Here is a 110,619-nt window from a genome sequence, read left to right on the forward strand (position 1 = left end):
GTGCAACGTCCTGTTCCACGACGCCGTGCGACCGTTGGTCTCGCAGACGATCATCCGCGACGTCGTCGCCGCGCTGGCGACGCACGAGGCGGTCGACACCGCGATCCCGTCCGCGGACACCGTCGTGCAGGTGCACGACACCCCCGACGAGGTGCACACGATCTCCGACGTGCTGCCGCGCCACCTGCTCCGTCGCGGCCAGACCCCTCAGGCGTTCCGTCTCTCGGTGATCCGCAAGGCGTACGAGCTGGCCTGGCAGGATCCCGACTTCACCGCGACCGATGACTGCACGGTCGTGCTCCGCTACCTCCCCGAGGTGCCGATCGCGGTCGTCACGGGCCACGAACGCAACATGAAGGTCACCGAGCCGATCGACGTCTACATCGCCGACAAGCTCTTCCAACTGCACTCGGCCGACACCCCCGACCAGCTCACCGACGAGCAGTACCGCGCCGCGCTCGAGGGCAAGACCATGGTCGTGTTCGGCGGTTCGTACGGCATCGGCGGCGACATCGCCGAGCTGGCGCGCGGCTTCGGCGCGACGGTGCACTCGTTCTCGCGCTCGTCGACCAACACGCACGTCGACCGACGTGAGGACATCGCCGCGGCTGCCGCGGCGGTGCTCAAGGAGTCCGAGTCGATCGACTTCGTGGTCAACACCGCCGGTGTGCTGGTGATCGAGGACCTCGCCGACACCTCGGAGGAGACGATCTTCGCGGCGACCGAGATCAACTACCTCGCCCCGATCTTCATCGCGCAGGAGTTCTACCCGCACCTTGCGCGTACGTCGGGCTCGCTGCTGTTGTTCACCTCGTCGTCCTACACGCGTGGGCGCGGCGGCTACTCGCTCTACTCCTCGGCCAAGGCCGCGGTCGTCAACCTGACCCAGGCACTGGCTGACGAGTGGGCCGGTGAGGTGCGGGTCAACTGCGTCAACCCCGAACGTACGGGCACGCCGATGCGCACCAAGGCGTTCGGCGAGGAGCCTGAGGGCACGCTGCTCAGCTCGATGGAGGTCGCGCGCCAGTCGCTCGACGTGCTGCTCGCCCAGCAGACGGGGCACATCATCGACATCCGGCGCGAGGACGGTCCGGCGGCGGTCGGCGGCGGCTCCTAGACCTCGACGCCCGGCCTCGCGCGGTGAGAGGCTGTTCAGATGGGGCAGCCGGAGGATCCTGACCAGTGGGTCGTCGACTCACCCGCCATCGGGACCGGCCTGCAACCCCAGAGGTTTCGCGGTGACAAGCCGCCTCGCAAGCCGCCTCGGTCGGCGGCACCGGTTGCGTTGACGATCTCCGGGGGTGGCTTCCGCGCCACCCTGGCCGGTCTCGGTGCCATCCGCCTGCTCGCGGACGCCGGCCTCCTGTCGGATCTGCGCTACGTCTCGTCGGTCTCCGGCGGCTCGCTGGCGAACGGCCTGTTGGCGTCCCGCTGGCCGTTGCTGCGCGAGGCCGGGTTCACGGCTGCGGCCGTGCAGGAGCACCTGATCGACCCGTTCATCGCCAGGATCTCGTCGCAGTCGCTGAAGTGGTCGCTCGTGCGGGGGATCTGGCGCACGGTCGGGCCGTCGACACGCACGGACCTCTTGGTGCGACGCTTCGACGAGTGGTGGTTCGACGGCGTCGAGCTCGAGCACCTCGATCGCGGGGTGCGCTGGATCATCAATGCGGCCAACCTGACGACCGGGGTGCGATTCGGTTTCGAGCGCGACACGGTCGGCGACTACACGATCGGGCACGTGTCGACCGCGGGGACCGGGTTGCGGCTGAGCACCGCCGCAGCTGCCTCGGCGGCAGTGCCAGGTGCGTTCGCGCCGGTGGTGCTGAAGTCGCCGGAGTTCCCTGGCGCGGACCATGCGCCGGTGCTGATGGACGGCGGGACGTACGACAACACCGGGCTGCAGGCGCTGGACGACAAGGCGTACCGGGACGTGTTCCTGGTCGCGCTCAATGCCGGGGGACTGCTGCGGCCGGGACCGTACGGGCGGGTGCCCGTGATCCGCGACCTCGCCCGTGCCAACTCGCTGCTCTACCGGCAGAGCGTCGCCTTGCGCACGACGAGTCTGGTGGCGCAGTTCCAGCGGGGCCGCAAGGCCGGCGCCGGCCCGCTGCCACCGGACGGGCGCCGAGGAGTGCTGACCGGCCTCGTCACGACTCTGCCCGACCCCGGTCCGGCGCCGCTGCGAGCCTGGCGCGCCCGGTTCCCGGAGGCGCGTGCGTACGACGGCCGCGACCTCGCGCTGGTGCCGACCGTCTTCGACAAGCTCGAACCAGCGTTGTGCCGCGCCCTCGTGCACCGCGGCTGGTGGACCGTCGGCGCTGCACTGGCAACGTTCTTCCCGCGCCGCCTGGGTGACTTCAGCGAGTGGGACGCGCCGGCGTAGTGACGCGTCCGCGTTGAGACTGACGTTTCGGTGGCACATGCACGGCGTGTCGCAACACAAACGTCAGTCTCAGCGGGCCCTACGGCAGGGGGAAGAACCGGACGTCTTCGCCGGTGACGAGGACGACGCGGCCGTCGGGCAGGCCGAAGGTGCGGACCTGGGCGGCGTCGTCCCCGTACTCGACGTTGGTCAGCTTCGTGGTCAGCGTGCCGTGGCTGACCTTCACCGCGGCGATCTTGACCCGGTTGCCCTTGCGGAGCACCGTCAGCGCCGTGTCGAGCTTGGGCAGCCAGGTGAAGGCCCGCGGATCCGTCGCAGCGATCGTCTCGGTGCCGGGGAACTGCTCCACGGCCGTACGCCGGACATGCGCCAGGTCGGAGGTGTTGAACAGCGCGATCTGCGCCCCGCGGTCGTACCCGATGCCCAGCAGCCACGCATCGCTCAGGGGGTGCAGGTAGTCGCTGTAACCCGGGATCTTGAGCGCACCGAGCAGCCGTGGCCTCGAAGGATCGGTGAGATCGACCGTGTAGAGCGGATCGACCTCCCGGTACGTCACGACGACCGCGAGTCCGTCGAACCAGCGAACGCCCTTGAGCTGCTCGTGACGCCCGAGGCCGTCGACGCGGCCGATCTCCGCAAGCTCGGTGCCCTCGCGGCGGAAGGTGACGACGGAGTTGAAGTCGCCGGTCTCGCTCGACGGCCCGACTGCCACACGCAGCACGTCGTCGGCCTCGTCGAGCGACCACCGGTCAGCCAGCCGGCCCTCGACCTCCCCGGAGGCGACGTGGATCGCGTCGAGCCCGTCGAGCTCGAAGTCGTAGAGATGCGTCGTCCCGGACTCCTCGGCGCCCACGAGCGGCGTCCCGATGGCGCCGTTCATCACGCACACGTCGCACCCCCAGGCCTGCGGACCGTCGGCGAGATAGAGGTGATCGGCCGACTCGTACGCGATCGTGGTCGATGCGGCGAGCCCGATCGCGTGAGGGTCGCCCGGTGCCGTGGCCGAGAAGCCGACGACGCTCACGGTGTCGAGACCGGCAGCGTCCGGCGGCACGGCGACGTTGGTGCACTTCAGCAGCTGCTTGGACTTCGCTCCAGCGTCGTACGAGGGCAGCCAGTCCGTGATCGTCGACTCGCGGACAGCACGGCGGTTGGTCACCAGTGCCTGCCGCTCGGTAACCTTGGCGCCGGGAGTCACGAAGTCAAGCGTCGGCAGGCCCGCTGCCAGGACGAGCCGGACGGCGGTGCCGTGCTGTCGTGCGGAGATCACGCGCGAGGAGTAGGTCACGGTCGACTCGATCTCCGGGTCGCTGGGCTTCGCGATCGACACCGTGATGACGCGGGTGCCCCGACGTTCGCCGGTCTGGTCGTCGCGCGGGCTCACGGCGTCCGTGCCGACCGCCACGACCTTGGAGCCGGACAGCAGGATCTCGCCGTCCTCGAGGCGGGGGAGGTGGATCGTGCCGCGCTGCACGACGGAGGAGCCAGTGGCGTCGTAGACCATCAGCTCGCGACCGCGGAGCCGCACCACGAGCTCGCCGTCGGTCTTGACGGTGTCCGGCTCGTCAACCCCGGTCTCCTGGACGTTGGTGCCGGTGGCGCTCGAGACCTGCGACCGCTGGTCGAACGCGTCCCGCCGCTGGATCGTCGAGCCGAGATCGCTCAGCGCGGTTGCCCGGGCCGGGACGGACTCGGGCTGCCAGCCCCACGCCGTCACGAGCTCGAGGGCCCGGTCCTGGTACGACTCGAGCAGCTGCGCGCAGCTCTGCGCCGGTTCGAGGTCGGCCTGGAACGCCGCCGGGCTCGCGTCGCTGTGGGGCCGCGACGCGGTGGTGGTCGGCCGGTTGCCGACCGCTGCGCCGGCGACGAAGGCACCGACGACGGCCGCGGTGGCACCCACGGCGATCACCGTCTGGCGAAGCTTGCGCCGCCGAGCCGCGTCGGCACGTCCAGCGGCCACGATCGCATCGACGGGCGGCTGCCCGGTCGGCAGTCCGTCCCAGGAGTCTTCAAGGTCGGTCATCGGTGCTCCTCGGAAAGCTCGGAGAGGTGGTGTGACCCGGCCAGGGCGGCAAGCGCGCGCGAGAGGCGGCTCTTGACCGTGCCGGCCGGGATGTCGAGCGCCGTGGCGGTCTGCGCCTCGGTCAGCTGGACGAAGTAGCGCAGCACCACGACGTCGCGCTGCTCCTTGGTCAGGCCGTCGAGCGCCTGGTGGACCGCGTCGGCGAGCACGACCTGGGCGCTCTGGTCGTCGATCCGCCCGTCCGGCTCGACGTCGACCCGGCTCCGCCACCAGCGGGTACGTCTGACGTCGCGCAGCTGGTTGAGCAGCATCCGGTAGACGTACGCATCACGGTTCGTGGCATCGGTGACGCGTTGCCAGCTGGCGTAACAGCGGACCAAGGTCTGCTGGGCGATGTCCTCGGCCTCGTCGGGCCCGGCGCCGAGGAAGATCGCCGCGCGCACGAGGTCGCGCCACTGCGAGCGTACGAACTCCGCAAAGCTCGCCTCGGACGTCGTGTCCACGCCGCCTCCTCAGATGACCTGTCACCTTACGACGGATCCCGAGGCGGTTCGGTTCCCTTGGGGAGTCAGGTTTCGAGGGGCGTACGCGGGTGGGCTCGCTCCCACCAGCCGCAGCCGACCATGACGACGGCCGCCAGCGCCCAACCGGCGAGGATGTCGATGACGTAGTGCTCGCCGGCGTAGACGAGGGCGACGCCCATCAGCAGGGGATAGAGCACCATCAACCAGCGCCATGGGCTGTGCAAGCGACTGATGGCATACATCGCGACGAGCATCGCCAGGCCGCCGTGCAGCGACGGCATCGCGGCCACGGGGTTGCCGACCTTGGCCAGCAGGATGTGGAAGCCGCCGAGGCCGAGGTCGTCCCAGCCGCGACCGGTGAGGCGCGGGACGTGCTCGGGGATGTAGCCCTCCTTGGACGCGAGCCACGGGGGTGCCATCGGGTAGACGATGTAGATGATGAGAGCCGAGAAGTTGATGACGAGATAGCGCCGCATCCACGGGATCCACGCCTCGCGGTTGCGCAGCCACAGCACGACGGCGATCGTCAGCCCGGTCACGAAGTGAGAGAAATAGACCGTGGTCAGGACCGCGTCGTACCAGCGCGGGTCGGTCGAGCTGGTGCACGGCGCTGCGCACCAGGCATCCTGCAGCCGGGCGGTGGGGATCTCACCGCGCCCGATCCACTCGTCGAACCGGATCGGGAACGTCCAGTGCACCGACACCGGCAGCAGGTTGTCCGACATGCCGCGGCTGTAGAGATAGAGGATCAGGCCGACGAAGATCAGCCACCAGTCGCGCACGAATGCCAGGTGGGACCGGGCCGGCGCCTGGATGTTCCAGACGATCGTCGCGAGCCAGAGCCACCCGAACATCTGGTAGGGGTCGGTCGGTACGCCGATCAGCACGATCCACACGCCCAGGGCGATGGCGTACGCCGCCAGGGCCGGGCCGCGCCACTGCCACGTGGTCCTGGCCTGCTGATCGGTACGGGTCGTCATGGGCACACCTTCGGGACTACGGGCAAGGTACGGGTCTGGGTCGTCAGCAACCAGATCGACCTCCCGCAGATCGTCGCCACCTTGCGATAGCCGTCACGGAGCACCGCCTCCGTGCGGCCGGGCTCGATGCCCCAGGAGTTGAGCCCCGACCAGTTGACGACCCACGTGGGTCGCTGCGGCGAGGCGATGACGGCGGCCAGCTCGCGCAGGTGCGGGTCCCTCGTGCGCACGGGCAGGCTCCAGAGGTAGATGTAGGGGCTCGACAGGTCGGCCTCGTAGAGCACATTGGCCTGGCCGAACGTCACGACCCCGGTGTCGCCGGGCTGGCGCGCCTCGCGGAGCCACGTGCCGATGGTGTGCTGCTGACCGTTGTCGTCGGGCTCGAAGCCGACCGCCCAGACGAGGTTGGCCAGCGTGACCGTCACGGTCGCGACGGCGAGGCGGCGCATCAGGTGCGCCGGCATCTGACCGGCCAGCAGACCGATGCCCAGGCTCGCGGCGGGCACCATCTGGATCAGGTAGTGCGCCCAGTAGCTGCCGCCGAACAGGGCGATGACCAGGCTGCACAGCAGCGTCGCCGCCGTGGCCAGCAGCAGAGGGTCCTTGCGACGCACGCCCTGCCATGCCGTGAGCGCGGTTGCCGCACCCAGCCCGCTCACAGTCCACGTACCCATCATGACAAGCAGACGCAAAGGAGTCGCATCGCTGGCGGACGAGCGGATGACCTCGCCGGCCTCGGCCCGGAACCGGATGACGGCGTCGAACAGGTCGGACGGTGAGGTGCCGCGGGCCTCGGCGCCGAGGAGCACCGCGGCGAGCGTGAGCAGGGCGCCCAGAACGCCCCAGGCCAGGACGCGTACGACGACAGGGCGAGTGTCGCGGCGCTGCACGACCATGGCGAGACCGAGCGCGAGGGCGAACACGAACGCCTCGATGACGCTCTGCTTGATTGACAGTGCGCAGACCGCGAGGACGCCGGCGCCGAACGCCGCGGGGACCCGCCACGAAGGACGGAGGACGGCATGGAGTGTCAGCGCGATGCTCCACGCGACGAACGGCGCAGCCAGCATCTCGCCGTTGACCCGGGCGATCCCGAGCCACTGCGCGCCGCCGAAGAGCGCGGCTGCACCTGCCGCCCAGCGTGCGGCCGCGGCACCACGGGCGACCTGAGCGGCACACGCGGCACCGAGCACCGTCAGCACCGACGCGGCAAGGCCGAGGATGCGCAGCGACGTGACGCCCCCGGCCAGCTCGTTGAGCCACAGCAGGAGGGGCGGTCGGTCGACCCAGTAGCTGCCGTAGAGCGACGGTCCGTCGTGCCAGTGGTGGCTGACCATGAGGAATCCGGCCTCGTCGCCGCCGACGTACGTCCGGAACATCACGAGTCGTACGAGGACCAGCGCCGCGATCGCAGCCGGGATGACGGCCCACGGCGGGACCGTTCGACGTACAGGTGTCGACACGCCCTAGATCCCGTTGGCGCCGCGGGTCTTGGCGGCGGCCCACTCGCGGTCGCGGATCGCCATGACGTCCTCGCACGCCGCGATGAACCTCGCGGTCGCGACGCCGGGGGTCGGATCGCCGAGGTAGTGCTCGACGAGCGCATCGCGATCGGCCTTGGTCGGATCGGCGGAGAGGTGCTCGGAGACCACGGCGGCGAAGTCGTCGCTCGGTCCCAGCAGTGGCACGACGTCCATGAGGCGGCTCGGTGGATAGGCGACGAGCGGCTGGGTGACCAGCAACGGCTTGCCGGTCGGCAGCCAGGTGAGCGTCACCGCCGACACGTCGGTGACCAGCAGGTCGGCATCTGCAAACGACTGCTCGAGCGTCACGTCCGTGTCGACCCGGTCGGCGAGCTCGCGCACGATGGCGTCGGCCGCGGCGTACGAGGGCCGGATGACGCCGTTGAGCGGGTGCGGCCGGTAGATGACCCGGTACGCGGGGGAGAGCGCGCGGACGAGCGCCTCACCGTGCGTCTCGAGCGATCCGTAGGACACCGAGGGCTGCGAGGCCTCCCACGTCGGCGCGTAGAGCACGGTCTGCCGGCCGTCGGGGGACGGCGTGCCGGTGACCGCCGCGGCGCCGTCGAGCTGCGGCTGGCCGATCAGGACGCTGTGCGCGGCGGCGTCGTAGAGCATGACGGCCGACGCCGTACGTTCGAGCGCCGCCTGGCCGGCGAGGAAGCACCAGTCGTAGGCCTTGACCTGGTTGGAGACCGACACGCCCTTGTCGCTGTCGCCGTGCCCCAGGTAGACGTGCACCAGCGACGTGAACCGCAGCGACTCGAAGTTGATCGGGTCGTGGTTGACATAGAGCGCGAGCTTGACGTCCGACAGCGACAGGATCTCGTCGAGCTGCCCGTAGCGGGCGAGCGTGACGCAGTCGAGACCGGTCTCGGCACGTACGACCCGAGCCGTCCGTGAGTCCTTGAAGACACAGACGATCGGGTGGACCTCGTCGAGAGCCTTGAGCGCGTGGTACCAGGGCCGCAGCTGGTAGAGGCTGTCCTGCGGGGTGGGGAAGTAGAGCATGACCTGCTGCGTGAACGGGGTGCCGAGCCGCGCCTCGTCGGTGAGCTTGTCGGGCATGCCGACCGGCAGGAACCGCGAGCGTCGCAGCCGGGCGATCGCCCACAGCTGGAGGCGGCGGACCAGACCGACGCGTGCCTCAGAGGCCATGATCGGCGAAGGCCTTGCCGTCTCGGAAGTGCGGCGCGAGCTTGTTGTCGTACATGCTCAGCGCCGAGCCGATCGCCATGTGCATGTCGAGGTACTGATAGGTCCCGAGGCGGCCGCCGAACAGCACGTCGGCCTCGCCCTTGGCTAGCTCGCGATAGGCCAGCAGCCGCTCGCGGTCCTGCGGCGTGTTGATCGGGTAGTAGGGCTCGTCGGAGTGCTCGGCGAACCGGCTGAACTCCCGCATGATGACGGTCTTGTCGGCCGGGTAGTCACGCTCGGGGTGGAAGTGCCGGAACTCGTGGATGCGGGTGTAGTCGATGTCGGTGTCGGCGTAGTTCATGACCGTCGTGCCCTGGAAGTCGCCGACCGGCAGCACCTCGGTCTCGAAGTCGAGCGTGCGCCACGACAGGTCACCGTGGGCGAAGTCGAAGTAGCGGTCCACCGGGCCTGTGTAGACGATCGGCACCTGCCCGACCGTGGCCGCCTTGTGATGCGGCTGCGACTCGTCGAAGAAGTCCGCCTCGAGCGTCACCGTGATGTTGGGGTGATCGGCCATGCGCTCGAGCCACGCGGTGTAGCCGTCGACCGGCAGGCCCTCGTAGGTGTCGGAGAAGTAGCGATTGTCGTACGTGTAGCGCACCGGCAGCCGCGAGATGATCTCGGCGCTGAGCTCGCGCGGGTCGGTCTGCCACTGCTTGGCGGTGTAGCCCTTGATGAACGCCTCGTAGAGCGGCTGCCCGATCAGCGAGATCGCCTTCTCCTCGAAGTTGGTCGGCTCACCGGTCAGCATCGACGCCTGCTCGGCGACCCACGCCCGCGCCTCGGCGGGTGTGAACGCGGAGCGGTTGAACTGGTTGATCGTGCCGAGGTTGATCGGCATCGAGAAGACCTCGTCGCGGTACGTCGTGTAGACGCGGTGCTGGTAGGGCGTGAACTCCGTGAACCGGTTGACGTACTCCCAGACCCGTTGGTTGGAGGTGTGGAACAGGTGCGCGCCGTAGCGGTGCACCTCGATGCCGGTCTCCGGCTCGACCTCGGTGTAGGCGTTGCCGCCGAGGTGATCCCGGCGGTCGATGACCTGCACCTGCAGGCCGAGCTCGCGGGCGCACCGGTCGGCGATCGTCAGTCCGAAGAACCCGGAGCCGACGATCAGGAGGTCAGCGGTCATTCGTCAATTGTGCCGGTACGTCTGCCGGATCCATCGGACGCCACGACTTGTCCCGCCACAGCGCCCGGTTGGCCCGGAATCCCCGGGCGAGGTCGCCGAGGCCCTTGAGCGTGTGCTGCACGACCACGAGGCGGAAGACCTCCTTGGCCAGCGTCAGGGCCGTGCCGATGCCGAACCCGACCCGGTTGAGCTTGCCGTACTCGGCGAAGTACTTGCCGACGTACGCCCGGTTGCGGATCACGTGGAAGCGGAACAACGGGCTGCCGTCGTTGAGGTGCCGGATGCCGAGGTTGACCTGCTTCTGCTCACGCTTGCGCTTGAGCACGAACGCGTCGACGTAGACGACGTCGGTGTGCTGCGCGGCGAGCCAGGCGTAGGCGGCGTCGTCCCAGGAGATGAAGAACCGCGGGTCCGGCAGGCCGATCTTGCGCACGATGTCGGCGCTGATCAGCATGCCCTCGAACGTGCCGGAGTTGGTGACCGCGTATCCCTCGCGGCCGAACTGCTTGCCGCTGTAGGGGAGTGGCACACCGAGGAACTCGTTGAACTTGGCCTGCCAGTAGAACGGCGTGCCGTCGAAGTCGTAGCGACGCCCGTGGATGACCTTGAACCGCTGCATCCACGGCGCGAACTGCTCCAGCGCGTCGGGCAGGATCTCGACGTCGTCGTCCATGAGCCACACCCAGTCGGCGCCCTGCTCGAGCGCGACCTTGGTGCCCTCGCTGAACCCGCCGGAGCCGCCCGTGTTGGTGTCGAGCCTGTGGTTGATCACGAGGCCCTCGGGGAAGTCCTTCATCGCTGCGGCGAGGACGTCCTGGGTGTCGTCGGTGCTGGCGTTGTCGACCACGACGATCTTGAACGGCGGGGTGTCCATGGCTGCCGCGCTGGCGAGGAGCTCCTTGAGGTACGTCGATCGGTTGAACGTCACGATCGCGATCGCGATCTTCCCAGGAGCCGAATTCACCCGGGCAACCTTACCGTGCGGTGCGGTGGCCGCCGCCTGCCGTCGCTGCGCTCGTGACGAGCGTCTCGGCGGTGCTACTGTCCGGCGCATGCGTGAGATGTACCCGCCGCTCGAACCGTTCGATTCAGGGCTGCTGGACGTCGGTGACGGCCAGCAGATCCACTACGAGGTCTCGGGCAATCCGGACGGCAAGCCCGCCGTCTACCTGCACGGGGGCCCGGGCGGTGCCTCGAGTCCTGAGCAGCGCCGGGTGTTCGACCCGGAGCGTTATCGCATCGTGCTGTTCGACCAGCGTGGTTGCGGCAGCAGCGTGCCCCACGCCAGTGCTCCGGAGGCCGACCTGAGCGCCATCACGACATGGCACCTCGTCGCCGACATCGAGGCCTTGCGCTCTCATCTCGGCATCGACCGGTGGCTGGTCTGCGGCGGCTCGTGGGGCTCCGCGCTGGCCCTCGCATACGCCCAGAAGCATCCCGACCGGGTGACAGAGCTCGTGCTGCGCGGCATCTTCACGTTGCGCCGGAGCGAGCTCGACTGGTTCTACGAGGGCGGTGCCGCCCACGTCTACCCGGACCTCTGGGAGGGCTTCGTCGCCCCGGTCCCTGAGGGCGAGCGTGGTCGGCTCGTCGAGGCGTACGCTCGACTGCTCCACGATCCCGATCCGGCCGTCCACGTCCCGGCCGCCCGCGCGTGGGCCCGGTGGGAGTCCTCGGCCATCACCCTGCTGCCCGATCCCGACCTGGTCGCGCACTTCACCGAGGACGCGTTCGCGGTGGCGTTCGCGCGGATCGAGAACCACTTCTTCATGAACGAGGGCTGGTTCACCGACGGCCAGCTCATCGCCGACGCCCCCGCACTTCGCGACATCCCCGGCGTCATCATCCAGGGCCGCTACGACATGTGCACGCCGGCGACGACGGCCTGGGACCTGCACCGCGCCTGGCCCGAGGCTGAGCTCCGGATGATCCCCGACGCGGGCCACGCCTTCACCGAACCGGGGATCCTCGACGCGATCATCGAGGCGACCGATCGTTTCGCTGCCGGTGCCTAGGGGTCAGAGCGCGGCTTCGTCGTCGGAGTCGCTGGGTTCGACGGCGTACGAGGTGCCGCGGTAGTCGGCGCGCTCCGTCTCGGAGCGGGCGATGAAGGCGTCGACGGATGCCTTGAACGACTCGAGGGTGCGCCGTTCGGGCGGTCCGAGGAGGTAGGTCGCGAGGTCGGCGCGAGGCGCAGCCTGCAGGTCGGGCGCCTGCTGCGTGACGACGGCGATGAACTCGGCGATGCCGCGGCCGTCCCGCCCGATCGTCGTACCGGCACCGGTCGAGGGGTAGTCGCTCCGGAACGTCGCGTCGTCGACGTCGGTGTGGTTGAACACCGCGTACGGCTTCTCGCTCGCGAGGAAGTCGCTGACGACGCTGGAGATGTCGGTGATGAGCGCCGACGCCCGGTTGAACCACTCGTTGATCGAGCCACCCTTGATGACGCGGTGGTCGATGCCCGTCCGGGCTGCTGCGTCGTCGAGCAGCCCGGCGATGCGGGCGAGCACCGCGCGGTACTTGGCGTCGCGCTGGCCCGTGAACGGGTGCGCCTTGAACACGACGCGGATCGGCGGGTCGGCGGCGAGCAGCGCCTCGACGACGCGGACACCGATCGCCGAGACCGATGAGTACTCCTGGTCGTGGTTGACGCCCTCCCACGTCGGCGCATACAGAACCGTCGGCACGGCCTCGTCGCCGAGGCGGGGCTCGCGCGAGATGCCGTGCACCTGGGGACGACCGACGAAGCGGTACTGGTCGTCGTGCACCCCGAGCTTGGACCGGCGATAGCGATCGGCGCCCGCCTCGCCCGCGACCCACAGCTCGTCGTACGCGCGGGAGAACGGGTTGTTGGACGCGCTCTTGTCGCTGTCGCCGTGCCCGATGAAGGCGCTCATGAGCGTCGGGAGACGCAACAGGTGGATGTTGTTGCCCGTGTTGGAGGGATAGAGCGCGACACGCGCGGACGAGAAGTCGAGCATCAGCAGCTCGCCGGGATCCCTCAGCTCAAGCGTCGGGATCGATGTCGAGGCCAGCCGGGTGAACAGCGGATGGTCGCGCAGCACGATGAACACACGGCGGTCGAGCGCCTCGAGGCTCTCGAGCCAGGTGTTGATCTGGTAGCCGGCCTCCGCGGGCCCACTCAGGTGCACGACGACCTCGGGCCGGTAGTCGTCGAGGAACTCCTGGATCTGGCGCAGCGGTGCCGTGAACCCGGTGGCGCGCTTCTGCTGCCGCAACGCCCACGACGCGCGAACGTCCGGGATCGTGACGAGCGCGAGCACCGCGACCGCGACGAGCCCGGCGAGCAGCACCGGCAGCCAGGGCGCACCCAGCAGCACCGGCGCCAGCACCAGGAGCTGGGTCACGACGACCTCGAAGGCCCGGCGCGGCGGCGCGTCCTGGATGCGCGGCGACCCGGGGATGTTGCGGGTCTCCATCGGCTTGAGCGGTCCGACCCTTCGATACTCCTGGTGCAGGGCCCGGGCCGCGAGCACCAGGACGTACGCGACGGCAACCACCACGAACACCCGCACCGCCCCTGCGCCGTCGAGATGGTCGCTGACCACGAGCCCGGCGAGCACGCGCAGGACGAAACGCATGGGCAGGCCGAACTCGGCCTGGTCCAGCAGCTCTGAGGACTGTGACGAGCGCACCTCGAACGGCAGCTCGCCCAAGACGGACAGCAGCAGGAAGGCCAGCGCGCCGATCTCGAGCCCGAGCGCAGCGCAGAGCAAGGCGAGGAAGAGGCAACCGACCGACAACACGAAACCGGGGACCTCCTCGGTCCGGCCCAATCGGTGGAATGCCGCCTGAGCAGCACGAACGGGCGAGACCATGCGGACGAAATTATCACGCGTACCTCGGGCACCTCCTGCGGTAACGTCATCGCGTGCCCCGCCCCCGGAGCCTCCGCATCCCTGCCGAGATCGCACATCCCGTGCGCCTGCTGCCGCTGACGTTCCTCGCCCTCATCATCATCGGCACGGTCCTGCTCCTGCTGCCGTTCGCCAGGTCCGGCGACGGCTCGGCGGGGTTCATGCCGGCGTTCTTCACCTCGGCGTCGGCCGTGACTGTCACCGGGCTCGCGACGGTCGACACCGGGACGTACTGGACACCAGCCGGCCAGGGCATCATGCTCGCGCTCGTCGAGATCGGCGGCCTCGGCATCATCGCGCTGGCCACGGTGCTCGGGCTGTTCATCGGAGGCCGCCTCGGACTGCGCACACGCCTCGTGGCGCAGGCCGACATGCACGTCGTGAGCCTCGGCGAGGTGCGGCCGCTGTTCCGCCGTGTCGCCGTGACGATGGTGTTCTTCCAGTCCGTCACGGCGCTGGTCCTGACGATCCGCTACCGCGCGCACTACTTCGACGACCTGCCCACCGCGTTGTGGCACGGCGTGTTCGACGCGGTCATGGCGTTCAACAACGCCGGGTTCTCGCTCAACCCCGACAGCCTCACGGGCTATGCCGGCGACGGCCTCATCATCATCCCGATCTGCGTCGCGGTGTTCGTCGGCGCCATCGGGTTCCCTGTGCTGGCGGAGCTGTTCCAGGAGTGGCGTACGCCCGACCGGTGGACGATCCACACGCGCCTGACGGTGTGGGGCTCGATCGGGCTGCTGCTCGTCGGCGCTCTCGCGTTCCTCGCGCTGGAGTGGAACAACGGCGACACGCTCGGCGGCCTGCCGTTCTGGCACAAGATCGTGTCGGGCATCGAGGGCGGCATCATGCCGCGCTCCGGCGGTCTCAACAGCTTCGACTGGGGTTCGGTCCGTCCGGAGACGCTCAACATCGGCGTCGTGATGATGTTCATCGGCGGTGGCAGCGCGAGCACCGCCGGTGGCATCAAGATCACGACGTTCCTGCTCCTGGCCTACGTGATCCTGGCCGAGCTGCGAGGGGACCCCGACGTCACGATCGGCAACCGGTCGATCAGCTCGGTCGTGATCCGCTCAGCACTCACCATCGCGCTGCTCGCGGTGATGCTCGTGTCGGTGACGACGCTGCTGGTCATGCTCATGACCGACGTGCCGTTCGACGCGGCCCTGTTCGAGTGCACCTCGGCGTTCGCGACCGTCGGGCTGAGCACCGGCATCACCCCCGACCTGCCCGCCGACGCCCAGGTCGTGCTGATCGGCTTGATGTTCCTGGGCAGAGTGGGCACGATTACGGCGGCGTCAGCGTTCGTCCTCAGACGGCGCGTCCCGAGGTACCACCTTCCCGAGGAGCAACCGATCATTGGCTAAGAGCGCTGAATCCCCGACTGCTCCCGTCCTGGTCATCGGCCTGGGGCGCTTCGGCTCGTCCGTCGCCAAGTCGCTCGTACGCCTCGGGCACGAGGTCCTCGCAGTCGACGAGCGCGCCGACATCGTGCAGAAGTTCGCCGGCGACTTCACCCACATCGTCTCGGCCGACAGCACGGACACCGAGGCGCTGCGGCAGATCGGCGCCGAGCAGTTCCGGCGGGCTGTCGTCGGCATCGGCACCGACATCGAGGCGAGCGTCCTCACGGTTCTGAGCCTGTCCGACCTCGGGGTCGCCGAGATCTGGGCCAAGGCCATCAGCGGCAAGCACGCGGCGATCCTCGAGCGGGTCGGCGCCACCCACGTCGTACGCCCCGAGTCCGACATGGGCAAGCGTGTCGCCCACCTGGTGACCGGCACCATGACGGACTACATCGAGTTCGACGACGGCTTCGCGATCGCCCGCACGCGTACGCCTGAGGTCGCGTGCGGCAAGACGCTCGCCGAGTCCGGACTGCGTCAGGCGTACGGCATCACGGTCGTCGGCGTGAAGACCCGCGGCGAGGACTTCACCTACGCGCGGCCCGAGACGCCGATCTCGCAAGCGGACGAGCTGATCGTGTCGGGTCCGACCACCAAGGTCGAGGCCTTCTGCGCCCTGCCCTGAATCCGGCGACCGACCTGGCGTCGGAGCGTTGACACGGCGGCCGGTTGACCCGCGAGCACACCGCCGAGCACCAGCACGACACCGAGGAGCTGGGCGGGACCGAACGCCTCGTGCATCACGATGACGCCCAGCGCCGTGCCGACGACGGGGTTGACCAGTCCGACCAGCGCCGTGGATCCGGCCGGCATGCGGCTGAGCCCGTGGAACCAGCAGACGTACGCGAGTCCGGTGCCGATCGTGCCGAGGTAGACATACGCCGCGATGTTCGTGCCGTCGACGTGCGGCGGACGGCCCTCGACGAGCAGCGCGATCGGCACGAGCACGATGCCGGCAGCGGTGAGCTGCCACCCGGTGACGGTGATCAGGTCGGTCGGCCGTTCCCAGCGCTTGACCAGCACGAACCCGATCCCGGAGACCAGCACCGCACCGATCGCCGCCAGCAGCCCGATGGGGTCGACCGAGGCGTCGGAGCGCAGCACCAGGAGGGCGACGCCCGCGACGCCGACGACACCGCCGCCGATCCCGGCGACCGTGGCACGTTCGCGGATCAGCACCGCGGCCAGCAGCATGACCGCGAGCGGCGACATCGCCGTGACGGTCGAGGCGAGGCCGCCCGGCAGCCGGTAGGCGGCGGTGAACAGGAGCGCGAAGAACAGGCCCATGTTGCAGGTGCCGAGCACGAGGGACTTCCACCACCACGAGCCGCGGGGGAGCTGGCCGCGGGCCGCGACGATGACGAGCCCGATCGGCAGGGCGCGCACGGCGGCGGAGAACAGCGGGCGGTCCGGCGGGAGGAAGTTCTCCGTCACGACGTACGTGCTGCCCCAGGCGACGGGGGCCACGACGGTGATGGCTGGTGTGCGCCACGTCCACGAAGTAGTTTCCATGGAAGAGATTATATCTTCCAAGGAAGGTATAGTGCAAGCATGACCAGTGAGGAACCTGACCACGTGGACACGATCGTGGCGCAGTGGGAACGGGAGAGGCCCGACCTCGACTCGTCGCCGTTGCACGTCATCGGCCGCATCTCGCGACTCGCCGGCTCCGTCGACGAGCTGCTACGGCCCGTGTTCGCCGCTCGCGGCCTCGGTGACGGTGACTTCGACGTGCTCGCGACGTTGCGCCGCAGTGGTGCGCCCTACGAGCTCACGCCGGGCGAGCTCGGTGCGAGCACGATGGTGACGTCGGGGGCGGTGACCAAGCGCGTGGACCGGCTGGAGCGGGCGGGTCTCGTGGAGCGGCGGGTCGACACGTCCGACGCGCGGGGACGCCGCATCCGCTTGACCCGAGAGGGCCTCGCGATGATCGACGAGGCCTACGCGGTCCACATGGCCAACGAGGCGCGCATGCTGGCCGGTCTCACGGCCGAGGAGCGAGCCGATCTCGTACGCCTGCTGCGCCGGACGGCCGAGTCGTTCGCGGCCGGATCTCCTCGCAATGCGGCACTGGAGCTGCAGGGGTAACGTGCGCTGAGGGTCCCGCCAGGGGGTGGGGCGAAGCCCTTCTGGAACGGAGATGTTTCCGTGATTCACACTGCCGACAGCACGTTTCGGCTCGACGCCAACGCGGTCGACTACCTGATCGTCGCGGCCTACTTCCTCGTCGTCATCGGCATCGGCCTCATGGCCCGGCGGCAGGTCTCGACGAGCCTCGACTTCTTCCTGTCCGGGCGGTCGCTGCCGGCGTGGGTGACGGGCCTGGCCTTCATCTCGGCCAACCTCGGCGCGGTCGAGATCATGGGCATGTCCGCCAACGGGGCCGAGTTCGGCATGGCGACCGTCCACTACTTCTGGGTCGGCGCCGTCCCGGCGATGCTGTTCCTCGGCATCGTGATGATGCCGTTCTACTACGGCTCCGGCGTGCGCAGCGTGCCGGAGTTCATGCGGCGACGATTCGGCACCGGCGCCCACCTGGTCAACGCCCTCAGCTTCGCGGTCGCCCAGCTGCTCATCGCCGGCATCAACCTCTACCTGCTCGCGACGATCGTCAACCGCCTTCTCGGCTGGCCCACGTGGGTCTCGTTGATCGTCGCTGCCCTCATCGTGCTGACCTACACGGCCCTTGGCGGGCTCTCGGCGGCGATCTACAACGAGGTGCTGCAGTTCTTCGTCATCGTCGCGGCACTCCTGCCCTTGACGATCGTCGCGCTGCACAAGGTCGGCGGCTGGGAGGGCATCAAGGACAAGGTGCAGCCGGGACAGGAGCAGCTCTCGTCGTGGCCGGGCACCGACCTGACCGGCATCGACAACCCCGTCCTGTCGGTCATCGGCATCGTCTTCGGCCTCGGCTTCGTGCTGTCGTTCGGCTACTGGACGACCAACTTCGTCGAGGTGCAGCGCGCGATGGCGTCCGACTCGATCTCGGCGGCCAAGCGCGCGCCGATCATCGGTGCGTTTCCCAAGATGTTCATCCCGTTCATCGTGATCATCCCGGGCATCATCGCGGCGATCGTGGTCAAGGAGCTCGTCGACCTCAAGGCTGACAAGCCGGCCGGTGACGTGAAGTACAACGACGCGATCCTGCTGCTGATGCGCGACCTGCTGCCCAACGGCATGCTCGGCATCGCGATCGCCGGCCTGCTCGCGTCGTTCATGGCGGGCATGGCGGCCAACATCTCGGCGTTCAACACGGTGTTCTCGTACGACCTGTGGCAGCAGTACGTGCAGAAGGATCGGGAGGACTCCTATTACACGCGGATCGGCCGGATCGCGACCGTCGCCGCGACCGTCATCGCAATCGGCACGGCAGGCATCGCGTCCAACTACTCGAACATGATGAACTACCTGCAGACGCTGTTCGGGTTCTTCAACGCTCCGCTGTTCGCGACCTTCATCCTCGGGATGTTCTGGAAGCGGATGACGGCGACCGCCGGTTGGACGGGCCTCGTCTCGGGCACCGTCGCCGCCGTGCTGGTGGCGTTCCTCAGCGAGGACACGTTCGGCTCGGCGAGCTGGGGAGTGCTCGGGATCAAGGGGCAGGGCGCGAGCTTCGTCGCCGCGGGTGCCGCGTTCGTCGTCGACATCCTCGTCAGCGTGATCGTCACGATGTTCACCAGACCGCGCGACGAGGCGGACCTCGAGGGCCTGGTCTATTCGTTGACTCCCAAGGAGTCGCTCGTCGATCCCGACGAGGTGCACCTGCCGTGGTACCAGTCGCCGCCGAAGCTGGCCGGCCTCGGGCTCGCGCTCGTCATCGTCCTCAACGTGATCTTCTGGTAAGGAGCACACCTCATGACTGCATCCGGCAAGAAGACCGTGGGCCTGTTCGACATCCGGTTCATCATCGGCGGCCTGATCGGGCTCTACGGCGTCATCCTGACCCTGCTCGGCATCTTCAACGCGAGCGACAAGGAGCTCGCCAAGGGCGACGGACTCAACATCAACCTCTGGGCCGGCCTCGGGATGCTCGTGGTCGGGATCGCCTTCATGGTCTGGGCAAGGCTGCGCCCCGTCATCGTCCCCGACGACGTGGAGTCACCCGGCGGTCCTTGAGCGCTCCTGGGTCCTTGAGCTTGTCGAAAGGACGCCCACCTGGGTCCTTGAGCTTGTCGAAAGGACGTCATTCCCCGGGCAAGCGGTCCTGGCGATGACGTGCGAGATTCGGGAGCGCGGCGTAGTCCCCGCGGATCAGGGCCTCGCGCTTGGCTCGTGACCAGCCGTGGAGCTTGCGTTCGACGCCCCAAGCATCGACGACGCTCGCAAACTCGCACGCGTACGCGAGCCTCACCGGGAGGCGCGCGCTCGTGTACGCGCCTCCGAGTCCTTGCTGGTGCTGCCAAAGCCGCGACTCGAGGTTGCGGGTGCTGCCGACGTAGTACGAGGCGTCGGCGCATTCAAGGATGTAGACGTAGGCCATGGACGTCAGGAAAGCGCCTCGATGCAGGGGCGTCACGCGAGCTGTCCACAGTGGTCCTTTCGACAGGCTCAAGGAGCGGGGGGCCGGGTTCCTTTCGACAGGCTCGAGGAGCGGGGGGCCGGGTTCCTTTCGACAGGCTCAAGGAGCGAGGGGCCGGGTTCCTTTCGACAGGCTCAAGGAGCGGGGGGCCGGGTTCCTTTCGACAGGCTCAAGGAGCGGGCGGTCCTGTGTGCTTTGTGGACCGGCGTCACCGGTAACATTCGGGCAGTGACCACGCCTGACCAGACCCCGGCCTCCTACCGCTACACGAGCGCGCTCGCGGGCCAGATCGAGCAGCGTTGGCAGGATCGCTGGGAGTCCGAGGGCACGTTCGAGGCGCCCAACCCGACGGGTGACCTCGCCGGCGAGATCACGGGCGACAAGTACTTCATCATGGACATGTTCCCGTACCCCTCGGGCGCGGGCCTGCACGTCGGTCACCCGCTGGGCTACATCGCGACCGACGTCGCCGGCCGCTATCGCCGCATGCGGGGCGACAACGTCCTGCACGCACTCGGCTTCGACGCCTTCGGACTGCCGGCCGAGATCCACGCCGTCGAGACCGGCGAGCACCCGCGCACCAACACGTTGTCCAACATCGACAACATGCGCCGGCAGCTGCGCCGTCTGGGTCTGGCACACGACCAGCGCCGCAGCTTCGCCACGATCGACCCCGACTTCATGCGCTGGACGCAGTGGATCTTCGTGCAGATCTTCGAGTCCTGGTACGACGAGGAGCAGGGCAAGGCCCGCCCGATCAGCGAGCTGCGCGCCGAGTACGAGTCCGGCGCCCGCACCGCGCCCGACGGCACCGCCTGGGCCGACCTGACACCGATCGAGCGCAGCGTCCTGATCGACGCGGTGCGCCTGGCGTACATCGACGACTCGCCGGTCAACTGGTGCCCGGGTCTGGGCACGGTGCTGGCCAACGAGGAGGTCACGGCCGAGGGCCGCAGCGAGCGCGGCAACTTCCCGGTCTTCACACGCAACCTGCGGCAGTGGAAGATGCGCATCACGGCCTATTCGGACCGGCTGATCGACGACCTCGATCGCGTCGACTGGCCCGAGTCGGTCAAGAGCATGCAGCGCAACTGGATCGGCCGCTCCCACGGTGCGCGGATCAGCTTCCCGGTCGAGGGGATCGCGACGCCGATCGCCGTGTTCACGACCCGTCCCGACACGATCTTCGGCACGACCTACATGGTGCTGGCGCCCGAGCACGAGCTGGTCGACCAGCTGACCACTGAGGCGTGGCCGGACGAGACGCCGCTCCAGTGGACCAACGGCGCCGCTTCGCCCGCCGAGGCCGTCACGGCGTACCGCGCCATGGCCGCTGCCAAGACCGACCTGGAGCGCCAGGAGAACAAGGAGAAGACCGGCGTCTTCACCGGCTCCTTCGCGACCAACCCGGTCAACGGCGCCAAGGTGCCGGTGTTCATCGCCGACTACGTCCTCACGGGTTATGGCACCGGCGCGATCATGGCGGTGCCCGGCGGCGACGAGCGTGACCACGAGTTCGCCGAGTCGTACGCGCTGCCGATCATCCACACGGTCCAGGCGCCCGAAGGGTTCGAAGGCGGTGCCTACACAGGGAAGGGCGTGGTCATCAACTCCACGAACGACGAGCTGAGCCTCGACGGCATGGAGATCGACGACGCCAAGGACGCCGTGATCACCTGGCTGCAGGCGCACGGAGCGGGCGAGGGCACGACGACCTACCGGCTGCGCGATTGGCTGTTCAGCCGGCAGCGCTACTGGGGCGAGCCCTTTCCGATCGTCTATGACGAGCTCGACCAGCCGATCGCGCTGCCCGACTCGATGCTCCCGGTCGAGCTGCCGGAGGTCCCCGACTACTCACCCAAGACCTACGAGCCGGAGGACGCGAACAGCAACCCCGAGCCCCCGTTGGCCCGCGTGCCCGAGTGGGTCCACGTCGAGCTCGACCTCGGCGACGGCCCCAAGATGTACCGGCGCGAGACCAACACGATGCCCAACTGGGCCGGCTCGTCGTGGTACGAGCTGCGCTACGCCGACCCGCACAACGCCGACCGGCTGGTCGACCCCGAGAACGAGCGCTACTGGCTCGGTCCGCGCAAGCCGGGGGAGACCGGTGGCGTCGACCTCTACGTCGGCGGCGTCGAGCACGCGGTGCTGCACCTGCTCTACGCCCGCTTCTGGCACAAGGTGCTGTTCGACCTCGGCCACGTCTCCAGCGAGGAGCCGTTCCACAAGCTGTTCAACCAGGGCTACATCCAGGCGCACGCCTACACCGACTCCCGCGGCGTCTATGTCGAGGCCGCCGGTGTCGAGGAGCGCACCGACGAGGCAGGTGTCACGACGTACTGGTCCGGTGACGAACAGGTCACGCGTGAGTTCGGCAAGATGGGCAAGAGCCTCAAGAACGCCGTGACGCCCGACGAGATGTACGAGACGTACGGCGCCGACACGCTGCGGGTCTACGAGATGTCGATGGGCCCGATGGACGTGTCGAGGCCGTGGGAGACCCGTGCCGTCGTCGGCGCGCAGCGGTTCCTGCAGCGCGTGTGGCGCCTGCTCGTCGACGAGGACTCCGGTGACCTGCTGGCCGACGACGCCGAGCTCGACGCGACGACACTGCACATCCTCCACGTGACGATCGACGGCGTCCGGTCCGACATGGAGCACATGCGGTTCAACACCGCCGTGGCCAAGCTGATCGAGCTGACGAACCACCTGACCAAGGAGGGCCTGCGCAGCCGTGCGGCGGTCGAGCCGCTGGTGCTGATGCTGGCTCCGCTCGCTCCGCACATCGGCGAAGAGCTGTGGTCACGCCTCGGGCACGCGGAGACACTGACGCATGAGCCGTTCCCGGTCGCCGACCCGGCGCATCTCTCGGCGGCATCGGTGACGTGCGTCGTGCAGGTGCTGGGCAAGGTCCGCGGCAAGCTCGAGGTCAGCCCCGACATCTCCGACGAGGAGCTCACGGCGCTCGCGCTCGCCGAGCCCAACGTCGTACGGTCGATCGACGGCCGCGAGGTCCGCAAGGTCATCGTGCGGGCACCCAAGCTCGTCAGCATCGTCGTCTGAGTCCGTTTCACCGATAGTCTTCGGTCATGCCTCGGATCGGGATCGTCACGGACTCGACGTCGTCGTTGTCGGCTGCCGATGCCGTGCGCGAGGGCATTGCCGTGGTGCCGCTGCAGGTCATCATCGGTGCCGAGACCTACACCGAGGGCGTCGACGTCACGGCGGACATGATCGCCGAGGCGCTGGCCTCGTTCGTACCCGTCAGCACGTCACGGCCGACCCCGGACGACTTCCTCGCGGTGTACGAGCGCCTGGCTGCCGACGGTGCCGAGGCCATCGTGTCGGTGCACCTCAGCGCCAAGATGTCCGGCACGCTCGACTCGGCGATCCTGGCGTCCAAGCAGGCGTCGGTGCCGGTGACCTGCATCGACTCGATGCAGGTGGGCATCGCAACCGGGTTCGCCGCCGGCCGGGCAGCCACGGCTCGTGACGCCGGCGAGGACGCGATCGGCGTTGCGGAGGCGGCTCAGCGGGCCGGCGAGTCCTCGACCGTCCTGCTGTACGTCGACACGCTCGAGTACCTCAAGCGCGGCGGGCGCGTCGGCGCCGCAGCCGCGTTGATCGGCTCCGCACTCGCGGTCAAGCCGATCCTCACGATCACCGATGGACTGGTCGTGCCACTCGAGCGCGTACGCACGCAGGCCAAGGCGCTCGCCCGGCTGGAGGCGCTCGCGGTCGAGAAGGCCGCGGCCTGCGAGCAGGGGTTCGACGTCGGCGTCCAGCACCTCGCCAGTCCCGCCGTGGCCATGGCTGTCGCCGAGCGCCTCGCGGGGGCACTCGACCTGGACCGCGTGGGCGTCGACGAGGTCGGCGCCTCGATCGGCGCACACGTGGGCCCCGGCATGATCTCGGTGACCGTCACCCCACGCTGACCCGATCGGGCGGTGCGTCAGGTCGAACGTCCACAGGCCAGCGGTGACGTAGGTCGAACGGGCAGCTGGCCCGTTCGACCCAGGTCACCGACCCGGTCGCGACGCGAGGTTTTCCACGGGACGTACGTTGCGCGTTCCCGTCCACAGCCGGCGTCGTGCGCACGCGCGACGGGCCCCGCCCTGCCTAGCGTCGACATGTGAAGCCCAGGCGTCCCTCTCCTCCGACAGACGAGACCCGTGCCGAGATCGCCCGGCGTCGCCTGGCCCAGCTCGCGGCCTCGTTCGACGCCGAGCTGCCGCCCGCCGAGGAGCCTGAGCAGGAGCGCGTACGCCGCACCCTCGAGCTCCCGCACGCCAAGGTCCTCGCGACGATCGCCCTCGCCGCATCGGTGTTGCTCGTCTGGTGGCTGCTGTCGGGGCGGCCCAAGACCACCGAACCCGCGGCACCGCTGGCCTTCGGCACGTCCACGGCACCCACGGACACGGCCAAGCCGGCCGAAGCGGAGCTGATCGTCGACGTCGTGGGCAAGGTCCGCAAGCCCGGCATCGTGACGGTGCCCAAGGGATCGCGCGTCTACCAGGCGATCGAGGCGGCCGGGGGGCTCAAGGGGCGGGTCGACACCGCCTCGCTCAACATGGCCCGGGTGCTGGACGACGGCGAGCAGATCCTCGTCGGCATCGAGCCGGTCGCCGCACCTGCCGCCTCCGGCGGGGCGAGCTCCGGCGCGCCGGCAGGCGGCAAGGTCAATCTCAACACCGCGACCGCCGAACAGCTCGACACGCTGCCCGGCGTCGGACCCGTGACGGCCCAGGCGATCCTCGCGTGGCGCGACGAGAACGGCCGGTTCGGTTCGGTCGAGGACCTGCTCGACGTCAAGGGCATCGGCGACGCGACGCTCGCCGAGCTGCGCGATCTCGTGACCTTGTGACCCACGACCTGCGGATGCTCCCACCGGCGCTCGTCGCGTGGGGCGCGGCAGCGTGGCTCGTCACAGTCGGCTCGTACGTCTCGGTCGTCGTCGCAATCGCCAGCATCGCCGCAGCGGGCGCCCTGGCCAGGTGGCGTCCGCACCGCGGGCTCGTCTGGCTCCTCACAGCCGTGTGCCTCGCGGCAATCGCGGTGTCGTGTGCCTGGCGGCTCACCACGATCGAGCACTCGCCGCTCACCCAGCTTGCGAGGGAGAACCGTCTCGCGACCCTCGACCTCGAGGTCCGCCGCGACGCCCGTACGTTCACGCATCACGGCCATGAGTCCGTCGTGGTCGAGGTGCTCGTACGCCGTGCGGTCAGCAGGGATGCCGACATCAGGACACGAGATCACGCCACGGCGTTCCTCGACGGTGGCGCCAAGGACCTGGTCGTCGGTCGGAGGTTCGCCGCCACGGGCCGGCTCGCGCCGTCAGACGACTCGGACGAGGCAGCTGTCATCGATGTCGTCCGGCGAGGCCCGGCGGACCGAGCAACGTGGTGGTGGGAGGCCTCCGAGCGCGTGCGCGAAGGCGTACGACAGTCGGTGACTCCCGTCGGTGACGAGCCCGAGGCGCTCGTCCCGGCTCTCGTCGACGGGGACGACGGGCGGGTCAGCGACAAGGTCGAGGAGGACTTCCGCCGCAGCGGGCTCACGCACCTCATGGCGGTGTCGGGCACCAACCTGACGATCGTGCTCGCCGTCGTGATGGCAGTCGGGCGAGCCGCCGGCGTGCGCCGCCGCGGCCTCTGGGTGCTGGGCGCCCTCTCGATCGTCGCGTTCGTCCTGCTCGCGCGGCCAGACCCCAGCGTCGTACGTGCCGCGGCGATGGGTGCCGTCGGCGTCGCGGCGCTCGGCTTCGGGGCGCGTGGAGGCGTACGCGCACTGGCGTGGGCGATGGTCGGCCTGTTGTTCCTCGACCCCTGGCTGGCCCGATCGGCCGGTTTCATCCTGTCGGCGACGGCAACCGGCGGCATCCTGCTGCTGGCTCCGCCGTTCGCTCGTAGGCTCGAACGCTGGATGCCGCGGTGGTGTGCCCTGGCGATCGCGGTGCCGATCGCTGCTCAGCTGGTCTGCACGCCCGCCATCGCCGCCCTGTCGGGCCAGATCTCCCTGGTGGCGGTCGTGGCGAACCTGCTGGCGGCTCCCGCCGTGGCCCCGGCGACGGTCGCCGGGCTGGTGGGCGGGATCGTCGCGCTGGCGTCGGCGCCGCTGAGCCACCTCCCAGGCATCGTCGCGGGCGCCTGCGCGAGCTGGATCCTGACGGTGGGGCACCGCGCCGCCGCGCTCGACGCCGCGTCGCTGGAGTGGCGAGCGCCGTGGCAGTGGCTGCTGGTGCTCGTACCGCTCGCCACGGCGGTGATCATGGCGATCTCGTCACGCCCCGTCGTGTTCATCGGCCTGTCGGCTGGTCTCTTGGTGGCGGTGTGGCGGCCGCCGCAGACGGGGTGGCCGCCGGAGGGCTGGGTCATGGTGGCGTGCGACGTCGGTCAGGGCGATGCCACGGTGCTGAATGCCAGCCGCGGCTTCGCGGTGGTCGTCGACGCCGGCCCCGACCCGGCCCTCGTCGACCGGTGTCTCGACCGGCTCGACGTCCATCGCGTACGCCTGATGGTGTTCACCCACGGCCATGCCGATCACACGGACGGCTGGCCCGGCGTGCTCGACGGCCGCCAGGTGGACCAGGTCGCGGTCGGGCCGACCGGCGGCCCCGGACGGGCGGACATCGCGCAGCACGTCGCCACGCCCGGCGAGTCCTTCACCGTCGGCGACGTCACGGCCGAGGTGCTCTGGCCCTCCGCGTCTGGTCCCGTGCGGGTCGCGAGCGGGGACGGGTCGACGGCCAACAACGCCAGCGTCGTGCTGGCCGCCCAGGTCCGCGGCGTACGCCTGATGCTGGCCGGCGACATCGAGCCAGAGGCGCAGGAGGGGCTCCTGCGCGAGCATCCCGACCTGTCCGCCGACGTCCTCAAGATGCCGCACCACGGCAGCGCGCGGCAGTCGAAGGTGTTCTTCGACGCCGTCGGTGCACGCCTCGCGACGATCAGTGCGGGGGAGGGGAACGACTACGGCCACCCGGCTGCGGCCGCGCTCTCGCTGCTGCGTGACGAGGACATGCAGTGGTGGCGCACCGACACCGACGGCGACATCGCGATCGTCGAGCGCGACGGGCGGCTTCTCGTCGTGACTCGCGACTAGTCTGTCTCCGTGGCCACGGCATTCGGCAAGATCCTGCTCATCACCGGCAATGCCGAGTTCCTCGCCGACCGCACCCGTGCCAGGGCCGTCAAGGCCGTCACCGCCGAGCACCCCGAGTGCCAGGTCGCCGAGGCCAGCGCCGCGGGCCTGCAACCCGGCGAGCTCGCCGGCCTCACGAGTCCCTCACTGTTCAGCGACGTCAGCGCCCTCGTGCTGACCGACCTGCAGGACCTGCCCGACGTGGCACAGACCGAGCTGCTGGCCTATGCGGGCGAGACCTCGCCCGACATCGCCGTCGTGCTGGTCCACGGCGGCGGCACCAAGGGCAAGGGCCTGCTCGACAAGCTCCGCAAGATGAGCACCGTCAGCGAGGTCAAGCTCGAGCAGCCCAAGTACGAACGCGACTACGCACGTTGGGTCTACACCGAGATCCGTGATCTCGGCGCCCGCATCGACGAGGAGGCCGCCACGCTGCTGGTCGCGGCAGTCGGTCAGGACCTTCGCGCTCTGGGCGGGGCCGCCGACCAGCTTGTCTCCAACCTCGAGAAGGGCGCCGAGATCAGCGCCTCGCTCGTACGCCAGTACTTTGGCGGGCGAGCCGACGTGCGCGGCTACGAAATCGCCGACGCCGCGATCGACGGCCGCATCAACGTCGCGCTCGAGGCCGCCCGATGGGCCGAGACCGCCAAGGTCGCCCCGGTGCTCATCACCAGCGCGTTCGCGAGCGGCTTGCGTTCGCTGGCCAAGCTCGCCAGCGCGCCGGATGGCATGCGCGACAACGATCTGGCGGCCTACGTCGGGGCGCCGCCGTTCAAGATCCGCTCGATGCGCCAGCAGCTGCGCTCGTGGGAGCAGGACGGCCTGGCGCAGGCGCTCGGAGCCGTGGCGCAGGCCGACCTCGACGTCAAGGGCGGCTCGGCCGACCCGGCCTACGCGATCGAACGCATGGTGCTCCAGGTCGCGGCCCAGCGACGCCGCTGATGGCGACGCAGGTGGCGCAGGCCGCTCCGCCGGTGTCCCGCGCAGGCCGGGTCGAGGCGGTCGACCTCGCGCGGGGCTTCGCCCTGCTCGGCATGATGCTGGTGCACCTCGCGGCCCACTGGATCGAGCCGGACCCGCCCGTGGGCCACATGCTGATCGGTGGCCGTGCTGCACCGCTGTTCGCCATGCTCGCCGGCACGGCACTCATGCTCGTCCACGAGCGTGAGCCGCGCGGGGCCGGTTCGTGGCGGGCCACGCTGATCCGCGCCGTCCTGCTGATCGCGCTCGGACTCAGCCTCGGCTCGCTGCACGACATGCCGGTCCTGATCATCCTTGGCTTCTATGGCGTGCTGATCGTGGTGGCGCTCCCGTTCCGGCGGCTCTCGACGCGCACACTGCTGGCGCTCGCCGGCTTCTGGGCCGTGGCGGCGCCCATCGCCGTGCTGTGGGCGAGAATCGAGCACTCGCCCGTGCGGGCTGGTCAGGCCGAGCTGTCGGACCTCAAGCACCCCGCCGACCTGGTCATGGAGATCCTCGTGTGGGGCGCCTACCCCGCGGCGGTCTGGTTCGCGTACGTCCTGGTCGGTCTCGCGATCGGGCGGCTCGATCTCCGCCGTACCGCCGTGGCCTGGTGGCTCGTCGGTGTGGGGGCGGTGCTCGTGGCCGTGACCCTGGCGGCGGGGTGGCTCCTGATCCGCAACGGGGCCGTGGACGATCGCTACGACATGGGCTGGCGGCAGCTGTTCGCCGAGAGCTTCTGGCCGTACGAGCCGATGCGCTGGAACGACCTCCTGCAAGTCGGCCAGCACACCTCGACGCCGCTCAACGTCTTCAGCTCGATCGGGTCAGCCATCCTCGTGCTCGGGGTGTGCGCCCTCGTCATCCGGCTGCCGTGGGCACGTCTGCTGCTGACCCCGGTGCGGGCGGCGGGTGCGATGACGTTGACGCTCTACACGGTCCACGTGCTGTGGGCCTGGCGGCTCCGGGTCGGCTTCAACGAGGACCATCCGAACGACTTCGCGCACGGCAGCTATCGCGACTGGGCCGTGCAGGCCGTCGTGCTGTGCCTGGCCGCCACGCTGTGGCAGCGATTCATCGGCAAGGGGCCGCTCGAGTGGGTCATGCGCCGGCTGTCGGTGTGGGGCCGAGGCGCCCGGGCATGAAAAAAGCCGCCCCGTGGGGCGGCTGTCCTCATGGCGTACGTCAGAGTGACGCGGCCTTCTTGGCAATGGCCGACTTGCGGTTGGCTGCCTGGTTCTTGTGAATGACCTTCTTGGAAGCGGCCTTGTCGAGCTTCTTGGTGGCCTCGCCGGCGAGCTTCTTGGCGTCGTCGGTGTTGCCGGCCGTCACGGCCTCCTCGAAGCGACGCACGGCGGTCTTGAGGGCAGAGCGCACCGACTTGTTGCGCTCGCGAGCCAGCTCGTTCTGCCGGTTGCGCTTGATCTGCGACTTGATATTCGCCACGGGGCAAACCTGTTTCTCTCGAATGTGTGGATGCTGCGAAAAAGTTGTTGGACATGCCGAGGCACGCGACCGCCAACTCTATCAGTGAGCAGCCCGCCCGCTCAAATTGGCGGGACCGACGAGCGCAGCGAGGAGCGTTGAGCCAGGTTGAGCGATCGCGGCGAAGCCGCCAGCTGTCGAAACCCGGCCACGCGACCCACGTGGCACGAGCATGCCCGGGGTGATGGGACAATGGGGACATCATGAGCACCAGCCCCGTTCCCCAGCCCGGGGCCACCGACCCGAAGGTCCTGCGCAACTTCTGCATCATCGCGCACATCGACCACGGCAAGTCGACGTTGGCCGACCGCATGCTGCAGCACACCGGTGTCGTCGACGGTCGCGACATGAAGGCGCAGTACCTCGACCGCATGGACATCGAGCGCGAGCGTGGCATCACGATCAAGAGCCAGGCCGTCCGCATGCCGTTCGTGAAGTCGAGCGGCGACGACGCCGGCACGGTCTACGTGCTCAACATGATCGACACCCCGGGGCACGTCGACTTCACGTACGAGGTGAGCCGCAGTCTCGAGGCGTGTGAGGGCGCTGTCCTGCTCGTCGACGCGGCCCAGGGGATCGAGGCGCAGACGCTGGCCAACCTCTACCTCGCGATCGATGCCGACCTCGACATCATTCCCGTGCTCAACAAGATCGACCTGCCGGGCGCACAGCCGGAGAAGTACGCCGAGGAGATCGCCGGCATCATCGGCGGCAACCCCGATGACGTGCTGCGGGTGTCGGCCAAGACGGGCCAGGGCGTCGAGGAGCTGCTCAACCTGATCGTCGACGAGGTCCCGCCGCCCCAGGGCGACCCTGACGCGCCGCCGCGCGCGCTGATCTTCGACTCGGTCTACGACACCTACCGGGGCGTCGTGACGTATGTCCGCGTCGTCGACGGCAAGCTTTCGCACCGCGATCGCATCAAGATGATGTCGACCGGCGCCGTGCACGAGATGCTCGAGGTCGGCGTCATCTCCCCGGAGCCGGTCAAGGCCGGCGATCTCGGGGTGGGTGAGGTCGGCTACCTCATCACCGGCGTCAAGGAGGTCCGCCAGTCCCGGGTGGGCGACACCGTCACGTCGAACATCCGTGGCGCCACAGAGCCGCTTGGTGGCTACAAGACCCCCAATCCCATGGTCTACTCCGGCCTCTATCCGCTCGACGGCGACGACTACCCGACGCTGCGCGACGCCCTCGAGAAGCTGCAGCTCAACGACGCGGCCCTGGTCTACGAGCCGGAGTCGTCAGGCGCGCTCGGCTTCGGCTTCCGCATCGGCTTCCTCGGCCTGCTGCACCTCGAGATCGTCCGCGAACGGCTCGAGCGCGAGTTCAACCTCGAGCTCATCTCCACCGCCCCCAACGTCGTCTACCGGGTCGAGATGGAGGACGGCAAGGAGATCACCGTGACCAACCCGTCGGAGTACCCCGACGGCAAGATCGACAAGGTCTACGAACCGGTCGTCCGGGCGACGGTGCTGAGCCCGTCGGACTACATCGGCGTCATCATGGAGCTCTGCCAGGCACGCCGTGGCCAGCTCATCGGCATGGACTACCTGTCCGAGGACCGCGTCGAGATCAAGTACACGCTGCCCATGGGCGAGATCATGTTCGACTTCTTCGACGCGCTCAAGAGCCGCACCAAGGGCTATGCGTCGCTCGACTACGAACCGACCGGAGAGCAGGCCGCCGACCTCGTCAAGGTCGACGTGCTGCTTCAGGGCGAGGTTGTCGACGCGTTCAGCGCGATCGTGCACCGCGACAATGCCTACGCCTACGGCGTCTCGTTGGCGTCGAAGCTCAAGGAGCTCATCCCGCGTCAGCAGTTCGAGGTGCCGATCCAGGCTGCGATCGGCGCCCGGGTCATCGCCCGCGAGAACATCCGGGCGATCCGCAAGGACGTGCTCGCCAAGTGCTACGGCGGCGACATCTCCCGCAAGCGCAAGCTGCTCGAGAAGCAGAAGGAGGGCAAGAAGCGCATGAAGATGGTCGGCCGGGTCGAGGTCCCGCAGGAAGCCTTCATCGCCGCCCTCTCCACCGGCGACGCCGACAAGTAGCCCCGGCGCCCGCGTCTTGTGATGTAGCTCGTCACGTTCGTACGGCCGCTGCCGATCTTCGTCACAAAACTGGGCGATAGCCTCTGGCGCATGCCATTCGTCGAGTCGGTCAACACCGGGTCCACCGTCGACGTGCCGTGGGGGCAGCTCAAGCGCTCCGCGATCGACAAGCGTCCCGTCGACGGGACCGTGCAGGTGCACCCGCTCGGCGTCGGCGACGACGAGATCGCCGACCTCAGGCACCACGGCGGTCCCGACCAGGCGGTCTACGCGTACGCCCGGGAGGACCTCGACGCGTGGCAACGGATCCTCGGCCGCGAGCTGAGAGCCGGCCTGTTCGGTGAGAACCTCACGACGCAGGGCATCGACCTCAACGCCGCCCGCGCCGGGGAGCGGTGGCGCATCGGAGAAACGCTGCTGGAGCTGTCGGGCGTACGCATCCCGTGCTCGGTGTTCCAAGGGTTCGTCGGCGAGCCGCAGTGGGTCAAGCGGTTCACGTTGGAGGGCCGGCCGGGCGCGTACTTCCGGGTGATCGAGTCCGGGGCGGTGCAGGCCGGCGACCGCATCGAGATCGTCGAGCGCCGCGCCCACGACGTCACGGTTGACCTGCTGTTTCGTGCTCTGACGACCGAGCGGCACCTCATCCCGCTGCTGGCCGAGGAGCCGCGTCTCGACTCGTTCGTCGCGCGACGTTTGGGTGCGCGCATCAACAACACTGCGACGTGACTCAAGGGTAAGTTAGGGTGATCGGCACCACAGCCCCCGCTCTCCGTACGCTCGCGCCAGAGGACTCCGCCATGACCGTCACCGTCGCCACCCCCGAACAGATCGAGATCGTCAACGACCGGGCCCCGAGCATGGGCGCCGCGTTCTTCTCGCGGGTCGAGCAGTCGGGCCCGCGCGAGGCCTACCGCTACCCCGACGAGGACGAGAACTGGCACTCGATGACCTGGTCCGAGACCGGCGACCGGGTGACCCGCCTCGCGGCCGGGCTCGTGTCGCTCGGCATCCAGCCCGAGGAGCGGGTGGCGATCGCCTCCGGCACACGTCTGGAGTGGATCCTCGCCGATCTCGCCGTGCTGGCTGCCGGTGCCGCGACGACCACGGTCTACCCCTCGACGATGTCCGAGGACGTCGCCTACATCCTCGCCGACTCCGACAGCCGCATCGTCTTCGCGGAGGACGACGAGCAGGTCGCCAAGCTCCGCGAGAAGCACTCCGAGCTGCCGTCGATCATCAAGGTCGTGGTCTTCGAGGGCACGACCGACGGTGACTGGGTCATCGGCTTCGACGAGCTCGAGAAGCTCGGCGAGGGCTACCTCGAGCAGCACCCGACGGTCGTCCAGGATCGTGTCGCCGCGACCAAGCCCGACTCGCTGGCGACCCTCATCTACACCTCCGGCACCACCGGCCGGCCCAAGGGCGTACGCCTCAGCCACGACGGCTGGACGTACGAGGGCGCGGTCATCGTCTCCGGCGGGTTCCTCAGCGAGGACGACCTGCAGTTCCTGTGGCTCCCCATGGCGCACTCGTTCGGCAAGGTCCTGCTGTCGACGCAGATCGCCATCGGCTTCCCGACGGCGATCGACGGTCGCGTCCCCAAGATCGTCGACAACCTGGCGATCATCAAGCCGACGTTCATGGGCGCCGCGCCCCGCATCTTCGAGAAGGCCTACGGCCGCATCGTCGGCATGGCGGAGGCCGAGGGCGGCGCCAAGCTCAAGATCTTCCGCTGGGCCGAGGGCGTCGGCGTCGAGTACTCCCGTGCGGTTCGCTCCGGCAAGGCCGTCTCGCCGGTGCTCAAGGCCAAGTTCGCCGTCGCCGACAAGCTCGTGTTCTCCAAGGTGCGCGACCGCTTCGGCGGTCGGGTGCGCTTCTTCATCTCCGGCGCGGCCGCGCTGTCGCCGGAGATCGCCGAGTGGTTCCACGCAGCAGGCGTGCTGATCCTCGAGGGCTACGGCCTGACCGAGACGTCAGCCGGCGCGTTCGTCAACCAGCCGACCAGCTTCAAGCTCGGCTCGGTCGGCACGCCGTTCCCCGGCAGCGAGGCCAAGATCGCCGAGGACGGCGAGATCCTCATCAAGGGCCCGCACATCATGCAGGGCTATCACAACCTCGACGCCGAGAGCGCCTCATCGCTCACCTCCGAGGGCTGGCTGCACACGGGCGACGAGGGACGGATCGACGAGGACGGCTTCCTGTTCATCACGGGGCGCAAGAAGGAGCTGTTCAAGACCTCGGGCGGCAAGTACGTCGCCCCGCCGCACATCGAGGGCATGTTCAAGGGCATCAGCTCGCTGACCAGCCAGATCGTCGTGCACGGCAACGAGCGCAACTTCTGCTCGGCGCTCATCACGCTCGATCCCGACGGCGTCGCGGAGTGGGCGGGCAAGCACGGCATGGCCGGCAAGTCGTACGCCGAGGTCGTCGCGTCGCAGGAGATCCACGACCTGTTGCAGAGCCAGATCGACGAGCTCAACGCCAAGCTCAACCGCTGGGAGACGATCAAGAAGTTCGCGATCCTCGACCACGACCTCAGCATCGAGAACGGCGAGATCACGCCCAGCCTCAAGGTCAAGCGCAACGTCGTCGAAGCCAACAACAAGGACATCCTCGACGCCTTCTACGCTTGAGGGTGTGCCCCTGACCGAACGATCCCTGTCCACGCTGGGGCACCGCCCGTTCGGCGTCTACGTCCATGTGCCGTTCTGCTCGGTGCGCTGCGGCTACTGCGACTTCAACACCTACACCGCCGACGAGCTGGGCGAGGGTGCCACGCGCGCGTCGTACGCCGACACGGCGATCCTCGAGATCGAGCAGGCGGGCCGCGAGCTCGTGGGCGCACCGGTCGTCCAGACGGTGTTCTTCGGCGGCGGCACGCCGACCCAGCTGCCGTCGGCCGACCTCGTACGCATCCTCGACGCGATCCGTCGCACGTTCGGGCTCGCCGACGATGTGGAGGTCACGACCGAGGCGAATCCCGACAGCGTCACGCCCGAGTCGCTCGCGACCCTGCGGACCGGCGGCTTCACCCGCATCTCGTACGGCGTGCAGTCCGCCGTGCCACACGTCCTGGCGACCCTCGACCGTACGCACGACCCGGCAGGGGTGCCCCAGGCCGTGCGGTGGGCGCGTGAGGCCGGGTTCGAGCAGCTCAGCGTCGACCTGATCTACGGCACGCCCGGGGAGTCGGTCGACGACTGGCGGGCCAGCATCGAACAGGCGATCGCCCTCGAGCCCGACCACATCAGCGCGTATGCCCTGATCGTCGAGGACGGCACGGCGTTCGCCCGCAAGGTCAGGCGCGGCGAGGTCGTCATGCCCGACGACGACGAGACCGCAGACAAGTACGTGCTCGCCGACGAGCTGTTCTCCGCCGCGGGGCTGGGCTGGTACGAGCTGTCCAACTGGGCGACCGACGACGCGGCCCAGTGCCGACACAACGTCCTCTACTGGCACAGCGACAACTGGCTCGGGATCGGCCCCGGCGCGCACTCCCACATCGGCGGCGAGCGCTGGTGGAACGTCAAGCACCCTGCGGCGTACGCCCAGAGGCTGGCCGCGGGGGAGTCGCCGCGGCATGACGGCGAGACGATCGACACCGCCACCGCGCGCATGGAGCAGATCATGTTGGAGACCCGGCTGCGCACCGGGCTGGACCTCGGCTCGCTCGGCGCCGCAGCCGGGGCCGCGGTGCCGGGCGTGGTGTCGCGCGGACTCGCGACCCGAGAGGGCGACCGGCTCGTCCTGACCCGCACGGGTCGCCTGCTCGCCGACGCGGTCGTGCGCGAGCTCGTCGAATAGTCGCGATTCGCTGAAGTAACGCGAAGTTACTGCTTACGCTCCCAACAGGGAGTGGGTCTATGGGAGTGGACCCTGGGAGCTCGGGGGAGAAACGGCGAGGGAGCTATGCGCCACGCGCATGGGCCGGTGCGACTGCTGGGACTGGCGGTCGCGATGGTCATGACACTGTGGGCTGCGCCGGCACAGGCAGCGTCCGTGCTCTGCACGGGATTCACCGGATGCCTGGCGGCCGGACGTACGAATGGCGGCTACGGCGCCGTCTTCCTGACGTCGTTCTGGGGCATGAAGGGCGGCCACAACTGCACCAACTACGTGGCGTACCGGCTGACGCACGGCCGGCTCGCCGCCCGTCCGCCGGGCACCAACAGCGCCCTCACGTGGGGCCCGGCAGCCGTTCACGCGGGCATCCCGGTCGATGACGAACCGGCTGTCGGAGCGGTGGCCTGGTGGGACGCCGGCGTCGGCGGAGCCTCGGCGACGTCGGGGCATGTCGCGTACGTCGAGGCGGTGCTGCCGGGTGCCGTGCTGGTGTCGGAGGACAACCTCGACGGTGACTTCCGGTGGCGCCTGATGACGCGGCTGGACGGAACGTGGCCGTCCGGCTTCATCCACTATCCGGCGTCGGACGGGTCGCCGTCGGGGGAGTTCACGTCGGTCACGTCGCCTGATGCCGGCACGCTCGACTTCTGGGGATCGGCGACCGACCCCGACGCGCAGGCCGGAGACCGGACCTACCTCGTGAGTCTCGGCGGACCGCGGGGCACGCCGGGCGCGGAGACCTACACGTTCGACAGCGAGTTCTTCCGCTTCCACCGCATCAGTCTTGTGGGCACCAGGGGACCCACCTCGATGTTCCTGTACGCCCTCAACACCCCGGGCACCGCAGGCGCTGATGTCCTGCTCGGGCAGCGGACCGTGACGGTCCGGGCCACGTCGGCGACACACGCCTCGTTCGCGGACTCGTCGATCGCCCGGAGCCAGCTCCCCAAGCTGCGGATCAGCGTCACCCCGACACGGGCGAGCGGCACGGTCGACGTCATGCGCGGCCCGACGTTGCTGAAGCGGGTGACGATGACGAGCGGCACGCGCCAGACCGTCACCCTGCCGCGACAGCGCAAGGGGCGCTGGGCGATCAGCGTGCGCTATCGCCGATCGGTGGCGTTCACCGCGAGCAGCCGGACGGTCTATCTCAGGGTGCGGTGACGAAGTCGATGAGCTCCTCGACGCGGCCCAGGAAGGCCGGCTCGAGGTCGGCGTAGGAGTCGACCCGGCCGAGGATGTGCTTCCACGCGCGGGAGATGTCGGCCTGGTCGCGGTGCGGCCAGCCAAGCGCCTCGCAGATGCCGTGCTTCCAGTCCGTGCCGCGGGGGATCACGGGCCACGCCGCCATGCCGAGGCGATCGGCCTTGACCGACTGCCACACGTCGACGTAGGGATGCCCCACGACCAGCACGTGCGGACGTCCGGAGACCAGCTGCGCGATGCGGGTCTCCTTGGACCCAGGCACGAGGTGGTCCACCAGGACACCCAGCCTGCGCTCGGGTCCCGGCGCGAACTCCTCGACGATCGACGAGAGGTCGTCGATGCCGCCGAGGTACTCCACGGCCACGCCCTCGATGCGCAGGTCGTCGCCCCACACCTTCTCGACGAGCTCGGCGTCGTGGCGCCCCTCGACGTAGATGCGGCTCGGCAGCGCGACCCGTGCCTTGGCGCCGGCGACGGCGCGGGAACCCGATGCCGTACGCCCGGAGGTGGCTTTGGTCGCCGCCGACGGGGGACGCAGGTCGACCGGCTTGCCGTCGAGCAGGAACCCGGGCCCGAACGGGAACGACCGGCGCACGAGCCGGCGATCCTCGAGGATCATCATGCCGAGGTCCTTCTCGATGATCATGACCTCGCCGCAGAAGCCCGTCGTGGCGTCCTCGACGACCATGCCGTGCTCGACGACGACCTCGGTCGTACGCCCGCGCGGCGGCTTGCGCCAGTCGCTCGACAAGACGTCGGTGCCGTAGCGGTCAACCATGAAGTGCCCCCAGAAGTCGTTGGTGCAGCGTCTCGACGTCGTCCTTGGTGATGTCGGCCCCGATGACGTGTACGTCGCCCTCCATCAGGCCGAGCGCGAGATCGACAGCGACGGGCCAGCTCGGGGGCACGTCCGAGGGCAGCTCGTCGGCCCACAGGTCGCCGATCGTCACGTAGCGGACCGTCTCGTCCAGGCCGATGTGGGTCGCGGTCATCACGAGCTCGCCGCCGACGGGACCGTCACCGAGGTGCGCCACCTCGACGAACCAGTCGCCGCCGAGATCAGTGGCCCAGACGGAGGACATCTCGCCGCCCTGTGACTCGTGGGCCACCGTCGTGCCGTCGTCGAGGGTCACGAGGCGGGGCGCGTAGGTCAGGGTGCGCTCAGCGCCCTCGACCACGATGGTGCCGTCGTCATTCGTCTGGATTCCCCGCACATCGCTAGACTGGCACTTGACCAGGGAGAGTGCCAGCAGGCTCGCGGAGAGCGACTCGGTGATTGGAGGATGGCAATGTCTGACGACCGCCGCCTCGACGTGCTGCGAGCCATCGTCGAGGACTACGTCGCCACGCAGGAGCCCGTCGGCTCCCGCTCGCTGCTCGACCGGCACCAGCTCGGTGTGTCACCTGCGACGATCCGCAACGACATGGCGGCCCTCGAGGACGAGGGCTACATCATGCAGCCCCACACGAGCGCCGGCCGCATCCCGACCGACAAGGGCTATCGGATGTTCGTCGACCGGCTCGCGACGGTCAAGGCGTTGTCGCCGGCCGAGCGCCGGGCCATCGAGACGTTCCTGACCGGCGCGGTCGACGTCGACGACGTCGTGCAGCGGTCCGTGCGCGTCCTGGCCCAGCTCACCAACCAGGTCGCGATCGTGCAGTATCCCTCGCTGACCCGCTCGACCGTGCGCCACATCGAGGTCGTCGCCCTCGAGGGGGCGCGGGTCCTTCTCGTGGTCATCACGAGCAGCGGCCGGGTCGAGCAGCGCATCATCGAGCTCGTCGAGACCCCCAACGAGCAGCTCGTCAGCGACGTCCGCTCGCGGATCACGCAGGCCACGGTCGGCCAGCGGCTGCCCGAGGCGTCGCTCCGGCTGGCCGACATGATCGAGACGTTCGCCCCCAACGACCGCCCGATCGTCACCTCGATCGTCACGACCCTCTCGCAGACGTTCACCAACGAGCGCTCCGACGAACGCATCGCGGTCGGCGGCACGGCCAACCTCGTACGCTTCGGCAGCGACTTCGACACCGCGATCAAGCCGGTCCTCGAGGCGATCGAGGAGCAGGTCGTGCTGCTCAAGCTGCTCGGGGAGGCCACCGGCGGCCTGACGGTGCGCATCGGCAGCGAGACGGGCCACGAGAGCCTGTCGAGCACGGCCGTCGTCTCCTCGGCGTACGGGCTGGACGACCAGGCCCTCGCCACGCTCGGCACCGTCGGGCCGACCCGCATGGACTATCCCGCAACGATGGCCGCCGTCGGCGCCGTCGCCCGCTACGTCGGCCGCATGCTGGCCGACAACTGAACCCACGTGATCAAGGAACCCCACGACTGATGGCCCAGGACTACTACGCAACGCTCGGCGTCGGGCGCGAAGCGACCGCCGAGGAGATCAAGAAGGCCTACCGCAAGCTCGCGCGCCAGCTGCACCCGGACGTCAACAGCGAGCCGGACGCCTCCGACCGCTTCAAGGAGGTCACGGTCGCCTACGAGGTGCTCTCGGACCCGCAGAAGCGCTCGACGTACGACCGCGGTGGCGACCCGTTGAGCGCCCACGGCAGTGGCGGCTTCGGCGGCCAGGGCTTCAACTTCGACGACATCATGGACGCGTTCTTCGGCCAGAACGCCAGCCGCGGCCCCCGGCCCCGCACGCAGCGTGGCCAGGACGCCCTGCTGCGGCTCAACGTCGACCTCGCCGAGGCGGCGTTCGGTGTCACTCACGAGATCAAGGTCGACACCGCCGTCACCTGCACGACGTGCAAGGGCAGCGGTGCGGCCAACGGTTCACGGCCGGTCACCTGCCGCACGTGCCACGGTCACGGCGACGTCCAGCACGTGCAGCGCTCGCTGCTCGGCGACATCCGTACGTCGCGCCCGTGCCCGACGTGCCATGGCTTCGGCACCGTCATCCCCGACCCGTGCCCCGAGTGCGCCGGCGAGGGCCGGGTCCGCTCGCGCCGCTCGATCTCGGTCACGATCCCGGCCGGTGTCGACCAGGGCACGCGCATCCAGCTGTCGGGCGAGGGCGAGGTCGGACCCGGCGGGGGACCGGCCGGCGACCTCTATCTCGAGATCAACGTCGCCCGCCACCCGGTCTTCCAGCGCAAGGGCGACCAGCTGTTCTGCCAGATCACGGTGCCGATGACGGCGGCTGCGCTCGGCACCCACCTCGACCTCCCGACCCTCGAGGCCGACCTGCCCGAGCCACCCGAGGGCTCGACCACGGTCGAGCTCGACGTCGCGCCCGGCACGCAGTCCGGCGACACCCTGACGATCAAGGGGCACGGCGTGCCGCGCCTGCGGGGCTCCGGTCGCGGTGACCTCAAGGTGCAGGTCATCGTCGAGACCCCGGCCCGGCTCGACGACGAGCAGCGCGACCTGTTGGTGCAGCTGGCCAAGCTCCGCGACGAAGAGCGTCCCGAGGCCCTGATCGCCAACAACCACAAGGGTGTCTTCGGCAAGATCAAGGACGCGTTCAAGTGAGCCGGCGAGCTGGCAGCGACAGGAGATGCACGTGAGCACGCCTGATCCGGACTGCATCTTCTGCAAGATCGTCGCGGGCGACATCCCTGCCGACGTCGTGTCCACCACCGAGCACACCGTGGCGTTCCGTGACCTCGACCCGCAGGCGCCCACCCACGTGCTGGTGATCCCCAAGCGGCACGAGCCCGACATCGGCAGCCTTGCGGCGGCCGATGCCGAGGCCACGATCGCGTTGCTCGCCGAGGCGAAGCAGATCGCCGAGACCGAGGGCAACGGGTCCTACCGGCTGGTCTTCAACACGGGGGCGGACGCCCACCAGACGGTGTTCCACTGCCACGCCCACGTGCTGGCCGGCCGCGCGCTCGGCTGGCCGCCCGGCTAGTCCTGCTCGGCCAGCCAGGTGGCGAAGTCCGGGCCCGCGATGACTGCGTCCGGCCCCGGCAGGCAGGCTCCGTCGGCCATCGCCTGGCTCTGGACCGACGTCTCGACGGTCAGCTGCTCACCGCGGTGGGCGATCAGCTGGCGGACGAGGTCGGCAAGGTCCTCGGGCTTCGGCCCGGCCAGCTCGACCCGCGTACGCGTCTCGGTGCCGTCGGCGAGGGCGAGCAGCAGCTTGGCGATCTCCTCGACGGCGACCGGCTGGGTCTTCATCTCCGGCAGCGACACGACGTCGCCCTGACGGGACCACTCGAGCATCTGCGCGGGGAAGTTGAGGAACTGCGCGGCACGCAGGATGCGCGCACCGGGTGCGTGCTCGATGACCGCCTTCTCCTGGGCGAGCTTGGCCAGGTAGTAGCCGTAGTCGGGCATCGCGTCGACACCGATGATCGAGAGCACGACGGTCCGCGCCACGCCGGCCTCCGTAGCCGCTTGGCCCAGGTTGCGGGCGACCGTGGTGAAGAACTTCGTGGACGCCTCCTCGTCGATGCCCGGGCTCGCCGTGACGTCGATGACGGCGTCGACGCCGACGAGGCGCTCGGCGAGACCATCGGGAGAGGTGAGGTCGATTCCGTTCTCACGGGCGAGCCCGACGACCTCGTAGCCCGCGGCGGTGGCGGCGGCGACGACGTTGCGTCCGACGAGTCCGGTCGAGCCTGCGACGGCAATGCGCATGATGTGAATCCTCTCGTTGAGTCGGACACATGTTGTCCGAGTATGTCTTGATCATACTCAGATATTCGGTGTCCGGGTATAGTCGGGCCCATGAAGATGTCGGCCGGAGTCGAATGGGCCCTGCACTGCTGCTCCGTGCTCAGCACCGCGAGCGCCCCGGTGCCGGCACACCGCCTGGCCGAGCTGCACGGCGTCTCCAAGACGTACCTCGCGAAGCACCTGCAGGCGCTCTCCAAGGCGGGGCTGATCCACGCGGTCGAGGGCCGAGACGGCGGCTATGAGCTGTCGCGACCCGCCTCCGAGGTCACGGTGTACGACGTCGTACGTGCGGTCGACGGCCCCGAGGCGGCGTTCCGGTGCACCGAGATCCGACAGCAGGGGCCGCTGCCGACGACGGGCGAGGCGTGCAAGGTGCCGTGCGGCATTGCCAAGGTCATGGCCGACGCCGAGCGCGCGTGGCGTGACTCGCTGCGCGGCGTGACGATCGGCGACCTCGCCGCGACGGTCGACGCCAATCTCCCGGGCACGTGGGACACCGTGCGCCACTGGCTGGCTGCGCCGAGCACCCAGTGAATTCGCACGCTGTCACTGCGATTGCGTACGATTGAGACCACATGACTGAAGACACCACACCTGCTCACACGTTCACGATCCCGTCGAGCGTTCCGGCAGTGGCCCTGCTCGGGCCCGCCGACGAATTCCTGCGCCTCATCGAAGACTCCTTCGAGGCGCGCATCCACGCGCGTGGCAACACCATCACGGTGACCGGATCGCCTGCCGAGGCAGCGATGGTCGAGCGCCTGCTCGACGAGCTCGTGACGATCGTGCGCACCGGCCAGAACCTCACTCGCGAGACGGTCGAGCGCAGCATCACGATGCTGCGCACCGAGACCGAGGAGAAGCCGGCCGAGGTGCTGAGCCTCAACATCTTGTCCAACCGCGGTCGCACGATCCGGCCCAAGACGGTCAACCAGAAGCGCTACGTCGACGCGATCGACAACCACACCATCGTGTTCGGCATCGGCCCGGCCGGCACCGGCAAGACCTACCTCGCGATGGCCAAGGCCGTGCAGGCGCTGCAGGCCAAGGAAGTCACCCGCATCATCTTGACCCGACCCGCCGTCGAGGCCGGTGAGCACCTCGGCTTCCTGCCCGGCACGCTCGGCGAGAAGATCGACCCCTACCTGCGCCCGCTCTACGACGCGCTGCACGACATGATCGACCCCGAGACGATCCCCAAGCTGCTGACGTCCGGGGTCATCGAGGTCGCACCGCTGGCCTACATGCGCGGCCGCACGCTCAACGACGCGTTCATCATCCTCGACGAGGCGCAGAACACGACGCAGGAGCAGATGAAGATGTTCCTGACGCGCCTGGGCTTCGGCTCCAAGATCGTCGTCACCGGTGACGTCACGCAGGTCGACCTGCCGTCCAGCACCAAGAGTGGACTGCGCGTCGTGCAGGACATCCTCGACGACGTGCGCGACATCCACTTCTCGCAGCTGACCGCCAACGACGTGGTCCGGCACAAGCTCGTCGGCCGCATCGTCGCGGCATACGACTCGTTCGAGGCCGACCGGCCCCAGCGCAGCCGCGTGGCCGAGGCGGGTGCAGAGCCGCATGAACGTCGACGTACTCAATGAGTCCGGCGCCGACGTCGACGTCGTCGGCCTGACCCGGCTGTGCCGCTTCACGATGCGGCGCATGCGCCTCCACCCGGCGACCGAGCTGACCGTACGCCTCGTCGACCCCGACACGATCGCCACGCTCAACGAGCAGTGGATGGGCAAGAAGGGGCCGACCGACGTGCTGTCGTTCCCGATGGACGAGCTGACGCCCGGCCGCGACGACGCCGAGAGTCCCGAGGGCTATCTCGGTGACATCGCCCTGTGCCCCCAGGTCGCCGAGCAGCAGGCGCCCGCCGCCGGTCACACGACGCAGGACGAGATCGACCTGCTGACGGTGCACGGCATCCTGCACCTCCTCGGCTACGACCACGCCGAGCCCGAGGAGCACAAGGAGATGTTCGGCATCCAGGGCCGGCTGCTGCTCGAGTGGCAGCAGGCTGCTGACGGCAAGGACCCCGAACAACCGTGACGAGCCCACGATGAGCTGGGCGCCGATCGTCGTGTCGGTGGTCCTTGCGCTGGTCGCGGGCACCCTCGCCAGCGTCGACGCGGCGATCTCCGCGTTCTCCAAGGCCCGGGCCGAGGAGCTCGAGGACGAGGGTCGCGGGGGAGCGGGCCGGCTCGCGCAGATCCTCGAGGACCCCGCGCCCTACCTCAACTCGGTGCTGCTCCTGCGCGTCGTCGCCGAGACGTCGAGCGTCGTGCTGGTCGCGCTGGTCGTCGCCGACCAGGTCGACGGGCTGTGGAGCCGGCTGCTCATCGCCGTCGGCATCATGGTCGTGGTCAGCTTCGTCCTGATCGGCGTCGGCCCCCGTACGCTCGGCCGGCAGCACGCGGAGTCCATCGCGCTCGCCTCGGCGCTCCCGGTCATCGGGCTGACCCGGCTGCTCGGCCCCATCCCGCAGCTGCTGATCCTGCTCGGCAACGCCGTGACGCCGGGCAAGGGCTTCCGCGAGGGCCCGTTCGCCTCCGAGGTCGAGGTGCGGGAGCTCGTCGACCTGGCCGCCGCGAGCTCGGTCATCGAGTCCGACGAGGGCAAGATGCTGCAGTCGGTGTTCGAGCTCGGCGACACGATCGCTCGCGAGGTCATGGTGCCTCGCACCGATCTCGTGTTCATCGAGCGCAACAAGACCCTGCGGCAGGCGATGTCGTTGGCCCTGCGCAGCGGCTACTCACGCATGCCGGTCGTCGGCGAGAACCTCGACGACATCGTGGGGATGGCCTATCTGAAGGACGTCACCAAGCGCGTCTTCGACAAGCATGACGCGGAGACCTCCGAACGCATCGAGTCGATCGCCCGGCCGTGCCTGTTCGTGCCCGACACCAAGCACGCGGACGACCTGCTCAAGGAGATGCAGGCCGAGCGCACCCACGTGGCGATCGTCGTCGACGAGTTCGGCGGCACCTCGGGGATGGTCACGATCGAGGACATCGTCGAGGAGATCGTCGGCGAGATCACCGACGAGTACGACACCGAGCCCGAGGAGAGCGAACAGCTGCCCGACGGCTCGTGGCGCCTCAGCTCGCGGTTCGAGGTCGACGACCTCGAGGACCTGTTCGACATCCCCATCGAGGACGAGGACGTCGACTCCGTCGGCGGGCTCATGGCCAAGCATCTCGGCAAGGTCCCGATCCGTGGCAGCGTCGTGGAGGTCGAGGGCCTGAGGTTCGAGGCCGAGGGTCCGTCGGGCCGCCGCAACCGCATCGGCCGCGTCCACGTGAGTCGCATCGACCACCCCGCAGACACCACAGCATCGAGAGGTTCGGACCATGGAACTCAGTCCTGAGGACGCCAAGCTGGTGACGCTCGCGCGTGCCTCGCGAGCCCGCAACGGCGCTGCCGAGGGTGCGGCGGTGCGCGACCTCGACGGTCGTACGTACGCGGCATCGACCGTGGCGCTCGAGTCGCTCCGGGTGGCGGCGCTCGACCTCGCGGTCGCGATGGCGGTGTCGTCCGGCGCCAAGGGGCTCGAGGGTGCTGCGGTGGTGACCGACACCGCGTCGGTCGACACGACGGCCGTACGCGACCTCGCCGGCTCGGGCGTCAGCGTGTTCGTCGCCGACGCCGGTGGCACGGTGGGGGCGGTGCAGGAGTCATGACCGAGTTCAAGTCGGGCTTCGCCTGCTTCGTCGGCCGTCCCAACGCCGGCAAGTCCACGCTGACCAATGCCCTCGTCGGCGGCAAGATCGCCATCACCTCGTCCAAGCCGCAGACCACCCGCCACGCGATTCGCGGACTGGTCAACCGCGAGGCGGCGCAGCTCGTCCTGATCGACACCCCGGGACTGCACAAGCCGCACACGCTGCTCGGCGAACGCCTCAACGCGCTGGTCCGGTCGACGTGGTCCGAGGTCGACACGATCGGCATGTGCCTGCCCGCCAACGAGACCGTGGGCGAAGGCGACAAGTTCCTCATCCGTGAGCTCGCGCAGATCCGCCGCAAGCCGGTCTTCGCGATCGCCACCAAGACCGATCTCGTCAAGCCCGACAAGCTGCGCGACCACCTGCTCCAGATCCAGCAGGCCGGCATCGACGCGGGCCTGCAGTGGCAGGAGATCATCCCGGTCTCGGCAGTCGCCAACGACCAGGTCGACCTGCTCGCCGACCTGCTGATCGGCACCCTGCCCGCAGGGCCGGCGCTCTATCCCGAGGGCCAGCTCACGGACGAGCCCGAGGAGACGTTGATCGCCGAGATCATCCGCGAGGCCGCACTCGAAGGCGTACGCGACGAGCTCCCGCACTCGATCGCCGTCGTCGTCGACGAGATGGTCCCGCGTCCTGACCGGCCCGAGGACAAGCCACTGATCGACGTACGCGTCAACGTCTACGTCGAGCGCGACAGCCAGAAGGGCATCATCATCGGCAAGCAGGGTGCCCGTCTGCGGGAGATCGGCACCAACTCGCGCTCACAGATCGAGAAGCTCCTCGGCACGCCGGTCTACCTCGACCTGCACGTCAAGGTCGCCAAGGAGTGGCAGCGCGACCCCAAGCAGCTGCGCAAGCTCGGCTTCTGACCGTCAGCTCGCCAGCCGGGATCAGGCTGCTTCGGCCTTGCGCAGCACCGACTTCAGCTGCTTGCCGAGTGCGCTGGCGCCGACGACCGGGATCAGCGCGCCGATCAGCTTGCCCTTGAGCGAGTTGCCCTTGCGGGTCAGGACGACGTGCACGTCCGTGCCGCCGTTCGCCGCCGTGAGCTCGTACAGCCATCCGCTGCCGGGTCCCCAGAGGTTGGACTCGACCGTGTCGACCGTGACGGTGCCGGCGGTGCTGTCCCACGCGTAGTGGCTGCGTTCCCAGCCCATCGAGTTGCCCTCGGTGACGTCGGCCGTGGTGGCGCCGAGCTCGTGCACCGTGAAGTGCGCGTCGTCGATGTTCGGCCACTTCTCCGGCCGCTCGGGGCCGAAGTCGGTCAGCAGGCCGAGGACCTCGCCCGGCGACAGCGTCGTGTGAACCGTGAACTGGGTCTTGGGCATGCTGCATCCTTCGCCTCGTGCGGCCGAATGTGCCGGTGCACTCGATCCTCTCGCAGATGCGGTCGTCCCGGTGGTGGATCTCAGCGGACGTCGAAACCGCGGATGCCTTCAGGTTCCTCGTCGGTCACGTCGACTGCCTCGACCTCGGCACGTGGCGGGCCTTGTCGGCACCAGTCGACCAGCGCCGTGACGGCCCCGCTCTCGCCCTCGAACGCCGCCTCGACGGCGCCGTCCGGCCGGTTGGCGACCCAGCCTGCGACGCCGAGCCTCGAAGCCTCCTGCTGGCACGAGGCCCTGAAGAAGACGCCCTGCACGGCCCCGTGCACCACGACGCGTCGGCGGATCATCGCTCCAGCGTATTGGGCTCCCCGCGTGGACCGCCGCCTCGAGCTCGTCGCCGACTGCAGCAGCTGCTTCGGGCTGTGCTGCGTGGCACTCGCCTTCGAGAAGTCGGCGGACTTCCCGATCGACAAGTCGCCCGGTGAGCCGTGCGTCAACCTGGCAACCGACTTCAGCTGCGGGATCCACGCATCCCTCCGCGACGAGGGATTCCGCGGCTCCGCCGTGTACGACTGCTTCGGCGCCGGCCAACGCATCGCCCAGCACACGTTCGGCGGCACGAGCTGGCGTGAGGCGCCGGAGACCTCCGCCGCGATGTTCGCTGCTCTCCCGGTCATGCGCCAGCTGCACGAGATGCTCTGGTATCTCGCTGAGGCGCTCACCGTGCCCGCCGCCGAGCAGCTGCGCCCCGACCTCGAGATCGCGTACGCCGAGACCGAGGCCCTCGCGCGTACGGACGCCGGCGCGCTGGCGGCGCTCAGCCTCCCGGGTCACCGGGCCGTGGTCGATCCGTTGCTGCAGCGCACGAGTGAGCTCGTACGGGCCGAGCACCGCGGGCCCGAGCGCCGCGGAGCCGACCTGATCGGCGCCAAGCTCGCGAAGTCGGACCTGCGTGGCGCGAACCTGCGTGGCGCGTTGCTCATCGCAGCGGACCTGCGGGACGCGGATCTCCGGGCGGCAGACCTCATCGGCGCCGATCTGAGAGACGCCGACCTCGGTGGCGCGGACCTGACCGGCAGCCTGTTCCTCACCCAGACCCAGGTCAACTCGGCGCGGGGGAGCGTACGCACGAAGATCCCCAGCGTGCTCGTGCGACCTGAGCACTGGGCAGGGTAGGAAGGACACATGGAGGCTGTCGACGCGCTCAAGGAGATCGGGTTCTGGCTCGAGCGGGAGCTCGCCAAGACCTACCGGGTCGAGGCCTTCCGCAAGGCCGCGGCTGCGATCGAGCACCTGTCACCGGACGAGCTCAGCCGGCAGGTGAAGGACGGCAGCCTCAAACGCGTGAAGGGGATCGGTGACCGTACGTTCGGGATCATCGCCGAGGCTGTGGCGGGCGACGTGCCCGGCTACCTCGTCGATCTGCGGGAGCGAGGTCAGAAGCCTCTTGCGGCGGGTGGCACCACGCTGAGGGCCAAGCTGCGCGGCGACCTGCACAGCCACTCCAACTGGTCCGACGGAGGCTCGTCGATCGCCGAGATGGCCCGGGCGGCGGTGTGGCGTGGCCGGGACTACCAGGTCATGAGCGACCACTCGCCCCGGCTGACGATCGCCAACGGGCTCAGTGCCGAGCGGCTCGCCGAGCAGCTCGACGTGATCGCCGAGGTCGATGCCGAGCACGACGACCTGCGGCTGCTCAGCGGCATCGAGGTCGACATCCTCGACGACGGCGAGCTGGACCAGACCGACGAGATGCTGGGGCGGCTGGACGTCGTCGTCGCGAGCGTGCACTCCAAGCTCAAGATGGACCGCGACCTGATGACCCGGCGGATGGTCAACGCGATCGCCAACCCCCACACCAACGTGCTCGGACACTGCACCGGGCGCCTTGTCGCGGGGTCGCGTGGTGGCCGCGACCAGTCGCGGTTCGACCCTGAGATCGTGTTCGCCGCGTGCGAGAAGTTCGACGTCGCGGTCGAGATCAACTCCCGGCCGGAGCGTCGCGATCCGCCGAGCCGGCTGATCCAGATCGCGCTCGACTACGGCTGCCTCTTCGCGATCAACACGGACGCGCACGCGCCTGGGCAGCTCGACTTCCTCGACTACGGTGCCGAACGCGCGGCGGCCAACAAGGTGCCGGCGTCCCGCATCGTCACGACCTGGCCCGTCGAGCGCCTGCTGGAATGGTCACACGCGAAACGTTGACGCCTTCTCGCCCATACAAGGCCGTGCTGTCCGGGACTGGGAGCACGGGCTCGGACTCAGTGGAGGCTCTGGGCGAGCTCTGAGACCGTGACCTGGGTGGGCGGCGTCGCGTCTCGCCCGGTGACCTCGTCGTAGACGTCGATCAGGCGCGTCAGGTCCTTGACCATGCGCCGGGCCCGCGCCGGCTCGTTGCCGCAGTCGGCGCGGCACTCACCAGACGCGGCCACGCGGTGCGCAACGACGAGGGCCTTGGCGGCGTACGCCTCGGCGGGCTCGAGATCCGGTGTCATGACGAACGCGAACACCCGCGACGCGTTGAGGTGGAAGCTCGTGTGCGCGGCGTCCAGGTCGCCAGGCTGCCGCGGACAGGCCATCGCCTCGTCGATTGCCCGGCGTACGTCGGTGGAGTCGCCTTCGCGGCTCAACCAGGCCTCCGCCTCGTCGATCGCGCCGGTGACGCGGCTCCGCGCTCCCGGCTCCAGCAGCGCCGTGACCTGGCGCGCCTGCTCGATGCGGAGGCTGGCGCGCAGCTCTGGCGAGTCCTCCGTCGTCCCGAACAGGCGGCCGATCAACGGCACCAGACGTGGGCGGTCGCCGTCACGCAGGAGGTCGTTCGTGGTCCTGGCCTCGTGGGCCAGCATCGGGTGGGTGCACTCGGGTCGGTCGCTCCACGCCTCGCCGGCGAGCAGCGCGACGTACTCCATCACGCACGCCTCGCCGTGATCGGCGTCGTGGGAGCCGGCGGACAACGTCGGCAGGGCCTCAGGCACGTTCATCGTCACCCCTCCAGTGTCCCGCGTGCGTCAAGCCGCAGTCATTCCATCAGCAACGCCGCGAGGGTGCCGCCGAGGTCTCGTGCTGCCTCGAGGTCGGCGTCGGCGACGTCCCCCATGATCTCGAGGATCTCGGCGGACTGCGTCCACGCCAGTGCCTGCACGATGCTCCGCACGGATCGCACGGCACCGGTCGTGTCGTAGCGGCCATGCACCCACAGTCCGTACGGCTTCTTGCCGTCGGCGCCCCGGCCCGCAGAACCGTCCTCCGCGAGCGACCCACCCGCCTCGAGGAAAATGGTGTCGAAGAAGTGCTTGAGGGCCCCGCTCATGTAGCCGAAGTTCGCGCTGGTGCCGAGCAGGTAGCCGTCAGCGCCGAGCACATCGTCGGCGTTGGCCTCCAGCGCCGGACGAATGATGACGTCCACGCCTTCGATGGCGTCATCCGTCGCACCTTCGACCACGGCGTCGGTGATCCGTCGCAGGTTCGGCGTAGGGGAGTGGTGGACGATCAGCAACCGTGCCATGGCACGAGACTAGTCAACCGACGCGGGCGCACCCGGTGCCGAACCGCGGCATCGAGTAGGTTCGCGACATCAGTCGCACACTGACCGGGGGATGAGGTGTCGCCATGGCGATGACGGCGTACGTACGTCGGCCGGTTCGGCCCCTGCTCGCGTGCCTGGCTCTGGTGCTGATGGCTGGCTGCGGCCACACCGACACACCGCTGAAGTTCACGACGATCGCCGACGCCAAGGCGTTCTCTGGCACGCGCTCGGACGTCAAGTCGGGCTTCGACGCCGCGGCCGCCTCAGCCACGGACGCGGTCGAGGGCGGCGGTATCCGCAACGGGGACCGGGTCCGCGACGTGACCTGCGGTGAGGCGTACGGCAAGGAGTTCCGCGAGCTCGAGATCGGTGGCTCGTTCGTCACCAGCGGGGTGGAGCTCGAGGACGTCGTGTCCCGGGTGCGACAAGCGTGGGACGAGCAGGGGTGGTCGGTCGAGCTCACCGACCCGGACCGGATCATGGTGACGACCGAGACGTCCACCGGCGTGCGGGTGACGGGGTGGGCGACGGTGCAGGAAGCGGCAGGCGACCCGTCGCTCGTCGCGGTCAGCCTCAAGGTCGGCACTGGTTGCCTCAAGCTCCCGAAGTCGGTGGCAGACAACCTCTGACCGCTCTCGTACGGCTGGATCACGTCAGCCAGGCCCGCCGCCAGGACGCGCACTGGATGCCCTCTCGCAAGCGAATATCCACTGCGTATTTGGCTTCATGTGACTACCATCACGTATGGAGTTCGAGACAGCTGCGCGGGCCATTCTCGCCAACATCGAGAAGGTCATCGACGGCAAGCCCGAGGCCGCAGAGGCCGCATTGGTCGTATTTCTCGCCGAAGGTCACCTCTTGATCGAGGATGTGCCCGGCGTCGGCAAGACCGTCCTCGCCAAGGCCCTCGGCCGGTCGGTGAGCTGCTCGGTGCGACGCATCCAGTTCACCCCTGACCTGTTGCCGTCCGACATCACGGGCGTATCGGTCTACAACCAGGCCGACCGCGAGTTCGAGTTCAAGCCCGGCGCGGTGTTCGCCAACATCGTCATCGGCGACGAGATCAACCGTGCCTCGCCCAAGACGCAGTCGGCGCTGCTCGAGGCCATGGAGGAGCGCCAGGTCACGGTCGACGGCACGACGTACGTCCTGGCGAGCCCGTTCACGGTCGTCGCGACACAGAACCCCTACGAGATGGAGGGCACGTACGCGTTGCCCGAAGCACAGCGCGACCGCTTCATGGCCCGCATCTCGATGGGTTACCCCGACACCGACGCCGAGCTCGCCATGGTGCGGGGCCGCGACGCCGAGAACCCGTTCGACGGCCTCGAGTCGGTCGCGTCGATCGAGGACGTCCAGTCGATGATCGCTGCTGCCCGGGCGATCTACGTCTCCCCGGCCGTCGAGCACTACGCCGTCAACATCACCCAGGCGACCCGCGTCGACGCAGACCTGCGCCTCGGTGCCAGCCCGCGCGCGACGCTCCAGCTCGTCCGTGCGGCCAAGGCGCGCGCGGCGATCCAGGGCCGCGACTACGTCCTGCCGGACGACATCGACGCGCTCGCTCCGGTCGTACTGCCACACCGGTTGATCCCGATGCGAGGTGCCTCCAGCGTCGAGGACATCGTCGACCGCATCATCGCCGAAACGCCGGTCCCGGCCGGCGCCGTCCAGCCGAGCTGACCGGCATGACGAGCGAGAGTCCCGCCGGCCGCCTCAGACGGGCGGCGAGCTCGGTCGTGCTCACGCGGCGCGGCTTCGGGTTCCTCGTCGCGGGCCTGGCCAGCTTCGTGGCCGCCCCGATGCTGTCGCTGCCGGCGTTGCTCTACGTCACGGGCCTGCTGATCGGGTTGGTCCTGTTCTCCGCCGTGTTCGTCTTTGCCGGCCACTCACGCGTACGCATCGAGCGCTCGTTCGCGCCGCAGGTCGTGCCCCCGGGACAGATGTCCCGCTCGACCGTACGCATCACGAACCTCTCGGTCCTGCCGTGCCTCGAGGCCAGGTGGTCCGACGACCTGCCGCACGGCATCTCGGGCGACGCCTCGGGCATCCTGCCCGCGCTGGGCGGCAGTCATGGCACCGATTCGCGGGTGTCGTTCTCGTACGCGTTGCAGGGCCTGCGGCGGGGTCGCCACCCGATCGGGCCGCTGCGCGTCAACGTCCTGGACCCCTTCGGCCTGGTCTTCCGCCGCCACACGTTCGGCAGCCCGGAGATGTTGACCGTGCTGCCGAGGCGAGTCGACCTGCGGCCCATCGCGCCGCGCGGGACGAGCGAGGACGGGGCGACCCGACCTGCGCCGCAGCACGTCGGACTCGGTGAGGACGACGTCATCGCCCGAAACTACCTGCCCGGCGACGCCATGAAGCGGCTCCACTGGAAGGCCACGGCGCACCGCGGCGAGCTCATGGTCCGGCAGGAAGAGCAACAGCTCACGCCTCGGGCTGCGGTCGTCCTCGACTGCGAGCCCGCCAGCCAGGGCACGGCCCAGGACCGTCAGGGACAGTGGGAGTTCTCGTCGGTGTTCGAGTGGTGCGTCGTCGCGACGGCCTCGATCACCGCGCACCTGGTCAAGGCCGGATATGTCGTGGTGCTGCAGTCCAACGGCACAGGGATCGACCGCTTCATCGCCGACGGGCAGGACACGCTCGAGGACGCCATGGTCGACCTCGCGGTGATCGACCCCGAGGAGCATGACAACGATCGGCGGGTGGCGCCCGAGCGCGCCGTGTTCATGGTGCTGGGCCGCGTGAGCGTCGAGCGGGCGCAGCACTGGGCTCACGTCATGACGACCTCCCGTGCCGTGCTGGCGCTGGTCACGTCCAACACCTCGCCCGAGGCGCGCGGGATCCTCGAGGATGCGCGCTGGCGGGTCGTGACCTACGGCCCCAAGGACGACATCCGCGAGCTGTGGAGCGAGTTCGACGGGAAGCGTGCGCATGCTGCGGGCTGAGGCTTCGACGCAACGCGTCACCCACCGCACCGCGCGTGACACGTGGTTCGACCACCTCGTCATCGGCGTGGCGTTCGCCTTGCTGCTGTCGGGCTTTCGCAGTGTGATCACCGGCAACGACTGGTGGATCACGACGATCCTGGTGGCCACGCTCACGGGGCTGGCGTGCGCCGTGCTCCGCGCAGTCGGACTCCGCTGGGTCGCCCCGATCGCCATCGTCGTGGAGCTGCTGGCCCTCGCCTGGATCTTCGTGCCCGGCACGCTGATCGGGATCGTCCCGACCTTCGACACGTTCCGCGAGCTGGGCAACCTGGCGTCGGCAGCGCAGGACATCATCATCGAGGAGCAGGCCCCGGTTGCCGCCGCGAAACCCGTGGTTCTCGTGATCGCGAGCTCGTTCGGGCTGCTCGTCATCGTCGCTGACGTCCTGCTCCAGCGCCGCCGCGCCGCATCGGGCATCGGGCTGCTGTTGCTCTCGGTGTTCGCCACCCCGGCGCTGATCTCCGGCGACACCCCGTCGATGTGGTTGTTCGTCGTGGTGGCCGCCCTGTGGCTTGTGATCCTGCGGTCCAGGACGGCGCTCGGAGGGACGCTCGCGCGCCGCCAGCGTGGCCCGGCGGTCGTCCTGGCCACCGCCGCGCTCGCGGCGTCGGTCGCGTTCCCGCTGTTCTCGCCCGACGTCAGTGCGGTCGCGACCTCCTGGGGCAAGCCGCCGCCGGCGGTCTTCGGCCGCGGCATCAATCCCATGCTCGAGCTCGGGCAGAACCTGCGGCGCAACGGCACCACGACGGCGTTGACCTACACGACGGGCCTGCCGGAGGCGCCCTACCTCAAGGTCGCGACGCTGCGGAACTTCACCGGCAAGACCTGGAAACCCGGCACCAACCAGCAGTTCGCCGCTCCCGAGGGCGAGGAGGCGATCAAGGCTCTTGGCATCAAGGTCGAGAAGGAGCTGACGACCATCACGATCCGGCAGCTCAAGACGACGATGCTGCCGTTGCCCTATCCGATGACCAAGGTCACCGGCCTGAAGGGCAAGTGGCTGGACGGATTCGGCCTCACGATGATCTCGACCGACGATGACACCCGCGGCCAGAAGTACTCGGTCACGAGCCTCGACGTCCAGCCGACTGCCACCCAGATGCGCGCCATCACGACCAGTCCGGCTGATCTGCTCCTCCAGGAGGAGACCAAGCTTCCCCCAAAGACGCCGGCGATCATCGGGGAGACCGCCCGCAAGGTCACCGCGGACGCCACGAACGAGTACGACCGAGCCGTCGCCCTGCAGGACTATCTGCGCAACGACGGCGGATTCGCCTACTCCGAGACCGCTCCGGTCGCCGACGGCTACGACGGCAACGGCGTCGACGTCATCGCGGAGTTCCTCAAGAAGAAGTCCGGCTACTGCGTGCACTTCTCGTCGGCGATGGCCGTCATGGCTCGCACCCTGGGCATCCCGTCCCGGATCGCCGTCGGCTACGCGCCGGGCAGCGTCGTGGGCATCAAGGACGGCCAGAACCAGTACGAGGCGACGTCGGACGACCTGCACGCCTGGACCGAGATTTACTTCAAGGGCATCGGCTGGGTCGGGTTCGAGCCCACCCCGAGCATCGGTTCGGCGACGTCCTTTCGGGAGCCGGGCTCGTCCTCGACCAGCACCGACGGAGGCGAGGTCGCCAACAGCCCTCGAGGCGCCGTGCGCGAGGAGACCAACAACGTCGACAGCACGGGCGCCACGACGTCGGAGGCATCGCAGACCGCACCCCGCACTGCGCTCATCACGTTCGCCGCGCTGCTGCTGCTCGTCGGCATCCCGGCGCTGCTCCGCTGGGCCCGCCGTCGCTGGCGTTTCGGCCGGGCCGGCTCGTCGGTCGAGCCCTTGTGGCGAGAGCTCGAGGACACGGCGCGCGACTTCGGTGTCCCGTTCTCACCGACCGACACCCCGCGGGGGTTCGCGACCCGGCTCGGGGCCCGCGACGGCATCGACCACGAGGCGCTCGGCCGCCTGCTCCAGCGCATCGAGCGGGCGCGGTTCGCTCGCGCGGCGGTCCAGGAGGGCGACGGCGCCGACGACCTGCGGGCCGTCATCGACTCCCTGGCCGCCGGTGCGTCTCGCAAGGAACGGTGGCGGGCGATCGCGCTGCCCCGCTCGTTGTCGGGCCGGCGAGCGTACGTGCCGGACGGCCCGCTGCAGCCGGTGTCAACGCTCGGGTAGGGGAGCCGTCCCCTCTCCGAAAGGATTCCCGCCGAGCTCTTCGCGGCCGTGCGGGGTGAGCCAGAGCTCGGGCTCCGGGCCCTTGGGCACGATGCCGGTCGGATTGATGTCGGAGTGCACGACGTAGTAGTGCGTCTTGATCTGGTCGAAGTCGATCGTCTCCCCGAATCCGGGCGTCTGGAACAGGTCCCGCGCGTACGCCCACAGGACCGGCATCTCCGTGAGCTTCTGGCGGTTGCACTTGAAGTGGCCGTGATAGACCGCGTCGAAGCGCGCGAGCGTCGTGAACAGGCGCACGTCGGCCTCGGTGATCGAGTCCCCCATGAGGAAGCGGCGGGTCGCGAGCCGCTCCTCAAGCCAGTCCAGCGCCGTGAACAGCCGGTCGTACGCCGCTTCGTACTCCTGTTGAGATCCGGCAAAGCCGCAGCGGTAGACCCCGTTGTTGACCTCGGTGAAGATCCGCTGCATGACCTGGTCCATCTCGTCGCGGACGTCGGCAGGCCAGAGGTCGGGGGCACCCTCGCGGTGGAACTCGGTCCACTCGGTCGCGAAGTCGTGGGTGATCCACGGGAAGTCGTTCGTCACGACCTGACCCGTCGGGACGTCGACGATCGCCGGGACCGTGATGCCGCGCGGATAGTCGGGGTAGCGCTTGAAGAACGCCTGCTGCAGCCGCTCGATGCCGAGCACCGGGTCCACGCCGCCGGGGTCGAGGTCGAAGGTCCAGCTGCGCTCGTCGTGCGTCGGCCCGCAGTAGCCGATCGAGATCGCGTCCTCCAGCCCGAGCAGCCGGCGCACGATGATCGACCGGTTGGCCCACGGGCAGGCGCGGGCCACGATCAGTCGATAGCGACCGGCCTCGACGGGCCACCCGTCCCGGCCGTCGCGCCTGATGCGGTCGGGGATGTAGTTCATGTCGCGGTCGTAGCCCTTGCCGGGCTCGACGTAGGACGCAACAGATCGGTCAGAGGATTGCTCGTGGAGGAACTCAGCCATACTGATAAACTACCGATCACTATGCGGATCCAGAGCCTGCTCCTTCTCTGCCGCGTCGAGGTCCTCTAGGTCGGACCCCTCGGCGCGGAGTTTGTCACGTACCGGCCGCTCACCAGCCAGACAAACACCCCGAGGATCCCGATGACGACCTACGCCAACACCCCGCAGCAGCCCAGCGGCATGCCGCACCACCGCTACCAGCCGTTCGTGCCGATCGAGCTGCCCGACCGGACGTGGCCGGGCACGACGATCACGCAGGCGCCCCGCTGGTGCGCCGTCGACCTCCGTGACGGCAACCAGGCCCTGATCGACCCCATGACCCCGGCCCGCAAGCTGGCGATGTTCCAGCTGCTCGTGCGCATGGGCTACAAGGAGATCGAGGTCGGCTTCCCGAGCGCCAGCCAGACCGACTTCGACTTCGTACGCCAGCTCATCGAGGGCGACCACATCCCCGACGACGTCGTGATCCAGGTGCTGACGCAGTGCCGTGAGCCCCTGATCGACCGCACCTTCGAGTCGTTGGCCGGCGCCAAGCAGGCGATCGTCCACTTCTACAACTCGACCTCGACGTTGCAGCGACGTGTGGTGTTCGGGCTCGACAAGGACGGCATCACCGACATCGCGACGCAGGGCGCGCGCCTGTGCATGAAATACGCCGAGATCCACACGCCCGACACCAAGATCTCCTACGAGTACTCACCGGAGTCCTACACCGGCACCGAGCTCGACTACGCGCTCGAGGTCTGCAGCCGGGTCATCGACGTCATCGATCCGACGCCCGACTGGCCTCTGATCATCAACCTGCCGGCGACCGTCGAGATGGCCACGCCCAACGTGTACGCCGACTCGATCGAGTGGATGAACCGCAACCTGCCCCGCCGCGACAGCATCATCTTGTCGCTGCACCCGCACAACGACCGGGGCACGGGCGTCGCGGCGGCCGAGCTCGGCTACATGGCCGGCGCCGACCGCATCGAGGGCTGCCTGTTCGGCAACGGCGAGCGCACCGGCAACGTCTGCCTGGTCACGCTGGGGCTCAACCTGTTCAGCCAGGGCATCGACCCGCAGATCGACTTCCACGACATCGACGCGATCCGCCGCACGGTCGAGTACTGCAACGAGCTGCCGGTGCCGGAGCGGCATCCGTACGGCGGCGACCTGGTCTACACCGCGTTCAGCGGATCGCACCAGGACGCGATCAAGAAGGGTCTGGAGGCGCTGGCCAAGGATGCCGCCGACCAGGGCAAGCACGTCGACGACATCGACTGGGCGGTGCCCTATCTGCCGATCGATCCCAAGGACGTCGGCCGCACGTACGAGGCGGTGATCCGCGTCAACAGCCAGTCCGGCAAGGGCGGTGTGGCCTACATCCTCAAGAACGACCACCAGCTCGACCTGCCGCGCCGGCTGCAGATCGAGTTCAGCCAGGTCGTGCAGGGCCTCACCGAGGGCGAGGCCGGCGAGATCGAGCCGAGCGAGATCTGGGCGGCGTTCGAGCGTGAGTACCTCGCGCGCCAGGAGCCGTACGACCTGGAGAGCTTCCGCTCCGTGACGGCCGAGGACGGCAGCGACCACCAGGTCGTCTCGCTCCGCGTGCGCGGCGAGGTCACGGAGTTCCGCGGCGAGGGCAACGGTCCGGTCGCGGCGTTCGTCGACAGCCTGCGACAGGCGGGCGCCGACATCAACCTGCTCGACTACTCCGAGCACGCACTGCTGCCGGAGTCCGAGGGCGCGACGACGCAGGCCGCGGCCTACGTCGAGTGCGATGTCGCCGGCGAGACGGTGTGGGGAGTCGGCATCCACAGCAACATCGTCACGGCCTCGCTGCGGGCTGTGGTGTCCGCCGCCAACCGCGCCGCCGCCCAGACGATCCCGGGCTGACCACGGGTGTCCTGCCGCCGGTTCACTCCGGCGGCAGGACCCACCCGAGGGCGTGGTCCACGGCGCGGTTCCATTGCGTCGACTCTCGCTTGCGCACCGCTGCATCCATCTGTGGCCGCCACACCGCGGCGACGTGCCGGTGGTGGCTGAGGGTCGCGAGGTCGGACCAGTAGCCGACGGTGAGCCCTGCGGCGTACGCGGCGCCGAGGCAGACGGTCTCCGAGACGAGCGGACGCTCGACCGAGGCGTCGAGCACGTCGCTCAGCATCTGCATGAGCAGGTGGTTCGACGTCATGCCGCCGTCGACGCGCAGCGTCTCCAACGTCAGCCCGAGGTCGCGTCGGATCGCTTCGACGACCTCCCAGGTCTGCCACGCGGTCGCCTCGAGCACCGCGCGAGCGAGGTGCGCCTTGGTGACGAACGACGTGAGGCCGACGATCACTCCACGAGCGTCCTGGTCCCACCGCGGGGCGTACAGGCCGGAGAACGCCGGGACGATGTAGCAGCCACCGTTGTGGTCGACCGACCGGGCGAGAGTCTCGATCTGCGGTGCCGTGGGGATGATCTCGAGGGCATCGCGCAGCCACTGGACGAGGGAGCCGGCCATCGCGATCGAGCCCTCGACGGCATAGACCGGGGCGTCGTCGCCGAGTGCGTATGCGACGGTCGGCAGCACGGACGGCCCGGGAGTCGGCCGTTCGGGACCGGTGTTGATCAGCAGGAACGCTCCGGTGCCGTACGTGCACTTGGCATCGCCGGGCTGGAAGCACGTCTGGCCGAACAGCGCCGCCTGCTGGTCGCCGAGGGCGCCGGCGATGGGCACGCCCTGCAGTGGTGCGACGCACGTGCCGTAGACCTCCGCGTTGGAGCGGATGCTCGGCAGCCCGGCGCGCGGGATGTCGAGCAGCTCGAGCATCGTGTCGTCCCACTGCCCGGTCGAGAGATCCATCAGCATCGTGCGGCTGGCGTTCGTCACGTCGGTGACGTGGACCCCGCCGTCGAGGCCGCCGGTGAGGTTCCAGATCAGCCAGCTCTCCATCGTCCCGAACAGCAGCTCGCCGGCCTCGGCCCGAGCCCGCAGCCCCCGCCGGTGGTCCAGCAGCCAACGGAGCCGCGGGCCGGCGAAGTACGTACGCGGTTGCAGCCCGGTCACGGCCATGACCTTGTCGGTCGCGCCCTTGGCGACGAGGTCGTCGACGATGTCGGACGTACGCGTGTCCTGCCACGTGATCGCCGGTGCGACGGAGCGTCCGGTCGCTCGGTCCCAGACGACCGTCGTCTCGCGTTGGTTGGCGATGCCCAGCGCGGCGACCTGCCGGTGGTCGAGGCCGGCCTGCGCCAAGGCCTCTGGCACGAGGCGTTGCACGTGGCGCCAGATCTCGTCGGCGTCCTGCTCGGCCCAGCCCGGACGCGGAAAGGTCTGGTGGTGCTCGCGCTGGGCCAGGGAGCGGGTCCGGCCCTGCCGGTCGAAGATCATGCAGCGCGTCGACGTGGTGCCCTGGTCGATCGCGGCGATGACGGTCTCGTTCACGCGTGCAGGCCCAGCGAGCGGGAGATCGAGGCGGCCGTCTCTGTCGTCGCGCGAATGATCGTGTCCAGTGGCGGCCCGGCGTGGCGGAACACCTTCTCGACCGGCCCGGTGACGGCGAGCGCGCCGACGCCGATGCCGCCGTAGCCACGTAGCGGCACGGCAAGCGCACCGATCCCGGGTATCAGCTCGCTGCCCTCGGACGACCAGCCGCGGGCGCGGATGCGGTGCAGCTCCGCGTCGAGCGCCGCACGGTTGACGAGCGTGCGCGGCGTGTAGCGCTCCAGCTGGCGCGGGCTCGAGGGCGTACCGGCGACGAACCCCAGCATGATCTTGCCCAGGGCGCTCGCGTGGAACGGCAGCACCTCGCCGATGCGCAGCTGCTGCACCGAGCCACCCGGCCGGAAGACGTGATGCACGATGCGGGCGCCGTCAGGGTCGGGGAAGCCGATGTGCACCTCGAGCCGGGTGCGTGACGCCAACGCGTCCGACCAGTTCATGGCGTGCGAGCGCAGGTCGTTGGGGTCGAGCCCCGACTCGTGGAGGTTGCGGATTCCGTCGCCCAGCGAGTAGTCGGACGTGGCGCGGTCCTGGTGGACGAAACCGACGTCGCGCAGCGTGCGGACCAGTCCGAAGATCGTTGGTTTGGGCAGGTCGAGCGCATCGGCGATCTCCGAGAGCCGCAGCGGTCGACCGGCCCCACCGAGGATGCGAAGGACCGCGGCCGCACGCTCGACAGATTGGATCGCCCCCGGCACATCAGTGACGTTAGCGCGCACATGGTGAGGCGCCAGCCCGCTCGTTCGACGATGTCGAACGCTCGACCTTGAGGCACCTCATACCGGGTCCTAGCGTCGCTCGAGGCGGCACGAGCCGCCCGGACAGTGAGGTTTTCGACATGAAGAAGAACACTCTGTGGGGTGAGATCTCGGCCGAGCTGCTCGGCACGATGATCCTCATCCTGTTCGGCACCGGCGTCGTGGCGCAGGTCGTCACCGGCGACGGCGCCGCCGGCGACCACGACTCGATCGCGTGGGCCTGGGGCATCGGCGTGACGCTCGGTGTCTACGTTGCGGCGCGCATCTCGGGGGCGCACCTCAACCCGGCCGTGACGATCGCCCTCGCAGCGTTCAAGGGCTTCGAGTGGCGCAAGGTCGCGCCCTACATCGCGGCGCAGGTCGTCGGCGCGTTCATCGCGGCGCTGATCATCCGGGCGACGTACGCCGACCTGATCGACAAGATCGATCCTCACCACACGTACGCCTCGCAGGGCATCTTCTCGACCTCACCGACCGCCGGCGTGTCGATCCCTTCGGCGTTCCTCGACCAGGTCGTGGGCACCGCGATCCTCGTGTTCGTGATCTTCGCCCTGACGACCGCGACCAACAACCCGCCGATGGCCAACATCGGCCCGGTCGTCGTGGGCCTGCTGGTCGTGGCACTTGGCATGGCGTTCGGCGGCAACGCGGGATATGCCATCAACCCGGCTCGTGACTTCGGGCCGCGTCTGGCCTCGTGGATCACCGGCTACGGCGACGCGTGGTGGAGCACCAGCGGCAGTCACCCGCTCTACTTCTGGCTGCCGATCGTCGCGCCGATCCTCGGTGGCCTCATCGGTGGCGCGCTGTTCACGTACCTCATCGAGCGCCACCTGCCCGACGAGCCCGAGGAGATCACGGTCTCCGAGCCCGTGCAGGAGCCGGCCCGTCAAGCCGTCCGCGAGGACGCGGACAGCCTCGTATGACCAGCCCGCGGACCACCGTCACCACTCACCCCAGCGAAAGGCCCCACCATGGCTGAATACGTAGGATCCATCGATCAAGGCACGACCAGCACCCGCTTCATGATCTTCGACCACAGCGGCAACGAGGTCGCCCGCCACCAGCTCGAGCACGAGCAGATCATGCCGCAGGCCGGCTGGGTCGAGCACAACCCGGCGGAGATCTGGGAGCGTACGTCCGCGGTCATCCAGACGGCGCTCACCAAGGCCGGCCTCGGCGCCGAGGACCTCGCCGCACTGGGCATCACGAACCAGCGCGAGACGACCGTCGTGTGGAACAAGAACACCGGTCGGCCCTACTACAACGCGATCGTGTGGCAGGACACCCGCACGGACCGGATCGCCAGCGCGCTCGACCGTGACGAGCGCGGCGAGATCATCCGGCGCAGGGCGGGACTGCCCCCGGCGACGTACTTCTCCGGCGGCAAGATCCAGTGGATCCTCGAGAACGTCGACGGCGTCCGCGAGGCGGCTGAGAAGGGTGAGGCGATCTTCGGCAACACCGACAGCTGGATCATCTGGAACCTCACGGGTGGCCGCAACGGCGGAGTCCACGTCACGGATCCGACCAACGCGAGCCGCACGATGCTGATGGACCTGGAGACGCTCGAGTGGGACGACGAGCTGCTGGGCTTCTTCGACATCCCGCGGGCGATGCTGCCCGAGATCAAGCCGTCGTCGACCAAGGAGCCGTACGGCGTGACGCTCGAGAACGGGCCGTTCGGCGGCGAGGTCCCGATCACCGGAATCCTCGGCGACCAGCAGGCGGCGACGGTGGGGCAGGTCTGTTTCGCCCCCGGCGAGGCCAAGAACACCTACGGCACCGGCAACTTCATGCTGCTCAACACCGGCACCGAGCTCGTGCGCAGCAACGCCGGTCTGCTCTCCACGGTCTGCTACCAGTTCGGCGACGACAAGCCGGTGTACGCCCTGGAGGGCTCGATTGCGGTGACGGGTTCGGCCGTGCAGTGGCTGCGTGACCAGCTCGGCATCATCTCCGGCGCAGCCCAGTCGGAGTCGCTGGCCAGGCAGGTCGAGGACAACGGCGGGGTCTACTTCGTCCCGGCGTTCTCGGGTCTGTTCGCGCCCTACTGGCGGTCGGACGCCCGCGGGGCGATCGTCGGCCTGTCGCGCTTCAACACCAACGCCCACCTGGCGCGGGCCACGCTCGAAGCCATCTGCTACCAGTCCCGCGACGTCGCCGAGGCGATGGAGAAGGACTCCGGGGTCGTGCTCGAGGTGCTCAAGGTCGACGGCGGCGTGACGGCCAACGAGCTGTGCATGCAGATCCAGTCCGACGTCCTCGGTGTCACGGTCAGCCGTCCGGTCGTCGCGGAGACCACCGCGCTCGGTGCGGCGTACGCGGCGGGTCTCGCGGTCGGCTTCTGGAGCTCGACCGACGAGCTGCGGGAGAACTGGAACGAGTCGAAGCGGTGGGAGCCGCAGTGGGACGACGAGCAGCGCGAGACCGGGTACGGCCAGTGGAAGAAGGCCGTCACCCGGACCCTCGACTGGGTCGACGTCAGCTAGCCAACCTCCGCACACACGAGCACCACGACATCGAGAGGTACGAGCATGAAGTCAGCACCCCTGTCCCCGCAGTCCCGCGAGGACGCACTCGAGGCGATGGCTGCCACGACGCTCGATGTCCTGGTGATCGGCGGTGGCGTCGTCGGGGGCGGAGCAGCCCTCGACGCCGCCACCCGCGGCCTGACGGTCGGCCTGGTCGAGGCGCGTGACCTGGCATCGGGCACGTCCAGCCGCTCCAGCAAGCTCATGCACGGCGGGCTGCGCTACCTCGAGATGCTGGACTTCCGGCTGGTCGCCGAGGCGCTCAAGGAGCGCGGACTGCACCTGCAGAGGCTGGCGCCGCACCTGGTCCGGGAGGTCCCGTTCCTTTACCCGCTGCAGCACCGGGCGTGGGAGCGGGTCTACGCCGGCGCGGGCGTCGCGCTCTACGACGCGATGAGCAAGGCGTCGGGCTACGGGGCGGGCGTCCCGCTGCACCGCCACCTGACGCGCCGCGGAGCGCGAGCCATCGCCCCGTCACTGCGCAAGGACGCACTCGTCGGTGCGCTGCAGTACTACGACGCCCAGGTCGACGACGCCCGGCACACGATGTTCCTGTCGCGGACCGCCGCGGCGTACGGCGCACACGTGGCAACGCGGGCCAGGGTCATGTCACTCGTCAAGGAGGGCGGTCGGGTGGTGGGCGCGGAGGTGCGTGACCTCGAGTCCGGCCGCACCATCACCGTCCGGGCCCGGCAGGTCGTCAACGCCACGGGGGTCTGGACCGACGAGACGCAGGCGTTCGCGGGGGAGCGCGGGCAGTTCCACGTACGCGCCAGCAAGGGCGTGCACCTCGTCGTGCCGCGAGACCGCATCCGCAGCGACTCGGGCCTGATCCTGCGCACCGAGAAGTCCGTGCTGTTCGTGATCCCGTGGGGTCGCCACTGGATCATCGGCACGACCGACACGGACTGGTCGCTGTCCAAGGACCACCCCGCCGCGAGCCGCAGCGACATCGACTACCTCCTCGAGCACGTGAACAAGGTGCTCGTCGAGCCGCTGACCCACGACGACGTGGAGGGGGTCTACGCCGGGCTGCGTCCGCTCCTGCGTGGTGAGGACGAGGCGACCAGCAAGCTGTCCCGCGAGCACGCGATCGGGCATGCCGCGCCGGGACTGATCGTCGTGGCGGGCGGGAAGTACACGACGTACCGGATCATGGCCAAGGACGTCATCGACGAGGTCGCCCACGCGCTGGAGGGACAGCTCGAGCGCCGCGTGCCCCCGTCCGCCACCGAGCACGTGCCGCTGCTCGGTGCCGAGGGGTGGGACGCCGTCTCCAACCAGCGCCAGCTCCTCGCCCGGGATTCCGGGCTCCACGACGAACGGATCGTTCACCTGCTCGGCCGCTACGGGTCACTGATCCACGAGCTCCTGGCGCTGGTCGCCGAGGAGCCCGACCTGGGCCTGCCGCTCGAGGGTGCGCCGGACTATCTGCGTGTCGAGGTCGTCTACGCCGCGACGCACGAGGGCGCGCGGCACCTCGACGACGTGCTGACGCGCCGTACGCGCATCTCGTTCGAGGAGTTCGACCGCGGCGTGACGGCCGCGCCGATGGTCGCCGACCTGATGGCGCGGGTCCTTGGCTGGGACGAGGCTCAGCGGGCCAACGAGGTCGACCACTACGTCAAGCGAGTCGAAGCCGAGCGGGAGAGCCAGACCATGCCGGACGACGACACGGCTGACGCCGCGCGCAAGGGTGCGTCCGACGTCGTGCCGGTCACCGTCCTCGGCTAGGCGCTCCGGTCGCGGCGCTGATCGATCACGAGGCTGATGAGGGCCAGGGCCGCAAGGGCCGCGACCGCGGCTGAGAACGAGGTGCCGGCGGACGTCAGTCCCCAGTGCTGCGCGGCGACACCCTCGCCGATCACGGGCAGCGAGATCGCGACGTACGCGACGACGAAGAACGCCGAGGTCACGCCCGCGCGCTCATGGGGATCTACCTTGGCCAGCACCGACGCCAGCCCCTTGCTGAACGAGAGCCCCTGCCCGGAGCCTGCCGCCACCGCCGCGACCAGCATGAGCGGGACCGACTCCGTCTGCAGGCCCCAGACCAGCACGAGCATGCCGACCACGAGCAGCGCGCACCCGGCGTTGACGGCCCGCGTCGTCGGGAGGCCCCTGAGCGCCACCTGGGCGATGACGGAGGCGCCGAACACCGTGAAGACGACGAGTCCCTCGAACGCCGGACTCGGGCTGGTCAGCGCCTGCGCGACGAACCGGGGCGACACGGCCACGAACAGTCCCATCACGGCGAACCCGGCGAAGCTCGCGGTGCCGGCGGCGACGAAGGTCGTACGCACCTTGGCGGGGACCGCGAGCCGCTGGAACGACGGACGTGAGCCGGGCACCACGTCGACGGTCTCGGCGACCCACCACACGAGGGCGACTGCGATCAGCGACAGCCCGAGGTGAACGAGGAACGCGAGGTGCACGTCCCACGGAAGCCAGTCGACCAAGGCGCCCGCGACGAGGGGCCCGAGGCCGAGCCCACCGATGTTCGCAGCCGTGGCCAGCAGTGCGGCGCGGGATCGCCAGCCGGCGGGTGCCGCCTCGACGACAGCAGCCGTCGCGGTCCCGACGAAGATGCCGGCCGACAGTCCCGACAGCACGCGCCCGACGAGCAGCGCGCCGGTGTTGCCGGCGAGCAGGAAGACCACGTCGCTGGCGATCGCTGCGCCGAGCCCGGCCAGCAGCAGGGGGCGACGGCCCAGCGCGTCGGACCACCGGCCGAACGCGAGCAGCGCCGCGAGGACGCCGAAGGCGTACGTCGCGAAGATCACCGTCGACATCGTGATCGAGAAGCCGAAGCGCCCTTGGTAGATGACGTACATCGGCGTCGGCAGCGTCGTGCCCATCATCGTCACCGCGAAGGCGTACGCAAGAGCCGCGAACGCGCGACCACCACTGAGTGACGTCATGACCGAAGTCAACCAGCGAGGCGGGCCCCGCGTTCCCGACGTGCCGTGGATCACTGCACCGGCCGGTACAGTAAACGGCTCTCGCACGCGCTACGCTCGGGGGGACGCCGACCACCCTCGGCGCAGTGTTCCACCGAAGTGAGATCCATTTCGGTCGTGAGGAGGATTCGTGGCGCGCATCATCAACCAGGTCGCGGTGTTCGGGCTCGGCAAGGTCGGCGAGCTCGTCGCCGTCATGCTGGGCGAGTCGGGCTTCAAGGTCATCGGCTACGACTCAGCGCCGCGTGACGACCCCGGGTTCGAGGTCAAGCCGCTCGACGTGCAGGACACCGCCGGGTTGCGGGAGTCCCTGCGTGGGGTCGACGCCGTGGTGTCGTGCTTGCCCTATCACCTCAACATCGACGTCGCCGAGGCCGCGTACGACGCCGGCACTCACTACTTCGACCTGACCGAGGACGTCCCCACGACCAACCGGGTCATCGAGCTCGCCGCCGAGCAGAGCGCCTCAGGCGCGCGAGGTGCGGCGTTCGCCCCGCAGTGCGGCCTCGCACCGGGCCTCATCGGCATCATCGGCGCGTCGATCGCCAAGACGTTCGACGAGATCCGCTCGATCGAGCTCAAGGTCGGCGCCCTGCCGCAGAACCCGACCGGACTCCTCGGCTACGCCATCAACTGGTCGCCCGAAGGCGTCGTCAACGAGTACCTCAACGACTGCGAGGTGCTCCGCTCGGGCAACCGGCAGATGGTGCCGGCGATGACCGAGAAGGAGCGCGTGTTCATCGGCGGCATCGAGCTCGAGGCCGCACTGACGTCCGGCGGGCTCGGCACGATGTGCGAGACGTACGAGGGCCGGGTGCACCGCCTCGACTACAAGACGCTGCGCTATCCGGGCCACTTCGACCAGATGCACTTCCTGTTCGACGAGCTCAACCTGCGCGAGCAGCGCGACCTCGTCGGCAAGATGCTGGTCGACTCCAAGCCGCCAGTCAACGACGACGTCGTGTTCATCCACGCCGCGGTCGAGGGGGTCAAGAACGGTCACCCGTTCCGCGAGAACCACGTACGCGCCTACAAGCCGCTCGACATCTCCGGTCGCACCTGGCGGGCGATCTCGTGGACGACGGCCGCCTCGGCGGTCAGCGTCGTCGAGCTCGTCGCCGACGGCACGTTGCCGCACTCTGGATTCATCAAGCAGGAAGACATCACGCTCGAGCAGCTGTTCTCGACACAGGCCGGGCGCCACTTCGCCGAGCAGGGAGAGGTCTGACATGACCGACATCGCCACACGTACGCAGGACATCCTCGACCGCCTCGGTGCGGGCCATCCGTTCGTCGCCGACGGCGACCTGGTCTGCCGCTCGCCGATCGACGGCGGCGAGATCGGCCGGCTCCGGTCACACACGCCCGACGAGGCCTCCGACGTCATCGGCCGCGCCCAGGCGGCGTTCGAGCTGTGGCGCAGCGTGCCCGCACCCGTACGCGGTCAGTTCGTCCGCGAGCTCGGCGAGCTGCTGCGCGAGCACAAGGACGACCTCGGCGCCCTGGTGTCGATCGAGGCCGGCAAGATCGTGTCGGAGGGTCTGGGTGAGGTCCAGGAAATGATCGACATCTGCGACCTGGCCGTCGGCCTGTCGCGCCAGCTGCACGGTTTGACGATCGCCACGGAGCGCCCGGGTCACCGGATGATGGAGCAGTGGCACCCGCTGGGCGTCGTCGGTGTCATCTCGGCGTTCAACTTCCCGGTCGCGGTGTGGTCGTGGAACGCCGCGCTCGCGTTCGTCTGCGGCGACGCCGTGGTGTGGAAGCCGTCGGAGAAGACCCTGCTCACCGCACTGGGCTGCCAGGCGCTCGCCGCCGAGGCCGCTCGTCGGGCCGGCGTGCCCGAGGGCCTCTCGGCGGTGCTGCTGGGCGACTACCGCATCGGAGAGGTGCTGGTCGACGACCCGCGCGTGCCGCTGGTCTCGGCGACCGGCTCGACCCGCATGGGCAAGCAGGTCGCGCCCCGCGTCGCGGCCCGCCTCGGACGTACGCTCCTGGAGCTCGGCGGCAACAACGCCGCGATCGTGGCCCCGTCCGCCGACCTCGACCTTGCCGTGCGCGGCATCGTGTTCTCCGCCGTGGGCACCGCCGGTCAGCGCTGCACGTCGCTGCGGCGCATCATCGTGCACGAGTCCATCAAGGACGACCTCGTCGCCCGCCTCAAGGCGGCCTACGAGACGCTGCCGATCGGCTCGCCGCTCGAGGCCTCCACCCTGGTGGGCCCGCTGGTCGACCAGCCGGCGTTCGACGCGTTCGGCGCAGCAGTCCAGCAGGCCACCGCCGACGGCGGCGACCTGGTCACCGGCGGCACGGCTGCCGAGGTCGACGGTGACGGATTCTATGTGCACCCGGCGATCATCGACATGCCCAAGCAGACCGAGATCGTCAAGGCCGAGACGTTCGCCCCGCTGCTCTACGTGCTGACCTACTCCGACCTCGACGAGGCGTTCGCGCTGCACAACGAGGTCGCGCAGGGCCTGTCGTCGTCGATCTTCACCCTCAACGTGCGTGAGGCCGAGCAGTTCATGTCGGTCGTCGGCTCCGACTGCGGCATCGCCAACGTCAACATCGGCCCGTCGGGCGCCGAGATCGGCGGAGCGTTCGGCGGCGAGAAGGAGACCGGCGGCGGCCGCGAGTCCGGCTCCGACGCCTGGCGCGCCTACATGCGCCGCTCGACCAACACGGTCAACTACTCCACCGAGCTCCCGCTCGCGCAGGGCGTCGAGTTCGTCTAGGCCCAGATCGCCGGAGCCACGTGGTCGCGTGGCTCCGGCGGCAGGCGCTCGGCGACACCGTCGGCGAATCGCCGCGCGGTCCACGCTGCCGCGGCCGCGTCGACGACGTCGTCAGGCGCTGCACCACGTACGCGTGTGGCCGGCACGACCAGGCCCTCGCGCCCGAGCAGCTCACGCCGGATCGCCGCTCCGGCCGCCGTCCGCTTGGGTTGTCGCACGACGGCGCCGTTCATGGCTGCGAAGCAGACCTCCGGGTGCACCTCGATGACCGGCACGGCCGGACCGGTGGCCAGCCAGTCGTGCACGTCGGCGATCTTGGGCAGGATGCCGAACGCCTGCCGGCTCAGGCCCTTGCCGAGTGCTGCCTTGTTGGCGGCGTTGGCCTCGTCGTACGTCTCGGCGCGCAGTGCGCCCAGCGCCGGTGAGCTGAACACGGTCGACGCGCGCCCGGGCAGGCGCCGGCGCGCGTACGCCTCGGGTGCCCGGTCGCCGTCGCTCGACAGGCCGATGGGAGTGTCGATCGCGACGACCTCGATCGCGTGGTGGCTCATGGCCTCGCGCACCAGCTGCTCGATGTCGAGCGCGACGAACGTCGTGACGTCGTCGCCCCACGCGACGCCGACCCACCCGACAGGACAGCCGTCGACGCCCAGCACCGTCATGTCCCGATCCTTGCACTGGCAACTGTCAGTGCCGCGCGAGAGGGTGACGAGATGACCAGAGAATTCCAAGTCACGTTCGACTGCGCCGACCCCGCGGCGCAGGCCGGCTTCTGGGCCGAGGTGCTCGGCTACCAGGTGGAGGCGCCGCCCGAGGGCTTCGAGACCTGGCCCGATGCGCTCAGGGCGTTCGGTGTGCCTGAGGACCAGTGGAACTCCAGATCCGCGCTGCGACCTCTCGACGGCGACGGGCCGCGGATCTTCTTCCAGCGCGTCCCCGAGGGCAAGACCGCCAAGAATCGCGTGCACCTCGACGTGCGGGTGGCGCCCGGTCTGACGGGCGACGAGCGGATGGCCGCCTTCGAGGCCGAGGCGACCCGGCTCGAGTCGCTCGGAGCGACCCGCGCCTATCGCGTCGACCCGGCGCCACCCATGGAGACCGGGTTCATCACGATGCACGACCCCGAGGGCAATGAGTTCTGCCTCGACTAGCGGGTGCGGTTCTCCTTGCGCCACATGAGCTTGAGACCCGACCAGTCGGTGTCGATCGCGGCGACCTTGACGTCGACCAGGCCAAGCTCGAGCGCGCCGTCGCGGATCGCGTTCTCGGTGACGTCGCTGACGTGACCGGCCGCCTTGCGGGGCCACGCGATCCACAGCGACCCGGCGGGGAAGATCCACTCGCCCCACGCGGTCAGTCGGTCGAGCCCGGCCGCAGAGCGTACGAACACCACCGCGACGTCGGTCGGTCCTTCAGCCACGAGCTCGACGCCATCGAGCGGCTCCTCGAAAGTCCACCCGGCGTCGGCGCCGACGACCGCGAGCCGCAGGCCCGGCTTGATGCCGAGCTTCTTGAGCTGTGGAGTGCCCGAATAGCCGGAGTCCTGCGCCATGCACCGACACTAGTGCTCGCGCCGCGTGCCGGGGCACAATCGTCGGTCCCGCACGGCACAATGGACAGGTGAGCCTCTACCGCGACGCCGGCATCGTGCTGCGTGTCCACAAGCTCGGCGAAGCCGACCGCATCATCACGCTCCTGACGCGTGACCGCGGCATCGTGCGGGCCGCGGCCAAGGGCATCCGCAAGACCACGTCGCGCTTCGGCGGCCGGCTCGAGCCGTTCATGCACGTCGACCTCCAGCTCGCCGAGGGGCGCTCGCTCGACATCATCACGCAGGTCGAGACGATCAACGCGTTCGCCAAGGACCTCGGCAGCGACTACGCCGCCTACACCGCGGGCACCGCGATGCTCGAGACCGCCGAGCGGCTCGTGCAGGAGGACGGCGAGCCTGCCGTGCCGCAGCTCCAGCTGCTCGTCGGTGCGCTGCGTGCGCTCACCGAGGGCCGCATGACGCCGAGCCTGATCCTCGACTCCTACCAGCTCCGAGCGCTGTCGATCGCGGGCTACGCGCCGACGTTCGACGCGTGTGCCCGCTGTGCTGCGGAGGGCCCGCACCGCAACTTCCACGCCGCGTCGGGCGGCATGCTGTGCGACGACTGCCGGGTTGCGGGTTCGGCCGCGCCGTCGCCGTTCACCGTCTCGCTGCTCGCCGGCCTGCTGAGCGGAGACTGGCTCGCCGTCGGCACGTCCGACGACCGGTCCCGCCGCGAGGCCAGCGGCATCGTCAGCGCCTACCTCTCGTGGCACCTCGAGCGCGGCCTGCGCTCGTTGAGCCACGTCGACAGGTAGCCATGAAGCGTTCCGTACGCCAGCCGGTTCCGCATGCCTCCGGAGCGAAGCCGCCGGCGGTTCCGCTCGAGCAGGTGCCTCGCCACGTTGCGATCGTCATGGACGGCAACGGCCGCTGGGCCAAGCAGCGAGGCCTGCCCCGCACCGCCGGCCACGAGATGGGCGAGGCCGCCCTGTTCGACGTCGTCGAGGGCGGCATCGAGATCGGGGTCAAGGCCATCTCGGCCTACGCGTTCTCGACCGAGAACTGGAAGCGCTCGCCCGACGAGGTCCGGTTCCTCATGGGCTTCAACCGCGACGTCATCCGGCGCCGTCGCGACGAGATGCACGAGCTGGGCGTACGCGTCCGGTGGGCCGGGCGACGGCCACGGCTCTGGCGCAGCGTCATCAAGGAGCTCGAGACCGCCGAGGAGATGACCAAGCACAACGACGTCCTGACCCTGACGATGTGCGTCAACTACGGCGGCCGGGCCGAGATCGCCGACGCCGCGGCAGCGCTGGCACGCGACGTGGCAGCGGGCAAGGTCAATCCCGACAAGGTCAACGAGCGGACGTTCGCCCGCTACCTCGACGAGCCCGACATGGAGGACGTCGACCTGTTCTGGCGCACGTCGGGGGAGCAGCGCACCAGCAACTTCCTGCTGTGGCAGTCGGCCTACGCCGAGATGGTGTTCTCCGACATCGCGTGGCCCGATGTCGATCGCCGCGCCCTGTGGGCCGCGATCGAGGAGTACGCCGCCCGCAACCGCCGCTACGGCTCGGCGTGAGCACGGGCGTGCAGCACCGATAGGCTGGTGCATATGCGCATTGCCAGGTTCGCGGGGGACGACGATCCCCGCTTCGGAGTCATCGGGGACGACAACGGCGTCCCCACCATCGCGGTCCTGAACGGCGATCCTCTCTACGCTGGGCTCAACCTCAGCGGCCAGAAGATCCCCCTCGCGGACGTACGCCTTCTGGCGCCGGTGATCCCGCGCAGCAAGGTCGTCTGCGTCGGCAAGAACTACGCCAAGCACGCGGCCGAGATGGGTGGCGAGGTGCCCGAGGAGCCGCTGATCTTCCTCAAGCCCAACACCAGCGTCATCGGGCCCGGCGAGCCGATCTTCTATCCCGACCAGAGCGACAACGTGCACTTCGAGGGCGAGCTCGCCGTCGTGATCGGCCGGATCTGCCGCGACATCTCCGCCGAGGACGCCGCCAAGGTGATCTTCGGCTACACGATCGGCAACGACGTCACGGCGCGCGACCTGCAGGCCAAGGACGGGCAGTGGACCCGGGCCAAGGGCTTCGACACGTTCTGCCCGCTCGGGCCGTGGATCGAGACCGATTTCGACCCGTCCAAGGTCCAGGTCACGACCCGGCTCGGCGACGACGTCAAGCAGGACGGCAACACCTCCGACATGGTGTTCACCGTGCCGGCGATCATCGAGTACGTGTCGTCCTTCATGACGCTGCTGCCCGGCGACGTGATCCTGACCGGCACCCCCGACGGTGTCGGCCCCATGGAGGTCGGTGACGAGGTCAGCGTGACCATCGAGGGCATCGGCACCCTGACCAACTCGGTGGTGAGCCGCAATGACTGATCGCCCTGTCGTCGCCAGGTTCTGTCCCAGTCCGACCGGCAACCCGCACGTCGGCATGGCCCGCACGGCGTTGTTCAGCTGGGCGTTCGCCCGTCATCACGGCGGGAAGTTCGTGTTCCGCATCGAGGACACCGACACGTCACGAGACAACGAGGAGTCCTACCAGCTCCTGATCGACGTCATGCGCTGGCTCGGCCTCGACTGGGACGAGGGACCCGAGGTCGGTGGCCCTCATGGTCCCTATCGCCAGTCCGAGCGCATGGACATCTATGCCGATGTCGCCCAACAGCTGCTCGACGCGGGTTTCGCCTACAAGGCGTACGACACCGCCGAGGAGCTCGAGGAGCGCCGCAACGCGGCTCGCGCTGCCGGCAAGCCCAGCGGCTACGACGGCCTGCACCGCAACCTCACGGCCGAGCAGGTCGCGGCCTACGAGGCGGAGGGTCGCGAGCCGGTCATTCGGTTCAAGATGCCGGAGCGCACCTACACGTTCCACGACCTCGTGCGCGGCGAGATCACCTTCGACTCGGCCAACGTGCAGGACTACGTCCTCGTACGCGCCAACGGCCAGCCGCTCTACACCCTGACCAACCCCACCGACGACGCCATGATGGGCATCACCCACGTGCTGCGCGGTGAGGACCTGCTGAGCTCGACGCCGCGGCAGATCGCGCTCTACGAGGCGTTCGCCGAGATCGGCATCGGTGGCGGGTTCACGCCCGAGTTCGGCCACCTGCCGTTCGTCATGGGCGAGGGCAACCGCAAGCTGTCCAAGCGCGACCCCGAGTCCAACCTGCTCGACTACAAGCCCAAGGGCTTCCTGCCCGAGGGCCTGCTCAACTACATGGCGTTGCTGGGCTGGTCGATCGCCGAGGACCGGGACATCTTCACGATCCCCGAGATGGTCGAGGCGTTCGAGATCGGCCGGGTCAACCCCAACCCCGCGCGGTTCGACATCAAGAAGTGCGAGGCGATCAACGGCTCTCACGTTCGCCTGCTGTCGCCGGAGGACCTGCGCACGCGCCTGGTGCCCTACTTCCAGGCAGCCGGCCTGATCGATGACGAGCCGTCGACGATTCAGCTCGGCCTGCTGAGTGCCGCGGCGCCGCTGGTGCACGAGCGCATGACGTTGCTCACGGAGGCCGTGGACATGCTGCGATTCCTCTTCGTCTCCGACGAGGAGTTCGCGATCGACGAGGCCGACGCCGCCAAGAACCTCGACGAAGCGGGCCTCGAAGTCGTGCGCGCGGCACGTGACGCGCTCGATGCGATCCCCGCCGGACGCGCCGAGTGGACGACGGCAACGATCGAGGGCGCCCTGCGTACGACCTTGATCGACGGACTGGGACTCAAGCCGCGACTGGCCTTCGGGCCCGTACGCGTTGCGGTCACAGGGAGTCGGATCTCGCCGCCGCTGTTCGAGTCGCTGGAGCTGCTCGGTCACCGCAAGACGATCGAGCGACTGGACTCGGCATTGGGGTGATCCCGGTTTGGGCGCGGGACGTGCGGTCGGGTAAAGTGTGACCTCGGCTCGGACCCCGTCCGAAGCCATTGGGATATGGTGTAATTGGCAACACAGCGGTTTCTGGTACCGCCATTCTAGGTTCGAGTCCTAGTATCCCAGCGAAACCCTCCGAGCAGCTCCCGAGCACGCTTTGGTAGGGTTTTGTGCGGTCGCAAGACCACCCATGGCCCCGTTGTGTAGCGGCCTAGCACGCCGCCCTCTCAAGGCGGTAGCGCGGGTTCGAATCCCGTCGGGGCTACCATGGAAAGAGACCCCCTGACCAGCAGAGATGCCGGTCAGGGGGTCTTCTCATCCCGCCCAACGGGTGCTCAAGCGGACATGTTGGTGTCGGCCCATGCGGCTTTGGCGCCGCTCTCACCGATCCGGACCACTTGAACGGTTGTGCCCGCCGCGGCGACCACGGCCAGAACGGCGAGAACCATCGGGATCGAACCGTGCACGGGTCGTCTGCCTCGTCCTCGTCGATGAGCCGCATAGTTGGCGGAGGCCACGATCGCCAAGCCGAGCATCCATGGCAGCAGTCCACCCGCGAGTTCGGTGTGCCTTTCCACAAGTGCTGAGTGGGCGACGTGTCGTTCGAGTGTCTCGCCGGTGGAGGTCGACAGGGGAACCAGTGCCAGTCCGACGAGGCTGAGACCCATCGGCAGCGGGCCCGACCATGCTCGGAATCGTGGCCACAACGCGGCGAGGAGAACGGTCAACGCGGCCAGGGGAACTACGACGACTGTCGCATGCACGATCAGGGGATGCAGTGGCAGACCGTGGAAGTCGTTCGGCATCAGACGTCCTTGGGGTCGGGAGTGATGTTCAGCGGCATGCGAGGGAACCTACTGATGGATGCCTGATCGCAACCTGAACGGCGACCGCTCGCCCGCGGCAATCGGATTCAACGCCATTGGCGAAACGCCTGAACGCAGATCAGCACGCACAGCAGGGCGGCGCTGAGCAGGAGGTCGCGACGCACCCGTCGGCTCGCGCCAAAGCGTCGGCGAGCACAGTTCCCGGGTCGTGGGGCGCTGGCTTTCACGCTTCCACGATGCGGGCCGAGACCTGCATGCAACCTGATCAGCGAAGAGGTGACCAGGGCGCCCTTGGCCTTCTAGACGCCTCCAGCGATCACGATGCCGTCGGTGATGAAGCCCGCGAGGATGCCGAGCAGCAGGCCGATCGCCACCAGGTCGGCACGCTTGGCCTTGGCAACGACGCCGAGCAGCTGGGCGATGACATAGACGATCGAGCCGGCGGCCAAGGTGAGGAATGCGACGCTGACCGGCTCTGAGGTGAAGCTGTGCCCGATGCCCGCGCCGAGGAACGTGGGCCCCCCGCCGATGGCACCCATCGTCACCAGGAATCGCCAGCTGGGCATCTGAGCCTGACCATCCTCATCGAGGTCGCCCGCGAGCGGCGCGACAATGCCGAATCCTTCGGTGGCGTTGTGGAGGGCGAACCCGATGACCAGCACAGTGGCAAGGGCGATCTCATCGCTGGCCGCGGCTTGGCCGATCGCGAGACCCTCCGCGAAGTTGTGCAGTCCGATTCCGACCGCGATCATCAACGACAGTTGCTTGGCTGTTGACCACCGCACACCGGTCACTGGCGCCGTTCTCGTGTCAGCTTCCTGGAACGGGACGGGCGGCCGGCTGCCCCGGTCGGCGCGGGACGCCCGACTCGCGTGACGGTCGAAGGCGACCAGGCCGAGCAGTCCAAGGGAGAGTCCGCCGATGAACAAGGCGCCGTAGCCCACGATCGGGCCAGCGCTCCCATCTCCCTCGTGCACGGCGGTGAGGGCGCTGTCGATCGGCTCCCATGCCGCCGACATGACATCCCAGAAGAGAAAGAGAAGGACACCCACCGCCGATGCGCTCAGTGTGACGCGGAGCTGCGGGGCAGGGCGCTTGAGCCTACCGATGGGGAGGCCGATGACGATCGCGCCGCCTGCGATCAAGCCAAGCAGCAGGGTGGTGGACAGAGCCATGCGTTCCTCCTGGGACGTGTGCGCGGGTAAGCCTCACCTATGCGTGTCGTCAGGGCAAATCCGGGGAGGCGCCGGGGGCGTCCCAGCTGCGGCCACCAGACTCAGCCGGGGGGCTGAGGAACGCCTACACCGCGTCGAGCTCGTCCTCCGGAAGTTCGGCGTCCCGGACGGAGCCGTGCGCACCCTCGGTGTCGCTGTGGGCGAGAGCGACGTACGTGACCAGGACGGCGAAGATCAGCAGCGCCAATCCTGTGACGGTCCCGTCACCCCAGCCGAGTCCGCCTGCGGCGCGCGACTTGCCGAGCCAGTCGGCGACCGACGCCCCGAGCGGGCGAGTCAGCACGTAGGCCGCCCAGAAGGTCGCGGTGGCGTCGAGGCCGACTCGCCACAAGGCCAACGGTACGAGGATGAGGATCCCGAACAGCACGATCGACCATGCGAACCCGAGGCCCATCTCGATGGCGGTCGCGTCGCCGACCGCCGTACCCAGACCGAAGGTCAGCAGTACGGCACCCCAGTAGAAGCGTTCGCGGCGACCGGTGGTGATCGAGTGCACCGAGAGCGTGCCCTCGCTGGCCTTCCACCAGGCGAGGAGCCCGCACAACAGGACGAAGTAGATCGCGGAGTCAACGGCGTACGGTGTGCCGAGCGCCACGTGCGGACCGTCGGCGATCATCGTGCCGAACAGAGCCACGCTCAGAACCGTGGTCCAGTAGCGCACGGGGTGGTACGTCTCGGCTCTCAGCTGCAGCCACAGGATCACGAAGAATCCGCCGATCCCGATCACGGCGGCCAACGGGATGCTGACGCTCCCGAGGAAATCGGATCCTGCCTCACCCATCCCAGTGGTCAGCAGCTTGATGATCCAGAAGAGGAGGAAGACCTCGGGGACCTTGGGCGCGCGGAAGGCTCGTGTGGGCACGTGACAGGACGCTAGGCCGCGGCACCTGATTGAAACCTGACCATCAGGTGCGCACGGGACGCGCGCGTCGGTTGCGTGCGTACGCGACGCTGGCAGGTACGACTGACAGTGCGGCGAGCCCGATGGTGATGAGCTCGATGTTTGCGGCGACGAAGGCTATTCCGCCGAACAGGTGGCCGACGGTCACGATCGAGACCGACCACGCGGCGCCGCCCACCACGTTGTAGACGCTGAAGCGACGGCGGGGCATGCGCGCGATCCCGGCGACAGCGGGAACGAATGTCCGGACGACGGGGACGAATCGCGCCAGAACCACCGCGCCCGAGCCGTGGTGGTCGAAGAACTCGCTCGCGCGGTCCGCGTTGGCTTGTGAGAAGAGTCGCGAGCTCGGACGCGAGAACAGCCGCGGCCCGAGTCGCCGCCCGATCGAGTAGCCGAGCTGGTCGCCGGCCACGGCAGCCACCAAGACACCGAGCGCGAGCAGCCATATGGGGACAGCGATGACGTGCGAAGCGACGAGGGCGCCGGCAAGGAACAACAACGAGTCTCCCGGCAGGAAGAACCCGACGAGCAGTCCGCTTTCGGCGAAGACGACGGCCATGATCAGCAGCAGCGCAGCCGGACCGAGCGAGTACAGCAGCGGGGTCAGGACAACGATCATGGCTTCACGATGGGCGCGGGAACCTGATCGTCGCCTGATCGGACGGTGCGGGCCGAGGAACGCCGCCAGATGGTGCTCGCGAGTCCGACCATCGCCAGAATCGCGATCGCGAGGAGCCAGGAGGCGATGACGTCGCTTGCCCAGTGATAGCCCAGGTAGACGCGGCTCGAGCCGATCCCGATCGCCAGCAGGGTGAGAGCGCCCGTGGCAGCGATGCGCCGACCACGATCGTGCATCAACGGGAGGAGCAACATGGCGACCAGCCCGAGGAACACGGCGGAGTTGAGGGTGTGACCCGATGGGAAGGAGTAGGTGCGGTCGACAGCCCCGAGCCGGATCGCTGGGCCGGGCCGGTCCCGCGCGACGAGTTGCTTGACTCCGAGCGTGAGGCATGCGGACACGCCCATGGCGGCTGCGGCGCACATCGCGAAGAAGGGTCCGCGCCGCTCGAGCAGGGCGATGATCAGCAGCAACGCCAATGCCCCGACGACGGCTTCGCTGCCGATCAGGGTCAGCAGCTTTGCTGCGGCAGTCAGTGGACCTGACCGCGCGGCGATCGCGTCAGCCGCGACATGTGGGTCAATCGCCGCAGAGACCCCGTCGTGCTCGTGGGCGGAGTCGGCGAGCACGAGCACCCCGGCGATCGAACCTGCGACCACGGCCGTGGTCAGGGCCGTGAGTCGAGCCGGTGCGTACATGTGGGGCCTCCAGTGGAGGCCCCGCCCAGACCAACGGGGGCGGCCTGGGCGGGGCAGTTCGGATGGTCAGACGGGTGTCGACACCAGTTCGCGGTCCTCGCGCCTGGCCTTGACGGTGAACCAGACGACGCACGCGACGATGATCGCGATGAACAGGGCACTGGTGCCGTTCGTTCCCAGCCCCAACCCGCCGTCCTTGGTGGGTGCTGTCAGGAAGTCACCCATGGACGCGCCGAACGGCCGGGTGATGACGTATGCGGCCCAGAACGCCAGGACGGCGTTGGTCTTGAAGCCGTAGTAGATCGCGGTGATCACGGCGATGACTCCGCCGAAGATGAGCGCGGACGGGAAGTAGCCGACGGCGAGCTTCTCGGCGATCAGGTCGCCGGCGGACGTGCCCAGCGCGAACGTGAACAAGATTGCGAGCCAGTAGAAGGCCTCACGACGGCGGGTCACGATCGAGTGGATCGACAGCGTGCGCTCGCTGCGGAACCAGGCGACGAACGAGACGACGAGCCCGGCGCCGAAGATTGCCGTCGTGGTCCACAGACTGACTCCGAAGTTGTCGACGAGGTTGTCGGAGAACAGGGTCCCGACCACGCTGATCAGCACCACGGCGAGCCAGTAGACCGACGGGATGTAGCGCCGAACGGTGAACTGGACGACCAGGACGGCAGCCAGCAGCAGGGCCATGATGGCGGTGGTGGCCGAAAGACCGAGGCCGACGTTCTCGTTCAGGTAGTCGGCGGCGGTCTCCCCGACTGTGGTGGACAGGATCTTCACCACCCAGAACAAGATCGTGACTTCAGGGACCTTGTTGAGCAGCGTGCGGGTCCAGGCTCCGCGATCGAGATGGCTCGCCTCACGGCTGGACGTCGGTGCAGGTGATTGAGTCATGCGCTCCACCTTGCGGTGAGCCACCTGCCAGGAACCTGACTGCTGTTCAGGAACGGGGAAGGGTGAGGGCGAACGTTGTCGGGTTGTGCGGCGAGGTCAGGTGGACGTCGCCGCCCAAGGTGCGTGCGACACGGCGCGACAGAGCCAGGCCAAGCCCCGCACCGTCTGAATCGATTCCGCGCTCGCCGGACCGGAAGATGGACTCGGAGTCGTCCGCGGCGATCCCGGGGCCGTCGTCGCTGACCATGATCTCGATCGAGCGTTCGTGGACGACGGTCAGGAACTGGACAGACGTGCGCGCGTGGGTGAACGCGTTCTCGACGATGGGCGCGAGGGCACGGGCGGCCAGCTCGGTGGGCACGGACACCTCCACGTCCTCCACGTCGTGGGTCGAGACGTTCAGCCCTGGCCTGTCGGGGCGGTGCTCGAGCACCTCGTTGACGAGTGCGGTGGCTGTCGTGCGGGCCTCGAGTCGAGCATCGTTGCGGGCGATCGCGAGCAGCGACGAGATCGTGGTGCTCATCCGGTCGACGAGCGCCACGACTCGGTCGAGTCGCTCGGTGATCACGGGGCCCGGCGAGGCCATGATGGCGAGCTCGGCTTCACCGCGGATGGCGGTCAACGGGGTCCTCAGCTCGTGGGCCAGCTCGGAGGTCAGCTGCTGTTCGCTGCGCAGCGCGCCGGCGACACGGTCGAGAAGGACGTTGAGTGTTCGGCCAAGTCGGCCGAACTCGTCATCGGCCGCGGTCGTGTCGAACCGGGACTCGAGGTCGTGCTCGCTCCAGTCTCGCGCCCGGGCCGCCATCGACTCGACCGGTCCCAAGGTGCGCTTGACCGCCCAGGCGGCAATCGCCGCCGAGCCGCCGGTGACCGTCAGGGCGAGCGCGATCAGCCCCACCAGCGTGAGGTTGCGGGTGGACTCGTACGGCTCGAGCGGAGCCTCGACAACCACGACGGCCCGGACTTTCCCCTCGCGCACCACCGGAGCGGCAAGGAAGGAGCGCTCGTGCCGGTCCAACCGGGTCTGACTCCGCACGTCAGCCAACGAATCCGCGGTCGAGGTGAGCCGGTGCCCCACGCGCGGACCCTCAACCAGCGTGCCGTCCGCCGTGTAGACCCACGTGGTGTCATCGATCGTGTCGTCCGGGGTCTCCAACGCCGTCACGGTCCCCTCGGAGTCGACCTTGACCGTGGAGGAGACGGCGGTGAGCTGATCGCGCAGCCGCGCTTCGATGTTCTTGTTCGTCAAGGCGGACAGCACGAGCATGACCGTGACGACCATCGCGGCCATCGCGATGGCCGTGACGATCAGGGTCGTCCAGACGATCCGGGAGATGAGCGTGCGGTGCGACCACCTCATCGGAGGGTGAACCCCACGCCGCGGACGGTCGTCAGCTCGACGGGTGAGTCGATCGAGGCGAGCTTGACCCGGATGCGCCGGACGTACGAATCGATCGTGTTCTCGCTGACCATGGCGCCGTCTGGCCATGCTGCGGCGACGGCCGCGCGCCGGCGGGTGATCGCACTGGGATCAGCGGCGATCGCGGCCAGCAGCCGGAACTCCGTGGGCGTCAGGGTCGCTTCGCGGCCGTCGGCTTCGACCGAGAGCCGATCGGGGTGAAGGTTCAACCCGCTGACGGAAACGGGATCGGACCGACTCCGACGGAGTAGTGCAGCGATCCGCACCAGAACCTCAGAGATTGCGAAAGGCTTGACCACGTAGTCGTCGCCGCCGGCGTGGAAGCCCGCAACTCGGTCATGGACCCCGTCGAGGGCCGTCAGGAACAGGACCGGGGCATGCTGCCCACCTGCGCGCAACGCCTGGCAGACGTCGCGCCCGTCCGCATCTGGGAGTCCGACATCGAGGATCAGCACCTCGACCCGGCTTCCCGCGCCGAGATTGTCGACGGCTTCCCGCCCGTTGCGGGCGATCACCACCTCGTGCCCGTTCATCTTGAGCGCGTCGGTGAGCACGCGCCGGACGTCTGGATCGTCCTCGCAGATGCCGACGACTGTCATGGCGCTATCGTGCACCACGACGCCTCACCACGTCGCGTGGTTCGTCCGCGCAGTCAGGTCGCATGCAGGTTCGAGACAGCAATCTGGCCACATGACAGCCTTGACTCTTCCGGTTCCCCGGTTGCCGGCTGCTCGTGCTCCAGTTCTCCCGACCTGGACGATCGGTGCCTCCGTGGTGGCCGCTGTGGCGTCCCGTCTGCCCTTCCTGGGACATGCCGCGAGCCCGGACGAAGGTGGCTTCCTGGTCGTCGGCGCCCAGTGGCACGGCGCCGGCGGATCGTTGTACGGCAGGTACTGGGTGGACCGGCCTCCTCTGCTCATCACGATCTTCCGTGCCGCGTCGGCATTGGGAGGACTGACGGCTCTTCGGCTCATCGGGTGCGTCGCCGCGGCGCTCGTCGTGCTCGGGGTGAGCCGCGCCGCGGGGATGATCGGTGGCCGGGTCGCCGCCCAGTGGGCCGCCCTCACGGCCGCCGGGCTCAGCATCAGTCCGCTTCTGGGCGGATATGAGGTCAACGGCGAGCTGTTGGCGGCGCCGTTCGTGCTCGGGGGTGTCATCTGCGTGCTGGCCGCTCTGCGGGCCGTGCGCCACCACGAGGCCGTCGCGTGGTCGGCAGCGGCAGGCTCCCTGGCCATGTCGGCCATGCTCATCAAGCAAAACTTGGCAGACGCGGCGATCTTTGGGTTTGTCGCTCTGGTCCTCGCCGTCTCGCGTGGGGAGCTCCACCGGCAACGCTTCTGGGCCATGGCTGCGGGTGCCGTCGGCGGCGCATCGGCCGTCGTCGTGCTGCTGGCCCTCTGGACGGTCGCCCACGGCACCTCGCTGGTCGGCGTCTTCGATGCGATGTACCCCTTCCGCATCCACGCCGCCGCCGTCCAGGCCGCCGGCGGCAGCGCCCACTCCTCGGTCAGGCTGCACCTGCTCGTGATCGCGGTGGCAGCCAGCGGGCTCGGGTTCCTTCTGCTCGCGCTGCTCCACCACGTGGTCACCCGTCGCCGGCACGACACGTCCTTCTTGGCACTGGTGGCGATGACCCTGTTCGCCGTTATCTCGGTGCTGCTCGGCGGCAACTACTGGCACCACTACCTCGTCGAGCTCGCCGCGCCGCTGTCGATCGCTGCCGGTGTCCTGGTGTCCCGCCACGGCTTCGCGGCCCGGAAGGTCGTCGCGTACGTGCTGGTGGCCGGATCCGTGGCCTGGGGCGTGAGCCTGGCCCGACCACAGGGGACTGATGCACGGTCCGTGGGACAGGCCGTCGCGGCCTCGTCCACGCCGAACGACACGATCGTGAACGCCTGGGGCAACGCCGACCTGACGTTCGCATCGGGCCTGGCCTCGCCGTATGCGCAGCTCTGGAGCCTCCCGGTCAAGACGATCGACCCGCAGCTCACCCAGCTGGACGCGGTCCTTCGCGGACCTGAGCCGCCGACCTGGTTCGTGATCCGCAAGCACGTCCACTCCTGGGGACTGGACACTGCACAGACCGGCTTGATCCTCGATCACGACTACCACCGGGTCGCCCGCCTGTGCGGCCACACCATCTTCCTGCGCAACGGGGTCGACCGACCCACACCTCGCATCATCGGCGACTGCCGCGGTGCCACCACTCCACTAGTCACCATGAAGGACCTCGTCCCATGAACCCCATCGTCATCATCCCGACCTACAACGAGGCGCTCGGCATCCGGACCGTCCTCGACGAGGTGCTGCGTGTCGCCCCGGACATCGACCTCCTCGTCGTCGACGACAGCAGTCCGGACGGCACCGGCGAGGTGGTGAAGGCGCATCCGAGGTATCCCGCACAGATCCACCTCTTGACCCGGCCCCAGAAGGCCGGGCTCGGCGCGGCCTACCGCGCAGGGTTCGCCTGGGCCCTGGATCGCGGCAACGACATCATCGTCCAGATGGACGCCGACCTGTCGCATCCGCCCGCCAAGATCCCCGAGCTCGTCGCTGCCCTTGAGCGCAGCGACGTCGCCATCGGGTCGCGCTACGTCAAAGGCGGTGGCGTCGGCAACTGGACCTTGCGCCGGCGTCTCATCTCACGGGCAGGCAACGCGTACGTCCGAATGGTTCTCGGTCTGCGAGTGCGGGACGCCACGGCGGGCTTCCGCGCGTTTCGACGCGACGCCCTGCTCACGCTTGGAGTGCTGGAATCACGGTCGAACGGCTACTCGTTCCAGATCGAGAACACGTGGCGTGCCGCCCGGCTTGGCCTGACCACGACCGAGGTGCCCATCACCTTCACCGACCGCGCCGTGGGTGTGTCGAAGATGTCACCCGACATCGTCCGAGAGGCCGTGCTCCGGGTCCTGGCGTGGCGTTGGCACGAGATCCGCTCTCGGCGTCCGATCGCTGTGGCGACCGCGGAACGGTCGACCGATGCTCGTGTCTGACCGCCTTGTTGCTCGACTGTCGAGTCCTGAAGTCGTCAGCTTCCTTGCCGTGGGCGGTGTCGGCTACATCGTCGACATCGCCGCCTTCAACTACCTTCGATCGGCACCGGTCTTCGTCACCTTGGATCCATCGATAGCCAAGACCTTCGCGGTGGCGCTCGCGATGGTCGTGACGTACGTCGGCAATCGCGCCGTGACGTGGCGTGGTGCGGATGCTGGGAACCGGCGCCGTGAGATCGCGCTCTTCGTCCTCTTCAACATCATCGGCCTGGGATTCTCCGTCCTGACTCTCGCGATCTCGCACGACCTGCTCGGCCTGACCAGCAGAGTGGCCGACAACGTGTCCGCGAACGTCATCGGTCTTGCGCTCGGCACGCTGTTCCGATACTGGTCCTACAAGCGATTTGTCTTTGCGACACAGCCTGGTCCAGACGAGAGTGTGCCCCTGCGAAAGCTCGAGACGTGGTGATCGCGGGGCACCGTGGCAGTCATGCCGTCGTCGTGGAAGCCCCATGGGAGCTCGCCTGACGGTGAGCCCATCGCAAACGTGCGGTGCAAGGCACTCCACAAGCAGCGAACCCGGCTGGGGTCCGGCCGCCGTGGGGCCGCCGGTGGCGTTTGGCAAGGCTACGTCTGGGTAACTACGGCACGCTGATGCTGCGTCAGCGATGGGCTCGGGGCCATCTCTACGTCACGAAAGAGGATCGGCATGCATGCATCGAGCCTTGACGCCATCGTCAACGCCCAGTCCATCCTCATGCAGGAGCACGACGTCAGCTCCGAAACCGCTCTTGGCCTGCTCGTATGGGCGGCCACGGACCGCGGCGTCACGGTGCTCGAAGTGGCTTTGTCCATCTGCGGTAGCCGGCCTCAGAGTCGCTCGGCGGACGTCCCGCTGCGCGCCTCGGCCTGAGACGTCGTCAACTCGAACGGTGGCCGGTGTGGTCCAAGCGAACTACCGGGAGATCCCCCGTGGGGACCTGATGTGCGACCGACGTCTCTGACACGATGGCATCACCGAAGACACCCTCGAACCGCGAACCCCCCGAACGCGGATCGGGGGTGTCTCTGGATTCATGACCCGAGATGGTCACCACATGTCAGCCGGCTGCACCGGTAGCGGCGATCGTCCCTTCGGCACGCCGTGGCAGGGGTGCCCCGCGGCGTCGCGTGCGATGTCGTGCGCGCGGCGGAGGTCCAGAGCAGACTCGTTGACGAGCATCCGTTCGATCAACCGGCCCAACGGGCAGTGACCAGCCAGCACGCGGAGTCGAACCACACGCCGTCGGAGGTTTCGTTCTCCTCCAGCACCGTGCGCAGACGGTCACGAGCCTGAGGCTTCGAGGCTGCGTCGAGGTCGGGCGCCAGGAACTCGATCATGCCCAGCTCGGTCAGCGCCTCATGAGCCTTGGTCGCATCGGACCCGTAGTGGATCGGCTCCTGCACGTCGGTGATCTCGACCTCGACGAAGCCCGCCTGGGCCAGGACACCGTCGAGGACCGCAGGATCGGCGAGCGAGAACGGTCCACCAAGGAGCTCGGGCGGCAGGGGCCGGTCGCCGGCAACCGCACCGCGGATCGCCGTGACCCATGGCTGGCGGTCCGCCGACTGCCACACGACCTGCACGAGTCGCGCTCCCGGTCGTAGCGCCGAGCCGATGTTGGCGAACGCCGCCACGGGATCGGCGAAGAACATCGTGCCGAACCGGCTGATGGCGAGGGTGAACCCTTGCGGTTCGAAGCGGTGCGTCTGCGCGTCGGCATGCTCAAAGGTGACGTTTCCCAAGCCTTCCTCGTCCGCCAGCCGGCGCGCTCGAACCAGCATGTCCGGGGACACGTCCACGCCCACGACGGACCCCGCACGAGCTGATCTCGCTGCCTGGCGAGAGGTCTGACCGGCGCCGCAGCCGAGGTCGAGCACCTGGTCGCCCGGCTGGATGCCGGCGGTGGCCTGCAGGTGTGTGTTGTAGCGGACCAGCTCCGCGTCGTAGTCGAACATCACGCTGCTCCCGCCATCGCCGGACCGTCACGCAGGATTCCGCGCACCGTTTCGAGCGGGGCGCCCGGTGGGATCTCCGGGAGCCACCACGTCGCGCCCCGTGCGGCGTACGGCAGCGGGTCGACGTCGTACGGCAGTCCCACGGCGAAGTCGTACGCAGCAGTGCGATCCGTGCGCAGGTCGGTGATTGTCGCGACGACCTCGGCGAGCTGGTCCGGGTGCTCGAGGTTGGCGGGGAAGAAGCCGTCCAACCGGGCAGCACGGCGCATTGGCCGCGCGTTGCCCGGGAAGCCGGCGGCCCAGATCGGTATGCGCGGCTGCTGGGCGGGCCGCGGCCAGAACTCGATGCCGTCCACGACGTAGTGCTCACCCTCGTGGTGCACGGGCCTGCCCGTCCATGCCGCGTTCAGGATGTCCAGCGACTCGTCGAGCATCTGCCCGCGTCGTCGGTCGTCGAGCTCCTCGCCGGTCTTCGACAGCTCGCCGGCGAACCGATCGCCGCCGAGGCCGACGCCCAGGGTGAGCCGGCCTCGACTCAGCCGGTCGAGCGTCACGGTCTCGCGGGCGACCTTGGTGGGCCGGCGGCGGGGGAGTGGCGTGACCATCGGACCGATCCGCAATCGCTCGGTCGCGGTCGCGATGGCCGCCAACGTGATCCACGGATCGGCGACGCCCCGGACGGGTGCCCGCCAGAGGAGCTGGTCCCAGACGAAACAACCGTCCCAGCCGGCCGCCTCGGCGTCCGCAGCGAGCCGCGCGACGACCTGGGGGACGGCGAGGTCGTCGAACAGCGGCAGCCAGAGGGCCGAGCGCATCATGATCGCGCCTGTCCGGCGATGTCGAGGATCTCGGTGATGGCGGTGTCCCACACCTGGATCGGCGGCATCCCGTGTCCCATGCCCTCGAGCGGGACGAGGCGTGCTCCGGGGATTCGTTGCGCCAACGCCTCACCGTGACCGTAGGGCAGGAGTGGGTCCGCGGTGCCGTGCAGCACCAACGTCGGCGCGGTGATCTCGTTGAGCCGATCGCTGACCGGCACGCCGTCGTCGAGCAGCCAATGGTTCTGCGCCGACGGGAGCGACGGGCTGCGGTCCCAGGCTTTGCCGGCCACACGTCGTACCCACCCCTCATCGACCGGGATCGTGCCGCCGAACGTGTGCTCGCCGGAGACGTAGTACGCAATGACCGCCTCGCGATCGGTCCAGTCGGGTGCCTCGTCGCCACCCTGCGCGAACTTCTCCGCGAGCTGCGGACTCATGGGCGGCAGGTCGGGCCCACCCGGACTCGTGGCGATGAGCGTGAGCGAGGCGATACGGCCGGGGTGACGCACGGCCAGTCGTTGAGCGATGTCGCCGCCCATCGAGACTCCGACGATGTCCGCAACGGCGATGCCGAGGCTGTCGAGCAGGCCGACCGCATCGGCCACCAACGCATCGCGTCCATACGTCGGCGTGCCAGGTGCGTACGTCGTGGAGCGGCCCGTGTCGCGGGTGTCGTAGCGGACGACGTGGCGGCCGGGGGCCGCGAGCCGCAGGCAGAACTCGTCGTCCCACCAGTCCATCGAGGCCTCGGCACCGCCGATCAGGAGGAGGGTCGATGCCCGGGGATCGCCGAATGCCTGGACGCACAGGGTGATGTCGTCGATCTCGAGGAGCTGCTCGTCGTGAGCGAGGGATGGGGTCATGTCCAGCACGCTAGGACGACTGCACGATCGTGAAAAGCGATGATTTCCGATCATTCCGATCGGCTGAAGGAATCTTCGTGTTCTAGGCTGACCGCATGCGGGATGTCGAGCTGCGCCACCTGGCCGCGTTCGTGGCGATCGCCGAAGAGGGTTCGTTCGGTCGCGCGGCAACGCGGCTGGGCTACACCCAGTCGACCGTGAGCCAGCAGGTCGCCGCGTTGGAGAAGGCGGTCGGCGGCCCGGTCCTCGACCGACCAGGGGGACCCAGGCCGGCCCGCGTCACACCGCTCGGCGCCGTCGTGCTCGAGCGTGGACGTGACCTCTTGTCGAGGTCGGCCGCCTTGGGCGACGCCGTCGAACGCTTCAAGGCGGGCGACGGCCGCATCGACATCGGTACGTTCCAGAGCGTCTCGAGCGTGATCCTGCCGACGGTCATCCGACGCCTCCGCGACGAGCACCCCGGCTGTGACATCAGGTTGTCGGAGGAGGAACCCGACACGCCACAGATCGGTCAGCTCGACCTGCTGTTCTACGACGGCCGGGTCGCGGGCGACGTGGAACGGGTCAAGCTGCTCGACGATCCCTACCTCCTGGTGGCCGGCGCAGGCGACTTCCCCGAGGGGCCTGTCCGCTTGGCACGGCTCGACCGTGCGCCCATGGTGGCCTGGCCGCTCGACTGCGACCAGCCCGAGATGGAGGAGGCGCTCGCACGAGGGGGTGCTCATCCGCGGATCGTGTTCCGTACGGCGGTCAACGACGCGTTGCTGTCGATGGTGCGCGCGGGTCTCGGCTGCGCGATCCTGCCGTGGTTGGCGGTCCGCGGCGCCAACGTCGAGACCGACCCCGCGCTCAGCATCCATGAGCTGCGGCCCGCCCTGCCCGCGCGGGAGATCTACCTGCACTGGCCCGCCGGGCGCACGCTGTCGCCGCTGGCGACCCGAGCGATCGAGATCGCGGTCGACGTCGCGGCGGAGGTCGGCGAATCGTCGTAGCGACACGCAGATCGGACGGCAGACGCGTCGGTGGCGATAGCATTCGATCGCCGATCCTCGATCTCCAGGAGATTCCATGACCAGCTCGGGCAAGGATGCCGCCGCAAGCTCCACCAACGACTCGACGTGGAAGGCCTCTGCGGAGTCGACGTCCCAGGCCAAGAAGCTTCGCCTCTACGCCGTGCTCTTGTGGGCGCTCGGCATCGCGATCGAGATCGGCGCGATCTTCGGCCTGCTGCTCAACAAGTCGATCCTCGCCGAGAAGGCGACGGTCAACAGCAAGGGCGAGCTGATCTCCGACAACTCGTTCCCCACATGGGCGTTCGCGCTACTCATCGCCCTGCTGGTCCTCGACGGCATCGCGGTCATCATCGGCTCGATGCTGTGGAAGAAGGCCAACAAGCTCGACCCGGCCTCGGAGAAGGAGCCCTTCAGGTTCTTCATCCAGAACCAGCTCGGTGCGTTCATCCCGATCATCGCGTTCCTGCCGATCATCATCCTGATCTTCCTCAACAAGGACATGGGCAAGACGCAGAAGGGCGTCGCCGGCGCGGTCGGCATCGTGGTGGCGCTTCTGGCCGTCGTGATGGGCATCGACTTCAACCCGGCCTCGGTCGAGAAGTACACCGCCGAGAAGCAGGCGGTCATCCAGCTCCTGGGCGAGGACAAGGTCTACTGGGCCGGCGGCGGCGAGGTCTACCACGTGTGCGGCACCGTCTCGGACCTCTCGGACAGCACGGTCGAGTCCGGCACGACCGCGGATGCCGTCGCAGCCAGCAAGCCGCGCTTGACCCTCAAGCTCGGGTCGGAGCTGCGCAAGTGCAACCGGCCCGTGCCCAACAACCTCGATGCGATCGTTGCCGCGATCCGCGACGTGCAGCAGGGCAAGGCGACCGAGCAGGTCCTGCCGTCGCCTGACTGGACCGGCGTGGCCAACGCCCCGACCGGAGGCGACCTCGACTCGCTCAAGGACGCGCTCAAGGACGTCAGGGACGCTGCCTGATCCAGGCGGGGGCCACGGGGGAGCCGCGAACCGCGCTGCTCCCTCGGGGCCGGTCCATGCGGCCGGACCGGACCCCGGTACGTTCTCGGCGTGGCTGACCTCTCGATTCTCGGCATCGTCGTCGCGACGCTCGCCTTCTCGTTCCTCGGTGTCCTCTGGTACGGCGTCATATTCGGTCGGACGTGGCAGGCCGCCTCGGGCCTCGCGGACGACCCGACCGAGACCTGGCCGCATCCGCTCGTGCTCGGCGCGACGATGCTCGTGGGGCTCGTCCTCGCGTTCGCTCTTGCGACCCAGGTCGACGCGGGCGGTGTCGAGCACGGCTTCCTGCTGGGCCTGGGGGCGGGCGTGGCTGCCGGACTGACCACGCTCGGACGCCACCGCCGACGAGACTCCTGGTCCCTCACCAGCTTCGCCGTCGACGCCGGCTACTTCGTCGTCGGGACCGCATTGATGGGCGCCATCGTCGGGGCGTTCCAAGCTTCCTGAGGCTCCGGCGTCCATGTCTGAAACCCGCCGGTAAGTGTCGGTGCGCGCCGTCATGATGGACGTATGCACACCGACCACGAACGCTGCTACCGGGCCGCCGCGTCGCGCGACGCCCGGTTCGACGGGGTCTTCTACGTCGGCGTGAGGACGACCGGCATCTACTGCCGGCCGTCGTGCCCGGCGGTGACGCCCAAGCGAGAGAACGTCACGTTCTACGCCTCCGCGGCGGCGGCCCAGGACGCCGGCTTCCGAGCCTGCCGCCGGTGCCGCCCCGACACCACGCCGGGCTCGCCGGAGTGGAACGTGCGCGCCGACGCCGTGGGCCGCGCCATGCGCCTGATCGCCGACGGCGTGGTCGAGCGCGAGGGCGTCGAAGGTCTGGCGAGCCGACTCGGCTACAGCCAGCGGCACGTGACCCGGATGCTGACCCAGGAGCTCGGCGCCGGTCCGCTGGCGTTGGCCCGCAGCAACCGGGCGCATGCCGCCAGGGTCCTCATCGAGACGACGGAGATGCCGATGTCCGACGTCGCGTTCGCCGCCGGGTTCGCCTCGATCCGGCAGTTCAACGACTCGGTGCGCCACGTCTACGCGCTGTCGCCGACTGAGATGCGAGGGCGCCGCCGCAGCACACCGACCGGCCGTGTCACGCTGCGCCTAGCGGTGCGCCAGCCCTTCCATGTCGATGGGCTCCTCGACTTCCTCGGCGGCCGGCTGATCGCGGGTGTCGAGCGGATCGACGGGCGGACGTACGCCCGCGTGATGCGGCTGCCGCACGGTCTCGGCGCGGTCCAGCTGACGCTGCACGACGCCCACGTCGACTGCGAGCTCGAGCTCGCGGACCTGCGCGACACCGCCGTGGCCGTCCAGCGCTGTCGCCGCTTGCTCGATCTCGATGCCGACCCGCTCGCGATCGACGAGGTGCTGGCCGCGGATCCGCTGCTCGCACCGCTCGTGGCCGCTGCGCCTGGTCTGCGACTGCCGAGCCAGGTCGACGGTTTCGAGGTCGCCGTCCGGGCGATCGTCGGCCAGCAGGTCTCGGTCGCCGGGGCCCGTACGATCCTCGGCCGGTTCGCGGAGACCTACGGCACCCCGGTGGCGTTCGACCTCGCTGCTTCGCACGGTCTGACACACGCGTTCGCCACCCCCGAGGCACTCGCCGAGGCCGATGACACGGCCCTGAGCATGCCGCGAAGCCGGGCTCGGGCGCTGATCGGTGTCGCGCAGGCGGTGGCCGACGGCAAGATCGAGCTCGACCCGGGGGCCGACCGCGAAGCCGTACGCGCCGACCTCGTCGCGCTGCCCGGCATCGGCCCCTGGACCGCCGACTACATCAGCATGCGGGCCCTTGCGCATCCGGACGTGATGCTCGAGACCGACCTCATCATCCGGCGCATGCTCGAACGCCACGGCGTCGAGCCCGAACGCACCGAACGATGGAAGCCCTGGCGTTCCTACGCCGCCATGCACCTCTGGCGCGCGAGCGCCGACGTCGAAAGGACCCTGACATGACGACACGTTGGATGGACTCGCCGATCGGCGGGCTCCGCATTCACGCCTCAGCAGGACTCATCACCGCGATCGACTTCGGGGCGGGCAAGCCGCGCCGCACCCGGTCGAACGATCCACTGCTCGACCGAGCCGAGCAGCAGCTCAGCGAGTACTTCGCCGGCGAGCGCACGACGTTCGACCTGCCACTGGCCAGCGAGGGCTCGGAGTTCCAGAAGAAGGTCTGGGCCGAGCTCCAGCGCATCCCGTACGGCGAGACCGCCAGCTACGGCGACATCGCCCGGCGGCTGGGCTACGAGCCGGTGATCTCGCGGGCGGTCGGTGCCGCCAACGGGGCCAACCCGATCCCGATCATCGTGCCGTGCCATCGCGTCATCGGCTCGGACGGCTCGTTGACCGGCTACGCCGGCGGGCTCGAGCGCAAGAAGACGCTGCTCGACCTCGAGGTGCCCGGCCTGTTCTGAACCTCCCCGGTTGTTCACCCTGGCATGGCACCATGACGAGCCAGTGTCGTTCGAGCACAGGAGAAGGTCATGGCCGCACGTACCAAGTCGTCCAAGAAGTCGAGCAAGGGCAAGGGCTCGCCGGACTCGGAGCTCGCGGCCGCCCAGGAGGCGATCAAGAACCTTCGCGCCACCGTGGCCAAGCTCGAGAAGACCGTCGGCAAGCTCGAGGACAAGCTGGAGAAGCGGGTCAGCGAGCTCAAGCGCGACGCCAAGAAGCTGCGCGGGGCGGCCGAGCAGGCCGGCAAGTCGGCGGTCAAGTCCGCCCGCGACGCCGGCAAGTCCGCGGCCAAGAGCGCCCGCACGTCGACCCGCAAGGCCAGGGGCAGCAAGCCCGCACCTGCTGCAAAGGTCGAGGTCGTGCCGGTCCAGGCGGCGCCGAAGTCGGAGCTGACGGTCGCCGAGCTGCGGGCTGCGGCACGTGCTCAGGGCGTCACGGGCTACTCGCGCATGACGAAGGCCCAGCTGGTCGCCGCGCTCAAGGGCTGAGTCGGCCGGCGGGTCTTTGACCAGCGCGTTCTTCCTCCGTTCACCCCGGTCCGCCACCGTGTGTCGCACCCGCACCGGAGGTGACCATGGCTGCCAAGCCCGGCAAGAAGACCCGCCCGACCAAGTCAGACAAGAAGCTCGCTGCCGCGACCGCGACGGTCGAGGAGCTGACCGCCGAGATCGCGGTGCTCCGTGATCGCGTCAAGACCCTCGAGGACGAGGCGGCGACGTGGAAGAAGCGCGCCGAGAAGCAGCGGTCCCGCGTGCAGAAGGTGCGCGCCAAGGCGGAGCAGGCGATCGCCGAAGCCAACGCCAAGCGCAAGAAGGCCAAGGCGCGGGCCCGTCAGGTGATCGCCGATCATCCGAGGGCCGAGCCGCTCGCGCTCCGGGACGCCCCGAAGATGCCGGAACCGACGTGGACCGTGGCACAGCTCCGTGAAGCGGCCAAGGACCAGGGCGTCGCGGGCTACTCGCGCATGCGCAAGGACCAGCTCCTCGCCGAGCTCATCTAGGCCTGTGGACGATGCGTTCGACGTCTGCGGCGGCTCCCGGTGATCGTTGGGACATGACCCCATCCGACATCCCTGACGTCCACACCCCGGCCGATCTCGAGCGGGTGTGGCGCCACCTCATCGAGCCGCTCGGGTTCGGCAGCCGGCAGATCTTCGCGATCATGCTGGATCGTGGCGGGCGGGTGCAGCCGTCGATCGTCAACGTCACGGACTGCCCGGCCGCGCCTGACGGGCAGATGCTCGTCAACCTCGCGCGCTCGCTGCGCATCGTGCTCGACGAGGGGGACCCCGACGGCTCGATCGCGCTGCTGTGGGCGCGGCCCACCCACGCGGGCACTCGCGCGTCGGACATCCAGTGGGTGCGTGCGATCACCGCCGTCTCGGCGGCTCACTCCCTCGGTGCGTGGCCGGTGCACACGGCCGACGACTCGGTCCTCCGGGTGATGTCACCCGACGACCTCGCCGCCTAGTTCGACCTGCGGAGGCTCTGCGAGAGACGCTCGGCCGCAGCGACGACCGCTGGGGCGTGCATGCGGCCGGGCTGGCGGGTCAGGCGCTCGAGCGGGCCGGACACCGACACCGCGGCGACGACCTTGCCGGAGGGGGAGCGGACGGGTGCCGAGACGGACCCGACGCCCGTCTCGCGCTCGCCGACACTCTGCGCCCAGCCACGACGGCGTACGGCTGACAGCTCGGCGGCCGAGAACGTGGCCTTGAGCAGCCCCTTGTTCATCCGCTCGGGGTCTTCCCACGACAGCAGGACCTGGGCGGCAGAGCCGGCGCTCATCGTCAGCTGACCGCCGACGGGGATCGAGTCGCGCAGGCCGGTCGGCCGGTCGGCCGCGGCGACACACACGCGGAAGTCGCCCTGGCGGCGGAACAGCTGGGCGGACTCGCCGGTGATGTCACGCAGGCGGGCGAGCACGGGTCCGGCTGCGGCGAGGAGGCGGTCCTCGCCTGCGGCGGCCGCGAGCTCGCCGAGGCGGGGGCCGAGGATGAAGCGTCCTTGCATGTCCCTGGCGACGAGCCGATGATGTTCGAGAGCCACGGCGAGGCGGTGCGCGGTGGGTCGGGCCAGCCCGGTGCTGGCGACCAGACCGGCCAGTGTCGCGGGTCCCGGCTCGAGCGCGGCGAGCACGAGAGCGGCTTTGTCGAGAACGCCGACTCCGCTAGAGTTGTCCATGTCTTGATACTGCCGTATCGCATTGTGAGACGCAAGTGCATACTGGTGGTGGTGCCGAGGGGCACTGCAACGCAGCTGAGGAGAGCGCCATGGGCAAGACCCTTGCCGAGAAGATCTGGGACGAGCACGTCGTACGCAGCCACGAGGGCGAGCCCGACCTGCTCTACATCGACCTCCACCTGATCCATGAGGTGACGAGTCCTCAGGCCTTCGACGGGCTCCGCCTCGCCGGGCGCACCGTGCGCCGCCCCGACCTCACGCTCGCGACCGAGGACCACAACATCCCGACGACCGACCTCGACAAGCCGATCGCCGACCTCGTGTCGCGCACGCAGGTCGAGACGCTGCGCCGCAACTGCGAGGAGTTCGGCGTACGCCTGCACCCCATGGGCGACATCGACCAGGGCATCGTGCACGTCGTCGGCCCGCAGCTCGGCCTCACGCAGCCCGGCATGACGATCGTGTGCGGCGACTCGCACACCTCGACCCACGGCGCGTTCGGCTCGATCGCGTTCGGCATCGGTACGTCCGAGGTCGAGCACGTCCTGGCGACGCAGTCGCTGTCGCAGGCCAAGCCCAAGATGATGGCCGTCGAGGTCGTCGGCGAGCTGCCTGCCGGCTCGACCGCCAAGGACCTGATCCTTGCGCTCATCACGCAGGAGACGACCGGCGGCGGCCAGGGCTACATCGTGGAGTACCGCGGTGAGGCGATCCGCAAGCTGTCGATGGAAGCCCGCATGACGATCTGCAACATGTCGATCGAGTGGGGCGCCAAGGCCGGGCTCATCGCACCGGACCAGACGACCTACGACTACCTCGAGGGCCGCCCGAACGCGCCGACGGGTGCCGACTGGGACGCCGCCGTGGCCTACTGGGACAGCCTCGTCACCGACGACGACGCCGAGTTCGACAAGACCATCACGATCGACGCCTCGACCATCACGCCGTTCGTCACCTGGGGCACCAACCCGGGCCAGGGCGTGCCGCTGTCGGGCAACGTGCCCGATCCGGCGTCGTTCGAGGACGACAACGAGCGCATCGCCGCCGAGAATGCGCTGCGCTACATGGGCCTCGAGGCCGGCACGCCGATGAAGGACATCAAGGTCGACACGGTGTTCATCGGCTCGTGCACCAACGGTCGCATCGAGGACCTGCGCGTCGCCGCCAACCTCATCGAGGGGCACAAGGTCGCGCCGGACACCCGGATCCTCGTCGTGCCGGGCTCGGTGCGCGTACGTCTGCAGGCCGAGCAGGAGGGCCTCGACGTGATCTTCAAGGACGCCGGAGCCGAGTGGCGTGGTGCGGGCTGCTCCATGTGTCTGGGCATGAACCCCGACCAGCTCACCCCGGGGGAGCGCAGCGCCTCGACGTCCAACCGCAACTTCGAAGGCAGGCAGGGCAAGGGCGGGCGTACGCACCTCGTGTCGCCCGACGTCGCCGTCGCCACCGGAATCCTCGGACACCTCGCCGGTCCCGCCGACCTGGCCGAGCTCGCAAAGGCAGGTAACTGACGATGGAGAAGTTCTCGACTCACACAGGGGTGGGCGCTCCGCTGCGGCGCAGCAACGTCGACACCGACCAGATCATCCCCGCCGTCTGGCTCAAGAAGGTCACGCGTGACGGCTTCGAGGAGGGCCTGTTCTCGGCCTGGCGCAGCGATCCGTCGTTCGTGCTCAACCAGGACGCCTACAAGAACGCCACGGTCCTCGTCGCCGGCCCCGACTTCGGCACCGGATCGTCGCGTGAGCACGCCGTGTGGGCGCTGCAGAACTACGGTTTCAAGGTCGTCATCTCGCCCCGCTTCGGAGACATCTTCCGCGGCAACTCCGGCAAGGCCGGACTGCTGGCCGCGCAGGTCGACGACAAGGTCGTGCAGCGGCTGTGGGACTACCTCGACACCAACCCCGGCGCGACGATCACGGTCGACCTCGAGTCGCGCACGGTCAAGGCCGGCGACGGCGTCGACGCGATCGAGGACTCGTTCACGATCGACGACTACACCCGCTGGCGCCTGCTCGAGGGCCTCGACGACGTCGGCATCACGCTGAGCCACGAGGACGACATCGTCACCTACGAGAAGTCGCGCCCGAGCTTCAAGCCCGCCACCCTCTGACGCCTCGGCGTCATTGCCAGATCTTGATCGAGGTGACCTCGCCTGACGGGGTCGTCTCGACGAACACGCGCTGGCCGATGCGCAGATGACGGATGTGCTCGGCGAGCGACTCGGCGGGGAACTCCAGCGGCATGCCCTCGTCGGTCAGGAGGCTCCCGGCCCGCGTGGACTGGTCGAAGGTCGCGACGGTGCCCTGCATGGCAGCCACCCTAGTCGGCGCCGGAAGGTTTAGGCTCGCCCTCATGGTGAAGCGCCCTGTTCCATTCACGACCAAGGTGATCAAGTTCTTCGTCCGGCCGCTCCTGATGGTGACGACCAAGCGGGACTGGCAGGGCATGGAGAACCTGCCCGACGGCGGATTCGTCCTGGCGCCCAACCACGTGTCCCACGCCGACCCGTTCCTCATCGGCCACTTCATGCTCGACAACAACATCGCGCCGCGATTCCTCGCGAAGGACACCCTCGTCGGCGCCAAGTGGTACGGCTGGATCCTGCGCAACGCCCAGCAGATCCCGGTCTACCGCAGCACCGAGGGCGCCGCCGAGTCGTTGCGTGCGGCGTCGGCGGCAGTCGAGGCCGGTCATGTCGTGACGATCTACCCCGAGGGCACGATCACCCGCGACCCTGCTGCGTGGCCCATGAGCGGCCGTACGGGCGCCGTACGCGTCGCGCTGAGCACCGGCAAGCCCCTGGTCCCGCTGATGCAGTGGGGGCCCCAGGAGATCCTGTGGCCGTACGCCAAGAAGCTGCGGCTGTTCCCGCGCAAGACGATCCACATCCGCGTCGGCAAGCCGGTGGACCTGTCCGACTTCGAGGGCAAGGAGCTCACCGAGGAGGTCCTTCATCTGGCAACCGACCGCCTGATGGACACGTTGACTGCCATGATGGCCGAGGTGCGGGGCGAGCTGCCCTCGACACCTCGCATCGATGTGCATACCCTCAGCAAGCCGAAGACCAACTACAAGAGATTGGACTCGTGAATGGCGCAGACTGCCGTGATGGGCGCAGGTTCGTGGGGCACGGCCTTCGCCATGGTGCTGGCCGACGCCGGCAACGACGTACGCCTGTGGGGACGGCGGCCCGAGCTGTGCGAGACGATCAACACCAAGCACGAGAACTCCGACTACCTCCCGGGCATACCGCTGCCCAAGGAGATCACCGCGACGCACGATCCGGCCGAGGCCATGGCTGGTGCCGAGGTCGTCGTGCTGGCGGTCCCGTCGCAGCAGCTGCGCGACAACCTCGTGTCGTGGAGCGAGCACGTGCCCGCCGACGCCGTCATGGTCAGCCTCATGAAGGGCGTCGAGCTCGGCACCCACAAGCGCATGAGCGAGGTCATCGCCGAGATCACCGGCGCCGGACCCGAGCGCATCGCCGTCGTCTCCGGGCCCAACCTGGCTCGCGAGATCGCCAACCGTGAGCCCGCCGCCAGCGTCGTGGCCTGCGAGGACCAGGGCGTCGCCGAGCGGCTGCAGAAGCTGTGCCACACCGCGTCGTTCCGGCCCTACTCGATGACCGATGTCGTCGGCTGCGAGCTCGCCGGCACCGCCAAGAACATCATCGGACTGGCCGTCGGCGTGTGCGTGGGGCTCGGCTACGGCGACAACACCAAGGCCTCGGTCATCACCCGCGGTCTCGCCGAGACGGCGCGCCTGGGTGCTGCCATCGGCGCCGACCCGGTCACGTTCATGGGGCTCGCCGGCATGGGTGACCTCGTCGCCACCTGCTCGTCACCGCTGTCGCGCAACCGTACGTTCGGCGAGAAGCTCGGGCAGGGCATGAGCGTCGAGGAGGTCATGGGACAGACCAGCCAGGTCGCCGAAGGCGTCAAGTCGTGCGTGTCCGTCAGCGAGCTGGCGAAGCTGCACGACGTCGAGATGCCGATCGTGGAGCACGTCGCGGCGCTGATCGCCGGCGAGATGAGCCCCGACGAGCTGGTGTCGCGCCTGATCTCCCGGCAGGCCAAGCCCGAGACGGTCTAGGTCAGCTGAACGCGGCGAGCACGTTCTGGATGTCGATCCAGAGGTCCTCGACGTCCTCGATGCCCACCGAGAACCGGATCAGGCCCTCGGGCACGGACTCCGGCTCTTGGGGATGCCGGCGACGCCGCTCCCAGGTCGACTCGACCCCACCGAGACTCGTGGCGTACGTGATGATGTCGCTCTGCTCGGTCATCTTCTGCGCCACCTGGGCGCCGCCGGCGACCTCGAACGCGATGATCGTGCCGAAGCCGGGGTAGCGCGAGTAGACGATGCGGCTCGAGGCCGAGAGCCGCTTGTGCAGCTCCTTGGCGTTGGCCTCGGCCCGGTCGAGCCGCACGTGGAGCGTACGCATGCCGCGCACGGCGAGCCACGTCTCCATCGCGCCGGGGATGGCGCCGAGCACCGAGCGGCGCTTCTCGATCGCGGCGTAGGCCCGGTCGCTGTTGGTCACCACGGCGCCGAGAATGACGTCGCTGTGGCCGGACAGCAGCTTGGACGCCGAGTGCACCACGAAGTCGGCGCCGAGCTCGAGCGGCTTCTGGCGCAGGGGAGTGGCGAACGTGTTGTCGACGGCCACGGCGGTCCCCGCCCGCGACGCGGCCTGCGAGATCGCGGCGATGTCGGCGATCTCCAGCGACGGGTTGGTCGGCGACTCGATCCACACCAGGGCGGCGCTCTCGGCAGCGTTGATGACCAGCTGGGTGTTGTCGATGTCGACGAGCTTGAGATCGATCTGGCCGCGCCGGGCTCGCTCGTGGAGCTGGGTGAGGGTGCCGTAGTAGGCGTGCCGGGGTGCGACGACCGTGGCCTTGCTGGGCACCAGGTCGAACAAGGCGCTCGTGGCGGCGGTGCCGGACGCGAAGGAGAGGGCACGCCCGCCCTCGAGGGCGCCCAGGACCGTCTCGAACGAGTCCCACGTGGGATTGCCCTGCCTGCCGTACTCGGACGTTCCACCCGGAACCAACGCGCTCGCGAGCGTGATCGGAGCGTTGAGCGGTCCCCCCGGGACGCGGTTCGGCCGCCCTGCGCCAACAGCGATGGTCGAGGGCGAAAGTTCGTGTCCGGGCATGAGGACATCATGCCCTGACCGGTATCGTGCTCGACAATGAGCCTCTCGGTGGACACCTCAGTCGGCAAACCAAGACTTGCTGTCATTTTTGGCGGCCGTTCCAGTGAGCACGGGGTTTCCTGTCTCACCGCACGCGAGGTCATCGCGGCCATCGACCAGGATCGCTACGAGGTCCACCCCGTCGGCATCACCCGCGCCGGGGTCTGGGTCCGGGAGACGGCCGAGTGGCCCGAGCTCGCCGCTGGTCAGCTGCCTGAGGTACGTGACGACCGCCCGGCGTTCGCGTGGGAGGACCTGCGCGGGTTCGACGCGGTGTTCCCGTTGCTCCACGGCCCTTGGGGCGAGGACGGCACGATCCAGGGCCTGCTCGAGATGGCCGACGTCCGCTACGTCGGCGCCGGGGTGCTCTCCAGCGCCGTGAGCATGGACAAGCCGTTCACCAAGACGGTCTTCTCCGCCGCCGGGCTGCCGCAGATCCCCTACGTCACGGTGCTCCCGTGGCAGTGGAAGGGCGAGCGTGAGCGGGTCGAGGCGCGCATCCGTGCGCTCGGCCTGCCGGTCTTCGTCAAGCCCGCGCGAGCCGGCTCGAGCTCCGGCGTCACGATGGTCGACACGTGGGAGGAGCTCGACAGCGCCGTCAACAAAGCGCGCGACTTCGACCCCAAGGTCATCGTCGAAGCCGGTGCCAAGGGCAAGCGCGAGCTCGAGTGCGCCGTCATCCAGGAGCCCGACGGCAAGCCCGTCGCCAGCCTCGTCGGCGAGATCACGGTCGAGGCGGACTCAGCCCACGAGTTCTACGACTTCGAGGCGAAGTACCTCGACGGCACGAGTCGCAACGTCGTGCCGGCCGACATCTCCGTGACGCTCAGCGAGCGCATTCGCACGTACGCCGTGCAGGCCTTCGAGGCGGTCGGCTGCGAGGGTCTCGCCCGCGTCGACTTCTTCCTGACCGACGACGGGCTGGTCATCAACGAGATCAACACGATGCCGGGCTTCACGCCCTACTCGATGTTCCCCGTGCTCTGGCAGGCGAGCGGGATGTCCTATCCCGAGCTCGTCGACCGGCTGATCCAGCTCGCCCTGGGACGCGAGACCGGGCTGCGCTAGACGCAGGGCTTCTTGACCGGGTCGTGCCGCGCGATGGAGTCGGCCAGGTCGGCCAAGGCGTCGGCCTCGGGCGCGTAGTCGTCGGGCACCTCGACGCTGACGTAGTAGTCGCGGCCGATCGTCGTGAACAGGTAGCCGTCGGACGTCGTCTCGCTGAACCAGCCGACGTCGTCGACCATGTCGCACCGCGACGCCGGCCCGAGATCGTTGGGCTTCTCGACGCCACACCGCAGGATGATCGCGGGGTCGCCCCACGCGGAAGCGTTCTCACCCTTGACCATCCGGTTCTTCTGACCAGCGACCTTCAGCGGCCGGTCGGCGAACAGGCCCTTGCAGTTGACCTCCGTGCCACGCACGGTCGGGTACTCGTCGACCGAGAGCTCCGATCCGCAGCCCGCCGTGAGGAGAGCGGTGCAGAGTGCGGCGGCGAGGAGAAGGCGCCGTGCCACGCCTAGATGCGGACGATGGGGCAGGTGAGCGTACGGGTGATGCCGGGAACGTTCTGGATCGTGGTGACGACCAGCGCGCCGAGCTCGTCGACGCTGGGGCCCTCGGCCCGCACGATGACGTCGTAGGGTCCGGTCACGTCCTCAGCGAGCGTGACCCCGTCGATGGCGGCGATCGCGGTCGCGACCTCGGCGGCCTTGCCGACCTCGGTCTGGACGAGGATGTATGCCTGCACAGCCATCGTGGAACTCCTTCAGTAGACCGGACTGTGCCACGCTACCCGATGCGCCTCCTCGTGTGCGCTGCCGCCTGCGACACAATGGCGCGTATGGCGACCAGTGCTCCGGGCGAACCCACGATCGGCGACATCGGCGAGTTCGGCCTGATCGACCGGGTACGCGGCGAGATCGGCGACAACCGGCACGTGCTGCTCGGTCCGGGTGACGACGCGGCGCACGTGTCCACCAAGGACGGCACGTTCCTGGTCTCGACCGACCTGCTCGTGGAGGGCCGGCACTTCCGCCGCGACTGGTCGTCCCCGCACGACATCGGTCGCAAGGCGGCGGCCTGCAACCTCTCCGACATCAACGCCATGGGCGGGGTCGCGACGGCACTGACCGTGGGGTTCGGTGCTCCCGCCGACCTGCCGGTGTCGTGGGTGCTGGACATGACGCGCGGGTTCGAGGTCGAGTGCGCACACGTCGGTGCCCACATCGTCGGTGGTGACGTCACGGCGTCGGACAAGATCGTCATCGCCGTCACCGCGATGGGCGACGTCACGCGCCCGGTGCTGCGCTCCGGCGCGCTGCCGGGCGACGTCGTGGCGTACGCCGGACAGCTGGGGCTCGCCGGTGCCGGGTTCGCCGCGCTGAGTCGCGGCTTCCGCTCGCCCAAGGCCGCCGTCGACGCGCACCGCGTGCCGCACCCGCCCTACGCAGCGGGTCCGCAGGCTGCCGGCGCCGGTGCGACGGCCATGACCGACATCAGCGACGGCCTGCTCGCCGACCTCGGGCACATCGCCGAGGCCAGCGGCGTCGCGATCGACCTGGTCTCCTCGACGTTCGTGGTCCCCGAGCCCGTGGCCACGGTCAGCGAGGCGCTCGGCGTCGACGCTCTGACGTTCATGCTGACCGGCGGCGACGACTACGCGCTGGTCGCCACGTTCAGCTCACAGGCCTCGCTGCCGGAGGGCTGGACCGCGATCGGCGCGGTCTCCGACGGCGCAGGCATCCTCGTCGACGGCAAGACGTACGAGGGCCCGGCAGGTCACCAGCACTTCAGGTAATGCGTCAGCTGACCCAGTAGCGCCGCTTGGGCACGTCGGCGAGGCCGGGGACCACCGCTTCGAGGACGCCGCCATTGGCCTCGATGACCTTGGCCGAGGCGATGTTGTCGTCGTCGCAGGTGACGAGCGCCGGGCTGATGCCCCGGGCTCGCAGCAGGTCGACCGACTGCCGCAGGATCTCCGTCGCGTAGCCGCGGCCACGGAACTGCGGCCGTACGGCATAGCCGATGTGACCGCCGAGCGTGCGCAGGAAGTCGTTGAGCTCGAAGCGCAGGGATGACCGGCCGACGACGACCCCTCCGACGTCGGCGACGAGGTCCGCGTTGGCGACGAAGTCACCCGGCAGGTCGCGACCGTCCTCCCAGCCGTGCACGAGGTCGACGTAGGCCGGCCAGGGCAGGTCAGGGCGATACCGATAGGACCAGTGCCCGCCCTCGGCGGCCATCTCGGCGACCGCAGCCACGGTGTCGGCCTCGTCGCTGAGCGCGAGGCGGCGAAGCACCAGGTTCAACGGTGGATCTCGGCGAACGGCTGGGCGGCCTCGAGCTCGTACGCGAGCTCCAGCAATGTCTGCTCGTCGCCGTGGTCTGCCGAGAAGTGCACGCCGATGGGCATGTCGGCCGACGAGCGGCCGAGTGGCAGCGAGATCGCCGGACCACCGGAGGCGTTGTTGAGCGGCGTGAAGGCGGCGTACTGCACGAGGCGCTCGAACATCACCTCGAACTCGACGGCGGGGGACAGGAAGCCGAGCTCGGGTGTGGCGTAGGCCAAGGTCGGCGACAGGACCACGTCGACGTCGGCGAACGCGGCCCGGTAGCGCTGCTCGGAGCGCTTGAGGCCACGGATCGCGGTCGGCGTCCGCCAGGCCTGTCGTACGAACCGCCGGGCGAGACCACGCGTGAACGGATCGGTCAGCGTCTTGTCGAAGTCGGGGCTCATGACCCGGCGGCCGAAGTGCTGCGTCGAGAACGCCAGGAGGCCCCAGTAGTGCTTGAAGTCCTCCATGAACGCCTTGCCGACCGGGAGCGGCACCTCGACGACGTCGTGGCCCAGTGAGCCCAGCAGGTCGGCCGTGGCCAGCACGGCCTTGCGGGTGTCCTCGTCGGTCGGCTTGCCGGTGATCGAGTCGATGATCAACCCGACCTTGAGGCGCCGGTCGGACGGGCCTTCGACGAGCCCGAGGGGCTTGAGGCCGGTCGCGGGACGATAGGCCTGCGTCGCAGCCATGAAGTGAGCCGTGTCGCGGACCGTACGGGTGACGACTCCGTTGGAGATGATGTCGACCGGCAGCTTGGCCGCCTCCGCAGCGGGTACTACGCGGCCTCGAGTGGGCTTGAGGCCGACGAGGCCGCACGCGGCGGCGGGAATGCGGATCGAGCCGCCGCCGTCGTTGGCATGGGCGATGGGCACGACCCCCGCGGCGACCAGTGCGGCGGCACCGCCTGAGGACGCCCCGGCGGAGTAGCCGGTGTTCCACGGATTGCGGGTCGGCGGCAGCGTGGCGTACTCGGTGGTGGCATTGAAGCCGAACTCGGGCATCGTCGACTTGCCCAGGACCGTGAAGCCGGCGGACAGGAACTGGTCGGTGAACGGCGCGTGTGCCGTGGCGGGGCGAGCCTTGACCGCGAGCGAGCCCTGGTCCGACGGCAGACCGGCGAAGTCCGTGTTGTCCTTGACGAACGTCGGCACGCCCGCGAAGACTCCCTCGGCGGGCCGCTCGGACGAGGCGAGCCCGCGCTCGAAGTCGGGGTGCTGGATCGCGTTGAGCTCGGGATTCACCCGCTCGGCGCGGGCGATGGCTGCCTCGGCAGCCTCACGGGCGCTGATGGTTCCCGCGGCAACAGCAGCGGCGACCCCGACAGTGTCGAGGTCGCCGAGTGCGTCGTCACCGAAGGCGTGGACGCGAATGCTTTTCTCGTTGGTCACGAGATGACTCTAGAGTCACATCGCAACCGTGAGCCAGCGGTCTAGCGAGAGACCTTGCCGGCCTTGATGCACGACGTGCACACGTTGAGGTGCTTGGGGGTGCCCTCCACCACGGCGCGGACGCGCTGGATGTTGGGGTTGAAACGACGCTTGGTGCGTCGGTGCGAGAAGGAGACGTTGTGGCCGAAGCCAGGTCCCTTGGCGCACACGTCACAGACCGCAGCCACGGCGAACTCCTGAATGTTGAGACAACTTGGATGAATGGGGCCGTCACCGCGACCTGACGGTGCGACGACAACCGCTCAAGAATAGCCGAAGACCCGACGCTGACGCGAATCAGCCCGGACGCTCCCGTCGATCCACGGTGCCGACCGATAGCCTCGCCCCATGGGCCTCACCCTCAATCCCACGGCGTTCCGTGCGTGGACACAGCTGTGTGCCGGGGCCCTGTCGTCGGCTCGCGCGGAGATCGACGCCCTCAATGTGTTCCCGGTGCCCGACAGCGACACCGGGACCAACGCCTATCTGACGTTCGCCTCAGGCGCCGACGCCGTCGCGGGGATGGGCACCGACGTCCCGTTCGCCGGCCTCGTCAAGGCGTACGTCGACGGGCTGCTGACCGGCGCCAAGGGCAACACCGGCGTGATCTTGTCCCAGCTCGTCCGTGCGTGCTTCCGCGACCTCGACCTCGAGGGCGGCGACGTCACCGCCGAAGACGTCGCGAAGTCGTTCGTCGCCGCCTCCGATGCCGCCTGGGCCGCTGTCGGGGCACCCGTCGAGGGCACGATCCTGTCCGTGGCCAAGGCAGCGGCCGTCGGAGCGACCGAGTCGGCCGCAGCCGGGGTCGACGGACGTACGGTCTTCGGCGAAGCGGCACGTGCCGCACGTGAGGCCCTGGCCCGTACGCCCGAGCAGATGCCGTTGCTGGCGCGCGCGGGTGTCGTCGACGCCGGCGGTCGGGCGCTCGTCGTCGTGCTGGACGCCACCGAGCAGGCACTCACCGGTCGCATCCCCAAGCCTGCCGCGAGCACCATCCCGGTGCCGGCCGTGGGCGCCGGCGACGACCTGAGCGCCGACGGCCCGTCGTACGAGGTCATGTATCTCCTGGAGGCCGACGACGACCGCATCGCCGGGCTGCGGGCAGCGCTGCTGCCGCTCGGCGACTCGCTCGTCGTGGTGGGCGGCGACCGGCTGTGGAACGTCCACGTGCACGTCGACGACGTCGGCGCCGCGATCGAGGCCGGCATCGACGTCGGCCGGCCCTATCGCATCGCCGTCACCCACTTCGCCGACCAGATGGCGCAGTCGCCTCGCAGCGGCCGCGTCGTGATCGCCGCGACGACCGGTGAGGGCCTCACGGCGCTGTGCGGCGAGGCGGGCGCGATGACGCTGGAGTTCACCCGTGACCGCCCGCTCACGATCGCCGAGATGAGCGCGTCGCTGCGTGATGCCGGCGCCGACGAGGTCATCGTGCTGCCCAACAACCAGCGGTACGTCCGCCAGTTCGAGGCGGCCGCGCAGGCCGCCCGGCAGGACGGCATCCGTGTCGCGGTCATCCCGACGCACGCGCAGGTGCAGGGGCTGGCCGCGCTCGCGGTGCACGATCCCGGCCTCGGCTTCGACGAGGTCGTCGTGGCGATGTCGAGCGCCGCCGCCCACACACAGCACGGCGCCGTCACGATCGCGACCGAGCCGGGCATGACGATGGTCGGGCCGTGCGACGTGGGCGATGTGCTCGGCGTCGTCGCGGGCGACTTCGCGGTCGTCGGGCAGGACATCCTCGCGGTGGCGTACGAGGTCATCGACCGCATCCTGTCACCGGCCGGTGAGATGCTGACCGTCGTGATGGGTGAGGGCGCGGAGGGGCTGATCGAGCAGTCGATCTCCGAATACCTCCGCACGCTGCGCCCCGACGTCGACCTCGTGGTCTACGACGGCGGCCAGGAGAACTACCCGCTGTTCATCGCGGTGGAGTGATGGTCGAGCTCTCGACCAAGCTGGTCAACGTGATCGGCGACAAGACCACCAAGCCGCTCACCAAGGCATTCGACATGGTCGTCGTCGAGGACCTCCTGCGGCACTACCCGCGGCGCTACGCCGAGCTCGGCAAGCTCACGGACCTCTCCAAGCTCGAGGTCGGCCAGCACGTCACGATCATGGCCCGGGTGGCCTCGGCCAAGAACTACTCGTTCGGCCCGGGCGGTCGCCGCACGCGCACCGAGGTCGTCGTCTCGGACGGCACGGGCCATCTCACGCTGACGTTCTTCCAGCAGGCGTGGCGGCTCAAGACCATGGAGCCGGAGTCGTTGGGCCTCGCCGCCGGTGTCGTCACGATGTTCAACGGCAAGCTCCAGCTCACGCACCCGGACTGGGAGCCACTGGAGGAGTCGGCGGACCTCTTGGACAGCTCGCGGCTGGGTCGTGGGGTCATCCCGATCTATCGCGCAACCGCCGCGATGCCCTCGTGGAAGATCGAGCACTGCGTCGGGATGTGCCTCGACGCGCTCGACCCGCTCGACGACCCGCTGCCAGAGGACGTACGCACGAGCCGTGGCTTCTTCGACCTCAAGGGCTCGCTCGAGGCGATTCACCGGCCGCGCAACGCCAAGGACTGGCAGGGCGCCCGTGACCGTTTCCGGTTCGAGGAGGCGTTCGTCGTGCAGACGATCTTCGCCCAGCGCCGCAACGCGCTCGAGCACGAGCGCGCGGCATCGCGCCCCGTGGTGCCCGGAGGGTTGCGTGAGCGCTTCGAGCAGCAGCTGCCGTTCGAGCTCACCGCCGGCCAGAAGACCGTCGTCGGGGAGATCTCGGCCGACCTCGGGCGTACGCACCCCATGCACCGGCTCCTGCAGGGCGAGGTCGGCTCCGGCAAGACCATCGTCGCGCTGCTGGCGATGCTGCAGGTCGTCGATGCCGGTGCGCAGACGGCGTTGCTGGCTCCGACCGAGGTCCTCGCCGCTCAGCACTATCGCGCCATCACCGCCATGCTCGGCGACCTGGCCAAGGGCGGCATGCTCGGCGGCGCCGACGGTGCCACCCGCGTACGCCTGTTGACCGGCTCGCAGGGCGCCAAGGCACGCAAGGAGTCGCTGCTCGATGCCGCGTCAGGCGAGGCCGGCATCGTCATCGGCACCCACGCCCTGATCCAGGACCACGTGCAGTTCGCCGAGCTGGGCCTGCTGGTCGTCGATGAGCAGCACCGCTTCGGTGTCGAGCAGCGCGCGGCACTCGTCGACCGCGCCGAGGTCACGCCGCACGTGCTGGTCATGACCGCCACGCCGATCCCACGCACGCTCGCGATGTCGGTGTTCGGCGACCTCGAGGTCTCGACACTGCGCGAGCTGCCCGCCGGTCGCCAGCCGATCCAGACGACCGTCGTGCCCTACAACGAACGGCCGCAGTGGCTCGAACGCGGCTGGGAGCGCGTACGCGAGGAGGTCGGCCGCGGCCGTCAGGCGTACGTCGTGGTCTCGCGCATCGGAGAGGGCGACGATGGCGGCGAGAAGGACACGACATCGCTGCTCGAGCTGCGTGAGGAGCTCGAGGGCGGTGCGCTTCATGGCTTGCGGCTCGGCAGCCTGCACGGCCGCATGGCACCTGACGAGAAGGACGCGACGATGAACGCGTTCGCGCGCGGCGAGATCGAGGTGCTCGTCGCGACGACTGTCGTCGAGGTCGGCGTCGACGTGCCCAACGCGACGGTCATGGTCGTCATGGATGCCGACCGGTTCGGCATGTCCCAGCTGCACCAGCTGCGCGGCCGGGTCGGTCGTGGTTCCGACGCCGGGCTGTGCCTGCTGGTCACCGCGTCTGAGGTCGACTCGCCGGCTCGCGAGCGTCTCGACGCGGTGGCGTCGACGTCGGACGGGTTCGAGCTGTCGCGCCTCGACGTCGAGCTGCGGCGCGAGGGCGACGTCCTGGGCGCGCGGCAGTCGGGTCTCCGGTCGAGCCTGCGACTCCTGTCAGTCGTCAAGGACGGTGAGGTCATCGAGGAGGCACGGCGCGTGGCGGACGCGATCGTCGAGGCCGATCCGAGGTTGGCGTCACATCCGGGCCTCGCCGCCGCAGTGCAGGAGCTCGAGCGGTCCGAGCAGGCCGACTACCTGGAGCGCACGTGACGCGCATCATCGCGGGAGCGTATGGCGGGCGGCGGATCCAGACCCCCAAGGGCGACGGCACGCGGCCGACCTCCGACCGGGTCCGCGAGGCGATGTTCTCCTCGCTCGAGTCCGAGCTCGGTGGGTTCGACGGTCTGCACGTCCTCGACCTGTTCGCCGGGTCCGGCGCACTGGGTCTCGAAGCGCTGTCGCGCGGTGCCGATCATGCGACGTTCGTCGAGTCCGACGCTCGAGCGGCCGCGGTCATCAAGGGCAACCTCCGCGACCTGGGTGCTGACGGCCAGGTCGTACGAACGAAGGCCGCTGCGTTCGTGGAGCATCCCGACGGCCCCCCGTTCGACCTGGTGTTCATCGACCCTCCCTACGACCTGGCCACCGACTCGGTGACGAGCCTGGTGCGACGTCTGCAGGAGCACAGCGCCGTTGGCGCCTTGTTCGTCGTCGAGCGGGCGACCCGTGATCCATTCACCTGGCCGGAGGGTGTCGAAGGTCTCCGTCACAAGAAGTACGGCGAGACGACCGTTTGGTACGGTCGCTGACATGACGAAGGTCGTGTGCCCAGGCTCGTTCGACCCCGTGACCAACGGTCATCTCGACATCATCGGGCGCGCGTCACGGCTGTTCGACGAGGTCGTCGTCGCGGTGCTCGTCAACGAGAGCAAGCGGGGCCTGTTCACGATCGACGAGAGGCTCGAGCTGCTCGACCGCGCCACGTCGCAGTTCCCCAACGTCTCGACGGCGTCGTTCAACGGCTTGCTCGTCGACTTCTGCAGCGACAACGGCATCTCGGCGATCGTCAAGGGCCTGCGCGCCGTCACCGACTTCGACTACGAGCTGCAGATGGCGCAGATGAACAGCAGCCTCACCGAGGTCGACACGCTGTTCATCCCGACGACACCGGAGTACTCCTTCCTGGCGTCGAGCCTGGTCAAGGAGGTCGCCAAGCACGGCGGCGACGTCTCCCGCCTCGTCCCCGACTTCGTCCTCACGGAGCTGAAGGCGAAGTACGCCTGACGCCCTGCGGATCGTGACGAAACTCGTCACGATCGGCTGGATGCTGACGAGGTCCGTCACAAAACGTGGGGTTCAGTCGGGGAGCTGGGGGACGGCCAGGTGCTCGCGCTTGCCGAGCTGGACCGCGCGACGCAGCGACTTCGTCCCGTACTTGTCGCGCACCGCGTCGATCGCGTCGTCGAGCTGCGCGCCGCTCGTGACGTCGAGCGGCAGCGCGAGCTGAGCCGGGTTGTCGTCGAGAGATCCCACCGAGACCCCGATCAGCGTGAGCCCGCGCTCCTCGATCGCCGCAGCGCGTGACGTCAGCAGCAGTCGGGCGACCTCGAGCACCGTCGTGTTGTGCGCCGTCGGGCGAGCCAACGTGTGCGAGCTCGTGGAGCGCGTGAAGTCACCGAACCGCAGCCGGATCGTCACGGTGCTGCCGGTACGCCCAGCGGCACGCATGCGGCCCGTCACGCGATCGACCAGCGTCAGCAGCGCCAGGTCGATCTCGTCGGGGGAGTGCGGGCCACGACCGATGGCGTGCTGGGCTCCCATCGATCCGCGCCGCTTGCCGACGACGACCGGACGCGGGTCGCGGTTGTGGGCGAGGGCGTAGAGGTGGTGGCCCGACCCGGGACCGAGCAGCTGCACGAGCTCGATCTCGTAGAGGTTCGCGACGTCGCCGACCGTGACGATGCGGGCGTCGCGGAGCTTCTGCGAGGTCACCTTGCCGACGCCCCAGAGCCGTTCGACCGGCAGCGCGTGAAGGAACTCGAGCTCCTTCTCGACCGGGACGACGAGCATGCCCTCGGGCTTGGACACGGCACTCGCGACCTTGGCGAGGTACTTGGTGCGGGCGACGCCGACCGAGATCGGCAGGCCGACCTTGGTGCGTACGTCCTGGCGCAGCTGCTCGGCGATCGACGACGGCAACCCGCGGATGCGCCGCAAGCCGCCGACCTCGAGGAACGCCTCGTCGATCGACAGCCCCTCGACGACCGGTGTCGTGTCGCGGAACACGTCGAACACGTCGCGGCTCGCCTGGGTGTAGGCGTGCATCCGCGGGGGCACGACGACCGCCTCGGGGCACAGCCTGAGCGCCTGTCGGCCACCCATGGCCGTACGGACGCCGCGTGCCTTGGCCTCATAGCTCGCCGCCAGCACGACGCCGCCACCCACGATGACCGGGCGCCCGCGCAGCGACGGGTCGTCGCGCTGCTCGACCGACGCGTAGAACGCGTCGAGGTCGGCGTGCAGGACGGTACCCTCGGTCATACCCGCATCGTGTCATTCAGCAGGGACAAACGGGCTGACCGATTGGCCTCGGCTGGGCCCGGCGGGTTACGATTCTCTTCGGCCTGTTCGCAGGTTGAAGTTTTGTCGTGCACTTGGACAGATGGGCAAGCCGTGCTTTCGGGACCATTGGTTTTCGACACCCACGAGATGGGTCGCAAACCGGGCGCTGAACGCACGTACACCCTGACGGTCCCGGCGCCGGCAGACATGGGTTACGACGTCTACAGCGTGCCCGAGGATTCCCCGATGGAGATCGAGCTCCGGCTCGAGGCCATCATGGAAGGTGTTCTGGCAACAGGCACCATCTCGGCGCGTGCCGTGGGCGAGTGTGTGCGGTGCCTGGACCCGATCGACGAAGCTGTCGTGGTGGGATTCCAGGAGTTGTACCTCTACGAGGCACCTTCTGACCCAGAAGAGGCCGAAGAAGAGGAGTTTGTCCTCGAGGACGACCTGCTCGACCTCGAGACCGTCCTGCGGGACGCGGTGGTGCTCGCACTACCGCACAACCCGTTGTGTGGTCCGGAGTGTCCGGGATTGTGCCCCGAATGTGGAGCACGGCTCGCGGACGATCCAGATCACACACACGGTGAGGCGATCGACCCGAGGTGGGCATCGTTGAGCCAGCTGGCGGAGCAACCGGTCCCGCCAGCCGACCAGACAGGGTCGGACATCACGTCCGACGACAGCAAGGAGTAGATCGTGGCAGTCCCGAAGAGGAAGACATCGCGCAGCAACACGCGCCATCGTCGTGCACAGTGGAAGACCACCAAGACCGCGATCGTCGACTGCGCGAACCCCGCGTG

113 protein-coding genes and 2 tRNA genes (2 of these 115 only partly in view) are annotated in these 110,619 nt (G+C 69.0%); 71 read left to right on the top strand and 44 right to left on the bottom strand.

What is annotated here, in order from left to right; genetic code table 11:
• Both ASC61_RS14065 and ASC61_RS14070 read left to right on the top strand, forming a co-directional pair.
• On the top strand, positions 1 to 1,117 hold the 3' portion of the coding sequence (locus ASC61_RS14065; protein WP_056212903.1) for a bifunctional cytidylyltransferase/SDR family oxidoreductase. The gene continues 302 nt to the left of window position 1, outside the view; the window shows 1,117 of its 1,419 coding nt (coding positions 303–1,419); its start codon lies beyond the left edge, outside the window; it ends in the stop codon at positions 1,115 to 1,117.
• Between the two features lie 39 nt (positions 1,118 to 1,156).
• Positions 1,157 to 2,383, top strand: a complete 1,227-nt coding sequence (locus tag ASC61_RS14070) for a patatin-like phospholipase family protein (protein ID WP_056212905.1) — start codon at positions 1,157 to 1,159, stop codon at positions 2,381 to 2,383.
• Positions 2,384 to 2,462: 79 nt separating this feature from the next.
• Here ASC61_RS14070 and ASC61_RS14075 read toward each other — a convergent pair whose 3' ends face one another.
• The 7 genes from ASC61_RS14075 to ASC61_RS14105 form a co-directional block, all read right to left on the bottom strand.
• Positions 2,463 to 4,406, bottom strand: coding sequence for a beta-propeller domain-containing protein (locus ASC61_RS14075; RefSeq protein ID WP_056212907.1), 1,944 nt, complete (start codon positions 4,404 to 4,406; stop codon positions 2,463 to 2,465).
• Entirely contained in the window at positions 4,403 to 4,909 is a 507-nt protein-coding gene (locus tag ASC61_RS14080; protein ID WP_056212908.1) for a SigE family RNA polymerase sigma factor, read from the bottom strand. The genes ASC61_RS14075 and ASC61_RS14080 overlap by 4 nt, the downstream gene beginning before the upstream one ends.
• A gap of 65 nt (positions 4,910 to 4,974) precedes the next feature.
• On the bottom strand, positions 4,975 to 5,910 hold the full coding sequence (locus ASC61_RS14085) for a phosphatase PAP2 family protein (protein ID WP_056212910.1): 936 nt from the start codon (positions 5,908 to 5,910) through the stop codon (positions 4,975 to 4,977).
• A complete protein-coding gene (locus tag ASC61_RS14090; protein WP_056212912.1) occupies positions 5,907 to 7,373 on the bottom strand; it encodes a hypothetical protein in 1,467 nt (488 codons plus the stop codon). Before ASC61_RS14090 ends, ASC61_RS14085 begins: the two co-directional genes overlap by 4 nt.
• A gap of 3 nt (positions 7,374 to 7,376) precedes the next feature.
• Complete coding sequence (locus tag ASC61_RS14095) at positions 7,377 to 8,588, bottom strand: CDP-glycerol glycerophosphotransferase family protein (RefSeq protein ID WP_056212914.1); 1,212 nt, start codon at positions 8,586 to 8,588, stop codon at positions 7,377 to 7,379.
• On the bottom strand, positions 8,578 to 9,756 hold the full coding sequence (gene glf / locus ASC61_RS14100; RefSeq protein WP_056212917.1) for a UDP-galactopyranose mutase: 1,179 nt from the start codon (positions 9,754 to 9,756) through the stop codon (positions 8,578 to 8,580). Before glf ends, ASC61_RS14095 begins: the two co-directional genes overlap by 11 nt.
• The gene (locus tag ASC61_RS14105) at positions 9,746 to 10,720 is read right to left on the bottom strand and encodes a glycosyltransferase family 2 protein (RefSeq protein WP_056212919.1); all 975 of its coding nucleotides are present in this window, start codon (positions 10,718 to 10,720) and stop codon (positions 9,746 to 9,748) included. The genes glf and ASC61_RS14105 overlap by 11 nt, the downstream gene beginning before the upstream one ends.
• Before the next feature lie 88 nt (positions 10,721 to 10,808).
• On the opposite strand from ASC61_RS14105, the gene pip reads away from it, so the two are divergent.
• On the top strand, positions 10,809 to 11,771 hold the full coding sequence (gene pip, locus ASC61_RS14110; protein ID WP_056212922.1) for a prolyl aminopeptidase: 963 nt from the start codon (positions 10,809 to 10,811) through the stop codon (positions 11,769 to 11,771).
• 3 nt (positions 11,772 to 11,774) lie between these two features.
• Here the strand turns inward: pip and ASC61_RS14115 are convergent, their stop codons facing one another.
• A complete protein-coding gene (locus ASC61_RS14115; RefSeq protein ID WP_056212924.1) occupies positions 11,775 to 13,595 on the bottom strand; it encodes a CDP-glycerol glycerophosphotransferase family protein in 1,821 nt (606 codons plus the stop codon).
• Between the two features lie 53 nt (positions 13,596 to 13,648).
• Between ASC61_RS14115 and ASC61_RS14120 the strand changes: the two genes are divergently transcribed.
• Together ASC61_RS14120 and ASC61_RS14125 are read left to right on the top strand one after the other, a co-directional pair.
• Positions 13,649 to 15,004, top strand: a complete 1,356-nt coding sequence (locus ASC61_RS14120; protein ID WP_056212926.1) for a TrkH family potassium uptake protein — start codon at positions 13,649 to 13,651, stop codon at positions 15,002 to 15,004.
• Positions 14,997 to 15,668 carry a potassium channel family protein gene (locus tag ASC61_RS14125; RefSeq protein ID WP_056212928.1) on the top strand — a complete coding sequence of 224 codons (672 nt, stop codon included), beginning with the start codon at positions 14,997 to 14,999 and terminating at the stop codon, positions 15,666 to 15,668. Before ASC61_RS14120 ends, ASC61_RS14125 begins: the two co-directional genes overlap by 8 nt.
• Here the strand turns inward: ASC61_RS14125 and ASC61_RS14130 are convergent.
• Positions 15,575 to 16,555 carry an EamA family transporter gene (locus ASC61_RS14130; RefSeq protein WP_056212930.1) on the bottom strand — a complete coding sequence of 327 codons (981 nt, stop codon included), beginning with the start codon at positions 16,553 to 16,555 and terminating at the stop codon, positions 15,575 to 15,577. The genes ASC61_RS14125 and ASC61_RS14130 overlap by 94 nt on opposite strands.
• Positions 16,556 to 16,594: 39 nt before the next feature.
• Here ASC61_RS14130 and ASC61_RS14135 point away from each other — a divergent pair, with 39 nt between their 5' ends.
• From ASC61_RS14135 to ASC61_RS14145, 3 genes are all read left to right on the top strand, one after another.
• The gene (locus ASC61_RS14135; protein WP_056212932.1) at positions 16,595 to 17,131 is read left to right on the top strand and encodes a MarR family winged helix-turn-helix transcriptional regulator; all 537 of its coding nucleotides are present in this window, start codon (positions 16,595 to 16,597) and stop codon (positions 17,129 to 17,131) included.
• A 63-nt stretch (positions 17,132 to 17,194) separates the two neighbouring features.
• Positions 17,195 to 18,886, top strand: coding sequence for a sodium:solute symporter family protein (locus tag ASC61_RS14140; RefSeq protein ID WP_235503620.1), 1,692 nt, complete (start codon positions 17,195 to 17,197; stop codon positions 18,884 to 18,886).
• A 12-nt stretch (positions 18,887 to 18,898) separates the two neighbouring features.
• Positions 18,899 to 19,159 (top strand): hypothetical protein, encoded by a 261-nt coding sequence (locus tag ASC61_RS14145; protein WP_056212936.1) that lies wholly within the window; start codon positions 18,899 to 18,901, stop codon positions 19,157 to 19,159.
• Positions 19,160 to 19,226: 67 nt separating this feature from the next.
• Here the strand turns inward: ASC61_RS14145 and ASC61_RS14150 are convergent, their stop codons facing one another.
• Positions 19,227 to 19,523 carry a GIY-YIG nuclease family protein gene (locus ASC61_RS14150; protein WP_056212938.1) on the bottom strand — a complete coding sequence of 99 codons (297 nt, stop codon included), beginning with the start codon at positions 19,521 to 19,523 and terminating at the stop codon, positions 19,227 to 19,229.
• Between the two features lie 267 nt (positions 19,524 to 19,790).
• Here ASC61_RS14150 and leuS point away from each other — a divergent pair, with 267 nt between their 5' ends.
• From leuS to ASC61_RS14180, 6 genes are all read left to right on the top strand, one after another.
• A complete protein-coding gene (gene leuS, locus ASC61_RS14155; RefSeq protein WP_235503561.1) occupies positions 19,791 to 22,628 on the top strand; it encodes a leucine--tRNA ligase in 2,838 nt (945 codons plus the stop codon).
• Positions 22,629 to 22,654: 26 nt separating this feature from the next.
• Positions 22,655 to 23,500 carry a DegV family protein gene (locus ASC61_RS14160; protein ID WP_056212939.1) on the top strand — a complete coding sequence of 282 codons (846 nt, stop codon included), beginning with the start codon at positions 22,655 to 22,657 and terminating at the stop codon, positions 23,498 to 23,500.
• A gap of 197 nt (positions 23,501 to 23,697) precedes the next feature.
• A complete protein-coding gene (locus tag ASC61_RS14165; protein WP_056212941.1) occupies positions 23,698 to 24,429 on the top strand; it encodes a helix-hairpin-helix domain-containing protein in 732 nt (243 codons plus the stop codon).
• Entirely contained in the window at positions 24,426 to 26,666 is a 2,241-nt protein-coding gene (locus ASC61_RS14170; RefSeq protein WP_056212943.1) for a ComEC/Rec2 family competence protein, read from the top strand. The genes ASC61_RS14165 and ASC61_RS14170 overlap by 4 nt, the downstream gene beginning before the upstream one ends.
• Before the next feature lie 9 nt (positions 26,667 to 26,675).
• Entirely contained in the window at positions 26,676 to 27,647 is a 972-nt protein-coding gene (holA, locus tag ASC61_RS14175; RefSeq protein WP_056212945.1) for a DNA polymerase III subunit delta, read from the top strand.
• Positions 27,647 to 28,810 carry a DUF418 domain-containing protein gene (locus tag ASC61_RS14180; protein ID WP_056212947.1) on the top strand — a complete coding sequence of 388 codons (1,164 nt, stop codon included), beginning with the start codon at positions 27,647 to 27,649 and terminating at the stop codon, positions 28,808 to 28,810. Before holA ends, ASC61_RS14180 begins: the two co-directional genes overlap by 1 nt.
• Positions 28,811 to 28,850: 40 nt before the next feature.
• Here the strand turns inward: ASC61_RS14180 and rpsT are convergent, their stop codons facing one another.
• On the bottom strand, positions 28,851 to 29,111 hold the full coding sequence (gene rpsT / locus ASC61_RS14185) for a 30S ribosomal protein S20 (protein ID WP_056212949.1): 261 nt from the start codon (positions 29,109 to 29,111) through the stop codon (positions 28,851 to 28,853).
• Positions 29,112 to 29,353: 242 nt separating this feature from the next.
• Here rpsT and lepA point away from each other — a divergent pair, with 242 nt between their 5' ends.
• The 5 genes from lepA (at position 29,354) to ASC61_RS14210 (ending at position 36,211) form a co-directional block, all read left to right on the top strand.
• The gene (lepA, locus tag ASC61_RS14190; protein WP_056212953.1) at positions 29,354 to 31,204 is read left to right on the top strand and encodes a translation elongation factor 4; all 1,851 of its coding nucleotides are present in this window, start codon (positions 29,354 to 29,356) and stop codon (positions 31,202 to 31,204) included.
• Between the two features lie 90 nt (positions 31,205 to 31,294).
• Complete coding sequence (locus ASC61_RS14195; protein ID WP_056212955.1) at positions 31,295 to 31,930, top strand: MOSC domain-containing protein; 636 nt, start codon at positions 31,295 to 31,297, stop codon at positions 31,928 to 31,930.
• 71 nt (positions 31,931 to 32,001) lie between these two features.
• Positions 32,002 to 33,837 carry an AMP-dependent synthetase/ligase gene (locus ASC61_RS14200; protein ID WP_056212956.1) on the top strand — a complete coding sequence of 612 codons (1,836 nt, stop codon included), beginning with the start codon at positions 32,002 to 32,004 and terminating at the stop codon, positions 33,835 to 33,837.
• 4 nt (positions 33,838 to 33,841) lie between these two features.
• Positions 33,842 to 35,008, top strand: coding sequence for a radical SAM family heme chaperone HemW (gene hemW / locus ASC61_RS14205; protein WP_056212958.1), 1,167 nt, complete (start codon positions 33,842 to 33,844; stop codon positions 35,006 to 35,008).
• 105 nt (positions 35,009 to 35,113) lie between these two features.
• Positions 35,114 to 36,211, top strand: coding sequence for a CHAP domain-containing protein (locus ASC61_RS14210; protein ID WP_056212960.1), 1,098 nt, complete (start codon positions 35,114 to 35,116; stop codon positions 36,209 to 36,211).
• Here ASC61_RS14210 and ASC61_RS14215 read toward each other — a convergent pair.
• Entirely contained in the window at positions 36,198 to 37,031 is an 834-nt protein-coding gene (locus tag ASC61_RS14215) for a DUF3097 domain-containing protein (RefSeq protein ID WP_056212962.1), read from the bottom strand. The two genes, ASC61_RS14210 and ASC61_RS14215, sit on opposite strands and share 14 nt — an antisense overlap.
• Entirely contained in the window at positions 37,024 to 37,467 is a 444-nt protein-coding gene (locus ASC61_RS14220; protein ID WP_056212963.1) for a hypothetical protein, read from the bottom strand. Before ASC61_RS14220 ends, ASC61_RS14215 begins: the two co-directional genes overlap by 8 nt.
• Before the next feature lie 75 nt (positions 37,468 to 37,542).
• Between ASC61_RS14220 and hrcA the strand changes: the two genes are divergently transcribed.
• The 3 genes from hrcA to ASC61_RS14235 are packed head-to-tail and all read left to right on the top strand — an operon-like array spanning position 37,543 to position 40,119.
• Positions 37,543 to 38,559, top strand: coding sequence for a heat-inducible transcriptional repressor HrcA (gene hrcA, locus ASC61_RS14225; protein ID WP_056212965.1), 1,017 nt, complete (start codon positions 37,543 to 37,545; stop codon positions 38,557 to 38,559).
• 29 nt (positions 38,560 to 38,588) lie between these two features.
• Positions 38,589 to 39,737, top strand: a complete 1,149-nt coding sequence (gene dnaJ / locus ASC61_RS14230; RefSeq protein WP_056212967.1) for a molecular chaperone DnaJ — start codon at positions 38,589 to 38,591, stop codon at positions 39,735 to 39,737.
• Positions 39,738 to 39,768: 31 nt separating this feature from the next.
• Positions 39,769 to 40,119, top strand: a complete 351-nt coding sequence (locus tag ASC61_RS14235) for an HIT domain-containing protein (RefSeq protein ID WP_235503562.1) — start codon at positions 39,769 to 39,771, stop codon at positions 40,117 to 40,119.
• Here ASC61_RS14235 and ASC61_RS14240 read toward each other — a convergent pair.
• Positions 40,116 to 40,850 (bottom strand): SDR family oxidoreductase, encoded by a 735-nt coding sequence (locus tag ASC61_RS14240; protein WP_056212971.1) that lies wholly within the window; start codon positions 40,848 to 40,850, stop codon positions 40,116 to 40,118. The two genes, ASC61_RS14235 and ASC61_RS14240, sit on opposite strands and share 4 nt — an antisense overlap.
• Positions 40,851 to 40,940: 90 nt before the next feature.
• On the opposite strand from ASC61_RS14240, the gene ASC61_RS14245 reads away from it, so the two are divergent.
• From ASC61_RS14245 to era, 6 genes are read left to right on the top strand one after another with little or no spacing between them, the layout of a single operon-like run.
• Positions 40,941 to 41,423 carry an RrF2 family transcriptional regulator gene (locus tag ASC61_RS14245; RefSeq protein WP_056212973.1) on the top strand — a complete coding sequence of 161 codons (483 nt, stop codon included), beginning with the start codon at positions 40,941 to 40,943 and terminating at the stop codon, positions 41,421 to 41,423.
• 41 nt (positions 41,424 to 41,464) lie between these two features.
• The gene (locus ASC61_RS14250) at positions 41,465 to 42,493 is read left to right on the top strand and encodes a PhoH family protein (protein ID WP_056212975.1); all 1,029 of its coding nucleotides are present in this window, start codon (positions 41,465 to 41,467) and stop codon (positions 42,491 to 42,493) included.
• Complete coding sequence (ybeY, locus tag ASC61_RS14255; protein ID WP_056212977.1) at positions 42,471 to 42,947, top strand: rRNA maturation RNase YbeY; 477 nt, start codon at positions 42,471 to 42,473, stop codon at positions 42,945 to 42,947. The genes ASC61_RS14250 and ybeY overlap by 23 nt, the downstream gene beginning before the upstream one ends.
• Before the next feature lie 10 nt (positions 42,948 to 42,957).
• Positions 42,958 to 44,265, top strand: a complete 1,308-nt coding sequence (locus ASC61_RS14260; protein ID WP_056212979.1) for a hemolysin family protein — start codon at positions 42,958 to 42,960, stop codon at positions 44,263 to 44,265.
• Complete coding sequence (locus ASC61_RS14265; RefSeq protein ID WP_056212981.1) at positions 44,249 to 44,578, top strand: hypothetical protein; 330 nt, start codon at positions 44,249 to 44,251, stop codon at positions 44,576 to 44,578. The genes ASC61_RS14260 and ASC61_RS14265 overlap by 17 nt, the downstream gene beginning before the upstream one ends.
• The gene (era, locus tag ASC61_RS14270; RefSeq protein WP_056212983.1) at positions 44,575 to 45,492 is read left to right on the top strand and encodes a GTPase Era; all 918 of its coding nucleotides are present in this window, start codon (positions 44,575 to 44,577) and stop codon (positions 45,490 to 45,492) included. Before ASC61_RS14265 ends, era begins: the two co-directional genes overlap by 4 nt.
• A gap of 21 nt (positions 45,493 to 45,513) precedes the next feature.
• Here the strand turns inward: era and ASC61_RS14275 are convergent, their stop codons facing one another.
• Both ASC61_RS14275 and ASC61_RS19800 read right to left on the bottom strand, forming a co-directional pair.
• Positions 45,514 to 45,951, bottom strand: coding sequence for a hypothetical protein (locus tag ASC61_RS14275; RefSeq protein ID WP_056212985.1), 438 nt, complete (start codon positions 45,949 to 45,951; stop codon positions 45,514 to 45,516).
• Positions 45,952 to 46,031: 80 nt separating this feature from the next.
• Entirely contained in the window at positions 46,032 to 46,298 is a 267-nt protein-coding gene (locus ASC61_RS19800; RefSeq protein ID WP_056215711.1) for an acylphosphatase, read from the bottom strand.
• Between the two features lie 25 nt (positions 46,299 to 46,323).
• Between ASC61_RS19800 and ASC61_RS14285 the strand changes: the two genes are divergently transcribed.
• Both ASC61_RS14285 and ASC61_RS14290 read left to right on the top strand, forming a co-directional pair.
• The gene (locus ASC61_RS14285; protein WP_235503563.1) at positions 46,324 to 47,127 is read left to right on the top strand and encodes a pentapeptide repeat-containing protein; all 804 of its coding nucleotides are present in this window, start codon (positions 46,324 to 46,326) and stop codon (positions 47,125 to 47,127) included.
• A gap of 9 nt (positions 47,128 to 47,136) precedes the next feature.
• A complete protein-coding gene (locus ASC61_RS14290; RefSeq protein ID WP_056212987.1) occupies positions 47,137 to 48,156 on the top strand; it encodes a PHP domain-containing protein in 1,020 nt (339 codons plus the stop codon).
• Between the two features lie 56 nt (positions 48,157 to 48,212).
• Here ASC61_RS14290 and ASC61_RS14295 read toward each other — a convergent pair whose 3' ends face one another.
• Together ASC61_RS14295 and ASC61_RS14300 are read right to left on the bottom strand one after the other, a co-directional pair.
• Entirely contained in the window at positions 48,213 to 48,932 is a 720-nt protein-coding gene (locus tag ASC61_RS14295) for a hypothetical protein (RefSeq protein WP_157439502.1), read from the bottom strand.
• Positions 48,933 to 48,970: 38 nt separating this feature from the next.
• Positions 48,971 to 49,456: a flavodoxin family protein gene (locus tag ASC61_RS14300; protein WP_056212991.1), complete on the bottom strand. Its 486-nt coding sequence runs from the start codon at positions 49,454 to 49,456 to the stop codon at positions 48,971 to 48,973.
• A gap of 104 nt (positions 49,457 to 49,560) precedes the next feature.
• Here ASC61_RS14300 and ASC61_RS14305 point away from each other — a divergent pair, with 104 nt between their 5' ends.
• The 4 genes from ASC61_RS14305 (at position 49,561) to ASC61_RS14320 (ending at position 54,643) form a co-directional block, all read left to right on the top strand.
• A complete protein-coding gene (locus ASC61_RS14305; RefSeq protein ID WP_056212993.1) occupies positions 49,561 to 50,106 on the top strand; it encodes a hypothetical protein in 546 nt (181 codons plus the stop codon).
• A gap of 115 nt (positions 50,107 to 50,221) precedes the next feature.
• Positions 50,222 to 51,160 (top strand): AAA family ATPase, encoded by a 939-nt coding sequence (locus ASC61_RS14310; protein WP_056212995.1) that lies wholly within the window; start codon positions 50,222 to 50,224, stop codon positions 51,158 to 51,160.
• Positions 51,161 to 51,165: 5 nt separating this feature from the next.
• Positions 51,166 to 52,428, top strand: coding sequence for a DUF58 domain-containing protein (locus ASC61_RS14315; RefSeq protein WP_056212997.1), 1,263 nt, complete (start codon positions 51,166 to 51,168; stop codon positions 52,426 to 52,428).
• Entirely contained in the window at positions 52,415 to 54,643 is a 2,229-nt protein-coding gene (locus tag ASC61_RS14320) for a transglutaminase TgpA family protein (RefSeq protein ID WP_157439503.1), read from the top strand. Before ASC61_RS14315 ends, ASC61_RS14320 begins: the two co-directional genes overlap by 14 nt.
• Here ASC61_RS14320 and ASC61_RS14325 read toward each other — a convergent pair.
• On the bottom strand, positions 54,629 to 55,558 hold the full coding sequence (locus tag ASC61_RS14325) for a glutathione S-transferase family protein (protein WP_442854220.1): 930 nt from the start codon (positions 55,556 to 55,558) through the stop codon (positions 54,629 to 54,631). The two genes, ASC61_RS14320 and ASC61_RS14325, sit on opposite strands and share 15 nt — an antisense overlap.
• A 222-nt stretch (positions 55,559 to 55,780) precedes the next feature.
• Between ASC61_RS14325 and leuA the strand changes: the two genes are divergently transcribed.
• Positions 55,781 to 57,520 (top strand): 2-isopropylmalate synthase, encoded by a 1,740-nt coding sequence (gene leuA / locus ASC61_RS14330; RefSeq protein WP_056213003.1) that lies wholly within the window; start codon positions 55,781 to 55,783, stop codon positions 57,518 to 57,520.
• Positions 57,521 to 57,542: 22 nt separating this feature from the next.
• On the opposite strand, the gene glpK (ASC61_RS14335) is transcribed toward leuA, so the two are convergent.
• Both glpK (ASC61_RS14335) and ASC61_RS14340 read right to left on the bottom strand, forming a co-directional pair.
• The gene (glpK, locus tag ASC61_RS14335) at positions 57,543 to 59,051 is read right to left on the bottom strand and encodes a glycerol kinase GlpK (protein WP_056213004.1); all 1,509 of its coding nucleotides are present in this window, start codon (positions 59,049 to 59,051) and stop codon (positions 57,543 to 57,545) included.
• On the bottom strand, positions 59,048 to 59,806 hold the full coding sequence (locus ASC61_RS14340) for an IclR family transcriptional regulator (RefSeq protein ID WP_056213006.1): 759 nt from the start codon (positions 59,804 to 59,806) through the stop codon (positions 59,048 to 59,050). Before ASC61_RS14340 ends, glpK (ASC61_RS14335) begins: the two co-directional genes overlap by 4 nt.
• A gap of 140 nt (positions 59,807 to 59,946) precedes the next feature.
• On the opposite strand from ASC61_RS14340, the gene ASC61_RS14345 reads away from it, so the two are divergent.
• The 3 genes from ASC61_RS14345 to ASC61_RS14355 are packed head-to-tail and all read left to right on the top strand — an operon-like array spanning position 59,947 to position 64,134.
• Complete coding sequence (locus tag ASC61_RS14345; protein WP_056213008.1) at positions 59,947 to 60,792, top strand: MIP/aquaporin family protein; 846 nt, start codon at positions 59,947 to 59,949, stop codon at positions 60,790 to 60,792.
• Positions 60,793 to 60,840: 48 nt separating this feature from the next.
• Positions 60,841 to 62,358 carry a glycerol kinase GlpK gene (gene glpK, locus ASC61_RS14350; protein WP_056213010.1) on the top strand — a complete coding sequence of 506 codons (1,518 nt, stop codon included), beginning with the start codon at positions 60,841 to 60,843 and terminating at the stop codon, positions 62,356 to 62,358.
• A 45-nt stretch (positions 62,359 to 62,403) separates the two neighbouring features.
• Positions 62,404 to 64,134 (top strand): glycerol-3-phosphate dehydrogenase/oxidase, encoded by a 1,731-nt coding sequence (locus ASC61_RS14355; protein ID WP_056213012.1) that lies wholly within the window; start codon positions 62,404 to 62,406, stop codon positions 64,132 to 64,134.
• On the opposite strand, the gene ASC61_RS14360 is transcribed toward ASC61_RS14355, so the two are convergent.
• Positions 64,131 to 65,318, bottom strand: a complete 1,188-nt coding sequence (locus tag ASC61_RS14360; protein WP_056213014.1) for an MFS transporter — start codon at positions 65,316 to 65,318, stop codon at positions 64,131 to 64,133. The genes ASC61_RS14355 and ASC61_RS14360 overlap by 4 nt on opposite strands.
• A 169-nt stretch (positions 65,319 to 65,487) precedes the next feature.
• On the opposite strand from ASC61_RS14360, the gene ASC61_RS14365 reads away from it, so the two are divergent.
• Both ASC61_RS14365 and amaB read left to right on the top strand, forming a co-directional pair.
• Positions 65,488 to 66,585, top strand: coding sequence for a saccharopine dehydrogenase family protein (locus ASC61_RS14365; protein ID WP_082530681.1), 1,098 nt, complete (start codon positions 65,488 to 65,490; stop codon positions 66,583 to 66,585).
• A 1-nt stretch (position 66,586) separates the two neighbouring features.
• Complete coding sequence (gene amaB, locus ASC61_RS14370; protein WP_056213016.1) at positions 66,587 to 68,092, top strand: L-piperidine-6-carboxylate dehydrogenase; 1,506 nt, start codon at positions 66,587 to 66,589, stop codon at positions 68,090 to 68,092.
• Here amaB and ASC61_RS14375 read toward each other — a convergent pair.
• The gene (locus ASC61_RS14375; protein ID WP_056213018.1) at positions 68,089 to 68,754 is read right to left on the bottom strand and encodes a DUF429 domain-containing protein; all 666 of its coding nucleotides are present in this window, start codon (positions 68,752 to 68,754) and stop codon (positions 68,089 to 68,091) included. The two genes, amaB and ASC61_RS14375, sit on opposite strands and share 4 nt — an antisense overlap.
• A 51-nt stretch (positions 68,755 to 68,805) precedes the next feature.
• Here ASC61_RS14375 and ASC61_RS14380 point away from each other — a divergent pair, with 51 nt between their 5' ends.
• Positions 68,806 to 69,243, top strand: a complete 438-nt coding sequence (locus tag ASC61_RS14380; protein WP_056213020.1) for a VOC family protein — start codon at positions 68,806 to 68,808, stop codon at positions 69,241 to 69,243.
• On the opposite strand, the gene ASC61_RS14385 is transcribed toward ASC61_RS14380, so the two are convergent.
• A complete protein-coding gene (locus ASC61_RS14385; protein ID WP_056213021.1) occupies positions 69,240 to 69,644 on the bottom strand; it encodes a DUF3052 family protein in 405 nt (134 codons plus the stop codon). The genes ASC61_RS14380 and ASC61_RS14385 overlap by 4 nt on opposite strands.
• Positions 69,645 to 69,712: 68 nt before the next feature.
• Here ASC61_RS14385 and recO point away from each other — a divergent pair, with 68 nt between their 5' ends.
• The 6 genes from recO to ASC61_RS14415 all read left to right on the top strand — a co-directional run bounded on the left by recO (position 69,713) and on the right by ASC61_RS14415 (position 73,790).
• On the top strand, positions 69,713 to 70,441 hold the full coding sequence (recO, locus tag ASC61_RS14390) for a DNA repair protein RecO (protein WP_056213023.1): 729 nt from the start codon (positions 69,713 to 69,715) through the stop codon (positions 70,439 to 70,441).
• Between the two features lie 2 nt (positions 70,442 to 70,443).
• Positions 70,444 to 71,208, top strand: a complete 765-nt coding sequence (locus tag ASC61_RS14395; protein ID WP_056213025.1) for an isoprenyl transferase — start codon at positions 70,444 to 70,446, stop codon at positions 71,206 to 71,208.
• Between the two features lie 33 nt (positions 71,209 to 71,241).
• Complete coding sequence (locus ASC61_RS14400; RefSeq protein ID WP_056213026.1) at positions 71,242 to 72,024, top strand: fumarylacetoacetate hydrolase family protein; 783 nt, start codon at positions 71,242 to 71,244, stop codon at positions 72,022 to 72,024.
• A complete protein-coding gene (gltX, locus tag ASC61_RS14405; RefSeq protein ID WP_056213028.1) occupies positions 72,017 to 73,507 on the top strand; it encodes a glutamate--tRNA ligase in 1,491 nt (496 codons plus the stop codon). Before ASC61_RS14400 ends, gltX begins: the two co-directional genes overlap by 8 nt.
• A 69-nt stretch (positions 73,508 to 73,576) precedes the next feature.
• Positions 73,577 to 73,648 (top strand) — tRNA-Gln (locus tag ASC61_RS14410).
• A gap of 66 nt (positions 73,649 to 73,714) precedes the next feature.
• Positions 73,715 to 73,790 (top strand) — tRNA-Glu (locus ASC61_RS14415).
• Positions 73,791 to 73,857: 67 nt separating this feature from the next.
• On the opposite strand, the gene ASC61_RS14420 is transcribed toward ASC61_RS14415, so the two are convergent.
• From ASC61_RS14420 to ASC61_RS14455, 8 genes are all read right to left on the bottom strand, one after another.
• Positions 73,858 to 74,328 (bottom strand): DUF2231 domain-containing protein, encoded by a 471-nt coding sequence (locus ASC61_RS14420; RefSeq protein WP_056213030.1) that lies wholly within the window; start codon positions 74,326 to 74,328, stop codon positions 73,858 to 73,860.
• Between the two features lie 320 nt (positions 74,329 to 74,648).
• Complete coding sequence (locus ASC61_RS14425) at positions 74,649 to 75,524, bottom strand: ZIP family metal transporter (RefSeq protein ID WP_056213031.1); 876 nt, start codon at positions 75,522 to 75,524, stop codon at positions 74,649 to 74,651.
• 124 nt (positions 75,525 to 75,648) lie between these two features.
• Positions 75,649 to 76,446: a COG4705 family protein gene (locus ASC61_RS14430; protein WP_056213033.1), complete on the bottom strand. Its 798-nt coding sequence runs from the start codon at positions 76,444 to 76,446 to the stop codon at positions 75,649 to 75,651.
• A gap of 43 nt (positions 76,447 to 76,489) precedes the next feature.
• Complete coding sequence (locus ASC61_RS14435; protein WP_056213035.1) at positions 76,490 to 77,107, bottom strand: VTT domain-containing protein; 618 nt, start codon at positions 77,105 to 77,107, stop codon at positions 76,490 to 76,492.
• Positions 77,104 to 77,805, bottom strand: a complete 702-nt coding sequence (locus ASC61_RS14440; protein WP_056213037.1) for a phosphatase PAP2 family protein — start codon at positions 77,803 to 77,805, stop codon at positions 77,104 to 77,106. The genes ASC61_RS14435 and ASC61_RS14440 overlap by 4 nt, the downstream gene beginning before the upstream one ends.
• Positions 77,806 to 77,871: 66 nt before the next feature.
• Positions 77,872 to 78,702 carry a COG4705 family protein gene (locus ASC61_RS14445; protein ID WP_056213038.1) on the bottom strand — a complete coding sequence of 277 codons (831 nt, stop codon included), beginning with the start codon at positions 78,700 to 78,702 and terminating at the stop codon, positions 77,872 to 77,874.
• Positions 78,703 to 78,748: 46 nt separating this feature from the next.
• Entirely contained in the window at positions 78,749 to 80,062 is a 1,314-nt protein-coding gene (locus tag ASC61_RS14450; protein WP_056213040.1) for a sensor histidine kinase, read from the bottom strand.
• Entirely contained in the window at positions 80,059 to 80,721 is a 663-nt protein-coding gene (locus tag ASC61_RS14455; protein WP_056213042.1) for a response regulator transcription factor, read from the bottom strand. The genes ASC61_RS14450 and ASC61_RS14455 overlap by 4 nt, the downstream gene beginning before the upstream one ends.
• 91 nt (positions 80,722 to 80,812) lie before the next feature.
• On the opposite strand from ASC61_RS14455, the gene ASC61_RS14460 reads away from it, so the two are divergent.
• From ASC61_RS14460 to ASC61_RS14475, 4 genes are all read left to right on the top strand, one after another.
• Positions 80,813 to 82,363 (top strand): hypothetical protein, encoded by a 1,551-nt coding sequence (locus ASC61_RS14460; RefSeq protein ID WP_157439504.1) that lies wholly within the window; start codon positions 80,813 to 80,815, stop codon positions 82,361 to 82,363.
• The gene (locus tag ASC61_RS14465; protein ID WP_056213047.1) at positions 82,360 to 83,118 is read left to right on the top strand and encodes a polyprenol monophosphomannose synthase; all 759 of its coding nucleotides are present in this window, start codon (positions 82,360 to 82,362) and stop codon (positions 83,116 to 83,118) included. Before ASC61_RS14460 ends, ASC61_RS14465 begins: the two co-directional genes overlap by 4 nt.
• Positions 83,105 to 83,587: a GtrA family protein gene (locus ASC61_RS14470; RefSeq protein ID WP_082530684.1), complete on the top strand. Its 483-nt coding sequence runs from the start codon at positions 83,105 to 83,107 to the stop codon at positions 83,585 to 83,587. Before ASC61_RS14465 ends, ASC61_RS14470 begins: the two co-directional genes overlap by 14 nt.
• A 240-nt stretch (positions 83,588 to 83,827) precedes the next feature.
• Complete coding sequence (locus ASC61_RS14475) at positions 83,828 to 84,031, top strand: ANTAR domain-containing protein (RefSeq protein WP_056213051.1); 204 nt, start codon at positions 83,828 to 83,830, stop codon at positions 84,029 to 84,031.
• A 317-nt stretch (positions 84,032 to 84,348) separates the two neighbouring features.
• On the opposite strand, the gene ASC61_RS14480 is transcribed toward ASC61_RS14475, so the two are convergent.
• The 3 genes from ASC61_RS14480 to ASC61_RS14490 are packed head-to-tail and all read right to left on the bottom strand — an operon-like array spanning position 84,349 to position 86,800.
• Positions 84,349 to 85,116: a class I SAM-dependent methyltransferase gene (locus ASC61_RS14480; protein ID WP_056213053.1), complete on the bottom strand. Its 768-nt coding sequence runs from the start codon at positions 85,114 to 85,116 to the stop codon at positions 84,349 to 84,351.
• The gene (locus ASC61_RS14485) at positions 85,116 to 85,934 is read right to left on the bottom strand and encodes an LLM class flavin-dependent oxidoreductase (RefSeq protein WP_200935460.1); all 819 of its coding nucleotides are present in this window, start codon (positions 85,932 to 85,934) and stop codon (positions 85,116 to 85,118) included. Before ASC61_RS14485 ends, ASC61_RS14480 begins: the two co-directional genes overlap by 1 nt.
• Complete coding sequence (locus ASC61_RS14490) at positions 85,931 to 86,800, bottom strand: alpha/beta fold hydrolase (protein WP_056215721.1); 870 nt, start codon at positions 86,798 to 86,800, stop codon at positions 85,931 to 85,933. The genes ASC61_RS14485 and ASC61_RS14490 overlap by 4 nt, the downstream gene beginning before the upstream one ends.
• A gap of 95 nt (positions 86,801 to 86,895) precedes the next feature.
• Here ASC61_RS14490 and ASC61_RS14495 point away from each other — a divergent pair, with 95 nt between their 5' ends.
• From ASC61_RS14495 to ASC61_RS14530, 8 genes are all read left to right on the top strand, one after another.
• Positions 86,896 to 87,792 carry a LysR family transcriptional regulator gene (locus tag ASC61_RS14495; protein ID WP_056213055.1) on the top strand — a complete coding sequence of 299 codons (897 nt, stop codon included), beginning with the start codon at positions 86,896 to 86,898 and terminating at the stop codon, positions 87,790 to 87,792.
• Between the two features lie 76 nt (positions 87,793 to 87,868).
• A complete protein-coding gene (locus tag ASC61_RS14500) occupies positions 87,869 to 88,795 on the top strand; it encodes a hypothetical protein (protein ID WP_056213057.1) in 927 nt (308 codons plus the stop codon).
• A gap of 90 nt (positions 88,796 to 88,885) precedes the next feature.
• Entirely contained in the window at positions 88,886 to 89,284 is a 399-nt protein-coding gene (locus tag ASC61_RS14505) for a DUF1761 domain-containing protein (RefSeq protein ID WP_056213058.1), read from the top strand.
• Positions 89,285 to 89,347: 63 nt separating this feature from the next.
• Entirely contained in the window at positions 89,348 to 90,793 is a 1,446-nt protein-coding gene (locus ASC61_RS14510) for a DNA-3-methyladenine glycosylase 2 (RefSeq protein WP_056213061.1), read from the top strand.
• Complete coding sequence (locus tag ASC61_RS14515; RefSeq protein ID WP_056213063.1) at positions 90,790 to 91,254, top strand: methylated-DNA--[protein]-cysteine S-methyltransferase; 465 nt, start codon at positions 90,790 to 90,792, stop codon at positions 91,252 to 91,254. Before ASC61_RS14510 ends, ASC61_RS14515 begins: the two co-directional genes overlap by 4 nt.
• Before the next feature lie 69 nt (positions 91,255 to 91,323).
• The gene (locus tag ASC61_RS14520; protein ID WP_056213064.1) at positions 91,324 to 91,782 is read left to right on the top strand and encodes a Rho termination factor N-terminal domain-containing protein; all 459 of its coding nucleotides are present in this window, start codon (positions 91,324 to 91,326) and stop codon (positions 91,780 to 91,782) included.
• An 86-nt stretch (positions 91,783 to 91,868) separates the two neighbouring features.
• Positions 91,869 to 92,294, top strand: a complete 426-nt coding sequence (locus tag ASC61_RS14525; RefSeq protein ID WP_056213066.1) for a Rho termination factor N-terminal domain-containing protein — start codon at positions 91,869 to 91,871, stop codon at positions 92,292 to 92,294.
• Positions 92,295 to 92,347: 53 nt separating this feature from the next.
• Positions 92,348 to 92,764 (top strand): hypothetical protein, encoded by a 417-nt coding sequence (locus tag ASC61_RS14530; RefSeq protein ID WP_056213068.1) that lies wholly within the window; start codon positions 92,348 to 92,350, stop codon positions 92,762 to 92,764.
• On the opposite strand, the gene ASC61_RS14535 is transcribed toward ASC61_RS14530, so the two are convergent.
• Entirely contained in the window at positions 92,761 to 93,477 is a 717-nt protein-coding gene (locus tag ASC61_RS14535; RefSeq protein ID WP_056213070.1) for an IclR family transcriptional regulator, read from the bottom strand. The two genes, ASC61_RS14530 and ASC61_RS14535, sit on opposite strands and share 4 nt — an antisense overlap.
• Positions 93,478 to 93,566: 89 nt before the next feature.
• Here ASC61_RS14535 and leuC point away from each other — a divergent pair, with 89 nt between their 5' ends.
• On the top strand, positions 93,567 to 94,988 hold the full coding sequence (gene leuC / locus ASC61_RS14540) for a 3-isopropylmalate dehydratase large subunit (RefSeq protein ID WP_056213072.1): 1,422 nt from the start codon (positions 93,567 to 93,569) through the stop codon (positions 94,986 to 94,988).
• 2 nt (positions 94,989 to 94,990) lie between these two features.
• Positions 94,991 to 95,590: a 3-isopropylmalate dehydratase small subunit gene (gene leuD / locus ASC61_RS14545; protein WP_056213074.1), complete on the top strand. Its 600-nt coding sequence runs from the start codon at positions 94,991 to 94,993 to the stop codon at positions 95,588 to 95,590.
• A 10-nt stretch (positions 95,591 to 95,600) separates the two neighbouring features.
• Here leuD and ASC61_RS14550 read toward each other — a convergent pair whose 3' ends face one another.
• Positions 95,601 to 95,789: a hypothetical protein gene (locus ASC61_RS14550; RefSeq protein WP_056215724.1), complete on the bottom strand. Its 189-nt coding sequence runs from the start codon at positions 95,787 to 95,789 to the stop codon at positions 95,601 to 95,603.
• Positions 95,790 to 95,832: 43 nt separating this feature from the next.
• On the opposite strand from ASC61_RS14550, the gene ASC61_RS14555 reads away from it, so the two are divergent.
• Entirely contained in the window at positions 95,833 to 96,570 is a 738-nt protein-coding gene (locus ASC61_RS14555) for a lysophospholipid acyltransferase family protein (protein ID WP_056213075.1), read from the top strand.
• Complete coding sequence (locus ASC61_RS14560; protein WP_056213077.1) at positions 96,571 to 97,572, top strand: NAD(P)H-dependent glycerol-3-phosphate dehydrogenase; 1,002 nt, start codon at positions 96,571 to 96,573, stop codon at positions 97,570 to 97,572.
• A gap of 1 nt (position 97,573) precedes the next feature.
• Here ASC61_RS14560 and ASC61_RS14565 read toward each other — a convergent pair whose 3' ends face one another.
• Positions 97,574 to 98,641, bottom strand: coding sequence for a trans-sulfuration enzyme family protein (locus ASC61_RS14565; protein WP_056213079.1), 1,068 nt, complete (start codon positions 98,639 to 98,641; stop codon positions 97,574 to 97,576).
• 36 nt (positions 98,642 to 98,677) lie between these two features.
• On the opposite strand from ASC61_RS14565, the gene ASC61_RS14570 reads away from it, so the two are divergent.
• Positions 98,678 to 99,748, top strand: a complete 1,071-nt coding sequence (locus ASC61_RS14570; RefSeq protein WP_056213081.1) for a D-alanine--D-alanine ligase family protein — start codon at positions 98,678 to 98,680, stop codon at positions 99,746 to 99,748.
• Here the strand turns inward: ASC61_RS14570 and ASC61_RS19460 are convergent.
• On the bottom strand, positions 99,745 to 100,197 hold the full coding sequence (locus ASC61_RS19460) for a DUF3515 domain-containing protein (protein WP_082530685.1): 453 nt from the start codon (positions 100,195 to 100,197) through the stop codon (positions 99,745 to 99,747). The two genes, ASC61_RS14570 and ASC61_RS19460, sit on opposite strands and share 4 nt — an antisense overlap.
• Positions 100,198 to 100,199: 2 nt before the next feature.
• The gene (locus ASC61_RS14580; RefSeq protein WP_056213083.1) at positions 100,200 to 100,436 is read right to left on the bottom strand and encodes an Lrp/AsnC ligand binding domain-containing protein; all 237 of its coding nucleotides are present in this window, start codon (positions 100,434 to 100,436) and stop codon (positions 100,200 to 100,202) included.
• A gap of 87 nt (positions 100,437 to 100,523) precedes the next feature.
• On the opposite strand from ASC61_RS14580, the gene ASC61_RS14585 reads away from it, so the two are divergent.
• Positions 100,524 to 101,480, top strand: coding sequence for a thiamine-phosphate kinase (locus ASC61_RS14585; protein WP_157439506.1), 957 nt, complete (start codon positions 100,524 to 100,526; stop codon positions 101,478 to 101,480).
• A gap of 4 nt (positions 101,481 to 101,484) precedes the next feature.
• On the opposite strand, the gene ASC61_RS14590 is transcribed toward ASC61_RS14585, so the two are convergent.
• Genes ASC61_RS14590 through rpmB form a run of 3 tightly spaced genes read right to left on the bottom strand, consistent with a single transcriptional unit; the run spans position 101,485 to position 103,633 of the window.
• On the bottom strand, positions 101,485 to 101,982 hold the full coding sequence (locus ASC61_RS14590) for a GNAT family N-acetyltransferase (RefSeq protein WP_200935461.1): 498 nt from the start codon (positions 101,980 to 101,982) through the stop codon (positions 101,485 to 101,487).
• A 5-nt stretch (positions 101,983 to 101,987) separates the two neighbouring features.
• Positions 101,988 to 103,406, bottom strand: a complete 1,419-nt coding sequence (locus tag ASC61_RS14595; RefSeq protein ID WP_056213086.1) for an amidase — start codon at positions 103,404 to 103,406, stop codon at positions 101,988 to 101,990.
• 41 nt (positions 103,407 to 103,447) lie between these two features.
• Positions 103,448 to 103,633: a 50S ribosomal protein L28 gene (gene rpmB / locus ASC61_RS14600; RefSeq protein ID WP_056213090.1), complete on the bottom strand. Its 186-nt coding sequence runs from the start codon at positions 103,631 to 103,633 to the stop codon at positions 103,448 to 103,450.
• Positions 103,634 to 103,793: 160 nt separating this feature from the next.
• Here rpmB and ASC61_RS14605 point away from each other — a divergent pair, with 160 nt between their 5' ends.
• The 4 genes from ASC61_RS14605 to coaD are packed head-to-tail and all read left to right on the top strand — an operon-like array spanning position 103,794 to position 108,538.
• Positions 103,794 to 105,383, top strand: coding sequence for a DAK2 domain-containing protein (locus ASC61_RS14605; RefSeq protein ID WP_056213092.1), 1,590 nt, complete (start codon positions 103,794 to 103,796; stop codon positions 105,381 to 105,383).
• The gene (recG, locus tag ASC61_RS14610) at positions 105,383 to 107,524 is read left to right on the top strand and encodes an ATP-dependent DNA helicase RecG (RefSeq protein ID WP_056213094.1); all 2,142 of its coding nucleotides are present in this window, start codon (positions 105,383 to 105,385) and stop codon (positions 107,522 to 107,524) included. Before ASC61_RS14605 ends, recG begins: the two co-directional genes overlap by 1 nt.
• Entirely contained in the window at positions 107,521 to 108,063 is a 543-nt protein-coding gene (gene rsmD / locus ASC61_RS14615; RefSeq protein ID WP_056213096.1) for a 16S rRNA (guanine(966)-N(2))-methyltransferase RsmD, read from the top strand. The genes recG and rsmD overlap by 4 nt, the downstream gene beginning before the upstream one ends.
• Before the next feature lies 1 nt (position 108,064).
• Entirely contained in the window at positions 108,065 to 108,538 is a 474-nt protein-coding gene (gene coaD, locus ASC61_RS14620; RefSeq protein ID WP_056213098.1) for a pantetheine-phosphate adenylyltransferase, read from the top strand.
• A gap of 72 nt (positions 108,539 to 108,610) precedes the next feature.
• Here coaD and dinB read toward each other — a convergent pair whose 3' ends face one another.
• Positions 108,611 to 109,795: a DNA polymerase IV gene (gene dinB / locus ASC61_RS14625; protein WP_056213100.1), complete on the bottom strand. Its 1,185-nt coding sequence runs from the start codon at positions 109,793 to 109,795 to the stop codon at positions 108,611 to 108,613.
• Positions 109,796 to 109,963: 168 nt separating this feature from the next.
• Between dinB and ASC61_RS14630 the strand changes: the two genes are divergently transcribed.
• Positions 109,964 to 110,512, top strand: a complete 549-nt coding sequence (locus tag ASC61_RS14630) for a YceD family protein (RefSeq protein ID WP_056215733.1) — start codon at positions 109,964 to 109,966, stop codon at positions 110,510 to 110,512.
• A gap of 3 nt (positions 110,513 to 110,515) precedes the next feature.
• Positions 110,516 to 110,619 carry the 5' portion of a 50S ribosomal protein L32 gene (gene rpmF / locus ASC61_RS14635; RefSeq protein WP_056213101.1) on the top strand. The gene runs 82 nt beyond the window's last position, so only the first 104 of its 186 coding nucleotides appear in the window; the start codon lies at positions 110,516 to 110,518; its stop codon lies beyond the right edge, outside the window.

The organism is Aeromicrobium sp. Root344 (assembly GCF_001425755.1).
Lineage (GTDB): Bacteria > Actinomycetota > Actinomycetes > Propionibacteriales > Nocardioidaceae > Aeromicrobium.

Excerpts from the sequence above, each read along its gene's own strand:
- ASC61_RS14215 (WP_056212962.1), bottom strand. The coding sequence starts at position 37,031 with ATGGTTGACCGCTACGGCACCGACGTCTTGTCGAGCGACTGGCGCAAG.
- ASC61_RS14290 (WP_056212987.1), top strand. The coding sequence starts at position 47,137 with ATGGAGGCTGTCGACGCGCTCAAGGAGATCGGGTTCTGGCTCGAGCGG.
- dinB (WP_056213100.1), bottom strand. The coding sequence starts at position 109,795 with ATGACCGAGGGTACCGTCCTGCACGCCGACCTCGACGCGTTCTACGCG.
- ASC61_RS14435 (WP_056213035.1), bottom strand. The coding sequence starts at position 77,107 with ATGATCGTTGTCCTGACCCCGCTGCTGTACTCGCTCGGTCCGGCTGCG.
- ASC61_RS14605 (WP_056213092.1), top strand. The coding sequence starts at position 103,794 with ATGGGCCTCACCCTCAATCCCACGGCGTTCCGTGCGTGGACACAGCTG.
- ASC61_RS14555 (WP_056213075.1), top strand. The coding sequence starts at position 95,833 with ATGGTGAAGCGCCCTGTTCCATTCACGACCAAGGTGATCAAGTTCTTC.
- ASC61_RS14150 (WP_056212938.1), bottom strand. The coding sequence starts at position 19,523 with ATGGCCTACGTCTACATCCTTGAATGCGCCGACGCCTCGTACTACGTC.
- ASC61_RS14260 (WP_056212979.1), top strand. The coding sequence starts at position 42,958 with ATGAGCTGGGCGCCGATCGTCGTGTCGGTGGTCCTTGCGCTGGTCGCG.
- ASC61_RS14325 (WP_442854220.1), bottom strand. The coding sequence starts at position 55,558 with ATGAACTACATCCCCGACCGCATCAGGCGCGACGGCCGGGACGGGTGG.
- coaD (WP_056213098.1), top strand. The coding sequence starts at position 108,065 with ATGACGAAGGTCGTGTGCCCAGGCTCGTTCGACCCCGTGACCAACGGT.
- ASC61_RS14360 (WP_056213014.1), bottom strand. The coding sequence starts at position 65,318 with ATGACGTCACTCAGTGGTGGTCGCGCGTTCGCGGCTCTTGCGTACGCC.
- ASC61_RS14265 (WP_056212981.1), top strand. The coding sequence starts at position 44,249 with ATGGAACTCAGTCCTGAGGACGCCAAGCTGGTGACGCTCGCGCGTGCC.
- ASC61_RS14240 (WP_056212971.1), bottom strand. The coding sequence starts at position 40,850 with ATGCGCATTGCCGTCGCAGGCTCGACCGGACTCGTCGGACGCAACGTC.
- ASC61_RS14160 (WP_056212939.1), top strand. The coding sequence starts at position 22,655 with ATGCCTCGGATCGGGATCGTCACGGACTCGACGTCGTCGTTGTCGGCT.
- ASC61_RS14630 (WP_056215733.1), top strand. The coding sequence starts at position 109,964 with ATGGGTCGCAAACCGGGCGCTGAACGCACGTACACCCTGACGGTCCCG.
- pip (WP_056212922.1), top strand. The coding sequence starts at position 10,809 with ATGCGTGAGATGTACCCGCCGCTCGAACCGTTCGATTCAGGGCTGCTG.
- ASC61_RS14460 (WP_157439504.1), top strand. The coding sequence starts at position 80,813 with ATGACAGCCTTGACTCTTCCGGTTCCCCGGTTGCCGGCTGCTCGTGCT.
- ASC61_RS14315 (WP_056212997.1), top strand. The coding sequence starts at position 51,166 with ATGACGAGCGAGAGTCCCGCCGGCCGCCTCAGACGGGCGGCGAGCTCG.
- ASC61_RS14445 (WP_056213038.1), bottom strand. The coding sequence starts at position 78,702 with ATGACTCAATCACCTGCACCGACGTCCAGCCGTGAGGCGAGCCATCTC.
- ASC61_RS14440 (WP_056213037.1), bottom strand. The coding sequence starts at position 77,805 with ATGTACGCACCGGCTCGACTCACGGCCCTGACCACGGCCGTGGTCGCA.
- ASC61_RS14450 (WP_056213040.1), bottom strand. The coding sequence starts at position 80,062 with ATGAGGTGGTCGCACCGCACGCTCATCTCCCGGATCGTCTGGACGACC.
- ASC61_RS14520 (WP_056213064.1), top strand. The coding sequence starts at position 91,324 with ATGGCCGCACGTACCAAGTCGTCCAAGAAGTCGAGCAAGGGCAAGGGC.
- ASC61_RS14585 (WP_157439506.1), top strand. The coding sequence starts at position 100,524 with ATGGCGACCAGTGCTCCGGGCGAACCCACGATCGGCGACATCGGCGAG.
- ASC61_RS14295 (WP_157439502.1), bottom strand. The coding sequence starts at position 48,932 with ATGAACGTGCCTGAGGCCCTGCCGACGTTGTCCGCCGGCTCCCACGAC.
- ASC61_RS14455 (WP_056213042.1), bottom strand. The coding sequence starts at position 80,721 with ATGACAGTCGTCGGCATCTGCGAGGACGATCCAGACGTCCGGCGCGTG.
- gltX (WP_056213028.1), top strand. The coding sequence starts at position 72,017 with ATGACTGATCGCCCTGTCGTCGCCAGGTTCTGTCCCAGTCCGACCGGC.
- ASC61_RS14075 (WP_056212907.1), bottom strand. The coding sequence starts at position 4,406 with ATGACCGACCTTGAAGACTCCTGGGACGGACTGCCGACCGGGCAGCCG.
- leuD (WP_056213074.1), top strand. The coding sequence starts at position 94,991 with ATGGAGAAGTTCTCGACTCACACAGGGGTGGGCGCTCCGCTGCGGCGC.
- ASC61_RS14490 (WP_056215721.1), bottom strand. The coding sequence starts at position 86,800 with ATGACCCCATCCCTCGCTCACGACGAGCAGCTCCTCGAGATCGACGAC.
- ybeY (WP_056212977.1), top strand. The coding sequence starts at position 42,471 with ATGAACGTCGACGTACTCAATGAGTCCGGCGCCGACGTCGACGTCGTC.
- ASC61_RS14245 (WP_056212973.1), top strand. The coding sequence starts at position 40,941 with ATGAAGATGTCGGCCGGAGTCGAATGGGCCCTGCACTGCTGCTCCGTG.
- ASC61_RS14470 (WP_082530684.1), top strand. The coding sequence starts at position 83,105 with ATGCTCGTGTCTGACCGCCTTGTTGCTCGACTGTCGAGTCCTGAAGTC.
- ASC61_RS14375 (WP_056213018.1), bottom strand. The coding sequence starts at position 68,754 with ATGACGGTGCTGGGCGTCGACGGCTGTCCTGTCGGGTGGGTCGGCGTC.
- ASC61_RS14580 (WP_056213083.1), bottom strand. The coding sequence starts at position 100,436 with ATGGCTGTGCAGGCATACATCCTCGTCCAGACCGAGGTCGGCAAGGCC.
- ASC61_RS14130 (WP_056212930.1), bottom strand. The coding sequence starts at position 16,555 with ATGGAAACTACTTCGTGGACGTGGCGCACACCAGCCATCACCGTCGTG.
- ASC61_RS14550 (WP_056215724.1), bottom strand. The coding sequence starts at position 95,789 with ATGCAGGGCACCGTCGCGACCTTCGACCAGTCCACGCGGGCCGGGAGC.
- ASC61_RS14400 (WP_056213026.1), top strand. The coding sequence starts at position 71,242 with ATGCGCATTGCCAGGTTCGCGGGGGACGACGATCCCCGCTTCGGAGTC.
- ASC61_RS14510 (WP_056213061.1), top strand. The coding sequence starts at position 89,348 with ATGCACACCGACCACGAACGCTGCTACCGGGCCGCCGCGTCGCGCGAC.
- ASC61_RS14305 (WP_056212993.1), top strand. The coding sequence starts at position 49,561 with ATGGCGATGACGGCGTACGTACGTCGGCCGGTTCGGCCCCTGCTCGCG.
- ASC61_RS14515 (WP_056213063.1), top strand. The coding sequence starts at position 90,790 with ATGACGACACGTTGGATGGACTCGCCGATCGGCGGGCTCCGCATTCAC.
- era (WP_056212983.1), top strand. The coding sequence starts at position 44,575 with ATGACCGAGTTCAAGTCGGGCTTCGCCTGCTTCGTCGGCCGTCCCAAC.
- ASC61_RS14535 (WP_056213070.1), bottom strand. The coding sequence starts at position 93,477 with ATGGACAACTCTAGCGGAGTCGGCGTTCTCGACAAAGCCGCTCTCGTG.
- ASC61_RS14385 (WP_056213021.1), bottom strand. The coding sequence starts at position 69,644 with ATGGCGCAGGACTCCGGCTATTCGGGCACTCCACAGCTCAAGAAGCTC.
- ASC61_RS14345 (WP_056213008.1), top strand. The coding sequence starts at position 59,947 with ATGAAGAAGAACACTCTGTGGGGTGAGATCTCGGCCGAGCTGCTCGGC.
- ASC61_RS14465 (WP_056213047.1), top strand. The coding sequence starts at position 82,360 with ATGAACCCCATCGTCATCATCCCGACCTACAACGAGGCGCTCGGCATC.
- ASC61_RS14480 (WP_056213053.1), bottom strand. The coding sequence starts at position 85,116 with ATGTTCGACTACGACGCGGAGCTGGTCCGCTACAACACACACCTGCAG.
- ASC61_RS14500 (WP_056213057.1), top strand. The coding sequence starts at position 87,869 with ATGACCAGCTCGGGCAAGGATGCCGCCGCAAGCTCCACCAACGACTCG.
- ASC61_RS14560 (WP_056213077.1), top strand. The coding sequence starts at position 96,571 with ATGGCGCAGACTGCCGTGATGGGCGCAGGTTCGTGGGGCACGGCCTTC.
- ASC61_RS14485 (WP_200935460.1), bottom strand. The coding sequence starts at position 85,934 with ATGATGCGCTCGGCCCTCTGGCTGCCGCTGTTCGACGACCTCGCCGTC.
- ASC61_RS14250 (WP_056212975.1), top strand. The coding sequence starts at position 41,465 with ATGACTGAAGACACCACACCTGCTCACACGTTCACGATCCCGTCGAGC.
- hrcA (WP_056212965.1), top strand. The coding sequence starts at position 37,543 with ATGTCTGACGACCGCCGCCTCGACGTGCTGCGAGCCATCGTCGAGGAC.
- ASC61_RS14095 (WP_056212914.1), bottom strand. The coding sequence starts at position 8,588 with ATGGCCTCTGAGGCACGCGTCGGTCTGGTCCGCCGCCTCCAGCTGTGG.
- ASC61_RS14355 (WP_056213012.1), top strand. The coding sequence starts at position 62,404 with ATGAAGTCAGCACCCCTGTCCCCGCAGTCCCGCGAGGACGCACTCGAG.
- leuC (WP_056213072.1), top strand. The coding sequence starts at position 93,567 with ATGGGCAAGACCCTTGCCGAGAAGATCTGGGACGAGCACGTCGTACGC.
- ASC61_RS14195 (WP_056212955.1), top strand. The coding sequence starts at position 31,295 with ATGCCATTCGTCGAGTCGGTCAACACCGGGTCCACCGTCGACGTGCCG.
- ASC61_RS14210 (WP_056212960.1), top strand. The coding sequence starts at position 35,114 with ATGCGCCACGCGCATGGGCCGGTGCGACTGCTGGGACTGGCGGTCGCG.
- ASC61_RS19800 (WP_056215711.1), bottom strand. The coding sequence starts at position 46,298 with ATGATCCGCCGACGCGTCGTGGTGCACGGGGCCGTGCAGGGCGTCTTC.
- ASC61_RS14380 (WP_056213020.1), top strand. The coding sequence starts at position 68,806 with ATGACCAGAGAATTCCAAGTCACGTTCGACTGCGCCGACCCCGCGGCG.
- ASC61_RS14425 (WP_056213031.1), bottom strand. The coding sequence starts at position 75,524 with ATGGCTCTGTCCACCACCCTGCTGCTTGGCTTGATCGCAGGCGGCGCG.
- ASC61_RS14475 (WP_056213051.1), top strand. The coding sequence starts at position 83,828 with ATGCATGCATCGAGCCTTGACGCCATCGTCAACGCCCAGTCCATCCTC.
- ASC61_RS14310 (WP_056212995.1), top strand. The coding sequence starts at position 50,222 with ATGGAGTTCGAGACAGCTGCGCGGGCCATTCTCGCCAACATCGAGAAG.
- ASC61_RS14145 (WP_056212936.1), top strand. The coding sequence starts at position 18,899 with ATGACTGCATCCGGCAAGAAGACCGTGGGCCTGTTCGACATCCGGTTC.
- ASC61_RS14200 (WP_056212956.1), top strand. The coding sequence starts at position 32,002 with ATGACCGTCACCGTCGCCACCCCCGAACAGATCGAGATCGTCAACGAC.
- lepA (WP_056212953.1), top strand. The coding sequence starts at position 29,354 with ATGAGCACCAGCCCCGTTCCCCAGCCCGGGGCCACCGACCCGAAGGTC.
- ASC61_RS14300 (WP_056212991.1), bottom strand. The coding sequence starts at position 49,456 with ATGGCACGGTTGCTGATCGTCCACCACTCCCCTACGCCGAACCTGCGA.
- ASC61_RS14525 (WP_056213066.1), top strand. The coding sequence starts at position 91,869 with ATGGCTGCCAAGCCCGGCAAGAAGACCCGCCCGACCAAGTCAGACAAG.
- ASC61_RS14570 (WP_056213081.1), top strand. The coding sequence starts at position 98,678 with ATGAGCCTCTCGGTGGACACCTCAGTCGGCAAACCAAGACTTGCTGTC.
- recG (WP_056213094.1), top strand. The coding sequence starts at position 105,383 with ATGGTCGAGCTCTCGACCAAGCTGGTCAACGTGATCGGCGACAAGACC.
- ASC61_RS14565 (WP_056213079.1), bottom strand. The coding sequence starts at position 98,641 with ATGCCCGGACACGAACTTTCGCCCTCGACCATCGCTGTTGGCGCAGGG.
- ASC61_RS14115 (WP_056212924.1), bottom strand. The coding sequence starts at position 13,595 with ATGGTCTCGCCCGTTCGTGCTGCTCAGGCGGCATTCCACCGATTGGGC.
- ASC61_RS14395 (WP_056213025.1), top strand. The coding sequence starts at position 70,444 with ATGAAGCGTTCCGTACGCCAGCCGGTTCCGCATGCCTCCGGAGCGAAG.
- leuA (WP_056213003.1), top strand. The coding sequence starts at position 55,781 with ATGACGACCTACGCCAACACCCCGCAGCAGCCCAGCGGCATGCCGCAC.
- glpK (WP_056213010.1), top strand. The coding sequence starts at position 60,841 with ATGGCTGAATACGTAGGATCCATCGATCAAGGCACGACCAGCACCCGC.
- ASC61_RS14070 (WP_056212905.1), top strand. The coding sequence starts at position 1,157 with ATGGGGCAGCCGGAGGATCCTGACCAGTGGGTCGTCGACTCACCCGCC.
- glf (WP_056212917.1), bottom strand. The coding sequence starts at position 9,756 with ATGACCGCTGACCTCCTGATCGTCGGCTCCGGGTTCTTCGGACTGACG.
- ASC61_RS14275 (WP_056212985.1), bottom strand. The coding sequence starts at position 45,951 with ATGCCCAAGACCCAGTTCACGGTTCACACGACGCTGTCGCCGGGCGAG.
- ASC61_RS14135 (WP_056212932.1), top strand. The coding sequence starts at position 16,595 with ATGACCAGTGAGGAACCTGACCACGTGGACACGATCGTGGCGCAGTGG.
- ASC61_RS14180 (WP_056212947.1), top strand. The coding sequence starts at position 27,647 with ATGGCGACGCAGGTGGCGCAGGCCGCTCCGCCGGTGTCCCGCGCAGGC.
- dnaJ (WP_056212967.1), top strand. The coding sequence starts at position 38,589 with ATGGCCCAGGACTACTACGCAACGCTCGGCGTCGGGCGCGAAGCGACC.
- ASC61_RS14530 (WP_056213068.1), top strand. The coding sequence starts at position 92,348 with ATGACCCCATCCGACATCCCTGACGTCCACACCCCGGCCGATCTCGAG.
- ASC61_RS14320 (WP_157439503.1), top strand. The coding sequence starts at position 52,415 with ATGCTGCGGGCTGAGGCTTCGACGCAACGCGTCACCCACCGCACCGCG.
- ASC61_RS14085 (WP_056212910.1), bottom strand. The coding sequence starts at position 5,910 with ATGACGACCCGTACCGATCAGCAGGCCAGGACCACGTGGCAGTGGCGC.
- amaB (WP_056213016.1), top strand. The coding sequence starts at position 66,587 with ATGACCGACATCGCCACACGTACGCAGGACATCCTCGACCGCCTCGGT.
- ASC61_RS14420 (WP_056213030.1), bottom strand. The coding sequence starts at position 74,328 with ATGCCGAACGACTTCCACGGTCTGCCACTGCATCCCCTGATCGTGCAT.
- ASC61_RS14495 (WP_056213055.1), top strand. The coding sequence starts at position 86,896 with ATGCGGGATGTCGAGCTGCGCCACCTGGCCGCGTTCGTGGCGATCGCC.